General features: G+C 72.9%; 108 protein-coding genes and 1 tRNA gene (1 of these 109 cut by a window edge). 70 read left to right on the top strand and 39 right to left on the bottom strand.

Translation table 11 applies throughout. The annotated features are described in order from the left end of the window. Window positions 1-99 precede the first annotated feature (99 nt). Window positions 100-1,629 (bottom strand): peptide deformylase, encoded by a 1,530-nt coding sequence (locus ACQPZO_RS30130; protein WP_433345553.1) that lies wholly within the window; start codon window positions 1,627-1,629, stop codon window positions 100-102. Window positions 1,630-1,955: 326 nt separating this feature from the next. Between ACQPZO_RS30130 and ACQPZO_RS30135 the strand changes: the two genes are divergently transcribed. Continuing rightward, on the top strand, window positions 1,956-2,732 hold the full coding sequence (locus tag ACQPZO_RS30135; protein ID WP_433351351.1) for an IucA/IucC family C-terminal-domain containing protein: 777 nt from the start codon (window positions 1,956-1,958) through the stop codon (window positions 2,730-2,732). 26 nt (window positions 2,733-2,758) lie between these two features. On the opposite strand, the gene ACQPZO_RS30140 is transcribed toward ACQPZO_RS30135, so the two are convergent. After that, window positions 2,759-4,609 carry a hypothetical protein gene (locus ACQPZO_RS30140; protein WP_433345555.1) on the bottom strand — a complete coding sequence of 617 codons (1,851 nt, stop codon included), beginning with the start codon at window positions 4,607-4,609 and terminating at the stop codon, window positions 2,759-2,761. A gap of 211 nt (window positions 4,610-4,820) precedes the next feature. Here ACQPZO_RS30140 and ACQPZO_RS30145 point away from each other — a divergent pair, with 211 nt between their 5' ends. Then, window positions 4,821-5,531, top strand: coding sequence for a class I SAM-dependent methyltransferase (locus ACQPZO_RS30145; protein WP_433345557.1), 711 nt, complete (start codon window positions 4,821-4,823; stop codon window positions 5,529-5,531). Between the two features lie 125 nt (window positions 5,532-5,656). Here ACQPZO_RS30145 and ACQPZO_RS30150 read toward each other — a convergent pair whose 3' ends face one another. After that, window positions 5,657-6,190, bottom strand: a complete 534-nt coding sequence (locus tag ACQPZO_RS30150) for a YbhB/YbcL family Raf kinase inhibitor-like protein (RefSeq protein ID WP_433345559.1) — start codon at window positions 6,188-6,190, stop codon at window positions 5,657-5,659. 340 nt (window positions 6,191-6,530) lie between these two features. Here ACQPZO_RS30150 and ACQPZO_RS30155 point away from each other — a divergent pair, with 340 nt between their 5' ends. Then, a complete protein-coding gene (locus ACQPZO_RS30155; RefSeq protein ID WP_433345561.1) occupies window positions 6,531-7,952 on the top strand; it encodes an alpha/beta fold hydrolase in 1,422 nt (473 codons plus the stop codon). Between the two features lie 94 nt (window positions 7,953-8,046). On the opposite strand, the gene ACQPZO_RS30160 is transcribed toward ACQPZO_RS30155, so the two are convergent. After that, entirely contained in the window at window positions 8,047-8,553 is a 507-nt protein-coding gene (locus ACQPZO_RS30160; protein ID WP_433345563.1) for a hypothetical protein, read from the bottom strand. A 452-nt stretch (window positions 8,554-9,005) separates the two neighbouring features. Then, window positions 9,006-9,092 (bottom strand) — tRNA-Ser (locus tag ACQPZO_RS30165). Window positions 9,093-9,403: 311 nt separating this feature from the next. Here ACQPZO_RS30165 and ACQPZO_RS30170 point away from each other — a divergent pair. Further along, window positions 9,404-10,381 carry an NAD(P)H-quinone oxidoreductase gene (locus ACQPZO_RS30170; RefSeq protein WP_433345566.1) on the top strand — a complete coding sequence of 326 codons (978 nt, stop codon included), beginning with the start codon at window positions 9,404-9,406 and terminating at the stop codon, window positions 10,379-10,381. Between the two features lie 10 nt (window positions 10,382-10,391). Here ACQPZO_RS30170 and soxR read toward each other — a convergent pair whose 3' ends face one another. Then, the gene (soxR, locus tag ACQPZO_RS30175; protein ID WP_433345568.1) at window positions 10,392-10,853 is read right to left on the bottom strand and encodes a redox-sensitive transcriptional activator SoxR; all 462 of its coding nucleotides are present in this window, start codon (window positions 10,851-10,853) and stop codon (window positions 10,392-10,394) included. 46 nt (window positions 10,854-10,899) lie between these two features. Between soxR and ACQPZO_RS30180 the strand changes: the two genes are divergently transcribed. Together ACQPZO_RS30180 and ACQPZO_RS30185 are read left to right on the top strand one after the other, a co-directional pair. Then, a complete protein-coding gene (locus ACQPZO_RS30180; RefSeq protein WP_433345570.1) occupies window positions 10,900-11,613 on the top strand; it encodes a transketolase in 714 nt (237 codons plus the stop codon). An 8-nt stretch (window positions 11,614-11,621) separates the two neighbouring features. Further along, window positions 11,622-12,509 carry a transketolase family protein gene (locus ACQPZO_RS30185; protein WP_433351353.1) on the top strand — a complete coding sequence of 296 codons (888 nt, stop codon included), beginning with the start codon at window positions 11,622-11,624 and terminating at the stop codon, window positions 12,507-12,509. A gap of 6 nt (window positions 12,510-12,515) precedes the next feature. Here the strand turns inward: ACQPZO_RS30185 and ACQPZO_RS30190 are convergent, their stop codons facing one another. After that, complete coding sequence (locus tag ACQPZO_RS30190; protein ID WP_433345572.1) at window positions 12,516-13,223, bottom strand: glycosyltransferase family 2 protein; 708 nt, start codon at window positions 13,221-13,223, stop codon at window positions 12,516-12,518. A gap of 122 nt (window positions 13,224-13,345) precedes the next feature. On the opposite strand from ACQPZO_RS30190, the gene ACQPZO_RS30195 reads away from it, so the two are divergent. Beyond that, on the top strand, window positions 13,346-15,556 hold the full coding sequence (locus ACQPZO_RS30195; RefSeq protein ID WP_433345573.1) for a hypothetical protein: 2,211 nt from the start codon (window positions 13,346-13,348) through the stop codon (window positions 15,554-15,556). Window positions 15,557-15,582: 26 nt separating this feature from the next. Here the strand turns inward: ACQPZO_RS30195 and ACQPZO_RS30200 are convergent, their stop codons facing one another. From ACQPZO_RS30200 to ACQPZO_RS30220, 5 genes are all read right to left on the bottom strand, one after another. Continuing rightward, window positions 15,583-16,299, bottom strand: coding sequence for a response regulator transcription factor (locus ACQPZO_RS30200; RefSeq protein WP_433345575.1), 717 nt, complete (start codon window positions 16,297-16,299; stop codon window positions 15,583-15,585). A gap of 69 nt (window positions 16,300-16,368) precedes the next feature. Then, the gene (locus ACQPZO_RS30205; protein ID WP_433345577.1) at window positions 16,369-16,878 is read right to left on the bottom strand and encodes a hypothetical protein; all 510 of its coding nucleotides are present in this window, start codon (window positions 16,876-16,878) and stop codon (window positions 16,369-16,371) included. A gap of 157 nt (window positions 16,879-17,035) precedes the next feature. Beyond that, window positions 17,036-17,539 carry a DUF2332 family protein gene (locus tag ACQPZO_RS30210; protein WP_433345579.1) on the bottom strand — a complete coding sequence of 168 codons (504 nt, stop codon included), beginning with the start codon at window positions 17,537-17,539 and terminating at the stop codon, window positions 17,036-17,038. Beyond that, window positions 17,536-18,633, bottom strand: coding sequence for an aminoglycoside phosphotransferase family protein (locus tag ACQPZO_RS30215; RefSeq protein WP_433345581.1), 1,098 nt, complete (start codon window positions 18,631-18,633; stop codon window positions 17,536-17,538). Before ACQPZO_RS30215 ends, ACQPZO_RS30210 begins: the two co-directional genes overlap by 4 nt. 62 nt (window positions 18,634-18,695) lie before the next feature. Continuing rightward, window positions 18,696-19,868 (bottom strand): thiolase family protein, encoded by a 1,173-nt coding sequence (locus ACQPZO_RS30220; RefSeq protein ID WP_433345583.1) that lies wholly within the window; start codon window positions 19,866-19,868, stop codon window positions 18,696-18,698. 134 nt (window positions 19,869-20,002) lie between these two features. Between ACQPZO_RS30220 and ACQPZO_RS30225 the strand changes: the two genes are divergently transcribed. Beyond that, entirely contained in the window at window positions 20,003-20,452 is a 450-nt protein-coding gene (locus ACQPZO_RS30225; RefSeq protein ID WP_433345585.1) for a PH domain-containing protein, read from the top strand. 33 nt (window positions 20,453-20,485) lie between these two features. On the opposite strand, the gene ACQPZO_RS30230 is transcribed toward ACQPZO_RS30225, so the two are convergent. Together ACQPZO_RS30230 and ACQPZO_RS30235 are read right to left on the bottom strand one after the other, a co-directional pair. Further along, window positions 20,486-21,397 (bottom strand): rhomboid family intramembrane serine protease, encoded by a 912-nt coding sequence (locus tag ACQPZO_RS30230; RefSeq protein ID WP_433345587.1) that lies wholly within the window; start codon window positions 21,395-21,397, stop codon window positions 20,486-20,488. 65 nt (window positions 21,398-21,462) lie between these two features. Continuing rightward, a complete protein-coding gene (locus tag ACQPZO_RS30235; RefSeq protein WP_405115398.1) occupies window positions 21,463-21,993 on the bottom strand; it encodes a peptidylprolyl isomerase in 531 nt (176 codons plus the stop codon). 84 nt (window positions 21,994-22,077) lie between these two features. Between ACQPZO_RS30235 and ACQPZO_RS30240 the strand changes: the two genes are divergently transcribed. Beyond that, complete coding sequence (locus tag ACQPZO_RS30240) at window positions 22,078-22,917, top strand: hypothetical protein (protein ID WP_433345589.1); 840 nt, start codon at window positions 22,078-22,080, stop codon at window positions 22,915-22,917. A gap of 113 nt (window positions 22,918-23,030) precedes the next feature. On the opposite strand, the gene corA is transcribed toward ACQPZO_RS30240, so the two are convergent. Next, complete coding sequence (gene corA / locus ACQPZO_RS30245) at window positions 23,031-24,173, bottom strand: magnesium/cobalt transporter CorA (RefSeq protein WP_433345591.1); 1,143 nt, start codon at window positions 24,171-24,173, stop codon at window positions 23,031-23,033. Between the two features lie 374 nt (window positions 24,174-24,547). Next, window positions 24,548-25,642, bottom strand: coding sequence for a PLP-dependent aminotransferase family protein (locus ACQPZO_RS30250; RefSeq protein WP_433345593.1), 1,095 nt, complete (start codon window positions 25,640-25,642; stop codon window positions 24,548-24,550). A 237-nt stretch (window positions 25,643-25,879) separates the two neighbouring features. Between ACQPZO_RS30250 and ACQPZO_RS30255 the strand changes: the two genes are divergently transcribed. Together ACQPZO_RS30255 and ACQPZO_RS30260 are read left to right on the top strand one after the other, a co-directional pair. After that, window positions 25,880-26,710, top strand: coding sequence for a 3'(2'),5'-bisphosphate nucleotidase CysQ (locus tag ACQPZO_RS30255; protein ID WP_433345595.1), 831 nt, complete (start codon window positions 25,880-25,882; stop codon window positions 26,708-26,710). A gap of 79 nt (window positions 26,711-26,789) precedes the next feature. After that, on the top strand, window positions 26,790-27,923 hold the full coding sequence (locus ACQPZO_RS30260) for a hypothetical protein (RefSeq protein ID WP_433345597.1): 1,134 nt from the start codon (window positions 26,790-26,792) through the stop codon (window positions 27,921-27,923). Between the two features lie 3 nt (window positions 27,924-27,926). Here the strand turns inward: ACQPZO_RS30260 and ACQPZO_RS30265 are convergent, their stop codons facing one another. The 4 genes from ACQPZO_RS30265 to ACQPZO_RS30280 are packed head-to-tail and all read right to left on the bottom strand — an operon-like array spanning window position 27,927 to window position 30,833. Beyond that, window positions 27,927-28,850, bottom strand: a complete 924-nt coding sequence (locus tag ACQPZO_RS30265) for a glycosyltransferase family 2 protein (protein WP_433345599.1) — start codon at window positions 28,848-28,850, stop codon at window positions 27,927-27,929. Then, on the bottom strand, window positions 28,847-29,812 hold the full coding sequence (locus tag ACQPZO_RS30270; protein WP_433345601.1) for a sulfotransferase family protein: 966 nt from the start codon (window positions 29,810-29,812) through the stop codon (window positions 28,847-28,849). Before ACQPZO_RS30270 ends, ACQPZO_RS30265 begins: the two co-directional genes overlap by 4 nt. Further along, window positions 29,800-30,336 (bottom strand): glycosyltransferase, encoded by a 537-nt coding sequence (locus tag ACQPZO_RS30275; protein ID WP_433351355.1) that lies wholly within the window; start codon window positions 30,334-30,336, stop codon window positions 29,800-29,802. Before ACQPZO_RS30275 ends, ACQPZO_RS30270 begins: the two co-directional genes overlap by 13 nt. A gap of 56 nt (window positions 30,337-30,392) precedes the next feature. Then, window positions 30,393-30,833 (bottom strand): UDP-N-acetylglucosamine--LPS N-acetylglucosamine transferase, encoded by a 441-nt coding sequence (locus tag ACQPZO_RS30280; protein ID WP_387022801.1) that lies wholly within the window; start codon window positions 30,831-30,833, stop codon window positions 30,393-30,395. A 248-nt stretch (window positions 30,834-31,081) separates the two neighbouring features. On the opposite strand from ACQPZO_RS30280, the gene ACQPZO_RS30285 reads away from it, so the two are divergent. Continuing rightward, window positions 31,082-32,050 (top strand): sulfotransferase, encoded by a 969-nt coding sequence (locus ACQPZO_RS30285; RefSeq protein ID WP_433345603.1) that lies wholly within the window; start codon window positions 31,082-31,084, stop codon window positions 32,048-32,050. A 54-nt stretch (window positions 32,051-32,104) separates the two neighbouring features. Here ACQPZO_RS30285 and ACQPZO_RS30290 read toward each other — a convergent pair whose 3' ends face one another. Beyond that, window positions 32,105-32,989: a hypothetical protein gene (locus ACQPZO_RS30290; protein WP_433345605.1), complete on the bottom strand. Its 885-nt coding sequence runs from the start codon at window positions 32,987-32,989 to the stop codon at window positions 32,105-32,107. Window positions 32,990-33,238: 249 nt separating this feature from the next. Between ACQPZO_RS30290 and ACQPZO_RS30295 the strand changes: the two genes are divergently transcribed. The 13 genes from ACQPZO_RS30295 (at window position 33,239) to ACQPZO_RS30355 (ending at window position 48,480) form a co-directional block, all read left to right on the top strand. Next, window positions 33,239-35,077: a lipopolysaccharide biosynthesis protein gene (locus ACQPZO_RS30295; protein WP_433345607.1), complete on the top strand. Its 1,839-nt coding sequence runs from the start codon at window positions 33,239-33,241 to the stop codon at window positions 35,075-35,077. Next, window positions 35,074-36,066, top strand: coding sequence for a DUF3048 domain-containing protein (locus ACQPZO_RS30300; protein ID WP_433345609.1), 993 nt, complete (start codon window positions 35,074-35,076; stop codon window positions 36,064-36,066). The genes ACQPZO_RS30295 and ACQPZO_RS30300 overlap by 4 nt, the downstream gene beginning before the upstream one ends. Beyond that, window positions 36,063-37,550 carry an O-antigen ligase family protein gene (locus tag ACQPZO_RS30305; protein ID WP_433345611.1) on the top strand — a complete coding sequence of 496 codons (1,488 nt, stop codon included), beginning with the start codon at window positions 36,063-36,065 and terminating at the stop codon, window positions 37,548-37,550. Before ACQPZO_RS30300 ends, ACQPZO_RS30305 begins: the two co-directional genes overlap by 4 nt. Beyond that, on the top strand, window positions 37,550-38,779 hold the full coding sequence (locus tag ACQPZO_RS30310; protein ID WP_433345613.1) for a hypothetical protein: 1,230 nt from the start codon (window positions 37,550-37,552) through the stop codon (window positions 38,777-38,779). The genes ACQPZO_RS30305 and ACQPZO_RS30310 overlap by 1 nt, the downstream gene beginning before the upstream one ends. Then, window positions 38,776-39,636 carry a sulfotransferase gene (locus ACQPZO_RS30315; RefSeq protein WP_433345615.1) on the top strand — a complete coding sequence of 287 codons (861 nt, stop codon included), beginning with the start codon at window positions 38,776-38,778 and terminating at the stop codon, window positions 39,634-39,636. The genes ACQPZO_RS30310 and ACQPZO_RS30315 overlap by 4 nt, the downstream gene beginning before the upstream one ends. After that, the gene (locus tag ACQPZO_RS30320) at window positions 39,624-41,159 is read left to right on the top strand and encodes a lipopolysaccharide biosynthesis protein (protein ID WP_433345617.1); all 1,536 of its coding nucleotides are present in this window, start codon (window positions 39,624-39,626) and stop codon (window positions 41,157-41,159) included. The genes ACQPZO_RS30315 and ACQPZO_RS30320 overlap by 13 nt, the downstream gene beginning before the upstream one ends. A gap of 79 nt (window positions 41,160-41,238) precedes the next feature. After that, a complete protein-coding gene (locus ACQPZO_RS30325) occupies window positions 41,239-42,288 on the top strand; it encodes a glycoside hydrolase family 26 protein (RefSeq protein WP_433345619.1) in 1,050 nt (349 codons plus the stop codon). A gap of 223 nt (window positions 42,289-42,511) precedes the next feature. Beyond that, window positions 42,512-44,527 (top strand): hypothetical protein, encoded by a 2,016-nt coding sequence (locus tag ACQPZO_RS30330; RefSeq protein ID WP_433345621.1) that lies wholly within the window; start codon window positions 42,512-42,514, stop codon window positions 44,525-44,527. 169 nt (window positions 44,528-44,696) lie between these two features. Further along, entirely contained in the window at window positions 44,697-45,146 is a 450-nt protein-coding gene (locus ACQPZO_RS30335; protein ID WP_433345623.1) for an NUDIX hydrolase, read from the top strand. Continuing rightward, the gene (locus ACQPZO_RS30340; RefSeq protein WP_433345625.1) at window positions 45,143-45,913 is read left to right on the top strand and encodes a hypothetical protein; all 771 of its coding nucleotides are present in this window, start codon (window positions 45,143-45,145) and stop codon (window positions 45,911-45,913) included. The genes ACQPZO_RS30335 and ACQPZO_RS30340 overlap by 4 nt, the downstream gene beginning before the upstream one ends. Window positions 45,914-45,993: 80 nt before the next feature. Then, entirely contained in the window at window positions 45,994-46,725 is a 732-nt protein-coding gene (locus ACQPZO_RS30345) for a sugar phosphate nucleotidyltransferase (protein ID WP_433345627.1), read from the top strand. Next, complete coding sequence (locus ACQPZO_RS30350) at window positions 46,713-47,780, top strand: iron-containing alcohol dehydrogenase family protein (RefSeq protein WP_433345628.1); 1,068 nt, start codon at window positions 46,713-46,715, stop codon at window positions 47,778-47,780. The genes ACQPZO_RS30345 and ACQPZO_RS30350 overlap by 13 nt, the downstream gene beginning before the upstream one ends. Beyond that, on the top strand, window positions 47,755-48,480 hold the full coding sequence (locus ACQPZO_RS30355) for a CDP-alcohol phosphatidyltransferase family protein (protein ID WP_433345630.1): 726 nt from the start codon (window positions 47,755-47,757) through the stop codon (window positions 48,478-48,480). Before ACQPZO_RS30350 ends, ACQPZO_RS30355 begins: the two co-directional genes overlap by 26 nt. Window positions 48,481-48,934: 454 nt before the next feature. Here the strand turns inward: ACQPZO_RS30355 and ACQPZO_RS30360 are convergent, their stop codons facing one another. Together ACQPZO_RS30360 and ACQPZO_RS30365 are read right to left on the bottom strand one after the other, a co-directional pair. Further along, complete coding sequence (locus ACQPZO_RS30360) at window positions 48,935-49,129, bottom strand: DUF397 domain-containing protein (protein WP_433345632.1); 195 nt, start codon at window positions 49,127-49,129, stop codon at window positions 48,935-48,937. An 8-nt stretch (window positions 49,130-49,137) separates the two neighbouring features. Further along, window positions 49,138-49,965: a helix-turn-helix domain-containing protein gene (locus ACQPZO_RS30365; RefSeq protein ID WP_433345634.1), complete on the bottom strand. Its 828-nt coding sequence runs from the start codon at window positions 49,963-49,965 to the stop codon at window positions 49,138-49,140. Between the two features lie 349 nt (window positions 49,966-50,314). Here ACQPZO_RS30365 and ACQPZO_RS30370 point away from each other — a divergent pair, with 349 nt between their 5' ends. The 6 genes from ACQPZO_RS30370 (at window position 50,315) to ACQPZO_RS30395 (ending at window position 58,253) form a co-directional block, all read left to right on the top strand. Then, the gene (locus tag ACQPZO_RS30370; protein ID WP_433345636.1) at window positions 50,315-50,485 is read left to right on the top strand and encodes a hypothetical protein; all 171 of its coding nucleotides are present in this window, start codon (window positions 50,315-50,317) and stop codon (window positions 50,483-50,485) included. A gap of 49 nt (window positions 50,486-50,534) precedes the next feature. Beyond that, window positions 50,535-51,674 (top strand): helix-turn-helix domain-containing protein, encoded by a 1,140-nt coding sequence (locus tag ACQPZO_RS30375; protein ID WP_433345637.1) that lies wholly within the window; start codon window positions 50,535-50,537, stop codon window positions 51,672-51,674. A 2-nt stretch (window positions 51,675-51,676) separates the two neighbouring features. Continuing rightward, window positions 51,677-51,916 carry a hypothetical protein gene (locus ACQPZO_RS30380; RefSeq protein WP_433345639.1) on the top strand — a complete coding sequence of 80 codons (240 nt, stop codon included), beginning with the start codon at window positions 51,677-51,679 and terminating at the stop codon, window positions 51,914-51,916. A 239-nt stretch (window positions 51,917-52,155) separates the two neighbouring features. Continuing rightward, window positions 52,156-53,673, top strand: a complete 1,518-nt coding sequence (locus ACQPZO_RS30385; RefSeq protein ID WP_433345641.1) for a type I restriction-modification system subunit M — start codon at window positions 52,156-52,158, stop codon at window positions 53,671-53,673. Window positions 53,674-53,753: 80 nt separating this feature from the next. After that, on the top strand, window positions 53,754-54,794 hold the full coding sequence (locus tag ACQPZO_RS30390; protein WP_433345643.1) for a hypothetical protein: 1,041 nt from the start codon (window positions 53,754-53,756) through the stop codon (window positions 54,792-54,794). A gap of 45 nt (window positions 54,795-54,839) precedes the next feature. Further along, window positions 54,840-58,253, top strand: a complete 3,414-nt coding sequence (locus ACQPZO_RS30395; protein ID WP_433345645.1) for a DEAD/DEAH box helicase family protein — start codon at window positions 54,840-54,842, stop codon at window positions 58,251-58,253. Window positions 58,254-58,625: 372 nt separating this feature from the next. Here ACQPZO_RS30395 and ACQPZO_RS30400 read toward each other — a convergent pair whose 3' ends face one another. The 3 genes from ACQPZO_RS30400 to ACQPZO_RS30410 are packed head-to-tail and all read right to left on the bottom strand — an operon-like array spanning window position 58,626 to window position 60,601. Then, window positions 58,626-59,018: a type II toxin-antitoxin system VapC family toxin gene (locus tag ACQPZO_RS30400; protein WP_433345646.1), complete on the bottom strand. Its 393-nt coding sequence runs from the start codon at window positions 59,016-59,018 to the stop codon at window positions 58,626-58,628. Then, complete coding sequence (locus ACQPZO_RS30405) at window positions 59,015-59,299, bottom strand: type II toxin-antitoxin system Phd/YefM family antitoxin (RefSeq protein ID WP_396671948.1); 285 nt, start codon at window positions 59,297-59,299, stop codon at window positions 59,015-59,017. The genes ACQPZO_RS30400 and ACQPZO_RS30405 overlap by 4 nt, the downstream gene beginning before the upstream one ends. A gap of 51 nt (window positions 59,300-59,350) precedes the next feature. Continuing rightward, a complete protein-coding gene (locus tag ACQPZO_RS30410) occupies window positions 59,351-60,601 on the bottom strand; it encodes a glycosyltransferase (RefSeq protein ID WP_433345648.1) in 1,251 nt (416 codons plus the stop codon). Between the two features lie 24 nt (window positions 60,602-60,625). On the opposite strand from ACQPZO_RS30410, the gene ACQPZO_RS30415 reads away from it, so the two are divergent. The 12 genes from ACQPZO_RS30415 (at window position 60,626) to ACQPZO_RS30470 (ending at window position 74,886) form a co-directional block, all read left to right on the top strand. Then, window positions 60,626-61,486 (top strand): Fpg/Nei family DNA glycosylase, encoded by an 861-nt coding sequence (locus ACQPZO_RS30415; protein WP_433345650.1) that lies wholly within the window; start codon window positions 60,626-60,628, stop codon window positions 61,484-61,486. 265 nt (window positions 61,487-61,751) lie between these two features. Next, window positions 61,752-63,323 carry a sugar transferase gene (locus ACQPZO_RS30420; RefSeq protein ID WP_433351357.1) on the top strand — a complete coding sequence of 524 codons (1,572 nt, stop codon included), beginning with the start codon at window positions 61,752-61,754 and terminating at the stop codon, window positions 63,321-63,323. Window positions 63,324-63,363: 40 nt separating this feature from the next. Next, complete coding sequence (locus tag ACQPZO_RS30425; protein ID WP_433345652.1) at window positions 63,364-64,587, top strand: sensor histidine kinase; 1,224 nt, start codon at window positions 63,364-63,366, stop codon at window positions 64,585-64,587. Window positions 64,588-64,610: 23 nt separating this feature from the next. Then, on the top strand, window positions 64,611-65,372 hold the full coding sequence (locus ACQPZO_RS30430; protein WP_433351359.1) for a LytR/AlgR family response regulator transcription factor: 762 nt from the start codon (window positions 64,611-64,613) through the stop codon (window positions 65,370-65,372). 73 nt (window positions 65,373-65,445) lie between these two features. Next, window positions 65,446-66,180 (top strand): DUF5701 family protein, encoded by a 735-nt coding sequence (locus tag ACQPZO_RS30435; protein WP_433351361.1) that lies wholly within the window; start codon window positions 65,446-65,448, stop codon window positions 66,178-66,180. A gap of 145 nt (window positions 66,181-66,325) precedes the next feature. Next, window positions 66,326-67,003, top strand: a complete 678-nt coding sequence (locus tag ACQPZO_RS30440) for a response regulator transcription factor (protein WP_433345654.1) — start codon at window positions 66,326-66,328, stop codon at window positions 67,001-67,003. After that, on the top strand, window positions 67,000-68,058 hold the full coding sequence (locus ACQPZO_RS30445; RefSeq protein ID WP_433345656.1) for an ATP-binding protein: 1,059 nt from the start codon (window positions 67,000-67,002) through the stop codon (window positions 68,056-68,058). The genes ACQPZO_RS30440 and ACQPZO_RS30445 overlap by 4 nt, the downstream gene beginning before the upstream one ends. A gap of 333 nt (window positions 68,059-68,391) precedes the next feature. After that, entirely contained in the window at window positions 68,392-70,014 is a 1,623-nt protein-coding gene (locus ACQPZO_RS30450) for a DUF4153 domain-containing protein (protein ID WP_433345658.1), read from the top strand. A 233-nt stretch (window positions 70,015-70,247) separates the two neighbouring features. Further along, entirely contained in the window at window positions 70,248-70,658 is a 411-nt protein-coding gene (locus ACQPZO_RS30455; RefSeq protein ID WP_433351363.1) for a hypothetical protein, read from the top strand. A 1-nt stretch (window position 70,659) separates the two neighbouring features. Continuing rightward, on the top strand, window positions 70,660-72,318 hold the full coding sequence (locus ACQPZO_RS30460; protein ID WP_433345660.1) for a cation acetate symporter: 1,659 nt from the start codon (window positions 70,660-70,662) through the stop codon (window positions 72,316-72,318). A 130-nt stretch (window positions 72,319-72,448) separates the two neighbouring features. Next, window positions 72,449-73,213, top strand: a complete 765-nt coding sequence (locus ACQPZO_RS30465; protein WP_433345662.1) for an ABC transporter ATP-binding protein — start codon at window positions 72,449-72,451, stop codon at window positions 73,211-73,213. After that, a complete protein-coding gene (locus tag ACQPZO_RS30470) occupies window positions 73,198-74,886 on the top strand; it encodes an ABC transporter permease (protein WP_433345664.1) in 1,689 nt (562 codons plus the stop codon). The genes ACQPZO_RS30465 and ACQPZO_RS30470 overlap by 16 nt, the downstream gene beginning before the upstream one ends. 67 nt (window positions 74,887-74,953) lie before the next feature. Here ACQPZO_RS30470 and ACQPZO_RS30475 read toward each other — a convergent pair whose 3' ends face one another. After that, entirely contained in the window at window positions 74,954-75,208 is a 255-nt protein-coding gene (locus ACQPZO_RS30475; RefSeq protein ID WP_433345667.1) for a hypothetical protein, read from the bottom strand. A 79-nt stretch (window positions 75,209-75,287) separates the two neighbouring features. On the opposite strand from ACQPZO_RS30475, the gene ACQPZO_RS30480 reads away from it, so the two are divergent. The 13 genes from ACQPZO_RS30480 (at window position 75,288) to ACQPZO_RS30540 (ending at window position 87,921) form a co-directional block, all read left to right on the top strand. After that, window positions 75,288-75,782, top strand: a complete 495-nt coding sequence (locus ACQPZO_RS30480) for an SRPBCC family protein (RefSeq protein WP_433345669.1) — start codon at window positions 75,288-75,290, stop codon at window positions 75,780-75,782. Between the two features lie 84 nt (window positions 75,783-75,866). Next, complete coding sequence (locus ACQPZO_RS30485) at window positions 75,867-76,499, top strand: flavin reductase family protein (RefSeq protein WP_433351365.1); 633 nt, start codon at window positions 75,867-75,869, stop codon at window positions 76,497-76,499. A gap of 171 nt (window positions 76,500-76,670) precedes the next feature. Then, window positions 76,671-77,075, top strand: a complete 405-nt coding sequence (locus tag ACQPZO_RS30490; protein ID WP_433345671.1) for a DUF485 domain-containing protein — start codon at window positions 76,671-76,673, stop codon at window positions 77,073-77,075. Then, complete coding sequence (locus ACQPZO_RS30495) at window positions 77,053-78,726, top strand: solute symporter family protein (protein WP_433345673.1); 1,674 nt, start codon at window positions 77,053-77,055, stop codon at window positions 78,724-78,726. The genes ACQPZO_RS30490 and ACQPZO_RS30495 overlap by 23 nt, the downstream gene beginning before the upstream one ends. A gap of 100 nt (window positions 78,727-78,826) precedes the next feature. Then, complete coding sequence (locus ACQPZO_RS30500; RefSeq protein WP_433345675.1) at window positions 78,827-79,804, top strand: NAD-dependent epimerase/dehydratase family protein; 978 nt, start codon at window positions 78,827-78,829, stop codon at window positions 79,802-79,804. Window positions 79,805-79,881: 77 nt separating this feature from the next. Further along, the gene (locus ACQPZO_RS30505; protein ID WP_433345677.1) at window positions 79,882-81,108 is read left to right on the top strand and encodes an LCP family protein; all 1,227 of its coding nucleotides are present in this window, start codon (window positions 79,882-79,884) and stop codon (window positions 81,106-81,108) included. Between the two features lie 225 nt (window positions 81,109-81,333). Beyond that, entirely contained in the window at window positions 81,334-82,542 is a 1,209-nt protein-coding gene (locus ACQPZO_RS30510; RefSeq protein WP_433345678.1) for an LCP family protein, read from the top strand. Window positions 82,543-82,772: 230 nt separating this feature from the next. Further along, window positions 82,773-83,711 (top strand): LCP family protein, encoded by a 939-nt coding sequence (locus ACQPZO_RS30515; RefSeq protein ID WP_433351367.1) that lies wholly within the window; start codon window positions 82,773-82,775, stop codon window positions 83,709-83,711. 78 nt (window positions 83,712-83,789) lie between these two features. Then, complete coding sequence (locus ACQPZO_RS30520) at window positions 83,790-84,125, top strand: rhodanese-like domain-containing protein (RefSeq protein ID WP_433345680.1); 336 nt, start codon at window positions 83,790-83,792, stop codon at window positions 84,123-84,125. An 11-nt stretch (window positions 84,126-84,136) separates the two neighbouring features. Beyond that, window positions 84,137-84,925: a glycerophosphodiester phosphodiesterase gene (locus ACQPZO_RS30525; RefSeq protein WP_433345682.1), complete on the top strand. Its 789-nt coding sequence runs from the start codon at window positions 84,137-84,139 to the stop codon at window positions 84,923-84,925. A gap of 98 nt (window positions 84,926-85,023) precedes the next feature. Next, entirely contained in the window at window positions 85,024-86,520 is a 1,497-nt protein-coding gene (locus ACQPZO_RS30530) for a PAS domain-containing sensor histidine kinase (RefSeq protein ID WP_433345685.1), read from the top strand. A 29-nt stretch (window positions 86,521-86,549) separates the two neighbouring features. Then, complete coding sequence (locus tag ACQPZO_RS30535; RefSeq protein ID WP_433351369.1) at window positions 86,550-86,969, top strand: ATP-binding protein; 420 nt, start codon at window positions 86,550-86,552, stop codon at window positions 86,967-86,969. A 67-nt stretch (window positions 86,970-87,036) separates the two neighbouring features. Beyond that, window positions 87,037-87,921 carry a DUF5926 family protein gene (locus ACQPZO_RS30540; protein WP_433345687.1) on the top strand — a complete coding sequence of 295 codons (885 nt, stop codon included), beginning with the start codon at window positions 87,037-87,039 and terminating at the stop codon, window positions 87,919-87,921. A 63-nt stretch (window positions 87,922-87,984) separates the two neighbouring features. Here ACQPZO_RS30540 and ACQPZO_RS30545 read toward each other — a convergent pair whose 3' ends face one another. Then, complete coding sequence (locus tag ACQPZO_RS30545; protein WP_433345689.1) at window positions 87,985-89,193, bottom strand: arginine deiminase; 1,209 nt, start codon at window positions 89,191-89,193, stop codon at window positions 87,985-87,987. A 164-nt stretch (window positions 89,194-89,357) separates the two neighbouring features. Here ACQPZO_RS30545 and ACQPZO_RS30550 point away from each other — a divergent pair, with 164 nt between their 5' ends. The 5 genes from ACQPZO_RS30550 (at window position 89,358) to pheA (ending at window position 92,834) form a co-directional block, all read left to right on the top strand. Beyond that, window positions 89,358-90,098, top strand: a complete 741-nt coding sequence (locus ACQPZO_RS30550; protein ID WP_433345691.1) for a hypothetical protein — start codon at window positions 89,358-89,360, stop codon at window positions 90,096-90,098. Between the two features lie 169 nt (window positions 90,099-90,267). Further along, window positions 90,268-90,726 (top strand): PAS domain-containing protein, encoded by a 459-nt coding sequence (locus ACQPZO_RS30555; protein WP_387022523.1) that lies wholly within the window; start codon window positions 90,268-90,270, stop codon window positions 90,724-90,726. Between the two features lie 93 nt (window positions 90,727-90,819). Further along, window positions 90,820-91,203, top strand: coding sequence for an ACT domain-containing protein (locus tag ACQPZO_RS30560; protein ID WP_433345693.1), 384 nt, complete (start codon window positions 90,820-90,822; stop codon window positions 91,201-91,203). Window positions 91,204-91,300: 97 nt separating this feature from the next. Further along, a complete protein-coding gene (locus ACQPZO_RS30565) occupies window positions 91,301-91,867 on the top strand; it encodes a hypothetical protein (RefSeq protein ID WP_433345695.1) in 567 nt (188 codons plus the stop codon). Between the two features lie 10 nt (window positions 91,868-91,877). Beyond that, on the top strand, window positions 91,878-92,834 hold the full coding sequence (pheA, locus tag ACQPZO_RS30570; RefSeq protein ID WP_433345696.1) for a prephenate dehydratase: 957 nt from the start codon (window positions 91,878-91,880) through the stop codon (window positions 92,832-92,834). A 38-nt stretch (window positions 92,835-92,872) separates the two neighbouring features. Here the strand turns inward: pheA and ACQPZO_RS30575 are convergent, their stop codons facing one another. The 3 genes from ACQPZO_RS30575 to ACQPZO_RS30585 form a co-directional block, all read right to left on the bottom strand. Next, the gene (locus ACQPZO_RS30575; protein WP_350880112.1) at window positions 92,873-93,595 is read right to left on the bottom strand and encodes an AIM24 family protein; all 723 of its coding nucleotides are present in this window, start codon (window positions 93,593-93,595) and stop codon (window positions 92,873-92,875) included. A gap of 128 nt (window positions 93,596-93,723) precedes the next feature. Beyond that, a complete protein-coding gene (locus ACQPZO_RS30580; protein WP_396672076.1) occupies window positions 93,724-94,071 on the bottom strand; it encodes a metallopeptidase family protein in 348 nt (115 codons plus the stop codon). Between the two features lie 163 nt (window positions 94,072-94,234). After that, window positions 94,235-94,666, bottom strand: a complete 432-nt coding sequence (locus ACQPZO_RS30585; protein ID WP_433345699.1) for an OsmC family protein — start codon at window positions 94,664-94,666, stop codon at window positions 94,235-94,237. 145 nt (window positions 94,667-94,811) lie between these two features. On the opposite strand from ACQPZO_RS30585, the gene ACQPZO_RS30590 reads away from it, so the two are divergent. From ACQPZO_RS30590 to ACQPZO_RS30600, 3 genes are all read left to right on the top strand, one after another. Continuing rightward, window positions 94,812-95,582 (top strand): hypothetical protein, encoded by a 771-nt coding sequence (locus ACQPZO_RS30590; RefSeq protein ID WP_433345701.1) that lies wholly within the window; start codon window positions 94,812-94,814, stop codon window positions 95,580-95,582. 229 nt (window positions 95,583-95,811) lie between these two features. Beyond that, the gene (locus tag ACQPZO_RS30595) at window positions 95,812-96,633 is read left to right on the top strand and encodes an HAD family hydrolase (protein ID WP_433345703.1); all 822 of its coding nucleotides are present in this window, start codon (window positions 95,812-95,814) and stop codon (window positions 96,631-96,633) included. Continuing rightward, window positions 96,633-97,445: an HAD family hydrolase gene (locus tag ACQPZO_RS30600; protein ID WP_433345706.1), complete on the top strand. Its 813-nt coding sequence runs from the start codon at window positions 96,633-96,635 to the stop codon at window positions 97,443-97,445. Before ACQPZO_RS30595 ends, ACQPZO_RS30600 begins: the two co-directional genes overlap by 1 nt. 36 nt (window positions 97,446-97,481) lie before the next feature. On the opposite strand, the gene ACQPZO_RS30605 is transcribed toward ACQPZO_RS30600, so the two are convergent. Further along, on the bottom strand, window positions 97,482-98,093 hold the full coding sequence (locus ACQPZO_RS30605; protein WP_433345708.1) for a bacterial proteasome activator family protein: 612 nt from the start codon (window positions 98,091-98,093) through the stop codon (window positions 97,482-97,484). A gap of 74 nt (window positions 98,094-98,167) precedes the next feature. Between ACQPZO_RS30605 and ACQPZO_RS30610 the strand changes: the two genes are divergently transcribed. Further along, on the top strand, window positions 98,168-98,965 hold the full coding sequence (locus tag ACQPZO_RS30610) for an alpha/beta hydrolase family protein (protein WP_433345710.1): 798 nt from the start codon (window positions 98,168-98,170) through the stop codon (window positions 98,963-98,965). A gap of 78 nt (window positions 98,966-99,043) precedes the next feature. Then, window positions 99,044-100,246 (top strand): ABC transporter substrate-binding protein, encoded by a 1,203-nt coding sequence (locus ACQPZO_RS30615; RefSeq protein ID WP_433345712.1) that lies wholly within the window; start codon window positions 99,044-99,046, stop codon window positions 100,244-100,246. Between the two features lie 154 nt (window positions 100,247-100,400). Here the strand turns inward: ACQPZO_RS30615 and ddaH are convergent, their stop codons facing one another. After that, window positions 100,401-101,234 (bottom strand): dimethylargininase, encoded by an 834-nt coding sequence (gene ddaH, locus ACQPZO_RS30620; protein WP_433345714.1) that lies wholly within the window; start codon window positions 101,232-101,234, stop codon window positions 100,401-100,403. A 59-nt stretch (window positions 101,235-101,293) separates the two neighbouring features. Here ddaH and ACQPZO_RS30625 point away from each other — a divergent pair, with 59 nt between their 5' ends. Both ACQPZO_RS30625 and ACQPZO_RS30630 read left to right on the top strand, forming a co-directional pair. Continuing rightward, entirely contained in the window at window positions 101,294-101,749 is a 456-nt protein-coding gene (locus ACQPZO_RS30625; protein WP_387022487.1) for an Lrp/AsnC family transcriptional regulator, read from the top strand. 76 nt (window positions 101,750-101,825) lie between these two features. Continuing rightward, window positions 101,826-103,718, top strand: a complete 1,893-nt coding sequence (locus ACQPZO_RS30630) for a beta-propeller domain-containing protein (RefSeq protein WP_433345717.1) — start codon at window positions 101,826-101,828, stop codon at window positions 103,716-103,718. Window positions 103,719-103,813: 95 nt separating this feature from the next. Here the strand turns inward: ACQPZO_RS30630 and ACQPZO_RS30635 are convergent, their stop codons facing one another. Next, window positions 103,814-104,917 (bottom strand): T3SS (YopN, CesT) and YbjN peptide-binding chaperone 1, encoded by a 1,104-nt coding sequence (locus ACQPZO_RS30635; protein ID WP_433345719.1) that lies wholly within the window; start codon window positions 104,915-104,917, stop codon window positions 103,814-103,816. A gap of 326 nt (window positions 104,918-105,243) precedes the next feature. On the opposite strand from ACQPZO_RS30635, the gene ACQPZO_RS30640 reads away from it, so the two are divergent. Further along, window positions 105,244-105,612, top strand: a complete 369-nt coding sequence (locus tag ACQPZO_RS30640) for a hypothetical protein (RefSeq protein ID WP_433345722.1) — start codon at window positions 105,244-105,246, stop codon at window positions 105,610-105,612. Window positions 105,613-105,799: 187 nt separating this feature from the next. On the opposite strand, the gene ACQPZO_RS30645 is transcribed toward ACQPZO_RS30640, so the two are convergent. Continuing rightward, window positions 105,800-106,054 carry a DUF6457 domain-containing protein gene (locus tag ACQPZO_RS30645; protein WP_350880136.1) on the bottom strand — a complete coding sequence of 85 codons (255 nt, stop codon included), beginning with the start codon at window positions 106,052-106,054 and terminating at the stop codon, window positions 105,800-105,802. Continuing rightward, on the bottom strand, window positions 106,051-106,707 hold the full coding sequence (gene mobA, locus ACQPZO_RS30650) for a molybdenum cofactor guanylyltransferase (protein WP_433351371.1): 657 nt from the start codon (window positions 106,705-106,707) through the stop codon (window positions 106,051-106,053). The genes ACQPZO_RS30645 and mobA overlap by 4 nt, the downstream gene beginning before the upstream one ends. Window positions 106,708-106,877: 170 nt before the next feature. Here mobA and ACQPZO_RS30655 point away from each other — a divergent pair, with 170 nt between their 5' ends. Next, complete coding sequence (locus ACQPZO_RS30655; protein WP_433345723.1) at window positions 106,878-109,799, top strand: AAA family ATPase; 2,922 nt, start codon at window positions 106,878-106,880, stop codon at window positions 109,797-109,799. Here the strand turns inward: ACQPZO_RS30655 and ACQPZO_RS30660 are convergent. The 3 genes from ACQPZO_RS30660 to ACQPZO_RS30670 form a co-directional block, all read right to left on the bottom strand. Then, window positions 109,786-110,376, bottom strand: coding sequence for a flavin reductase family protein (locus tag ACQPZO_RS30660; protein WP_433345725.1), 591 nt, complete (start codon window positions 110,374-110,376; stop codon window positions 109,786-109,788). The two genes, ACQPZO_RS30655 and ACQPZO_RS30660, sit on opposite strands and share 14 nt — an antisense overlap. Beyond that, window positions 110,373-112,493, bottom strand: coding sequence for a tetratricopeptide repeat protein (locus tag ACQPZO_RS30665; protein ID WP_433345727.1), 2,121 nt, complete (start codon window positions 112,491-112,493; stop codon window positions 110,373-110,375). Before ACQPZO_RS30665 ends, ACQPZO_RS30660 begins: the two co-directional genes overlap by 4 nt. 69 nt (window positions 112,494-112,562) lie before the next feature. After that, on the bottom strand, window positions 112,563-112,595 hold the 3' portion of the coding sequence (locus ACQPZO_RS30670) for a hypothetical protein (protein WP_433345729.1). It continues 1,158 nt past the right edge of the window; only the last 33 of its 1,191 coding nucleotides appear in the window; the start codon falls outside the window, past its right edge; it ends in the stop codon at window positions 112,563-112,565.

The raw sequence follows: 112,595 nt of genomic DNA on the forward strand, positions 1-112,595 counted from the left end.
GGGACGCCCGGACGAAGACCTTCCTCCCCCCGAAGAGGACCGGGTCGCGTGCCTCCGCCCCCTGGGGCACGCGACCCGGTCCGCCCCCTCGCTCGTCTCTCAGTACCGCCAGGGGTTGCCGGTCTCGCGGTACTCCTCCACCGGCACCAGCGGCACGCCGGGCGTCATCCGGTCGACGTACAGCCGGCCCTCCAGGTGGTCGATCTCGTGCGCGACGAGCCGGGCCATGGCGAACTCGAACGAGGTGATCATCCGGCCGCCGTCGCACTGCGCGTGCTCCACGTCGATGCGCAGCGGCCGGGGCACCAGCCCCCGATGGTCGAAGAAGGAGAGGCAGCCCTCGTATTGCTCGTCGGTGTCCGGGGACGAGTCGACCACCCGGGGGTTGAGCAGGATCACCGGATCGGCGCCCCGGTCGGGCGGGCGGACCACGGCGGCGGCCCAGGCGAGGCCGAGCTGGGGGGCCGCGATGCCGACGCCCTTGCTGAACGGGTGCAACTCGTCGAGCCGGACCAGCGCCGAGCTGAGCCGGTCGACCACGTCGCGGGCGGTCACCTCGTCGGCCGGCAGGCCGAACTGGCGGCTGGGCTGGCGCAGCAGGTCCGCGCCGCGCTGCACGATGCCGAGCCCTCGAATCCGGTCGCTGGCCCGGACCCGGCCGCCGCCGACCGGCCCGCCGGAGTCGGACTCGGGCGGGCGGCTGCGGAACCGCCACTGCAACCGGTACCGGGCGTTTAGCGGCGGGTCCTCGGTGGCCCAGTCGAAGATCGCCCGGTCGCCGCGCTCGTGCCGGCTGATCGGGCGGCGCAGCGGCCCCTCCTCGGACGAGAGCGAGGTCTCCACCCCCCATACCTGGGGAGCCAGGTCCGTGGGCAGGTCGAGCCTGACCGCCAGGTGCCGGGTCGGCAGGCGTACGGCGCGCTGGAACCAGGGGCCCCACTTCTCCCGGCTCACCCGGTACGCGTACTCGATGGTGACCCGCTCGCCGGGGTAGAGCGGGAAGCGGCCCTCGTCGTTCTCGAAGAGCAGCCAGATCTCCTTGAACGCGTCCCGGTCGTGCTTGGCCCGCCAGTGCATCGGTTCGGGCTCCCCGCCGTCGTACCGGTACGACAGCAGTTGCAGCTCGGCGAAGGTGAGCGGGTGTTCCCGGTGGTGCCGGTTCGACCGGCCGGGGTCGTTGGGGTACCGGTCGACGGCGACCCGGACCAGGTAGCGGGTCACCGGTTCGGTACCGGCGTTGTAGAGCTCCCGGCGGATGACGCACCGGTAGCCCTCGTCGGTGTGGGTGAGGGTGGCCAGTTCGCCCTCCACGATCAGCCCGGTGCCGGGGGGCATCCACTGGCCGGGGGCGGGGTGGTCCCGATGGGGCGGGGTGGGGCGGCCGTGCCGGAGCTCGTCGTACTCCCGGAAGCGCTGCCAGATTGCGCCGCTGGCCTCCAAGACGGCCTCGGCCCGGCGGGCGAAGTCCTCGGTCGGCCGGTGCCGGCGTCCCTCGATGTGGCTGACGTAGGAGGGGTCGAAGCCCATCAGCGAGGCCAGTTGCTTCTTGGACAGCCCCCGCTCGGTCCGCTGCCGGGCGAGTTCGGCCGCGAACGAGTCGGCGGCCCGCTCGATGGGAGAGGTCGTCATCAGCTTCCTCAACGCCGGGGAGTACCAGTTTCACTTTCCGTACGTGAACGCGCACAGAATTGGCATCTTGTCGACACTCGGCTTGACAATTCACGCATGGACGTCAATGCTTCCGGCGGCCCGGCCCGCCCCGGCCGACCGGCGTTTTCCCCGGTCCTGGCCGGGTAGCGCCCCGGCCCGCCCCCGAGGCCGTGGAGCCCGCCAGGGTGACGACCGCCTCCCAGTCGCCGCAGATCGGGGCTTTCCCTATCCCCGAAGCGTTGGTTAGGCTAGCCTTAGTTCACGGCTCGGAGCTTCGGTCGAGGGGAGATGCGGTGACAGCGGTGATGCCCGCGCGGGAGACCGCGACGCCCCTCGCCCCGGTGACCGCGACCCTGCGTGCCATGTTCGGCACCGACGACCTGCCCGGGCTCGCGCCGGGCCTGCTGGTGACCGACGACCGGTTCGGCTGGGCCCCGGCCACCACCCTGGTCGACGGCACCCGGCTGCCCGAGCTGCTGCACGCCGCCGCCCTGCTCTGGGGCGGCACCCCGCACGCCTGCGCCGCGCTGGCCTGGAAGTCGTACAGCTACTGGGTCGCCCTGCCGGCCGTGCTCGGCTGGGCGGCGGCCCGCCGGGTGCCGCTGCTCGACCCGGCCGACGTGCTGATCCACTTCGAGGACCACCGCCCGCTGGTCACCCTCGGGCTGCGCCGGTCCACCACCGTCGCGGTGCTCCCCGGCGACCCCCTGGCCCTGGCAGGGCTGCCGGAGGTCCGGGTCGTCGCCGACGAGGCCGCACTGCTGGCCGTGCTCCGCGCCTCACTGCTCGACGCCCACCTCGCCCCGATGGTCACCGCCATCCAGGCGGAGGTCCGCATCGGCACCCGTACGCTGCTCGGCTCCGTCGCCTCCGGCATCGCGCACGGCGTGCTCCGGGCCGCCGACGCGCTGCCCGGCCCCGCGACCCGGCACGTCGAGACGCTGCTGCACGCCCTCGACCTGGCGGACCTGGTCGAGCTGGTGCCCGGCCCGGCCGGCGAGCCGACGGTCCAGCGTCGCACCTGCTGCCTGGCCTTCACCCTGCCCAGGCCGAAGGTCTGCCAGGGCTGCTGCCTCCGCTGACCCGGACTGGTCCGCCGACGGCGGGCTCAGTCCGTCAGGGGACGGACGTCCCAGACCCAGACCCCCCCGGTGTACGTGGGGCGGATGCCGGTCAGCTCGGTCATCCCCCGGCGTAGCGCGTCGGCGTGCTCGTGCGGGCCGAGCAGCACCACCCCGGCCCGCCAGTACCGCAGGTCCTCCAGCGCGGACGCCCGGGTCGGCGCGGTGACCGGCGGGACCTGGCCGGTGCGCCGGATGGTGATGAAGAAGCTGCTGGTGGGGCGGGGCGGGGCGGTGAACAGGGCGATCCGCCCCTCGGGTGCCCGCGGCCGGGTGTCCGGCCCGAGGAAGTAGCCCCGGGCCAGCGGCAGGTCCAGGCGGGTCGCCGCCGACCAGCGCAGCGGATCGGGGTAGTCGGTGTCCGGCAGCGGCAGGGTCACCACGCTGCGCCCGCCGGCCACATACGGACGCCAGGCGCCGGAGGTGACGAACTCGGGCACCGGGTCGAGGCGTACCGAGGGCAACGGGGTGGGGAACGCGGGGAGCAGCGCCATGGTCAGCATGGTGGCGGTGGCGAAGCGGATCTGCGGGCGGGCGGCCGGGTGCTCCCGGGCCAGCCGGCGGGCCCGTTCCGCGCCGAACGCGAGCAGCACCCCGACTATCGGGACGGTCGCCAGCGCCCACCTGGTGGGCACCACCGAGTGCAGGATCGGCAGGTTCTCCAGGGCCGCCCAGGGCCCGGCGATCCCGGTCGCCCGGCCCTCGAACTGGATTTCCCGGCCGAGGGAGAGCACCGCGAAGAGCAGGCCGACCGCGGCGAGGCCGAGCACCACGGGGCTGCGCCGCAGCCACCACACCAGGGCGCCGACCAGGATGACCAGCGGCCAGCCGAAGAAGCCGTTCTCCTCGGTGGGGTTCTTGACCAGCTTGAGGTTGGTCCGCGGGTCGCCGGCGATCGACTCCCGGCCGAACGCGGTGAACGAGGCGAGGTCGGTGCGGTAGCCGCGGATCAGCTCGGACAGGCCCTCGTACGCGCCGGGGCCGAAGAACTGCACGTACAGCGGGTACGCCAACAGCACCGCGGCCAGGGCGGCGGCGACCGCCAGCCCGGCGAGGAACGGCCGGGCCCGCCGGCGCAGCTCGGGCCGGCCCAGGGCCAGCGCGACGACCACCACCCCGAGCCCGATGGCGGTCATCAGCAGGATCTCCAGGTTGATGAAGGCCTGCCAGACGATCACCAGCCCGAGCAGCACGCCGTTGCGCAGCCACCGGCCGCCGTCGGGCAGCCGCAGGGTGCGCCAGACGATCAGGGGCACCACGAACTGGCTGACGATGTTGGGATGGGCATTGGCGTGCGAGACCATCGCCGGGGCGAACGCGCAGAACCCGGCCCCGAGCCAGGCCGGCCCCCGGGAGCCGACCAGCACCCGGGAGAGGACGAAGTACCAGGCGGTCGCGGTGGCGATCATGCCGCCGGTGAGGAACACCAGAAAGGCGATACGCGGCCCGAACAGGACGGTGACCGGCGTCATTGGCAGAGAAATGGATAATACGGACGTGTTGGCCATGAGATTGACGCTGTCCGGCACATTCATCCGGTCCGAGCCGAACGGATAGGCGAAATCGGTCAGCACGCGCGCGCCGTGCGCCATCATCCACTCGAAGAGCGCCTGGTCGGATCGGTTGTCCCGGACCCCGTGCGCCGGGTTCACCCAGAGCCGGGCGGTCACCCAGAAAGCGATCAGCGCGAAGCTGAGCACGGCGAGGACGTCCGTCCAGCGCCCCCGCCGGGACGCCGCGGCCCTGCCCGCCCCCTCCTCAGACGCATCCGTCACCGGGGGTTCGGCCTCGCCGCCCCCAGGCTCGCCATCGGGGCGGTCCGATTGAGGAGTAGTCATGACAATTCATAGAGTAGTCAGGGTATGGCACTGACGTGACATGTTTCTGGGGACTGGCGTACTATGTGCCAGGTTCGCCGACCGCCGATCTCGTGCCCACCCCCGACCGCAATTCGGCCACCACGATGCCCCGATTTCCCCACCGTCCGCTTCGGATGGTTCACTCTGTCGGTCCCGGGGCAGGTCGAGTCACACCGTGAGGAATCGACGCATGGCAGAAATCACTGGGGATCAGCGTGTCCAGTCCGAGGTGCTGGAAGGCCTCGCGACGGCGGTCAACCACCGCAGGTGGTTCGTCGAACTGGCCGTCCCGCACCTCGGTGACAACCCGATCGAGATCGGCAGCGGGCTGGGTGACTACGCCCTGGCGTGGGCGGACCACTTCCCCCGGTTCACCGCCACCGAGGCCGACCCGGACCGGCTGGTCGCCCTGAAGGAGCGCCTCGCCGCGCAGCCGAACATCGAGGTCCGGCAGATGCTGCTGCCGCACTCCGAGCGCGGGGACTACAGCGCCGCCGTGTCGTACAACGTGCTGGAGCACATCGAGGACCACGTGAGCGCGCTGGCCAGCATGCGCGACCTGGTCCGGCCGGGCGGCGTCGTGGTGATCATCGTGCCGGCGTTCCAGTTCGCGATGGGCCCCGCCGACATCGCCACCGGCCACGTCCGCCGGTACACCAAGAAGACCCTGGCCGCCGCGATGACCGAGGCCGGCCTGACCGTGGAGAAGATCCACTACGCGAACGCGCTCGGCCTGATCGGCTACTTCATGGCGACCAAGGTCTTCCGGCTGATGCCGAAGGAGGGCCCGATGGTCAAGGTCTACGACACCCTCGTCCTCCCCGCCACCAAGGCGGCGGAGCAACTGGTCCGCCCCCCGTTCGGCCAGTCCGTCTTCGCCGTAGCCCGCGTCCCCGCCTAACCCCCACCCACCCCCACCACCCCCACCCACCCCGACCGCCCCCGCGATCTTGCACCTTGGGCCCGGGCAATCCGGGCATGTGCCGCGAAACGCGGGCCGCAAGTGCAAGATCGCGGGCGGGTGGCTCAGTCCTTGACCTGGTACGTGGGGCGGATGACCGCGCGGGCCAGGGTGTGGAAGGCGAGGTTGAAGCCGACGTACGCGGGGGTGGCGTCCGGACCCACGTCGAGACGCTCGACGTCGACGGCGTGCACGGCGAAGACGTACCGGTGCGGGCGGTCGCCGGCCGGCGGGGCGGCGCCGCCGAACCCGGTCGCACCGTAGTCGTTGCGGACGCTGGACGCGTCGCCCAGGGCGGCCTCGTCGACGCCCCGGGGCAGCTCGGTCACCGAGGCGGGAAGGTCGACCAGCACCCAGTGCCAGAAGCCGCTGCCGGTCGGCGCGTCCGGGTCGAAGCAGGTGACCACGAAGCTCTTCGTCTCGGCGGGGAAGTCCGACCAGGCGAGCTGGGGTGAGACGTTCCCCCCGCCGACGCTGTCGTGGGCGTGCCGGGCGTCCATCGGCTCACCGTTGTGCACGTCGTCACTGGTCAGGGTGAACGACGCAACGGTCGGCAGCAGCTCGTACGGGTCCGGGGCGATCGGTCGTTCCAGGGACATCGGGACGGTCCTTCCGGTGGGCGAGTTCCTACGCATCTTCCTACCCCGTGACGTCCCGCCTATCGCCCACCGGCGCGGATCTACCCGCCGGCAGGCCACGGGCCGCGTCGGCTCATGCCTCGTGCGCGGCGGGCCGGCGGGGCCTTGCTGTCGCGTACGGCGACCATGCCGGGAGCGCGCCGCGCTCCCGGCGGCGCCGGTGAGCACGAAGGTAAGAACGAGGTGGCCGCGGAGCGGGGACCTAGGTGAAGATCTCAGGGTCGCATCCGGGTGTTTTCCCATATAGTTCGGGCGAGGTGCCGGTCGAGGATGGACGGACGTCCAGCCCTCAGGAGACGCCATGTCCAGTCGTACCGTAGCCGTAGCTATCGCCGTGCTCACCCTCCTCGCCGGATTGCCCACACCGGCACACGCCGGTCCCGCGCCGCCGAGTCTCGCCTGGGGCGAATGCCTCGACGACCTGCCGAACGTCCCGCTCGACGAGGGCGTGCAGTGCGCCCGGCTCCGCCTGCCGGTGGACTGGGCACGGCCGCACGGCCCAACGTTCGAGCTCGCCGTGGCGCACCGGGCCGCGCGCCTGCCGAACCGGCGGGTGGGCACGCTGGTGTTCGGGCCGGGCGGCCCGGGGGACTCCGGGGTGGAACGCATCCGCAGGGGAGACCGGTTCAGCGACGAGTTGCTCGACCGGTTCGACCTGGTCAGCTTCGACCCGCGTACCGTGGCCCGCACCGCCGCGCCGGTCTGCACGCCGGACCCGGCCCTGCGCAAGCCGCCGATCCCGCTGACCAGCCAGGCCGACTTCGACGCCGCAGTGGCGTACAACCGGGCGCTGTGGGACCGGTGCCGTCCGACCAGCCCCGTCTTCGACCACGCCGACACGCTCAGCACGGTGCACGACCTGGAGGCGCTGCGGCGTGCGCTGGGAGAACGGCGGCTGACCTTCCACGGCAGCTCGTACGGCACGCTGCTGGGCCAGCAGTACGCCGAGCAGTACCCCGGCCGGGTGCGGGCCGTCGTGCTGGAGGGCGTGTTCGACCACAGCCTCGGCGTGCGATCCTTCGCGTGGACCCAGGCGGCCGCACTGCAGGACGCGTTCGACGAGTTCGTGTCCTGGTGTGACAGATCAACCGAGTGTGTGCTTCGCGGCCGGGACGTGCGGTCGGTCTGGGCCGGGGTGCTGGCCCGCGCCGACCGCGGCGAGTACGCGCCCCGTACCGCCTTCGACGTCACCGCCGTGGCCCTCGGCACGCTCGCCGGCCCGAGCTGGCCGCAACTGGCCGCAGCCGTCCGGGATATGGACGGCGGCATCCCGCCCCGCGAGGTGAAGCTCCCGCTCGCCGTCGCGGCCCTCTGCGCGGACTGGCCGGCCACGGTACGCGACTACGAGGAGTACGCCGGTCTGGTCCGGGAGGCCAGGGCCGCCGCACCGGACGTCCGGTACGGTGCCGGGCTGCTGGCAGTGCAGACCTGCCTCGGCTGGCCGTCCCCGGTCCGGAATCCGCCGCACGACCTGCACGTGCACACCCGCACGCCGCTGCTGCTGCTCAACGCCCGGCACGACCCCCGCACCGGCTACGCCTGGGCTACCAACGTCGCCCGGCAACTGGGCCGGCAAGGGCGTCTGGTCACGTACGAGGGTTGGGGCCACGGCACGTACCTGCGCAACGACTGCACGAAAGCCGTGGTGGATCGGTACCTCGTCGAATTGGCGCTGCCCACCCCCGGTGCCCAATGCCCGGCTGGCATCGACGGAAAGGAATGAGGCCGCGTCAAAGCGGATCGAGGGAGTTGGGCTGACTCACATTCACCACCGGCACGTCTGATCAGCGCGAAGGACCTACGGGTAGGGACCGGCCTTACTGGGGAGGGTGGTGACGCTCGCCTGTTTCGAGCGGCGTCGTCGTGGCCGATGCCGGCTCGCCGGCGATGTACAACCAGTAGTCGGATCCGGTGGAAAGACCGCGGGCCCGCATCTGCTCGGCTACGGCCACGTGGTCGTCCGTCAAGGCCTGCTCCGGCGTGACCAGGCCCGCGGACGCGAACGGCTCCATCAGCACGTGGTACTGCTCGGCCGTCAAGCGGTCGCGCTTCAGCACGCCGCGTGCAGCGATCACCGTGCCGCTGATCGCGCTCGAACGCAGCTCAGGCTGGTGGGCATCGAGTTCCTCCGCGCGCGGCCGGAAGCTCGCAAGCACGGTCCTACGGATCTCGGAGTTCTGTGCCGCAGAAACCTTGGCCGCGTTGCTGGCATCGCGCCCGCCCTGTTGCCATAGATCGAGGACACGATCGAATACCCGGGTCAACGTCTCAGGTGCAAGGCCGGCGACCTCGCGCATGAACCCCTGCGTCTCGCTGTCGAGCATGGTCACTCTCCTCCGGCGGCCAGCATCCGTCGCGCCGAGCCTAGGTGGCGTCTGCGACGTCGCTGGCGACCAGTCAGACTGACCCACCAGCAGACGACAGGCCCCTCGCCAGCGTTTTCGCTGCTCAGGGAACAGATTGCTGTTCAGGGGCGGAGGGTACGGGATTCGAACCCATCGAGGACTGGTTGCCGCCGACCGGGCGGCAGGGGCCGGTGGCCGTGGGCAGCCGCCGGTACAGTGCCGCAGCATGGGCGCACTCAAGCCGTGGCACCTCGCCACGCTCTGCTGTCTCGTCACGTCGGCAGCGCTGCTCGCCGGCCTCGTCTGGTTCCTGGTGAGGCGGGCAAGCCGCCGTCGCTAGAGGCGGGGCTGCCCGTCCGGCGTCAAGGACGGCCCTTGGCGAGAACCTGTGGGACCGGGTCGGTAGCCACAGGCATGCACTGCTCTGGGAGCGGAGGGTGTGGGATTCGAACCCACGAAGACATCGCTGCCTTACCGGTTTTCAAGACCAGCGCCATCGGCCACTAGGCGAACCCTCCCGGACCACGCCCCGCAGGACGCGACCGCCGCCTAGTCTGCCAGAAGCCGGCACACGGGCGAGCCGCCATCCCACCCTGGGTGGCAGGGCGGCCGGATGCGGGGACCCCTGCCCGTCGTGCTGAGCAGCGGAATCTCTGCCGCGCGAGGTCCACAGTGGCCGCGGCTGCCGGCCCACCCGCTCCCCCGATCGGTGCGCCTGCGGCGGTGCGGCCCCCTCCGGCAGGGCACCGCCGATCCGCCATCGGGGGACACGGCCGGCCCGATCCCCATCTGGGCGTGGACGGTGGGCCGGATGGGGTAAGACTGGGCCATGCACGCGATCACGATCCCGGAGCCCGGCGGACCCGACGCACTCGTCTGGGCGGAGGTGCCCGATCCGGAGCCCGGCCCCGGCGAGGTGGTCGTGCACGTGCGGGCCAGCGCGGTGAACCGGGCCGACCTGCTGCAACGGCAGGGGCACTACCCACCGCCGCCGGGCGCGCCCGCGTACCCGGGGTTGGAGTGCTCGGGGTTGATCGGCGCGATCGGCGCGGACGTCACCGGGTGGGCGGTCGGCCAGGAGGTCTGCGCGCTGCTGGCCGGCGGCGGGTACGCCGAGCGGGTGGCCGTGCCCGCCGGGCAGCTCCTGCCGGTGCCGGACGGCGTCGACCTGGTCGACGCGGCGGCGCTGCCGGAGGTGGCCTGCACGGTCTGGTCGAACGTGGTCCGGCTCGCCGGGTTGGCGAAGGGCGAGACGCTGCTGGTGCACGGCGGGGGCAGCGGGATCGGCACGTTCGCCGTCCAGCTCGGCGGGGCGCTCGGCGCAACGGTCGTGGTGACGGCCCGGTCGGCCAAGCACGAGCGGCTGCGCGAGCTGGGTGCCGCGCACGCGATCGACTACCGGGAGCAGGACTTCGTCGAGGAGGTCCGGCGGGCCACCGACGGCCGGGGCGCGGACGTCATCCTCGACATCATGGGCGCTTCCTACCTGGCTCGGAACGTGGCCGCGCTGGCCACCGGCGGCCGGCTCGTGGTGATCGGCATGCAGGGCGGCCGGAAGGCGGAACTGGACCTGGGCGCGCTGCTGGCGAAGCGGGCCTCGGTGGCGGCCACCGCGCTGCGGTCCCGACCGCTGGCGGAAAAGGCGGCGATCGTCGCGGGCGTACGGGAGCAGGTCTGGCCGCTGGTGGCCGCCGGGGCGGTCCGCCCGGTCGTCGACCGGCGGCTGCCGATGGCCGAGGCCGCCGACGCGCACCGCCTGGTCGAGTCCAACGACCACGTCGGCAAGGTGCTGCTCACCCTCGGGTGACCCCGGCGTGTCACCCGGCGGGCGGTGCCTGCTCGGCGGGGGGCAGCATGAGCCTGGCACCGGGGCCCTCGCCCGAGAGCTTGTCCTCCGGGTTGTAGAGGGTGCAGCGCTGCAACGACAGGCAGCCGCAGCCGACGCAGCTGTCCAGGTCGTCGCGGAGCTTGATCATCAGCCGGATCTTCTCGCTCAGCCGGGCCCGCCATGCCGTCGACAGCTCCGCCCAGTCGGCGGCCGTCGGGGTACGGGAGGCGGGCAGCGAGTCCAGCGCGTCGCGGATCTCCTCCAGCGAGATGCCGACCTGCTGGGAGATCCGGACGAACGCCACCCGGCGCAGCTCGGTGCGGGCGTACCGGCGCTGGTTGCCGCTGGTGCGGTCGGCCCGGATCAGGCCGAGGCGCTCGTAGTAGCGAAGCGCCGACTGCGCGACGCCGCTGCGGGCGGCGAGCTGGCCGATGGTCAGGGATTCCTGCATCACGTCGCCTTGAGTTGAAGGGGACTTCAACTTGCAGGCTAGCGGCATGACCATCATGAGCGCCACCACGCGGGCCGCCGAAGGCGACCCACCCGCACCGATCGGGCCCCTGTTCGAGCGGGTCCGGGCAGGCCGGGAGTTCGGCCCGAACGTGTACTCGACCCTCGACGTCCTCCGGGTGCTCTACGACCGGGTGCTGCGGATCACCCCGGCGACCGTCGACGACCCGGACCGGGACCGGTTCCTGCTCTCCAAGGGGCACGCCGTCGCCGGCTACTACGCCGTGCTGGCCGCGAAGGGCTTCGTGCCCGTCGACTGGCTCGACGACCAGGGCGGCCCGGACAGCCGGCTCGGCGAACACCCGGACCGGCTGCTGGTCCCCGGGGTGGAGATCGGCTCCGGCTCGCTCGGCCACGGCCTCGGCCTAGGCGCGGGCACCGCGCTCGGGCTGCGGGCCCAGGGCCTGACGAACCCCCGGGTGTACGTCCTGCTCGGCGACGCCGAACTGGACGAGGGGTCCAACCACGAGGCGATCGCGTACGCGGGCGCGGTCGGGCTGGCGAACCTGACCGCCGTGGTGATCGACAACGACTCGGCCAGCCATGGCTGGCGGGGCGGGATCGCGACCCGGTTCACCGTCAACGGGTGGACCGCCGCGACCGTGGACGGGCGCGACCACGACGCCCTGCACGACGCCCTCACCGGGCAGGACGGGAACCGGCCGCACGTGGTCGTCGCGGTCGTCCGGGAGGGAAAGTGACCACGATGATGCGGGACGCCTTCGTCGACACGACCACGGCGCTGCTGGCCGAGCAGCCGCGCACCGCGCTGGTGCTCGCCGACATCTCGGCCGAGTCGTTCGCCACGGCCGCCGGGCGGCACCCCGACCGGGTGCTCAACGTGGGCATCCGGGAGCAGTTGATGGTGGGGGTGGCCGGCGGGCTCGCGCTGACCGGGCTGCGGCCGATCGTGCACAGCTACGCCCCGTTCCTCGTCGAGCGGGCGTACGAGCAGATCAAGCTGGACCTGGACCACCAGGGCGTGAGCGCGGTGCTGGTCGGCATCGGCGCGTCGTACGACCGGGCCGCCGCCGGGCGGACCCACCTGTCCCCGGCCGACGTCGCGTTGATCGACACCCTGGCCGGGTGGACCGTGCACGTGCCTGGGCACGCCGACGAGGTGCCCGCCCTGCTGCGCGCGGCGGTGGCCGGAGACGGTCCGGCGTACCTGCGGCTGTCGACGCTGGGCAACGACCGGCCGCGCGGCACGGACGGATCGCTCGCCGTGGTCCGGGACGCGGGGCCGGGAGCGCCGCTGCTGGTGGCGGTCGGGCCGGCGCTGGACGCGGCGCTGGCATCGATGGCCGGACTGGAGGTGACGGTGGCGTACACCCACCGGCCGCGACCGTTCGACGCGGCCGGGCTGCGGGCCCTCGCGGGAGCCGAGGTGATCCTGGTGGAGCCCTACCTGGCAGGAACGTCCGCCCGGCTGGTCGGTGACGCCCTGGTGGACCGGCCGCACCGGCTGCTGTCGCTCGGCGTGGGCCGGGAGGAGCTGCGACGGTACGGCTCCGCTGCCGACCACACCCGCTGGCACGGGCTGGACGCGGCGGGCCTCCGCCGGTCGGTCAGCGCCTTCCTCGAAGCGGGGCGCTGACCCGGGTCAGCGCTGCGGGGTGTCGACGGGACGGCGGCGGGTGCGCTCCCGGCCGAGGATCCAGATCGCCTCGACGCCGTCCTTCCAAGTGATCTTCTTGCCCTCCTCGCGGCCCCGCGCCCGGTAGCTGATCGGCACCTCGTACGGGCGGAGGCGCCGGCGCAGCAGCTTGCCGGTCACCTCGGCCTCCATGCCGAAGCCCCGGGAGCGGACGTCGAGGGAGCGGTAGAGGGCGACCGGCATCAGCTTGAAGCAGGTCTCCAGGTCGCCGATGTACGAGTTGAACAGCACGTTGGCCGCCATGGTGACGCCCTTGTTGCCCATCACGTACCAGAAGCTGTACGCGCTGTGGCTGCCGAAGGTGCGGTTGCCGTAGACCACCGTGGCCCGACCGTCGAGCACCGGGGCGAGCAGCTTGGGGATGTCCTGCGGGTCGTACTCCAGGTCGGCGTCGAGGATGACCATGTACTCGCCGTCGGCGTTGTCGACCGCCGTCTTGATGGCCGCGCCCTTGCCTGCGTTGCGCTGGTGGGTGATCACCCTCAGCCGAGCGTCGTCGGCGCGGCCGAGGATCTCGCCGGTGCCGTCGCGGCTGCCGTCGTCGACCACGAGCATCTCGATCTCGCACGGGTAGTCGACCGCCAGCGCCTGCTTGAGCGCATCCGCAATGCGTTCTTCCTCGTTGTAGACCGGCATCAGGATCGAGAGCTTCACGGGAATCTCCACGGGGGCGGCGACACGTCGGCCCCAGCCTAGCCTGGCAGTTAACACGGCGGTATTCCCCACCGGCGGGCATGGGGGGCAAGTATCCAGTCTGATGGTGTTTACTTCGCGCCATGTCGGCAGCCGGCTCCCTGCTCGTGGCGGCCCCACTCGCCGCCGTCCTGTCGCTCACCGTGGCGCTGCGGCCACGCGGGACCGACGCGGTCGCCCCGTTGCGCCTGGCCGTGATCCGAGCCACCGTGGTCACCGGCGCGTTCGCGGTGCTGACGGTGGAGCTGCTCGGGGCGCTGCGCCTGCTGACCCTGCCCGCCTTCGCGGTCGCCTGGCTGATCTTCCTCGCCGTCGCCGCCGGGGTCGCCGGCTGGCGACGCCGCCGCGACGGGACGCGGGGGGCCCCGGCCGCCACCGCCCGCGCCGGCCTCGCCCGGCTGGCCGGCCGGTGGCGTACGACGGGGCGGGGCGAGCGGCTGCTGGCCGGCACACTCGGCGGGCTGGTCCTGGTGGAGCTGCTGATCGCGCTGCTGGCCGAGCCCAACAACTTCGACTCGCAGACCTACCACCTACCCAAGGTGGAGCACTGGGTGGCCCAGCGCGGCCTGGAGTTCTGGCCCACTGCGATCCACCGGCAGGTGACAATCCCGCCCGGCGCGGAGTACCTGCTGCTGCACCTGCGGCTGTTCACCGGCGGCGACGCGCTGCACAACCTGGTCCAGTGGGCTGCCGGGGTGGGCTGCCTGCTGGTCGCCGCCCGGGTCGCCGCCCAGCTCGGCGGGGGGCGGCGGGCCCAGCTACTCACCGCGTTCGTGCTGGCCACCACCCCCATGGTGGCGCTCCAGGCGACCAGCACCCAGACCGACCTGGTCTGCGCCGCCTGGGTGGCCTGCGTGGCGACCCTGGCGCTGGACGGGCTACGCCGGCGGGCCGGGGCCGGCACGCTGCTGCTGCTCGGGGCGGCGACCGGACTGACCGCGGTGACGAAGACCAGCGGGCTGATCGGGGTCGGCCCGTTGCTGCTGCTCTGGGGCATCGGCCAGCTCCGGCTGGCGTGCCTGGGCGAACCGGTGCGGGCGCCCGGCGGCACCCCGGGCCGACCGGTGCTGGTCGGGGTCGGGGCGGCCGGCGGTGCGGGGGCGGTCGGGGCGGCCGGCGGTGCGGGGGCGGTCGAGGGCGGGGACCACCCGGCGGCCACGGCCGGGTCGGCCGGGCCGGCGGTGCGCGGCGGCGTCACGGGCCGCCCGGCGGGACCGTCCCGGGCGGCCCGGGTGGCCCGGACCACGGCCGGATCACTGCTGGTGCTGTTGGTCGCCCTGGCCGTGGTCGGGCCGTTCCTGGCCCGGGTGCAGGCCGAGTTCGGTCACCCGCTGGGCCCGCCCCGGCTGCGCGAGTCGATCCCGATGGAGCGGCACGACCCGGCGTCGGTCCTGGTGAACGCACTGCGCATCGGGCACACCGCGCTGGACACGCCGCTCGCCCCGGTCCGCGACGGCGCGGCCGAAGCGATCATGGCGGGGTCCCGCGCGATCGGGGTGGACCCGCAGGACCGGGCCATCACCTTCGGCCGGGAGGTGTTCCCGGTGCCGGCCTGGTACCCGGACGAGGACCGGGTGGCGTTCCCGCTGGCCGGCGCGCTCGCCCTGGTCGGGGCGGTGCTGGCGCTGGCCCGGCCGGCCCGGGTCGCCCCGGCCGCGGCCGGGGCGTTGCGGGCGTACGCCGTCGTGGTGGTGGCCGCCGTCCTGCTGCACACGGCGATGATCAAATGGCAGCCGTGGGGGAACCGGCTGCTGCTGTACGCCCTGATCCTGGCGGCCCCGCTGGCCGGCCTGTGGCTGGACGCGCTGCTCCGCCGCCGACTCGCGCCGGGCCGCCGGTCGGTGGCCGCCGGCCTGGCGGCCACGGTGCTGGCCGCCTCCGCCTTGGCCGGGGTGCTCGCCCTGTCGTACGGCTTCCCGCGCCGGCTGGTCGGTGCCGGATCGGTCTTCACCACCTCGGAGTGGGACACCCGCTTCCTGCGTCGGCCACAGTGGGCGGACGAGTTCCGCGGGGCCGCCGACGCGGTGCGGGCGTCCGGCGCGCGGCGGATCGGGCTGGTGCAGCAGAACGACAACTGGGAGTACCCGTGGTGGCTGCTGCTGCGTGACGCCGACGGCCGCCCGCCCGAGCTGGTGGCGCTGGAGTCGGTGCTGCCGGACCTCCCGCCGGCCGCCCCCGCCTCGACGGACGCGATCGTCTGCACCGGCAGCCGGGCGGCCTGCGTGAAGCTCGTGCCGCCCCGCTGGACGCTGACCTGGCGGGGCTACGTCGGCTACGCCCTCCCGCCCACCTGATCAGGACGCCCGGGCAGCCGCGGTGGCTACGCCCCGGACCGCGGCCGAAGGTCGGCATCGGCCGCGTACCCGACGCCCCGGTGGGTGCGGATCACCCCGGCCGCCCCGCCCAGCTTGGCCCGGATCTGCGCCACGTGCACGTCGACGGTGCGGGTGCCGGCGTGCACGGCGTACCCCCAGACGCCGGCCAGCAGCTCCGCCCGGGTGCAGACCCGGCCGGGCCGGGCCATCAGGTGGGCGAGCAGGTCGAACTCGGTGGAGGTGAACTGCACCGGTACGCCGGCCACGGTCACCGTTCGGCGGGTCGGGTCGATGGTCACCGGGCCCACCGTGCGGACCCGCTCGTCGGCCCCGGGCGCGCCGGCCGCGCGGCGTAGCACCACACGGACCCGGGCGATCAGCTCGCGCGGGCTGACCGGCTTGGCCACGTGGTCTTCCGCGCCGAGTTCCAGGCCGACGATCCGGTCCACCTCGTCGCGAGTGGTGAGGAAAATGACGGGCGTCCGGTCGCCGGCCTCGCGCAACCGCCGGCAGATCTCGGTGCCGGCCAGGCCGGGCAGGGCGATGTCCAGGACGCAGACCACCGGACGCAACCTGCGTACGGCGGCCAGCCCGACAGCACCGTCCCGTTCCAGGTGTACGCCGAAGCCGTCCCAGGTCAGGTGGAGCCGAACCAGGTCCGCGGTGGCGGGATCGTCCTCGACCACGAGAACGAGCCCGCGCGGCGGTACGTCGACGGTCACCGGCTCATGATTGCCGAACCTCGACGCCCGGGGCGATCCGGGCCGCGTTCGAATCGGACAAGGACCCGCTCAGCGGATCACCACGGGCCGCAACGCGGTGGGGCGGGCGGCGGCCGGGGCGTCGCCGATGGTGGCCACGATCCGCTCCCGGGCCGTCCGGAGCCGGGTCCGGAACGTGTGGTGCAGCAGGGCGTCGAGCTGCCACACCTGCCTCGGGTGCTGGGGCCGGATGAGGAACCGCTCCCGGACGCCGTCGATGGCGGTGGCGGCCAGCTCGACCGCGGGCAGCCGGGGGTCCGGGCTCCACGTGACGTCGGTCAGCTCGCGCAGCTCGGCGTTGAGGTGCAGGCACAGGCGGTGCAGCACCCGGGTCTGCCGGATGACGACGAGACGCCGGTGGGTCAGCAGCAGGAGGTACTCGCCGACCGGAGGCTGCGGCCGGCTGCACCGGGTCACCAGGATGGTGGCGTCGCCCGCGCCGACGCAGCGGCGGAAGATCGGTATGTGCCGGCTGACGGTCTGCGCCGCCAGGCCGGTGTCGGCGGCTGCGGGCAGGAACGTTCGGGAGAAGACGTCCATGCCCTGCCCAACGACAGGGGCGGCGGCGTGACATGGGTCACGGCCGATTTGCGGAACTTCCACGTTCCGGCGGCCCACCGGGGGTCAGGGCGGCCCGGCGCCGGCTGGCGGGCCCCCGACCGGCTGCGCTCACCGCAGCGGTCGCACGGGCCCGGGCTCAGCCGGCGAGCCCGTGCAGGGACTGGCCGTGCGGACCGGCCCAGGCGACCGGACGGCCGTCGAGGGAGAGCAGGAAGCGGGTGGCGTCGCCGGGCGGCGGCGCGGGCATGTCGGCGGGCGCCGGCAGCACCCCGTCCGCCTCGTTGGCGATCCAGTGTCCGGGCAGCCCGGCGACGGTACGGACGAACCCGGTGCGGGCCACGGGCGGCACGTACGCCAGGACGGCGCTGTGGAACACCACGAGGGTGGCCCCCGGCGGCGCGGCGGCGGCCAGCGCCGGCAGGTCGGCGAGCAGGTCCCCCCGCCGCAGCAGGGGCGGGGCGGCGCGGGCGACCCGGGCGGCGGCGGTCAACCGGTCCCGCCGCCCGTGCTGCTCGGGCCAGACCAGGGCGGTGAGCCAGCCCAGGTCGTCCGGGTCGGTGACGTCCAGCGGGTTCAGGTCGAGCCCGGCCCGCCACATCACCTCCGGCACCCGGTCGGGCAGCGCGACGTCACCCGTCACCGTGCAGGTGAGCCGTACGGGGCTCGCCTCCGGGCCGACCAGGTGGTCGTCCGCCCCGGCGCGGACTGTAGCGGTACCGGTAGGCGTCGGGGCGGTCCCCGGCTACCGACTGTCCGGCTCGAACAGCTCGGCGAGCCAGCCAGGGACCGCCCGGCGTACTCGGCGCGGGCCGGGTCCGGCGTGCACAGGGCCCGCCGCCAGGACAGCGACCGGCTGACCTTCGCCACGGTGACCGCGAGGTCGGCCGCCTCCCGCAGGTCGGCCCGGTCGTGCCGGTCGGTCCAGGCGTCGAGGTACGCGTCCCGCAGCCGGGCCAGCACCGGGTCGCCGGCCGGCAGTTCGAAGGAGTACGCGACCGAGTTCGGCGCCACCAGGAGGGTGCCGAAGGGATGGGCCAGCGAGGCGTCGCCCCAGTCGAAGACGCGGTGGTCGGCCGCGAAGACGTTGCCGTCGTGTAGATCGTCGTGCTGCACGCCGGCTGGTACGCCGAACGAGGCGAGCCGGCGGCAGCGCGCCTCGAACTCCGGCACGAACGCCCGCAGCCGCTCGTACGTCTGCGGGGCCAGGCCGTCCGGGGCGCCGACACGCATCGCCTCGCGGTCGTCGAGCAGCCCGGCGAGCAGGCCCGGCATCGCCTCCGGGCGGTGGTCCGGCACGCCGAGGGCCAGCAGCTCGCCGGCCAGCGGCGCGGTCGCGCGCTGGAGCGCGGCGTACCCGGTCAGGGCGCGTTCCCAGGCGGCCGGGTCACGGTCTCGGGCCAGCGCGTCCTGCAGGGTCTCCCCGCCGTCGGGCAGCAGCGCCCAGCCCCGCTCGGCGTCCACCGCCACCGGCTCGGGGACGCGCCCGGGGGCGATCCGGGCCAACGCGCCGAGCAGCCCCGCCTCGAAGCGGGTGCCGGCGTTGTTGGCCTTGAACCAGTACGGGCCGGCGTCGGTGGGCAGTCGCCAGACCAGCGACCAGGGCCGGAGCCGGCCCTGGGCCGGGCCGGTGATCCGGCGGCCGGCCCTGCCGAGGTGGTCGGCGGCCCAGGTGTGGGCTAGGTCCTGCCACCGCTGGTCGGACCAGTCGGCGGGCAGCGTCCGGGAGTCGGTCACGGTGGACAGACTAGGAGCCGCGCCGGCGCGGGGCGAGGAGTTTCCGCCGACCGGCTGGGCTGTCAGAGCAGCTCGACGATGGTGGCGTTGGCCATGCCGCCGCCCTCGCACATGGTCTGCAGGCCGTAGCGGATGCCGTTGTCCCGCATGTGCTGGAGCATCGTGGTCATGATCCGGGCTCCGGAGGCGCCGAGCGGGTGGCCCAGGGCGATCGCGCCACCGCGCGGGTTCAGCCGCTCCGGGTCGGCCTCCGTCTCGGCCAGCCAGGCCAGCGGGACCGGGGCGAACGCCTCGTTCACCTCGTACACGCCGATCTCCTCGATGCCCAGCCCCGCGCGGCGCAGCGCCTTCGCGGTGGCCGGGATGGGGGCGGTGAGCATGGCGACCGGGTCGTCGGCGGCGACCACGGCGGTGTGCACCCGGGCCAACGGGCGCAGGCCGTGCCGGCCGGCCCACTCGGAGGTGGTGACGGCGAGCGCGGCGGCGCCGTCGGAGATCTGGGACGCCGAGCCGGCGGTGACCACGCCGTCGGACCGGAACGGGGTCTTCAGCTCGCCGAGCTTCGCCAGCGTGGTGTCCCGGCGGATGCCCTCGTCGGCGGCGAAGCTCCCACCTTCGGACAGGACCACGGGGGCCAGCTCGGGATCGAACGCCCCGGCGTCCTGCGCGACGGCGGCCTTCTCGTGGCTGGCCAGGGCGAACTCGTCGAGTTGGGCGCGGGAGAAGCGCCAGCGGGCGGCGATCAGCTCCGCGCCGACGCCCTGGTTGAACGGCAGCGGGGAGTCCTCGGCGAAGCCCTCGATCCCCCGGTAGCGGTCGCGGATCTGGTCGCTGAACGGTGCGGCGTCGCCGACGCTGGAGCCCATCGGCACCCGGGTCATCGACTCGACACCGCCGGCCACCACCAGCTCGGCCTGGCCGGACGCGACGGTGGCGGCTGCGAAGTGCAGGGCCTGTTGGCTGGACCCGCACTGCCGGTCCAGCGTGGTGCCGGGCACCGACTCCGGCCAGCCGGCGGCGAGCACGCCGTTGCGGGCGACGTTCCACGACTGCTCGCCGACCTGGGACACGCAGCCCCAGACGACGTCGTCGACCTGCTCGGGGTCGATGCCGGTGCGCTCGGCCAGGGCGCGCAGCACGTGGGCCGAGAGGTCGACCGGATGCACGGAGGCCAGGCTGCCCTTGCGCCGCCCGACCGGGGTCCGTACCGCACCGACGATGACCGCGTCACTCATGTTTACTCCCCGGTAACCTGGCGGGCCTCGATACTACGTCCTGTCCCGGCCGGCCGTCCCCCACACCGGCCGGTGGCGGCAGGCCGAGGCGGTCCGGGCAGGCCGAGGCGGTCCCGGCAGGGCATGCTGTAGGCATGCGGCCAGAGCGGATCCCGGAGTCGTCGACGACGGAGCGGCAGTGGCGGGTGCCGGCCTCGGTGCCGGTGGTCAAGCTGGTCGGCGCGGCGGCGCTGGTCGGGCTCGGGCTGCTCTTCGCCGAGGGCGACCGGGTGCCGCTGGTGCTGGCCGCCGCGGCCGCCGTCGGGCTCGCCGGTTGGGCGGCGCGCGACCTGCTGGTGCCGGTGCGGCTCGCCGTCGACCCGGCGGGGATCACGGTGGTCCGGGGTTTCGCCGGCCGACGCCGGCTCGCCTGGGACACCGTCGAGGCGATCACCGTGGACCGTAGACCCCGGCTGGGGCTGTCCACCGAGATCCTGGAGATCGACGTGGGTGACTCGCTGCACCTGTTCGGCCGGTACGACCTGGACGCCCCGCCCGGCGAGGTGGCCGAGGCGCTGCGCGCCGCCCACGGCGAGACCCCCTGACACCACGCTGCGGACCCGGCCCCGCGTCGGGGATCAGCCCGTGAGCGACGCCGTGCGGACCAGCGCGAGCCCGATCAGCGCCACCAGCACCAGCACGGCGCCGACGGCCTGGAACAGCCCGCGCCGGGACCGGGGCGCGTACGCCAGCAGCAGGGCCATCACCCCGCCGATCACCAGCCCGCCGAGGTGGCCGGGGATGGAGATGCCCGGCACGGTCAGGGTGAAGACCAGGTTGATCACCAGGACCGGGAGCACCGAGGAGATGTCCCGCCCCATCCGGCGTTCGATCACGATCAACGCGGCGAACAGGCCGAAGACCGCGGTGGACGCCCCGGCCGTGGTGGAGTTCTCGGCGCTGAACAGGTAGGCGGCCACGTTCCCGCCGAGCCCGGCGACCAGGTAGAGGGAGAGGAAGCGCAGCGGCCCGAGGTTGGCCTCCAGCGACCGGCCGAGCACCCAGAGCGCCCACATGTTCAGCAGCAGGTGGATCACGCCGTAGTGCAGGAACATCGCGGTGACCAGCCGGTACCACTCGCCCTGGGCGATGCCGTGCACGCTGCCGTCGGGGAAGAGGGCCTGACCGAGCACCGAGCCCCAGTCGGTCAGCGGCGTGCTGCCGCCCATCAGGCCACCGAAGCCGGAGCCGCCCGCCACCGCGTCCCCGCCCCGGTCGGAGGCGATGGACAGGACCATGAGCAGCACGTTCAGCGCGATGAGGGTCTTCGTGACGTAGCCGTGGCGGCCGACGGTACCGCCGCCGAAGGCGGTACGCGTCGGCCGCACGCTACGGCGCCCCTCGTCCACGCACTCGGGGCACTGGTGCCCGACCGAGGCGTCCCGCATGCAGTCCGGGCAGATCGGCCGGTCGCAGCGGGTGCACCGGACGTACGTCTCCCGGCCGGGGTGCCGGTAGCAGACCGGGGTGGTCGGTGGGGACTCACTCACGGCCGCTGCCTCCCGGTGCCGGCGGGGCGCTCAGTCATGCGAGCAAAGGTACCTCGCCACCCCCGTCAGGCCGGGGTGCGCTCGATCTCGACGCGCTCGATGACGACGTCGGAGATCGGACGGTCGCTCGGGCCGGTCGGGGTGCTGGCGATCGAGTCGACGACCTTCGCCGACGCCTCGTCGGCCACCTGGCCGAAGATGGTGTGCCGGTTGGTCAGGTGCGGGGTCGGCCCCACGGTGATGAAGAACTGCGAGCCGTTGGTGCCTGGCCCGGCGTTCGCCATGGCGAGCAGGTAGGGCCGGTCGAAGCGCAGCTCGGGGTGAAACTCGTCACCGAACTTGTAGCCCGGGCCGCCGCGACCGGTGCCGGTCGGGTCACCCATCTGGACCATGAAGCCGCTGATCACCCGGTGCGAGATCGTGCCGTCGTAGTACGGCCCGTTGCCCGGCTGACCCGTACGCGGGTCGGTGTATTCCTTGTTGCCCTCGGCCAGGTCCACGAAGTTGCGGACCGTCTTCGGCGCGTGGTTGGGAAAGAGCTCCAGCCGGATCGGGCCAGCGTTGGTGTGCAAGGTGGCGTAGACAGCCTCGGCCACGGGTACTCCTCAGTCGTTGGTCAGTTCCATGCGGATCCTCCCATGTGCCCGATCTGGCAGTGCGGAGGCATCCGAAGGTGGAGGATGACGGAGGAACAACTCCCAGGAGGTGGGACCGTGTTTGGAATCGGGCGGCGAAAGACCCAGGGGCAGCGAGCCAAGGTCGAGCTGAACCAGGGCATCGGTCACCTGAAGCAGGCCGCCACGTACGCGGCGAGGGGTGCCGGTGCCACGGTCGCCCCGCGGGTCCAGGCGGCCCGGGGCGCAGTCGCGCCGACCGCCCTCGTGGTGCGGGACCGGGCGTCGAGCGGTCTCGCGTCGACGGTCGCGGCCCTCGCGCCGCTGGCCCTGGCCGTCCGCAACGCCCAGGCCGAGGCGGCCGGCAAGGCCGTCGCCGGCAAGAAGGCCGCCGCCGGGCGGCAGGCCGCGTTGGGCAAGAAGGTCAAGGCGAAGAGCCTGAAGGTCACGCGGAGGAAGCAGAAGAAGTCGTCGCGCGGCACGATGGTCGGCCTGCTGGCCGCCGGCACGGTCGCCGGCCTGGCCGGCGCGATGGCCATGCGCCGCCGCCGGGAGCAGCAGGAGTGGACCGAGTACGCCCCGGCCCGCACCCTGGAGCCGGCCCGCGACGAGGTGGACACCCTGATCGTGGAGACCCCGTCGGCGAACGGCGCGAAGGTGACCGACTCGTCCACCATGTCCGGTGGCTCGCCGGTGGCCGGCGGGCCGACCGGGGCCGGCAGCTCGGCGGTGGCCGGCGGCGACAGCGCCTCCACCAGCACCCTCGACACCCAGCCGGTGATCCACCCGAACGACAAGGTGCCCTCGGTCGCCGAGGGCGCACGGGACGTCTCCGGCCGTCCGGCCGACGACCTCACCACGGCCCTCGGCAAGGAGCACACCGCGCGGTCCGGCGGCCGGCGCTGACCCTTCGGTCCATCGCCCGCGGCGCGGAGACGACCCCCGTCGTCCCGCGCCGCGGGCGTTTCCGGGGCGCCTGTCCATCGCAGCCGGGCCAGGCCGGGTGACGGGCGTCGGGCTCAGAGCCAGCCGTTGCGGCGGAACCAGCGGTACAGGGACAGCGAGACGACCAGCATCAGGGCGAGCACGACCGGGTAGCCGTACGTCATCTTCAGCTCCGGCATGTTCGCGAAGTTCATGCCGTAGATGCCGGCGATCGCGGTCCAGACCGCGGCGATACCGGCCCACGCGGCGATCTTGCGCATGTCGTTGTTCTGGTCGACCGTGACCTGGGCCAGCCGCGCCTGGAGGATCGAGTTGAGCAGGTCGTCGTACGAGTTGACCTGCTCGACGGTGCGGCTGAGGTGGTCCTGCACGTCCCGGAAGTAGCGCCGCACCTCCTGCGGGACCTCCCGGTTGACCTGGGCGGTGAGGGTCATCAACGGCCGTTGCAACGGCGCCACCGCCCGCTTGAACTCGACCAGCTCCCGCTTCATCTGGTAGATCCGCTGGATCCGGCCGCTGCTCTGCCGGTCGAAGACGTCGGCCTCCAACACGTCCAGGTCGTCCTCCAGCCGGTCGGCCACCTCCAGGTAGAGGTCGACCACCCGGTCGGTGACCGCGTACGCGACGGCCCAGGGGCCGTGCTCCAGCAGCTCGTGCCTGGCCTCCAGGTCGGCGCGGACCGGAGCGAGCCGGCAGGCGTCCCCGTGCCGGACGCTGATCACGAAGTTCGGGCCGATGAACAGCATCACCTGCCCGGTCTCGACGACCTCCGAGTTCTCGGTCAGCTCGTCGTGCTCGCAGTACCGGGCGGTGCGCAGCACCAGGAAGGTGACCTCGCCGAAGCGTTCGAGCTTGGGCCGCTGCTGGGCCTTGACCGCATCCTCGACGGCCAGCTCGTGCAGGCCGAAGGTATCGGCGATCGCGGACATCTCGGCCAGATCGGGCTCGTGCAGGCCGACCCAGACGAACCCGCGCTCGCGGCGGGCCGCGGCCAGCGCCTCCGCGTAGTGCCACTCACCGGGCTGCCGGCTGCCGTCGACGTAGAGCCCGCAGTCCATCACCGCGCTGCGCCCCGGCCCGACCGGCTCGGGGACGCGCTGGCCCTCGTCGGGGTTGAGGATCCGGGTCATCACCCGCACCGGGGCCCAGGCCCGTGGCTTGATCACCCGCCCGCCGTCCGACGACGTGGCCCGGCTCCGCTCCGCCCGGTCCGACATGGCGACCCCCTCCCCACGCTGTCGCGGCAGCCGCACGCCGTCGCGGGTTGCAGGGTACGCCCGCGTCCGACCCGGACCGGCCGGCGTCGGCCGGCGCCTCAGCGGCTGGCCGACAGCTGCCCCGGGCGCGCAGTGGGGGCGGCGCCGGGGCGGGCCGTGCCGCGTCAGGGGGGTGAGGGACGACACGGCCCACCCGGCGCCCTTGGGGGCGGGGGTTGTGCTGCGCACACCACCGGTCGGGTGGCCGAGGCCCGCATCGGGGCAGGTCGGCCGGGCGACGTGAGTGGTGCTCGCAGCATTGTGGGCCGCGAACCGGCCGGGCGGGAGACCCGACCCGGCCGGCACCGCCCTTCTGTCAGGAATCCGACAGAGGGTCAGCCTCGGACGGCCGCCACCGCCTCCGCGAGACGACGAACACCCTCGTCGATCTGATCCGCGGTGACCGCCGAGAACGCCAGCCGTAGCGCGTGCTGACCGCCGTCGAGCACGAAGTCGCTGCCCTTGACCACCGCCACGCCCCGCTCGGCCGCCGCCGGGGCGAGCTGGTCCACCAGCACGTCCTCCGGCAGCTCCACCCAGAGGAAGTAACCGCCGTCCGGCTCCACGAACCGGGCCTCGGGAAGGTGCCGGCGCAGCGACTCGGCGAGCACCCGGGCGCGCTCGCCCAGCGCGGTGCTGACCGTCTCGATCGAGCGGGTGATGTCGCCGGAGACGCAGAACTGGTGCACGATCGCCTCGGACACCATGCCGGGCGAGATGTAGAGGCTGGTCGCCTTCCTCGCGATGTCGGCGATCAGGTCCGCCGCACCGATCAGGTAGCCGACCCGCACCCCCGGGCAGACCGTCTTGGTGAAGCTGGAGGCGTGCACCACCACGCCCCGGGTGTCCAGCGAGAGCATCGACGGCAGCGGCTCACCCCGGAACCGGATGTCGGCGTACGGGTCGTCCTCGAAGATGATGAAGCCGTGCTCGGCCGCCAGGTCGAGCAGCTCCCGCCGCTTCTCCAGCGACAGCGTGACCCCGGCCGGGTTCTGGTAGTTGGGGATGACGTGCGCGAGCTTCGGGCGGACCCCGGACTCCAGCAGCTTGCGCAGCTCGGCGATGTCCAGGCCGTCCGGCTGGATCGTCACGCCGTGGATCTCGCCGCCCATCCGCTGGAGGTTGAGCAGCGTCCGGTCGTACGTCGGGCGCTCGACCACCACCGCGTCGCCGGGGCGGACCAGGTGGTCGAACAGGAACGCGTCGGCCTGGAGCGAACCGTTGGTGACCAGCACCTGGTCGGCCTCGACGCCGTGCTTCTCGGCGATCCACTTCCGCAGGGGCGGGTAGCCGACGGAGGTGCCATAGGCGGTGACCCCGGCGGGGTCGGCGTCGAAGGCACGGACGGCGGCGGCCTTGAGCCCCTCGACATCGACGATGTCCAGCGAAGGAGCCCCACGGGCGAAGGAGATCAGCTGCTCGGCGGTCATGCGGACGAGCCTAGGGCCTGGCCCCGGCGATCCGACCGGCATACACGCCAAGTTCAACATGCGGGCAGCAGACGGACGGCGGAACGGCCGAGGCGGAACAGCCGGAGGTACGCGACACTCAGGTGTCGATTATCGGACCGGTCCCTGGCCGCGCCCCCGCGACCGCCGAAGGATGGGCGTCCGCGCGGCGCCGACGGATGGCACCGGCACCGGCACCGAAGGAGTGGTGAGGTTCACGTGACCGAGGACGGTACGGGTCGGCTCGACGACCAGGCCTTCGCGCAGTGGCTGGCCGGCGCGGCCGGCAGGGCGCTGACCGCGCTGCGCGCGGAGCAGGGCTTCGCCGACCCGGCGGCACTCAAGAACGCCGGCGACAAGGTCTCCCACGACCTGATGTCGACCGCCCTGGCCCGGTGGCGGCCCGCCGACGCGGTGCTCTCCGAGGAGCAGGCCGACAGCCGGCACGCCTGGGCCGGCGACCCGGCCGCCGGGGCCCGTCCCGCGCGGCTGGAGGCGGACCGGGTGTGGATCATCGACCCGCTCGACGGCACCCGCGAGTTCTCCGAGTCCGGCCGCGACGACTGGGCGGTACACGTGGCGCTCTGGCAGCGCTCGGCCGCCCCGGACGGCGCGCTGGTGGCCGGCGCGGTCGGCATGCCGGCCCGTACCGCGCCGGACGGCACGCCGCTGGTCCTGGGCACCGCCGTACCCACCACGGCCGCCGTGGCCGGGCCGCTGCGGATCGCGGTGAGCCGCAGCCGGCCGCCCGCGTTCGTGGGCGAGCTGGTCGAGGGCATCGGCGCCCGGGCGGTGCCGATGGGCTCGGCCGGGGTGAAGGTCTGCGCGGTGGTGACCGGCGAGGTCGACGCGTACGTGCACGCCGGAGGCCAGTACGAGTGGGACTCGGCGGCCCCGGTCGCGGTCGCCCTGGGCGCCGGCATGCACGCGTCCCGGATCGACGGCTCGCCGCTGCGCTACAACCGGGACGACCCGCGCCTGCCGGACCTGCTGGTCTGCCGCCCGGAGCACGCGGAGTCCCTGCTGGCGGCCATCGACCGCCACCGCTGACCGACGGATCCGCCGCCCGGCGGGCGCGGTCGTGGTGCTCCCGCCCGGTCCCACCGACACCGCCGACCCGAGGAGGGTCATGAGCTCCGGCCCCACCACCGCACCCGCCCTGCCCCCTGCCCCGGCCGAACCCGGCGGCCCGCGCCGCCGGCTCGGCCGGTGGCTGCTGCTCCCGGTGGCCGCCGGCGCGGTGGCGCTGGGCACCACGGTCGCCCTGGCCACCAACGGGGACCTGCCCGGGCGGCCGGCCCCGACGGTCACCGACGCCGCGTCCGAGGGCGCGGGCCTCGGCCCGGCCGCCCCCGGCGCCCGGCCGACGCCGAGTGGGGACGAGGGCTTCGGCAACAGCCCGAAGTCCGCCTCGCCGAGCCCGAGCACCAGCGGCGGGACTGAGGCCGGCGTGTTCCCGGGCGGCCGGAACACCCTCCCGGGGGCGAGCATCCACCTTCAGGGTGGGGAGAACTTCGCCGCCGGGCTGGCCCGGTCCGACCGCAGCTACGGGCCGCTGCGCATGGTCCGGGTCTTCTACCCCGGCATGCCGCCGGCCTGGTCCGGCAGCCGCGCCGACGTCGCCGACCGGACCGTGGTGGTCTCCTTCAAGGCGCCGCCCGGCGAGGTGGCCGCCGGCCGGCACGACTCCCGGCTCGCCGCCTGGTTCCGCTCCGTCCCCCGCAACCTGGACGTCTACTGGTCGTACTTCCACGAGCCGGAGAACGACATCGCCCAGGGCTCGTACACCGCCGCGCAGTACCGGGCCGCGTGGCAGCGGCTCGCCGGAATCGCCGACCGGGCCGACAACGCCCGACTGCGGGCCACGCTGATCCTCATGTGCTGGACGCTCAACCCGAGCTCGCACCGCACCTTCGAGGACTACTGGCCGGGCGGCGACGCGATCGACGTGCTCGGCTGGGACTGCTACAACAGCGGCGGCAAGTTCAACCGGTACACCGACCCGGCGCAGGTCTTCACCCCGATGATCGCCAAGTCGAAGGCGCTCGGGAAGCCGTGGGGGCTCGCCGAGACGGGCAGCGTCCGGATCGCCGGGGACAGCGGCGAGGGGCGGGCCGCGTGGATCCGGGCGATGAGCCGGTACCTCGACGGCCAGCGCCCGCTGTGGGTGGCCTACTACGACTACCAGGTCGCCGGGGGCGACTTCCGGCTCACCGACGCGCCGAGCCGGGACGCGTGGCGAGCCTGGTGCGCCGCCTCCTGACGCTCAGATCCCCCGGCCGCGTTTGTGCAGCGTACGCAGGACGCGGTCGGGGTCGACGGCCCGGCTGGCCACGGCGAGGGCCAGGTACGCGCGCGGCTCCCGGGGGTTGCGGGACAGCGTGCGCCGGGCCCAGCGGACCGCCTCGCCCCGGTTGCCCATCGCCGCCTGGGCGAAGGCGATCTGCCCGCTGACCCGGGCCTCGCCGGCCGGCACGGTGGCGAACTCCGGGTACCGGCCCAGCAGCCACTGCAACGCCGTGGCGATGGTCTCCCAGCGCTGGGCGAAGAACGACTGCTTGTGCCAGCGCACCGTCACGTACGGCTCGACGACGTTCACCAGCGGGGCGTGCCGGGCGGCCCGGAGCAGGAACTCGTAGTCCTCCGCGTAGCTGCCCGGGATCTCCTCGTCGACCAGCCCGATCCCGTCGAGCAGCGCGTCCCGACGGATCAGGAACGTCGACGGGTGCAGCTCGGTGTGCCGGTCCCGCAGCAGGGCGGCCAGCGACACCCGGTCCACCGAGAGCACCCGGTCGACCGGGGGACGGCCGTCGTAGTCGACCCGGATGCCACAGCTCACGAACGCCCCGTCCGGGGCGGCGCGCAGCGCGGCCACCTGCGCGGCGAGCTTGCCGGGCAGCCACTCGTCGTCGTCGTCGCAGAACGCCACCAGGTCGCCCGTGGCGGCCAGAATGCCCGTGTTGCGGTTGCCGGCCAGGCCCGGGGTGCGCTGGTTGACCAGCACGGTGACCCGGGGGTCGTCGGCCAGCGAACGATCCGGCTCGGACTGGTCGTAGACGACCACCACGTCGACCGGGCCGGGGTATTCCTGGCCGAGGATCGCGTCGAGGGCCTTGCGCAGCAGCTCCGGGCGGTCCCGGGTGGGAACCACCGCGGTCACCGACGGGTGCTCGTTCAACGGCTCGGTCATGGTGCCTCCGTGGAGCCCGGGCGGCCGAGGCCGACGTATCCGTACCGCAGCCGCAGCGGCAGCGTCGCGACGCTCACCACCGCCCGGCTGCGCGAGGGCAGGGCCGTGCGCCAGGCATCGTCCTGCCGGACCCGCAGCGGCCCCGCATTGAACCGCAGCGGGTTGCCGGCGATGCTGTGCGCCCGGACCAGCGGCGTGGGCGTCGGGTCGAGCACCCGCAGCGCGTCCGGGGTGTCCGCCAGGCCGGCGAAGCGGCGGACCCGGGCGACGGTGCCGCGCGGGTCGGCGGTGAAGTCCTCGTAGCGCAGCCGGATCACCGGCACCCGGGTGGCGAGCAGGTGGAACGCGGCGTTCTGTGCCGTCCACAGCTTGCTCACCGTGAACGGCGAGAAGGTCGGCATGTACGCCTCGGCGTCCACCACCTCGGGCCGGCGCACCTGCTTCGCCCACGAGTGGGCCACCGCCCGGCTGTCCCGGACCAGGTGCAGCACCCGCAGGTCGAGGTCGTCGGCCCAGCGCAGCGCGAACGCCGTCGAGGCGTGCTTGCTGGAGTCCACCACGAGCTGCGCCCCGGTCACCGCCATCGCGGCGGCGTAGATCCGGGTGTAGAGGTCGGCGTAGCGGCGCACCTGGGCCAGCTCGGCGGCGGGCAGGTCGCCCCGGGCCAGCCGGGGGATGTGCCGGGTCCGGTCGACGGTGGCCTTGAGCGCGAGCACGTCGTCGCGGTCGACGGCCGACCAGCCGCCGAACGCGTGCTCGCCGATCCGCTGCCAGAAGTCGCAGGCGGTGAACCGCTCCCCGCAGCCGCACCGCTCGTCGCCGCCGAGGGCCCGCTCCCACAGGTGGACCACCTCGCCGACGGCGCAGACGTCGGGGTGCTGGGCGAGGATCAGCTCCAGCAGCGTGGAGCCGCTGCGGCCGAGGCCGCCGACGAACAGCACCCGGGCGTTCACCGCCACCACCTGCGCCGCCCCGGCTCCCGGCTGGTCCGGACCAGGTCCTCGACGATCCGGCCCACCGCCGTGGCGGCGGCAACGCGAGGGTCGGGTCGGCCCGGGTCGGCAGACAACGCGTACGCCCGCGGGTCGGCCACCCCCCGGTCGAGGGCCGCGACCAGGTCGGCCTCGGACTCGGCCAGCCGGACCATCCCGGCCACGCCGAGGCGGCGGGCGAAGAGCTGCTGGTGGTCGTCGACGTGCTCGTCCCGGGTCGGGTCCCGGGGCACCACGATCGGCAGGTGCCCGTGCCGGCGCGCCTCGGTGATGGTGGCCGGCCCGCCGTGGCAGACCACCAGGTCGGCCTCGGTCATCGCCCGCTGGAGCTCGTCGTGGGCCAGGAACGGGGCCGCGTCGGCGAGCCGGGGCGCGCGGCTGCGCCCGTGCTGGACGACGAGGCGGACCTCGGGGGCGAGGGCGTCGCGGCCGGCGTGCCAGCGCTCCAGCCACTCGACCAGCCGGTCGAACCGGTGCACGTCGGTGCCGACCATGGCCAGCACGGTGCGCCGGGCCGGGGAGTTGGTGCGCTGGCGGGGGATCGGCGGGCTCACAGCAGGTTTCCCACTACGGTCGCCTTCGGGTAGAGCCGGCGCTGTTCCTCCCACTGCACGAGCATCGCGGAGAGGAACGGCCGGCACAGCCGGGCCGACAGCGTCGCGGTGTCGATCCGGTCGTACACCTCGATGTAGACGGTGGGGATGCGGCGCAGCCGGGCCACCACCACGAACGGCACGGCGACCCCGGCGCCGGTGGTGACCACCGCGGCGACGTCCCGCCCGCGGAACACCCGGACGGCGAGCCACATGTTGCGGGCCAGGTTCTTCACGTTGCGGGTGGTCGGGTGGTGTGCCCAGACCACGTCCTCGCCGTCGAGCAGCGACCGGGCGTCCGGGGTGTCGAACGTGACCCAGGAGTGGGCCCGGTCGCGATACCACGGTTGCAGCGCCACCAGCTGGGCGAGGTGCCCGCCGCTGGATCCGACGAGCATGACTTCACCAGACTCCACGTCACCCGCCTCCCACGGCCCCGGCCGCGCCCCGGGACCCGCCCAACGGGGCGGTCGACCGGACGGCACGACGCCGCAACAATGTATCGGCCCCCCGGCCGGGAACATAAGTGGCTCTCACCATCATCGGACCTGTCGGATGGTCGGCTGCGGCCCTTCCGCCAGTGCCTCACTCCGCCGTTCCGTGCCTAGACTGCCTGCTGACAGCAACCCGGGCGAGAGGATGGCGGATGACCGACACGGCCGAGGCGGCGCAGGGCGGCGGCAGCCGGGCGGTCACCGTCCTGTATGTCTGCGGGATGCCGCGCAGCGGCTCGACCCTGCTCGACCTGATGCTCGGCCAGTTCGTCGGGCACTGCGACGTCGGCGAGCTGTTCTACCTGTGGCAGTCCGGCGTCGAGCGGAACTTCCGCTGCGCCTGCGGGGAGCACTTCGACGCCTGCCCGTTCTGGGGCGAGGTCGGCCGGCGGGCGTACGGCGGGTGGACCCAGGTCGACGTGGCCGACGTGCGGGCGTTGCAACGCCGGGTCGACGCCACCGGAAAGCTGCCGCTGATCGTGAACTCCCGGATGTCCCCGGCGTTCCGACGGGACCTGGACCGCTACACCGAGCTGCTGACGAAGCTCTACCGGGCGGTGGCCGACGTGTCCGGGGCGAAGGTGGTGGTGGACTCGACCAAGCGCCCCTCGCTGGCGTACATCCTGGCCCGGGCCCCGCAGATCGACCTGCGGCTGGTGCACGTGCTGCGCGACCCGCGCGGGGTGGCGTACTCCTGGAGCCAGGTCGTCGAGCTGCCCGAGGGCACCTCGACGAAGGGCCGGATGAACCAGCGCTCGGCCCGGCTGACCGCCCGGCGCTGGGTCACCGTCAACGCGATGGTGGCCGCGCTGGCCCGCCGTGGCGTCCCCCGGGTCACCGTCCGGTACGAGGACCTGGTCCGCGACCCGCGCGCCGAGCTGGGCCGGATCGCCGCGCTCACCGCCGACGTGACCGGCGTCGTGGACCCGTTGCAGTTCCTGCGGGACAACGAGTTCGACCAGGCCGGCTCGCACGCGGTCGCCGGTGGCCGGATCCGGATGCGCAGCGGCCCCATCACCCTGGCGCTGGACGAGAAGTGGCGCCGGGAGTACGCCCCGGGCCACCGCCGGCTGGTCGGCGCGCTGACCTGGCCGCTGCGCCGCCGCTACGACTACCGCTGACCTGCCCGCCGCTCCCCCACCGACCCCGTGCGCGGCACGACCCGGGCGGCGGGCTCAGGGGCGGGCGGCGGCCAGGTGGGCGTCCAGGGTGTCCAGCAGCTCCGGGGCGCGCTCGTAGTCGAACTTGCGGGCGAAGTGCGCCCCGCTGGCCAGCGCCCGGGGCAGGTCCTCGGCGGTCAGCGACTTCGGGTGGTTGAAGGTGCTGTCCCGGAAGTCGAAGTACCGCTTGCAGTCCGGCACCAGGTTGAAAAGCCCGGAGCTGCACGCGATGGTCTGGAAGACGGCCTCCACCGGGGAGAGGCAGCGTCGGAAATACGACACCACGTCCGGCCGCCGGTCGAAGTACTCCCGCAGGTACGCCACCACCGGCCAGCTCAGCGAGGTGAACGCCGACCCGCCGTGCAGGCGCAGGTCGGGCCCGAACGGGGTGCGGGCCCGGCGGCCCACCGCCAGCCCGTACGACACGTGCACCCGGACCAGCGGCTGCACCCGGTTGACCGCCTGGATCGGGCGGAGCAGCTTCTTTCCCCGGGGGGTGAGCGGGAGCAGCCGGCGGTGCTGGAAGTGGTAGCGGGACCGGACCCGGCGGCTCGGCCAGTGGCTGTCCGGGCCGAACGCGTCCCAGTACTCCATGAATCCGTCCGCGCCCGAGTCGACCAGCTCCGCCTCGCACTCGCCGAGCGGCCGCAGGGGGTAGTCCTGACCGGTGATGTTCGCCAGCCAGTCGACCTGCACCCCCTCGTCGTTCAGCCAGTCCACGGCAGCCATGTAGCGGTCCACATGACTGAAGTCACCGTAGCCGCCCTCGTGTGTCTGCACGACGACGTCGCGTAGCGAGCGCAGCTCGGTGAGGTCCAGCGGGGGGCCGTTGACGTCGTGGCTGATGTGCACCACGCTGTCCGGGCTGTACCGCTTCACGGCGTGGACCAGCCGATTCATCTGTTCGGGGGACCGGTGGCTCTGGATGTGGTAGCAAAACCGCACCCACCCATCCTGCCTGCCGAACCCGGCTGCGGAGAAGCGGACCTTCGTCGGCTTCCCCTCACCGCCCGGATCGGGGAGACTCAGGGTTCCGCCATGGTGCCGCCCGCTGCGGCCGACTGGCCGGTCCCGGTCCACAGGAAGCGACACAGCCCGATGCCCTCGCCTCACCACACCGATCTGCGCGACGCAGACGGTCCCACGCTGATGACCTACCTCGAGTGGCTGCGCCGCCGGTGGTGGATCCTCGTGGTGGCCGCGCTGCTGGGCGCGGGCGCCGGCATGCTGGTCAGCCAGGTGCAGACCCGCACGTACGTCTCGACGACGTCGCTGTTGGTCCGCCAGGTCGGCCAGGACGCCAACCAGGGCACCAAGGTCAACCTGGACACCGAGGCCCAGGTGGTCCGCTCCCTGGTGGTGGCCGAACGGGCTCGGGCCCTACTGAAGACGGCCATCCCGCCGGAGGACCTGGTCCGCTCACTGTCGGTAACCGTGCCGCCGAACAGTCAGGTGCTCCAGATCGTCTACGAGGCGCAGAGCCCCGAGGCGGCGCAGGCCGGGTCACACTCCTTCGCCCAGGCGTACCTGGACCTGCGGCTGGCCACCGCCACCCGGTCGCTGGAGAACGAGACGACCGGGCTCAAGCAGCAGATCGCCGAGACAAACAAGCAGCTCGCCGCGGTCGCCGGGAAGATCGCCGGGACCCCGTCCAACTCGGCCGAGCGGGCCCGCGCCGAGGCCGACCGGAACGTGCTGACCAACCAGCTCGCCAGCCTCAACAGCCGGCTGAGCCCGCTGCTGAGCAGCGCGCTCGACCCCGGCGAGATCATCTCCGACGCGGCGCTGCCCCGGAAGCCCAGCTCCCCGAACACCACCCTCAACCTGGCCAGCGGCCTCGGCGCCGGGCTGCTCTTCGGCATCGTGGTCGCCCTGGTGCTGGACCGGCTGGACACCCGGGTCCGGCGCGGCCGGGACGTGGCCGACCGGCTCGGCCTGCCGGTGCTGCTGGAGCTGCCGCCCCGGCCGACCGGGCTGGCCGTCCTGCCGGCGGCCCACGAGGTCTCCCGGGAGCTCGGCCGGCTGCGCAACGTGCTGCAGTCCACCATGCCCGAATCGAGGCCCGGGCGGGGCCGTCTGCTGCTGCTCACCGACACCTCCCGCGGCCCGGCCGCCGGCTTCGTCGTCGGCAACCTCGCCGCGGCGTACGCCCGCACCGGGGCCCAGGTCGCGGTGGTCACCACCAAGCCGGACTCCCCGCTGGCCGGGATGCTCGACGGGGTCCGGCCCCGGCACACCCTCGCCGACGTGCTGCGCCACGACGTCTCGGCGCTCATCGCGCTGACCCCGGCCCCCGGCCTGAACCAGCTCCGGGTGCTGCTCCCGGGCAACCTCGACACCGAGGTGGAGCTGCCCGTAGCCACCATGCTGGAGATCCTCGCCGAGCTGGCCGCCCGCTTCGACCACGTGCTGATCGAGACAGCCCAGCCGACGGCAGCGGTGGAGGCGCAGGCGCTGGCCCGGCACGTGGACGGCGTGATCCTGGTGGTCGAGGGCGGGCAGACCCGAAGCAGCGAGATCACCGCCGCGATGCGGCAGTTCGAGCAGGTCGACGCGCCGGTCCTCGGCGCGGTGCTGACCCCCCGGCTCGCCGACCGGGGCCCGGCGGGCCAGCCGGCCCCGCCCACCCCGGCGGCCCGCCGGGAGGGCCCGCCGTCGCCCCGCCCGCGGCCGACGCCCGCCGGGCGGCCCCAGCCGGGCACGCCGAACTTCGAGTCCACGATGATCCTGCCCCGGGCCGGCGCGGGCGCCCGGGACACCGCCGCCAGGCCGGCCCCCGCCCCGCCCGGCATGGGTAAGTCGGGCCCGGTCCCGCCCGGCATGGGCAAGTCAGGCCCGGTCCAGGCCCCGCCGCCCGGGCCGCCGAAGCCGGCGGCCCAGCAGAAGCCCTCCGGCAAGTCCACCGTCTACCGCTCCGCCCGGGACACCGACGGCCCCGACCCCGGCCGGTACTCGATGGCCCTCGACCCGGTCGAGGAGCGGGAGTGAACCGCCGGCGGGCGCTGGGCACGACGCTCGCGGCCGTGCTCGTCGCCGCGCTCGGCGCCGGCTGCGCCGAGGAGCAGGCACCCGGCGCGACGAACGTGGTGGACCCGGGTTCCCCGGCACCCCGGCCCAGCCCCACCCCGAGCCTGCCGGCCGCGCCGCTGTCCGGAAAGCCGGTCGCGGCGGCGACGGCCGCCCGCCAGGCCGTGGTGGTGCCGCTGCGGGTGACCGCCGGCACCAGCCCGGCCGGGCTGGCCGAGGCCGACCTGGTCTACCAGGAGTTCGCCGAGTCGGAGAGCTTGCACCTGACCGCGGTCTACCAGTCCCGGGACGCCGCCCGGGTGGGACCGGTCGCCGAGATCCGGCCGGTGGACATCCGCACGGTCGGCGTGCTGCGCCCGTTCGTCGGCTACGCCGGCGGGCCCACCGGGTTCCTCCGCCAGTTCGAGGCGGCGGACCTGCCGGGGGTGACCCCGGCACAGCGCTCGGCCGCGTTCCCGTCCGGCCAGGCGTCCGTCGCCGCGCTGCGGCAGGCGGCCCCGAAGGGCGGCCCCGCGCCGACCCGCGTCTTCGACCACGCCACCCCGGGGACCCCGCTGGCCAGCCAGGGCGTCACCCCGGCCGGCCGGCTGACCGTCACCGCGCCCGGCCACCCCGGCCAGACCTGGACGTACGACGCGGCCAGCTCGTCGTGGCGCGGCCGGGTCGGCAAGGCCACGGTGAGCGTCGCCTCGGTGGTCGTGCTGACGATGGAGTACCGCACCATCGACGTCCGCAAGCCCAGCCCCCGCTCCCTGCCCGGGGCGAACGTGTACGGGTCCGGGGCCGCGGTGGTGGTGTCCGGGCCGTCCAGCGCGAAGGCGCAGTGGAGCAAGCCCGGGCAGAAGCTGGTCTGCAACGTCACCGACACGGCCGGCTACCAGATCCGCCCGCAGCCCGGACCGGCCTGGGTGATCTACGCCCCGAAGACCGCCAAGGTCAGCGTGACATGACCACGGCCGCCCCGCTCCGGCCCAACCCCGGGCCGGAGCCGGCGCGGGCCGGTCGCCGTCCGGCCGACCCGCCGCAGAGCCCGCCGGTCGACGGGGCACGCCGCTGGTCGCTGCGGCTGCCCGTCGCCTGGCCGGTGACCGCGCTCTTCGTGCTGTACCCGCTGTGGTGGGCGCTCGGCCTGCCCTCGTTCATCTTCGCCATCCTGGCCGTCCCGATGGGCTTCCAGCTCTACCGGCGCGGCGCCGTGCGGGTGCCGCCGGGCTTCGGCATCTGGCTGATCCTGCTGGCCTGGGTGGTGCTGTCCGGGCTGATGCTCGACATCACCGCCCCCAACACGCTCACCCCGAACGGGTCCGGCCGGTACATCGGCTGGGGCATCCGGGTGATGAACTACACCGCGCTGACCGTGACGATGCTGTACGTGCTCAACCTCAGCGAGCGCGAACTGCCCCGCAAGCGGCTGGTGAAGCTGTTCGGCTTCATGGCCGTGATCACCGTCATCGGCGGGTACGTCGGCGCGCTGTTTCCCCAGCTCAAGTTCGTCGCGCCGCTGAACTACATCCTCCCCGCCGCCATCGCCAAGGAACCGTTCGTCAACCGGTTGATGCACGTCGAGGTCGCCCAGGTGCAGGAGGTGCTCGCCGGGGAAGCCAGTTCGCCCCGCCCGGCCGCCCCCTTCGAGTACACCAACACCTGGGGCGAGAACATGGCCATCCTGCTCATCTGGTTCATCGTCGGCTGGGTGGTCCTCGGCCGGGGGCCGCGCAGGCTCACCGGGTACCTGGTGGTGGCCGCCGCCATCTTCCCGATCGTCTACTCGCTCAACCGGGGGCTGTGGATCGGCCTGGTGGTCGGCGCGGTGTACGTGGCGGTGCGGATGGCACTGCGCGGCCGGATCGTCGTCCTGGTCGGGTTGGCGCTGGCCACCGGCCTGGTCGGGGTGGCGGTGCTCGCCTCGCCGTTGGGCGCCCTGCTCAACGAACGAATGGCCAACGGGCACAGCGACGACATCCGGTCCACCCTGTCCAACGGGGCGGTGGAGGCGGCGAACCACTCACCGGTGCTCGGCTACGGTGGCAACCGGGCGCTGATCGGCAGCAACCGGTCCATCGCGATCGGCAAGTCGGCCGACTGCAAGCAGTGCGGCAACCGGGAGCTGGGCAGCAACGGCCAGCTGTGGAACCTGCTGACCGGCCAGGGGTGGGTGGGCGCGTTCTGCTACAGCGCGTTCTTCCTCTGGTGCCTGTGGCGGTTCCGGCACGACCACACCCCGATCGGCATCGCCGGCAGCCTGGTGCTGATCCTGATGCTGTTCTTCCAGTTCCTCTACGGCTCGCTCAACACCACCCTGGCGTACGGACTGATCAGCGTGGCGCTGCTCACCCGCAACGACTTTCACCTGCGTGCGCTGCGCCGCGAGACCCGGCTCGCCGCACTGGAGTCGGCTGCCCCGCGCGCGTGGCCGGAACGGCGGTCCCACTGATGCTCACCCCACCCCCGGGCGCGGACGCGCGCGGCGCGTACCTGCCCGAGCTGGCCGGCGTGGTCTGGCCGGCGCCGGCCCGACCGGCGCTGCGGCGCGGCGGCCGGGCCGGTTTCGCGGTGGTCCCGTCGGCCGCGCGACCCCGGCTGCTGGTCCCGGCCGGCTCCCGGCGGGCGGCGGCGGGCGCGGTCCGGCACTCCACCGAGGCGCAGGGGACGAAGGCCCGGCTGCGCCGCGCGGTGCTGGCGGCGGCGTTCCGCACCGGGCTGGGCCGGCTCGCGTTCCGGGACCGGCTGGTGGTCGACGCCGCCGCCGACGCGCTCGACGCGCACCTCGCCGCCGTGCTGGGCCGGCCGGCGCTGCTGAGCATCCACATCGGTCCGGCCCGGGCCAACCGCAAGCCGGTGGTCCAGCTCCTCGACGCCGTCGGCGACCCGATCGGGTACGCCAAGCTCGGCGTCGACCCGCTCACCCGGGCCCTGGTCGACGCCGAGGCGGCGGTGCTGGGCCGGCTGGCGACGCTCGACCTGCCCGGAATCGCGGCGGCCGAGGTGCTGCACCACGGCACCTGGGGCGGGCACGCCCTGCTGGTGCAGAGCGCCCTGCCGGTGGGCCTGCCTCGGGCCGCCCCCGCTCGGGCCGCCGAGGCGGAGCGGGCCGCCATGGTCGCGGTGAGCCGCTGCGCCGGGGTCGACCGCCGGCCGTACGCCGAGAGCGCCCATGCCCGGCGGCTCGCCGACGAGTTGGCGGCGCTCGGCGACCGGCCGGAGGCGGCCCGGCTGCGCGCCGTGCTGGCCGAGGTCCGCCGCGCCGACCCGGTGCTCGACCTCGGCGCCTGGCACGGCGACTGGAACGGCGGCAACAGCGCCGCCCTGGCCGACGGCCGGGTGCTGGTCTGGGACTGGGAGCGGTTCGCCGACGACGTGCCGGTCGGCTTCGACGCCCTGCACCGTCGGGTGCAGACGGCGATCACCCGGGCCGGCGTGGAGCCGCGTGCGGCGGCCGGGCGGCTGATCGCCGACGCGGCCGGGGCGCTGGCGGAGTTCGGGCAGCCGGCCGGGGTGGCCGATCTGGTGGCGGTGCTCTACCTGGTCGAGCTGGCCGCGCGGTACCTGCGCGACCGGCAGGCCGAGGCGGGCGCCCGGCTGGGACACGTGGCCGCCTGGCTGTTGCCGGCGGTGGAGGATCACCTGGCCGGTCGGCCGGGCGCGGGAGGAGTGGCGAAGTGACGCTGGTAAAGGCACATGCGCGGCGCGCGGTGCGGTCGGTGAGTCGGACGTACGGCCGGTGGACCGCCGGGTCGCGGCTCGCCCCCGACTTCCTCATCGTGGGCGCCCAGAGGTGCGGCACGACGTCGCTGTTCAAGACCCTCTCGCAGCACCCGGCGGTGCTGCCGGCGAACTACCACAAGGGCGTGCACTACTTCGACACCGGCTACGACCGGGGGATGGACTGGTACCTGGGGCACTTCCCGACCGTCCGGCAGGCCGAGGCGGTCCGGGAGCGGGCCGGGGTGCGCGGGGTGACCGGCGAGTCGAGCCCGTACTACATGTTCCACCCGCTGGCCGGCGAGCGGATCGCGCGGGACCTGCCGGACGTGCGGCTGCTGGTGCTGCTGCGCGACCCGGTGGAGCGGGCGTACTCGGCGCACTCGCACGAGGCGGCCCGGGGCTTCGAGCCGGAGGGCTTCGAGCGCGCCCTGGAGCTGGAGGAGGAGCGGATCGCCGGGGAGCGGGAGCGGCTGCTCGCCGACCCGACCGCGCACAGCCACCACTACCAGCACAACGCCTACCTGACCCGGGGACGCTACGTCGAGCAGCTCGAACGGCTGGAGTCGATCTTCGGTCGGGATCGGCTGCACGTGGTCGACGCGGACGACTTCTTCGCCGACCCCCGGCCGGCGTTCGACGCGGTCTGTGACTTCCTCGGCCTGCCGCACTGGGCGGAGATCTCGTTCGGCAAGCACAACGCCCGGTCCCGCTCGCCCATGGACCCGGCGCTGCGGGCCCGGCTGGAAGAGCACTTCGCCCCGTACGACGAGCGGTTGAGCGCCTGGTGGGGACGCGTGCCGTCGTGGCGACGGTAGCGCCGACCCGGTCCCCGGGCGGCGAGCTGGGCGGGGCGGCCCGGCACGGGGTGGCGAACCTGCTCGGGGTGGCGGTCGCGGCGGTCGCCGGGTTCGGCCTGAACATCGTCGTCACCCGGGCCTGGTCCATGGCGGACGCGGGCCTCTTCTTCGCCGCCACCAGCGCCTTCATGATCGCGTACGCGGCGGCCCGGCTGGGCACCGGCGTCGGCTCGGTCTACTTCCTGAGCCGCTACCGCACCCTCGGCCAGCCGGAGCGCATCCGCGCGTCGGTGCTGGTCGGGCTGCTGCCGGTGGTGCTGTTCGGCACGCTGATCGCGCTGGCCGGCTGGTGGGCCGCCCCGCGGATCGTGGCGCTGACCTTCGACGAGCCGGTGCCCGGGGCGGTGCGGGCGCTGCGGGTGCTGCTGCTCTTCGTGCCGGTGGCCGCGCTCTGCGACTTCGCACTGGCCGCCTGCCGGGGGTTCGGCAAGATGCGCCCGCTGCTGCTGGTCGAGCGGCTCGGCCGGACCGGGCTGCAACTGGCCGGGGTGGGCCTGGTCGCCCTGTTTGGTCTCTCCGCCACCACCGCCCTGCCGCTGGCCTGGGCGCTGCCCTACCTGCCCGCCGCGCTGCTCGGCACCGGGTGGCTGGCCCGGCTGGTCCGGCGGGCCGAGCGGGGCGCGCAGGCCCCGCCGGTTTCGCTGCGGGAAGAGTTCTGGCCGTACTGGCGCTACAGCGGCCCCCGGGCGCTGAGCGGGCTGGCCCAGATGGCGGTGCAGCGGCTCGACATCGTGCTGCTCGGCGCGCTGCGCGGGCTGCCCGAGGCTGCGCTCTACACGGCGGCCACCCGATTCCTGGCCCTCGGGCAGCTCTCCGGGCAGGCGCTGTCCACCGCCGTGCAGCACCGGCTGGCCGAGCACCTCGTCCGCGACGACCGGGCCGCCGCCGGCCGGCTCTACCAGGCCGCCACGGGGTGGCTGGTGCTGCTGGCCTGGCCGGCGTACCTGCTCTTCGCGGTCTTCGCCGAGCCGATGCTGCACCTGTTCGGCGACGGGTACGCCGCCGGCCAGCGGGTGACCGTGTTCCTGGCGCTGAGCATGCTGGTGGCCACCGGCTGCGGCATGGTCGACACGGTGCTCAACATGGCGGGCCGGACGTCCTGGACGTTCTACAACGCGCTGGCCGGCACGGTCGTCAACGTGGTGCTCAACGTGCTGCTCATCCCGCGCTTCGGCATCATGGGGGCGGCGGTCGCCTGGTCGGCGTCCATCCTGATCACCAACCTGGTGCCGCTGGCCCAGCTGCACCACGCGTACCGGCTGCACCCGTTCGGCCGGGGCACGCTCGCCGCCGCCGGGCTGGCGGTGGCCTGCTTCGGAGTGCCGGCGCTGCTGGCCCGCACGGTGGCCGACGTCGGGCCGGTCACGTTGGCCGTGCTGGCGGTGCTCGGCGCCGCCGGGTACGCCGCCGGGGTGTGGCGGCTGCGCCGGGTGCTCCAACTCGACGCGCTGCGGGCGCTGCGCCGGGGTCGGCGGCGCTGAGGTCCCGACCACGGGCCTGTCCACTGAACGTCCGCCATCGGCACGCCGGTGGCCTCAGCACGGGGAAGGTACGGCAACGATGAAGCGGTTCCAGACGGCGATGGTGCTCCTGCTCGGGTCGGCGCTGGCTGTGTCGGCGTGCTCCGAGCCGGCTCCGGACTTCGTGCCGCCGCCGGCCACACCGACCGGCACCGCGCCGGCCGCGAGCCCGCGCCCGGCGGACGGCCTGCGCACCACCGGGCGCGGCCCCGAACTGCCCGGGGAGGGCGTCTGGCTGGGCGCCTGGGTGAAGCCGGACTGGCAGACCCCGGAGGGCCGGGTCGAGGCGCTGACCGCGTTCGCGGACCAGACCCGCGGCAAGGTCGTCCTGGCGCACATGTTCCACGACTGGGAGGACGACTTCCCCGGCCCCACCGAGCACGCGTTCCAGGCGGCCGGGAAGCTCCAGATGATTTCCTGGTCCGGCGCCGACACCCGGTCCATCCGGGACGGGGTGTACGACCAGCTGATCCGGCAGCGGGCCGAGAAGATCAAGCAGTTCGGGGTGCCGCTGCTGCTGCGCTGGCGGTGGGAGATGGACCGCCCCAACCTGGCCCAGAGCGTGCACTCCCCCGAGGACTACGTCGCCGCCTGGAAGCGGATCCGGGGCATCTTCACCGAGGTGGGGGCCACCAACGCCGGCTTCGTCTGGTGTCCGCACGTGCAGGGTTTCGTCGACGAGAAGCGCAACGCCGCCGCCTACTACCCGGGCGACGACCAGGTCGACTGGCTCTGCACCGACGTGTACCCGGGCAAGGAGTTCGACGGCTTCGCCGAGCAGATGGACACCTTCATGGCGTTCGCCGCCAAGCACCCCCGGCCGGTGATGATCGGCGAGTTCGGGGTTACGTACCCGGGCGGGCCCGGCCAGCGCGCCGCCTGGCTGACCGAGGCCCGCGACTACGTCAAGCAGCACCCGCAGATCAAGGCGGTGGTCTACTTCGCCGCGAAGCAGACCACGAAGCCCGTGTACGACAGCACGTTCAACGATGACCCGGAGGGGCTGGCCGCGTACCGGGAGCTGACCGCCGACCCGTGGTTCGCCGCACCACCCCCGCCGGTTCCGGTGCACGGTCCACGTACCGAGTGACGCCGTCCGGCTCGCTCGGCAGGGCCGGACGGGCCCGGGAAAAGCGACAATGACGACAGGCACATCGGACACCCGGGGGTAGACGCCGCGCGTCCGATGCGCCATCGTGTCCTCAGACTCTTCGTCGCCGGTCGTCGCCTCCCCGACCGGTAGTGACCGACCGGGTCCGCCCGGTAACGGAGGCATTCCCAGATCATTCTCCGCCGTTCCTCCGGAGTTGCCCGTGACCCGTCTTCCGGCGCTCACCCGCCGACCGCTCGCGGTCCTGACCGCCACACTCACCGCCACCGGCGTGCTCGTCGCCGGCCCGGCACCCGCCGCGCCCGACCACACCACCGTGGTCGGAGCGATCCCGTCCACCCTCACCCCCGACATCATCGACGGCACGGTCTTCGCCATCCATGACGCCGGCAGCAAGGTGATCGTCGGCGGCTCGTTTACCGGGGTGCAGAACCGCGACTCCAACGTGACCGTCGCCCGCAAATACGTGCTGGCCTTCGACAAGGCCACCGGCAAGGTGGACACCACGTTCGTGCCGGCGGTCGACGGCGAGGTCTACGACGTGCTCGCCGGCCCCACCGCCGACACCGTCTACCTCGCGGGCAAGTTCAACAACGTCAACAGCACCGCCCGCCGCAAGCTCGCCCTGGTCAACCTCTCCAACGGCAGCCTGGTCACCAGCTTCCCCAACCTGGCCTTCAACGGCCTGGTCAACGACGTGGCCCGGGTCGGCACCCGGCTGCTGGTGGGCGGCACCTTCACCACCGCCGCCAGCAAGGCGCGCGGCGGCCTGGTCTCGGTCAACGCCACCACCGGCGCGGTGGACGAGTACCTCACCGCCAAGCTGACCGAGCACCACAACTACGACGGGGTCAGCGGCGTGTCGGCCGGCGTCGGCGCCGAGAAGCTGGCTGTCTCGCCGGACGGCACCCAACTCGTGGTGATCGGCAACTTCAAGAAGGCCAACGGGGTCCTGCACGACCAGGTGGTCCGGCTCGCCCTCGGCAGCACCGCGGCAGCCGTCTCGTCCTGGAACACCAACCGCTACGAGCCGCGCTGTGCCTGGAACAAGTTCGACTCGTACGTGCGGGACGTGAGCTTCTCGCCGGACGGCAGCTACTTCGTCATCGCCACCACGGGCGCGTCGATCGCCGGGACGCTCTGCGACGCCGTGGCCCGCTGGGAGACCTCGTCCACCGGCACCGCAGTCCAGCCGACCTGGGTCAACTACAGCGGCGGGGACACCTTCCTCTCGGTGGGCATCACCGAGAAGGCGGTCTACGTCGGCGGCCACTTCCGCTGGCTGAACAACACCTCGGCCACCAACTCGGCCCTCCCGGGCGCGGTCGCCCGTCCCAGCATCGCCGCGCTCGACCCGCTCAACGGCCTGCCGCTGTCCTGGAACCCGGGCCGCAACCCGCGCGGGTACGGCGTGGCGGAACTGCTGGTCACCCCGCAGGGCCTCTGGCTCGGCTCCGACCAGCCCTGGATCGGCGACCGCAAGTACCGCCGGGAGCGCATCTCGTTCTTCCCGCTGGCCGGCGGCGCCGCACCGCACTCCACCGCCACCGCCGCGCTGCCGGGCAACGTCTACCAGGCCGGGGTCGGTAGCGGCACGGCAAACACGGTGCAGCGCCGGTCGTACGACGGGACGGGCACGGTGGGCGCGGCCGCCTCGGTCGCCAACCCCGACGGCACCACCTGGTCGACGGCCAAGGGCGCATTCTGGGTCGGCGGCACCCTGTTCTACGGATTCAACGGCGCGCTGTGGCGGCGCACGTTCAACGGTGCCACGTTCGGCGCCCCCAAGCTGGTCGACCCGTACCACGACCCGCTGTGGGACACAGTGGTGACCGGCGCCGGGCCGGAGGGCCAGACGTTCCGGGGCACCACCGTGAGCTTCTACCCGGAGATCGCGAACGTGACCGGCATGTTCTACACCAACGGGCGGCTCTACTACACGCTCAGCGGGCAGGCCGGCCTCTTCTGGCGCTGGTTCAACCCGGACAGCGGCACCGTCGGGGCGGACAAGTTCACCGTGGCCGGCGCGACCGGCTTCGCCGACTCCGGCAGCGTCTTCGTCTCGGGGTCCCGGATCTACCTGATCAGCCGCACCACCGGCAACCTGTCGTCGGCGAGCTGGGTCAACGGGGCGCCCTCGGGCGCCTGGACCGTGCGCAGCGGCCCCGCCGTCAACGGGGTCGACTGGCGGGCCCGGGCGGTCTTCACCGGCCCGTAACCGTCGTCCCACGGCGGGGGTCGACCCCGCCCGACCGGCCTCCACCGACGGCCCGGTTCCCCTCGCGGGGGCCGGGCCGTCGGCGTCCCGCCGCCCGCGGGGCCCGCCGGCGGTCGTCGGGCGGTACGGGGGCATCGCCGTGCCGGCCCCGGCTCGCTACTGTCGTGACGTGCCCACAGAGCCTCTCCGCTGCGCCGGCGCGCTTGTCGTCGACGACGACGGCCGCATCTTCGTCCAGCGCCGGTCCCCCCAGCGGGTCCTCTTCCCCGACGCCTGGGACATCGTCGGCGGCCACCTGGAACCGGGCGAGGGGGTCGAGGACGCGCTGCGCCGCGAGGTCACCGAGGAGACCGGCTGGACCGTGTCGCACGTCCTCGGCCCGGTCGGCGAGTACCGCTGGACCGGCGCCGACGGGCTGGACCGGGTCGAGGTCGACTTCCTCGTCCGGGTCGACGGGGACCTGAGCCGGCCCCGGCTGGAGGAGGGCAAGCACACGGAGTTCCGCTGGCTGGCCGAGCGGGACATCGCCCTGTTGGACGAGCACCGCGACGTCGACGACGGGCTGATCCGGCGGATCGCCGAGGATGCCTTCGCGGCGCTGCGCTCGATCGGTCTGTGAGCGACGGCGTCGAGCTCGCGCCGCACCGGTTCGCGGGGCTGGTCGCCCCGCCGGTGGACCGGGTCTTCGTCGCCGGCATCCTCGCCGGCCGCGACGGGGGCGGCGCGGAGCTGAGCCAGCGGTACGGCGGGCCGGCGGCCACCGGCTTCCTGATCGAGTTCCGCACCCGGCTGGCCGCGCCGGGCGGGACCGTCGACCCGGCGGGCTTCGCCGCGGTGACCCGGTACCGGGACCCGGGGTCCTGCCAGCGGGCGCTGGACAAGCAGATCGCCTACGGCATGCTGCACCGCCGCCCCGACGGCTGCTTCTCCGCGACGGAACGCGGGCAGGCCTTCCTCACCGAGATCTACCAGGTGCACGCCGAGGTGACCGAGGAGCTGTGGGCCGGGCACGACGACCGGGTGCTCCGGCTGGTCGAGGCGCTCGGCCGACTGCTCACGTACGCGATGGTCGCCGCCGAGGAGGAGCCGGGCTCGGCCGGCGACGCGTTCGCCGTGATGGCGCCTCCGCACGAACCGGACGGCGCCTCGCCGGGGGTGCTGCTGCTCAACCGGCTCGGCACGCTGCGCTACCACCGGGCCGACGCGCACGAGGCCGCGTGGACGGCAGCCGGGCACACCGCGCTCAGCATCACCGAGCTGCCGGCCGGCCCGGAACGCCTGGCCATCGAGCAGGAGACGGACCGGCGGGCGGCGGGCCCGTACGTGGTGCTGACGGCCGACGAGCGGCTGGCAGTGCTCGCCGACCTGGCCGCGCTGCCGGGGTGAACCCCGGTTGACGGCGGGCGTGTTCCGTCCCGGCGCTATCCTCCACCGGTGACCCGGAGTCGTACGAGGGAGAACGTCGCATGATCGGTATGGTGCTCGCCGCCGGTGCGGGGCGTCGACTGCGCCCGTACACCGACACCCTGCCCAAGGCGCTGGTGCCGGTGGACGGTGAGACCACCATCCTGGACATCGCGCTGCGCAACCTCGCCGAGGTCGGGCTGACCGAGGTGGTGATCGTCGTCGGGTACGCCGCGGACGCGGTCGTCTCCCGCCAGGCGGAGCTGGAGAAGCGCCACGGCGTCACGATCAGCCTCGTGCACAACGACAAGGCCGAGGAGTGGAACAACGCGTACTCGCTCTGGCTGGCCCGGGAGCACTTCGCCCGGGGCGTCCTGCTGGTCAACGGCGACACCGTGCACCCGGTGAGCGTGGAGAAGACCCTGCTGGCCGAGCGCGGCCCGGGCATCCTGCTCGCGGTGGACACCATCAAGGCGCTGGCCGAGGAGGAAATGAAGACCACCTTCGACGCCGCCGGCCAGCTCACCCGGATCACCAAGCTGATGGACCCGGGCGAGGCGTACGGGGAGTACATCGGCGCGACGCTGATCGAGCCGCAGGTGGCCGACGCGCTCGCCGACGCCCTGGAGGCGACCTGGCGGCGGGACCCGAACCTCTACTACGAGGACGGCTACCAGGAGTTCGCCGACCGGGGCGGGGAGGTGCGGGCGGCGCCGATCGGCGACGTCTCCTGGGTCGAGGTCGACAACCACGCCGACCTGGCCCGGGCGCGGGAGATCGCGTGCCGCTGCTAGCCCGCACGGTGCTCACCCCGCTGCACATCGACGTGCGGCGGGGAGCGGTGGCGGACCTGGCCGCGATCCTGGCCGACGGCCGGATCTCCTCCGGCGGCGACGTGGCCGTGGTGGTAGGCCCGGGCCAGGGCACGCAGATCGCCGAGCTGATCCGGCCGTCGCTGCGCTCCGCGGACGTGTTCACGGTGTCGGGCGGCACCCTCGACGCGGCCGACGACCTGGGCGGGAAGCTCCGCGCCCGGTCGTACGACGCGGTGGTGGGCATCGGCGGCGGTAAGACCATCGACGTGGCCAAGTACGCGGCCACCCGGCGCGGGCTGCCGATGGTCACGGTGGCGACGAGCCTGGCCAACGACGGCATCGCCTCCCCGGTGGCGTCGCTGATCACCGAGGGAATCAAGGGCTCCTACGGGGTGCACATCCCGATCGCGGTCATCATCGACCTGGACTTCGTGGAGGCCGGGCCGGAGCGGCACAACCGGGCGGGCATCGGCGACGTGGTGAGCAACATCAGCGCGCTGGCCGACTGGGAGCTGGCCCGGCAGGTGCGCGGGGAACCCGTCGACGGGCTGGCCGCCTCGCTGGCCCGGATGGGCGCCGAGGCGGTCCTCGCGCATCCCGGCGACATGACCGACGACGCGTTCGTCACGGTGCTGGCCGAGGCGTTGATCTCCAGCGGCCTCGCGATGGCGATCTGCGGCACCAGCCGCCCGTCCAGCGGCGGCTGCCACGAGATCATGCACGCGGTGGACGCGCTCTTCCCGGGCACCGCCTCGCACGGCGAGCTGGCCGGGCTCGGCGCGCTCTTCTGCACCTGGCTGCGGGGAGACCTGCGCCGGTTCCGGGAGATGTCGGCCTGCCTGGCCCGGCACGGCCTGCCCCGGCTCCCGGCCGACGTGGGGCTGAGCGACGACCAGTTCGTCGAGGCGGTGCAGTTCGCCCCGGCGACCCGGCCGGACCGGTACACCATCCTGGAGCACCTGGCGATGTCGCCTTCCGAGACGCGGGAGCGGCTGGCAGACTACGCCGGTGCACTCCGCGACCACCTTGGCTGAGCCGTCCCGCCCCTCCGTAGCCGACTTCCACCGGGTCAACCGGGGGGGTGGCCTGTTCAGTGAGTCGGTCAGCCAGTGGCTGGGTGCGGTGTTCGCGCTGGTCGCCCAGCGGCTCGGGCTACGCCCCACCGCGCTGACCATCGCCAACCTGGTGCTCGGCCTGGCCACCTCGGTGACCGTGGTGGCCCTCGCCGGCCGGGTCGCCGCCGGGGACGTGCCGGCCTGGGTGGTCGGCCTGGCCGCGCTGGTCGGCTGGCAGGTCGCGTACTCGCTGGACTGCGCCGACGGGCAGCTCGCCCGGGTGACGGGGCAGGGCAGCGCGGCCGGGGCGCGGGTGGATGTGCTCTGCGATGTGGCCGCCCAGATCGCCCTGGTGGCCGCCCTGTCCGCCACGGCCGTGGCGCAGCGCCCGGAAACGCCGAGCTGGTTGGTCGCCCTCTTCGCGGGCACCTGGATGGTCAACCTGGTGACCTCGGTGATGCAGGCCGGCCCGAACGCGGCCAGCATGGTCACCTCGACCTCGCTGCCGATCCGGCTGGTGAAGCTGGTCCGCGACTACGGCGCGGTGATCTTCGTGGCCGGCCTGGTGCTGGCGTTCGCCCCGGCCCTCGTGTTCTGGGTGATCGTGGCGTTCACGATCGTCAACGGCGGCTTCCTGCTGGCCAGCATCGCCTTCTCCGCCCGCGCCTCGCTGCGCTGAAGGCTCGCCTCGGTGATCATGAAGTTATCGCCATCCGCTCCGACGTTTTCTGCCGCTAACTTCATGATCACCGGCGGTCCCGGTCCGGCCCCGCTCTCCTAGTCGCTCAACTCTCCGGCGGCGGTGGTTCGTCCGCTCCCCGGGCCTTCCACAGCTGATATTCGGTGATTCAGGCTTCCACGTCCTCCACCAGCCAGGCCGCCCCGCCAGCCAACCGGTCGAAGGGCTCCGGAAATCGGGTCGGTTGGTGAGCTGGACGACCCGGACGCGCGACACGCCCAGGCGCTCCTGAAGTTCCGCGCTCCCGTACAGCCTCCGCCGCCAGCCCATCCACCGAAGCATCCTGAGCTGGCATACGGCCGCCGAGCCTCGATCGCGCCAAAGAAGCAACGTGCCCCGGCTCCGAAGATGCGAGCCGGGGCACTGCACTGCCTCATCGATACGAGAGGTAGCGCTAGTTGGTCTTGAGGGAGTCGATGAACGTGCGCCAACCCTGGGCGTCGAACGCCAACGCGGGGCCACTCTTGTCCTTGCTGTCTCGGACAGCGACCCCGTCGCGGAGGTCGGCCACCTCGACGCACGCGCCGCCATTGGAGTCGCTGCGGGTGGACTTCCGCCACACCGCGCCGGTGAGCTCCGGGTTCGACATGTCAGCCTCTACTTCATCTCGTCTGCGATCCGCAGGATGAGCCGTCGGGACTCTGCCGGCCCCAGGGCCGCAGCCTGGAGACGACCCCAGAGCCGATTGTAGGACCGGAGCGCCTCGGGGCTGTCGAGGTAATCCGCGTCCGTGAACGTCTCCAGGTAGACGACGTCCGACGCGACCTCCTCCCCGAACCGGAGGATAATGAAGTTGTACGAAGACGTCACGTACGTCTCGGCATTCAAGGGAAAGACCTGGATTGTCACGTTCGGGCGGCTGGCGAGAGCGGCGACATGGGATAGCTGCTCCCGCATTGCCGCCCGGTCGCCGAGGTCACGCCGCAGCGCCGACTCGCTGAGGATGAAGTTCAGCTCCGGCCCGTCCGGGCGATCAATCACCTTTTGTCGTTCGAGGCGCACTGCGGTCTGCTGCTCTACATCATCCCCTTCGATAATCGCCCGGATGTAGGGCTCGGTCTGGAGGATGCCGGGGATGACCTCGGATTGGTACCAGCGGATCTCTGCCGCGTCCGCCTCCAGGTCGAGGTACTGCCGGAACCAGTCCGGCACCACGTTCCGGTACCCGCTCCACCGTCCGCGCTGCCTACCGGCGCGGGCAAGGTCCCGTAGCGGTTCGGCGTCCTCCCCCGTCACTCCGTAGAAGTCGAGCAGCAACTTCAAGTCCGTCAGCCGGATACCGGACTGGCCCAGTTCCAGCCGACTGACCTTGCTCGACGCCGAGTCGATGACCTCTGCGGCCTCGTCCTGGGTCTTGCCTGCCGCTTCTCGGGCTCGCTTGAGGGCGTTGCCGAGGCGACGCCTCTGGATCGTCGGGGTGACCATGCGGCGAGTATCCCGCCCCTCCGGCCGCCCACCTGACGACACGCCGCGAGTTCCCAAATCAGGACCACCGTCGTAGCATCTGAATTTGGACTTCTAATTCAAGAAACCAATATCAACTTCCGGGAGGCTCAATGGCTCGGCACGCGAAGAACCCGACGCACCTCGGTCTGCTGCGAAGGCTCTGGCCGTTCAAGCGTCGTCGTTGGAGCCCACTCGACCGCCTAAGCCCGACGACGATCTATCCGAAGCGGGCAGGGGCATACCGGGCCATAGGCGTGGCTCAGGTGATCTACCTGCCGGAACGGCCGTTGCTGACCCTCGCGGGGGAATACCGGGCGGGATGCTGGTCATGACGGCGCGGCGAAGGCCCGATCGCGAGGACCGAGGCGAGCAGATCCAGGCGGCGGAACGGAAGGCCGCGCGGCAGCGGATCCTCGCGCAGGCCGAGGCGGACCGGATACCGGCCGAGGAGACGACCCGGGCGGTGCCGGACCGGCGGTGGCGGCATGGACAGCAGTGAACTACTGCCGGTCGGCCGGCGGGTGGCGTACTGGCGGAGGCGCCGGAGGATGTCGCAACAGGTGTTCGCCGATCGGCTCGGCAAGTCGAAGAGCTGGGTCGACAAGGTCGAGCGGGGTGTCCGGTCGCTGGACAAGGTGTCGACGTTGCGGGACATCGCCGTTGCCCTACGGATCGATACCGCCGTGTTGCTCGGCCGGGACGTTCAGTCCGCTGTGGAGGCCGAGCGGGTCGAGGGGGTGGAGCGGATTCGGGAGGCTCTGTCGACGTACGAGATCGCTTTGGGCCGGCCGGCGGCCCGCCGTGTTGTGCTGCCGGCTGACCGGTTGGCCCGGGATGTCGAGCACGCGTGGGTCATGTTTCAGCATGCCCGGTATCCGCAGGTGATGGCCGTGGTGCCGGGCCTGCTGGCCGGTGTGCAGCGTGTCGTCGCCGACGATTCCGGGTGGGGTCGCCCGCTGCTGGTGGCGGTGTACCGGGTGGCCGCCTCGTTGCTGGTGAAGCTCGGCGAGGTCGAGCTGGGCTGGTTGACCGCAGACCGGGCCATGGCTGCCGCGACCGGCGATCCCGTGTCGGTGGCCGCCGCAGCGGTGCAGCTCGGCCAGGTGTTACGCGCTTCGGGGCGGGCGCGGGCGGCGCTGTCGGCGACGCTGGCTGCCGCGTACCGGATCGCCCCGCCCGATCCGGACGGCGGCACCCCGGGCGCGTTGTCGTTGTGCGGGACGTTGCTCGTGCAGGCCGCCCTGGCGGCGGCCCGCCGGGGCGACGACCACGCCACCGCTGAACTCCTCGACGAGGCCGCCGGCATGGCCGCCCGGGTAGGAGACGGCCAGGATCATCACCGGACCGCGTTCGGGCCGACGGCGGTCGACCTGGCCCGCGCCGCCGCAGCCCTCGACCTGGGCGACGCGAGCGAGGCGGTTGCCTGGCACGAGAAGACGACCAAACGGGACGCCTGGCGGTGGCTACCGGTGGAACACCGGGCAGCGCACCTGGTCGATGCCGCCCGCGCGTACGTCCAGGCCGGCGACCCGGCCAGCGCGGGCCGAGTGCTGGTCGATGCCGACCGGATGGCGCCGGCCGAGGTACGCCACGGGCCGGCCGCCCGGGAGGTGCTCGCCCAGGTGGCCCGTGACCCGCACGCCCCGGCCACGATCATCCAACTCGCCGCCGCCCTCGGGGTGACCTGAGCATGACCGCGCCGTTCCTGTCGTTGACCCAGATTCGCAACCGGCTGATCCTCACCGCCCGAGCGGTCCTCCGCGACCACCGGACCGGCCCGGACGGCCGCTGCCGGGTATGCCGGCGCCCGCACTGCCCGGTGTCGACCGCCGCCCGCAACGTCATCCATGCCGCCGAAGAAGTACCGCAGCGAAGCACGGCACTCCCGCCGACCGCAGGGGACCCGAACGACCCCCAGCAGGCCGGATGACCTCGCCCGACAAGAGTTGCCGGCCGGCACCAGTGGAAAGGGGCCGGCTGGCACCCGCCGAGCTTCGTCGCGTCGAAGAGTGCATCCGACAGGTTCTTGGCCTGTAGGCGGGTCCGCCCGGCTCGGCGGAGTAGCTGTACTTCGCTGCTCAGCTTGGTCGGCAAGCCCGCACCGCCTGCTCATGGCAGGGGGCTAGCCTGTGGGGCCAAGCCTAACGCGACGCCATGGGGACGAGGCACGTGATAACCGGTGAGCTGAAGAGCAAGATCGACCGCGTCTGGGATGCCTTCTGGTCGGGCGGCATCTCGAACCCGATGGAGGTGATCGAGCAGATCACCTACCTGCTCTTCATCAAGAGGCTAGACGAGATGGAGACGCGGGAGCTGAAGAAGGCGGAGCGCTTCCCGGACGCCCCGGTCACGCTGCGGTTCCGGCCGGACCAGCAAGAACTCCGATGGTCCCAGTTCAAGGACCGAGACCCAGAGACGATGTTCAAAATCGTCACCCATCAGGTCTTCCCGTACCTCCAGACGCTCGGTAGCGACGGGTCGACGTACTCGCACCACATGAGGGACGCCCGGTTCACCATCCCCAACCCGGCGCTGCTCGGCCGCGTGGTCGACATGCTCGACAAGCTTCCGATGGAAGACCGGGACACCAAGGGCGATCTCTACGAGTACATGCTCAGCAAGATCGCCACCGCTGGTCACAACGGGCAGTTCCGCACGTCACGGCACATCATCCAACTGATGGTCGAGATGACGGCCCCCACACCGACCGACGCGATCTGCGACCCGGCCTGCGGCACGGCGGGCTTCCTCGTCGAGGCCGGCGAGTACGTCCGGCGCACGCATTCGGACGCGCTGCTCGACGCGGTGCAGCGGAAGCACTTCCACGAGCGTATGTTCCACGGATTCGACTTCGACGGCACGATGCTGCGGATCGGCAGCATGAACATGCTGCTGCACGGCGTGGAGAGCCCTGACATCCGCTACCGCGACTCGCTGGCCGAAAGCGTCAGCAAAGAATCCGAGAAGTATTCGCTGATCCTGGCCAACCCGCCGTTCGCTGGCAGCCTTGACTACGAGAGCACGTCCCAGGACCTCCAGCGAATCGTCAAGACCAAGAAGACCGAGTTGCTCTTCCTCGCCCTCTTCCTCCGGCTCCTCAAGCCGGGCGGGCGGGCGGCCGTGATCGTGCCGGATGGCGTGCTCTTCGGGTCGAGCAAGGCGCACAAGGAGCTGCGCCGGATGCTGGTCGAGGACCAGAAGCTCGACGCCGTGGTGAAGCTGCCGAGCGGCACCTTCAAGCCCTACTCGGGCGTTTCCACGGCGATCCTGTTATTCACCAAGACCAACAGCGGCGGGACCGACAACGTCTGGTTCTACGAGGTGACCGCCGACGGCTGGAGCCTGGACGACAAGCGGACACCCCTGCTGCCCGCCGAGAAGCTTGGGCCGGTGCCGGGCGTGGCGCTGGCCGAGGACGAGCACGCGAAAAACAACCTGCCGGATGCCCTAACGCGCTGGTTCCGCCGGGACAGCGACGAGTTGCAGCGGGCACGGACCGATCAGAGTTTCTGCGTGACCAAGGCCGACATCGTCGAGCAGGGCTACGACCTCAGCCTCAACCGCTACAAGGAGGTCGTACATGAGGATGTGGAGCACCGCTCGCCGCTTGACATCTTGGCCGACCTAGAGCGCTTGGAAGCTGAGATCCAGCAGGGCATGTCCGAACTGAAGGCGATGCTCCGATGAGGAATTGGCCAACCGTACCAATCTTGAATGCAGTTTCAGACAAGACGTCCGGAAACCCGAAGACTCTTCAGTCCGAATACTTGAAGACCGGCTTCTATCCTGTCATTGACCAAGGCAAGAATTTGATTGCCGGGTTTACGAATGATCCAACGTTGCTGCATCGCACAAGTGGGCCCGTTATCGTCTTCGGGGACCACACGCGCTGCTTCAAGTATGTCGACTTTCCGTTTAGCATGGGTGCCGATGGCGTGAAGGTTCTCAAACCTCAGGCAGGCTGGGATCCCAAATTTCTATACTATTACTTGACCTCCTTGCCACTCCCTAATGCTGGGTACTCGCGGCACTTTAAGTTCTTGAAGGAGCAGACAGTTGTCCAGCCTCCGCTTAGAGACCAGCAGAGAATAGCGGAGGTGCTTGATTGGGCGCACGATCTGCGCGCCAAGCGCCGCGAAGCCCTCGCCCACCTCGATGACCTGACTCTGGGCATTTTCCTTGACCTATTCGGTTCTCCGAATACGAATCCGCAGGGCTGGCCGATGATCAGGCTTGCAGACGTGTTGGCGATGCCTCTTAGAAACGGCATCTCCCCTGCCACTCGTGGTGAGGTCCAGGGGCAGGTGCTCACTCTGTCCAGCATCACGGGGCGACGGTTCGACCCCACGGCAAAGAAGACGGCAGCCTTCCTCGCGCCGCATTCGACTGCCCAGGTCGTACATCCGGCCGACTTTCTCATGTGCCGGGGTAACGGCAACCTCCGCCTCGTCGGTCGAGGCTTTCTTCCTTCGGAAGCGATGCCGGACACCGCCTTTCCGGACACGATTATCGCCGCGCGAGTCAGAACCGAACTGGTGCGCCCCGTCTTCTTGGAGCACGTCTGGCGCTCGACTGCCGTCCGGCGGCAGATCGAATCCTCGGCGCACACCACGAACGGCACTTACAAGGTCAACCAGAAGGGCTTGGGAGGCATCTCGTTCTTTTCGCCGCCGTTGGAACTGCAGGACCGGTTCACGGCCCGGGTTACGGCTGTCGACGCACTTCGCGCCAACCACTCGTCCGGCCTGGCGGAGCTGGATGCGCTGTTTGCGTCGTTGCAGGATCGGGCTTTCCGGGGGTTGCTCTGATGTGAGAAGCTCTAGGGCTGTCCACTGTGGGGGGTAGACGTTCCGATGAGCAACTTCGCGTTCCTGCGGGCCGAGTGGCCCGAGCTGCTTGACGAGGCCCTGCGGGCCGAGCGACTTGCCGTCGCCGACCCGCGGGGCTCGTGTTTCTACGCCCGGCGCACCCTGGAACTCGCGCTCGGCTGGCTCTTCGACGCCGACGCGACACTCGCCAAGCCGTACAAGACTGACCTCTCCGCGAAGATCCACGAGCCGACACTGCGCAAACTGGTGGGCATTGACCTCCAGATCAAGATGAACGTCATTCGCAAGCAGGGCAATCGGGCCGTGCACGAGCGGACGCCGGTAAGGCACACGGAGTCGGTGCCGGTCCTCCGCGAGTTGTTCCACGTCACGTACTGGATCGCCCGGCACTACACCCGCGACCAGGCGCAGGTCCCGGCGAACGCCCTCGCCTTCGACCCAGGCCTGATTCCCCGGCCGATCCCCTCTCAGGTGCGGCAGCAGACCCAGGCCGAGCTGAAGGCGCTCGCCGACAAGCTCGCCACCCAGGACGCGGCGCTGGCCGCCGAACGGAAGCGGTCCGCCACCCTCGACGCCGAACTGGCGAAGCTGCGCGCCGAGATCGCCGCTGCGAAGGCCGCCAACGAGGCCCGCCCCGACGACCACGACTACGACGAGGCGCAGACCCGCGACCTCTTCATCGATCTCCTGCTGGCCGAGGCCGGCTGGCGGCTCGATGGTCCGGACGACCGCGAGTTCGAGGTAACCGGCATGCCCAACAAGACGGGCACCGGCTACGTCGACTACGTCCTGTGGGGTGACGACGGCAAGCCACTCGCGGTGGTCGAGGCCAAGCGCGCCCGGCGGGACGCCACCGCCGGCCAGCAGCAGGCCAAGCTCTACGCCGACTGCCTGGAGCAGCGGTACGGCCAGCGGCCGGTCATCTTCTACACCAACGGCTACGACATCTGGCTCTGGGACGACACCGCCTACCCGCCTCGCCCGGTGCAGGGCTTCTACACCAAGGACGAGCTTCAGCTCCTGATCCAGCGCCGCGCCACCCGCCTGCCGCTCGCCGACGTACCCATCAAGGGCGAGATCGTCGAGCGGCACTACCAGCACCGGGCGATCCGGAAGATCGGCGAGGCGTTCGAGCGGGATCGGCAGCGCCAGGCGCTCGTGGTGATGGCCACCGGCGCCGGCAAGACCCGTACCGTGATCGCTCTGATCGACGTGCTGATGCGGGCCAACTGGATCAAGCGGGTGCTCTTCCTCGCCGACCGCACCGCGCTGGTCAACCAGGCGGTCAACGCGTTCAAGACGCACCTGCCCGAGGCGGCCACCGTCAACCTGGTCACCGAGAAGGACACCGAGGGCCGGGTGTACGTCTCGACGTACCCGACCATGATGGGCCTGATCAACGAGACCGCGAGCGGCGGGCGGCGCTTCGGGCCCGGCTACTTCGACCTGGTCATCATCGACGAGGCACACCGGTCGGTGTACCAGAAGTACCGGGCGATCTTCTCCTGGTTCGACAGCCTCCTGATCGGGCTCACCGCGACCCCACGCAACGAAATCGACCGCAACACCTACAGCCTGTTCCACCTTGAGGACGGCGTCCCCACCGACCACTACGACCTCGACGAGGCGGTCAAGGAGGGCTACCTCGTCCCGCCACGCGCGTTCTCCGTGACGACCGAGTTCCAGCGACGCGGCATTCGCTACGACGACCTCAGCGAGGAGGAGAAGGACGAGTGGGACTCGCTCGACTGGGGTGACGATGGGCCGCCGGACAGCGTCGACGCGGACGCGCTCAACAAGTGGGTGTTCAACGGCACGACCGTGGACAACGTCCTGGAGACGCTGATGACCCACGGCCACCACGTGGCCGGTGGGGACCGGATCGGCAAGACGATCATCTTCGCCCGGAACCAGGCGCACGCCGACTTCATCCAGAGGCGGTTCGACCTCGCGTACCCGACGCACACCGGTCACCGCGCCCGGGTCATCACCCATAAGACCGAGTACGCGCAGAGCCTCATCGACGACTTCTCCCAGCAGGAAAAGGACCCGCACATCGCGATCTCGGTGGACATGCTAGACACCGGCATCGACGTGCCCGAGGTCGTCAACCTGGTCTTCTGTAAGCCCGTACGGTCGAAGTCGAAGTTCCTCCAGATGATCGGCCGAGGCACCCGGCTCTGCAAGGACCTCTACGGTCCCGGGCAGCACAAGAAAAACTTCGTCGTCTTCGACTTTTGCCAGAACTTCGAGTACTTCAACCAGAATCCCAAGCCGGCGGAGGGGAAGCTGGGTGAGTCGCTGACTGAGCGGTTGTTCAAGGCCCAGCTCGACCTGATCTACCGCCTCGACCAGCGTCTTCCCACCGATGCCGGCCCGGGGACGGAGGCTGACGGGACGCAGAGCGAGGCAGGCCTGCGGTGGGATCTGGCCCGAAACCTGCACGCCCGGGTGGAGAACATCCACCTCGAAAGCTTCGTCGTACGCCCCAAGCGGCGCCTGGTGGAGTACTACGTCGACTTCGTGCGCTGGCACCGACTCACCCCCGAAGCAGTGGACGAGATCGGCGGCAACCTCGCCGGCCTACCCACCTCCGTGAAGGACGAGGACGAGACGGCCAAACGCTTCGACCTGATGGTGCTGCGCCTCCAGCTCGGCCAGTTCCAGGTCGTACCCACCTACGACCGGCTGCGCCGACAGGTGCAGGAGATCGCCTCGACGCTGCTGGAGCAGACCAGCATCCCGGCGGTCCGCGAGCAGCAGCAACTCCTCGACGAGGTGGCCGGTGACGAGTGGTGGCAGGACGTGACCCTGCCGATGCTGGAACTGATGCGTCGACGCCTGCGTGGGCTGGTCAGGTTGATCTCGCGATCCAAGCGGGCCATCGTCTACACCGACTTCAGCGACGAACTGGGCGAGATCTCGGTCGTCTCGCTGAACGACATCAGGATCGGCACGAACTTCGAGCGGTTCCGCGCCAAGGCCCGGGTGTACCTGCGCGCCCACGAGGACCACTTGGCGTTGCAGAAGCTGCGCCGAAACAAGCAGCTCTCCCCGACCGACCTCGACGAGCTGGAGCGGATGCTCGCGGCCAGCGGTGGCGGCACCGAGGACATCGACCGGGCCCGCCGCTCGTCCGACGGGCTCGGGCTCTTCGTCCGCTCACTGGTCGGACTCGACCGGGAAGCGGCCAACGAGGCGTTCAGTGAGTTCCTGGCCGGCCGTACCCTGACCGCCAACCAGATCAGTTTCATCAACCTGATCATCGCCCACCTCACCCAGAACGGCGTGATGGCACCCGAGCGGCTCTACGAATCCCCCTTCAGCGACATCGCGCCGGACCCGGAATCGGTCTTCCCGTCCGCTGACGTGGATCGCCTGATCACGATCCTCAACTCCGTCCGGGACACGGCCGCCCCTGAGCGTGAGGTGGCTTAGGAAGGCGACTCAGTCGGGTCGGCTCAGTCGGCCTTGACCTGGTCGATTGAGCCGATCACCTGCCCGGTCAATCAAGATCATTGCACATACTCTGCACGACGAGCGGAATGCCTGACAGAGGGTGGTGACGTGCGGGCGTCTCGACGTCAGAGGTGCGAGAATAGACGACGATCCGAGACGCAGGAACTGAACCGTGACGTCGAGCAGCACCGAGCAGATGCCCGAGTGGCCGACCGCTGACCACGGCCGGACCTGTTCGAGTCCGACGACGAGCTGAACGACTTTCTCGCCGACCTGTACGCCTCCCGACTGGCCGGCGCCGCGTGAGCCTGGACCCGAACGCCGCGTCGACCGTCCAGCCCGGTCGGGGCGCTACTCGGTGCCGGGAGCCGCGACCGGCAAGCCCACCGAGGCTGCGATGTCCGCCATCCGCTTGTCGTAGGTGACCAGCACGTCGAGCGCATCACCGAGAACCTGGGCACTCGCTACGTGCAGCGCGTCCAACGTCCGGATGCCGGTGGGGAGAGCTGCCGCGAGATCCCGGACCTCCTCGGTCAACAGGATCTCGGTGAAATTCCGTGCCAACATCTGCATGGCGTCCGGATAGTCTCCGATCCGGTCGAGGGTGCGTACCGTCTCGACGAATCCGACGGAGCTGATCGCCATCGGCACACCAGCCCGGCTTTCCAGGAACTCCTGCAGCTCGGTGGCGTAGGTGCGTCCGGAGAGCAGCGTGATCAAGGCGGACGAGTCGAGGTAGATCACCGCTCATCCTCCTCGCGGTCGGCCAGCAGCAGATCGAGGGGCGACACATCGGGCGGTACGTCGTAACGGGGCAGCCGGTCGATGTCACTCGTGGTGGTCGCCTTGAGGCGGATCACCCCTTTGGCCACCAGGGACGCGTATCTACCGAGCGTCCCCGAACCCGGCAGCAGCACGGCGATCACGCTGCCGTGCCGCGTGACCTCGATCGTCTCGCCCCGCTCAACCCGGGCGAACATCGCGCTGGGGTTGTAGGAGAACTCGCGCACGGACACGGTGCTCACGCCACGCCTCCCTTGTGCCGACAACGCCAGCATTGTACCCACAAACGGCGGTCAGCCGAGCGAGGCGTACACGTCGATCAGCCTCTGCGTGACCACGTCCGGGTGGAACGTGCGCTCGTACCGTGCCCGCGCAGCCGGGGCCAATCGCGCCGCGCCGGCCCGGGCGACCGGCAGCGCGGCGGCCATCGCGGCCGGTTCCGGGGCCACCACCCAGCCCGCCTCCCCCGCCTGCACCCCGGCGGGCAGCGCGACGCGCCCCTCCCCGGGCGCGGCGGTGGCGACGGCCGCAGGGCCGGTGCCGGCGGGCTCGCGGGGGGCGTCGGCCCCGAGCAGGTACGGGATGCCGCCGAGCGCGGTGCCGAGCACCGGCCGCCCACTCGCCAGCGCCTCGATGATCACCGTGGGCAGCACGTCGTGCCAGGTGGAGGCGGCGATGATCACCGCGCTGGCCTCGATCGCCGCGCGCACCCCGGCCCGGTCCAGCGATCCCAGGTACGTCACGTCGGCGCGTTCGGCGGCGGCGGCCTCGGCCAGCGGGCGCAGCTCGCCGTCACCGGCGATCCGCAGCGGGCCGAGTGATCCGTCCGGGTGCCGCCGCCAGGCGTCCAGCAGCAGGCCCAGCCCCTTCTCCGGGGAGAGCCGGGCCATGTACAGGAAGCCGTCGCCGAGCGGCGCGGGTGCCCCCGGGTCGGGGATGCCGTTCGGCTTCACCACGATCCGGTCCGCCGGGACGCCGTAGTCGCGCAGGTGGTCGGCGACGGCGCTCGTAAGAGCGATGAAGCGGTCCACCGACTTCCAGGTGCCCCGGTGCACGGCCAGCGTGGTGGCCATCAGCGCGCTCTGCGCCCGCGAACCCCGGTAGCAGCGGTGCACGATCGCCGGCACCCCGAGCGCCTTGCCCCGGCAGTCCTGGCAGATCATCCCGTCGCGGAAGTACAGCCCGGAGGAGCAGACCTGCCGGTAGTTGTGCACCGTCTGCACCACCGGCACGCCGTGCTTGTGCGCGGTCCGCACCACCCAGGGCGAGAGCAGCGGGTACGGGTTGTGCAGGTGCAGCACGTCCGGCCGGTGCTCGGTGATCAGTCGGCTCAGCTCCTGCTGCGCCCGGGGGGCGTAGATCGGGGAGACCGGCAGCAGCGCCTTGGCCGACTTCGGCATGCTCGGGATCTCGTCGGAGCTGCGCAGGAACGGCAGCACCTCGACCCCGGCCGCCGTGAGCTGGGCGATCTCCGCGTCGACGATCGTGTTCTCGCCGGAGGGCTGGGCCTCCCGGTACCGGTTGTGCGCCACCACGATTCTCACGGGAAAGAAGGCTACCGTTGCCTGATGCCTGAACTTCCCGAGGTGGAAGCGCTCGCCGGCTACCTGCGGGAGCGCGCGGTGGGGCGGCGCGTCGACCGGGTCGAGGTCGCCGCGATCAGCGCCCTGAAGACGTACGAGCCGGCGCCGGCCGCCGTGTCGGGCCGTACGGTGACCGACGCCCGGCGGTACGGCAAATTCCTCGCCGTGGTCTTCGGCGACGACCTGCACCTGGTGGTGCACCTGGCCCGGGCTGGCTGGCTGCACTACCGGGAGTCGTTCCCCTCCGGCGGGCCGCTGCGCCCCGGCAAGGGGCCGATCGCCCTGCGGGTCCGGCTCGACGACGGCTCCGGCTTCGACCTGACCGAGGCGGGTACCCAGAAGAAGCTGGCCGTGTACCTGGTCGCCGACCCGGCGGCGGTGCCCGGGGTGGCGAAGCTCGGCCCGGACGCGCTCGCCGCCGACCTGGCCACCTTCGCCGGGCGGCTGCGCAGCCGGCGGGGGCAGGTCAAGGGGGTGCTGACCGACCAGACGGTGCTGGCCGGGGTGGGCAACGCGTACTCCGACGAGATCCTGCACGCCGCGCGGCTGTCCCCGTTCGCGCTGTCCGACCGGCTGACCGACGAGCAGGTCGCCGCCCTGCACGAGGCGACCGGCCGGGTGCTGGGCGACGCGGTGTCCCGCTCACTGGGACAAAAGGCGGCGGAGTTGAAGGGCGAGAAGCGGTCCGGGCTGACCGTGCACTCCCGGACAGGGCTGCCCTGTCCGGTCTGCGGCGACACCGTACGGGAGGTCTCGTTCGCCGATTCCAGCCTCCAGTACTGCCCCACCTGTCAGACCGGCGGCAAGCCCCTCGCTGACCGTCGGTTGTCCCGCATCGTACGGTGAGTGACGACGGGGGGTGGTTACGGAGTGGAATCGCCGTCCGAGCCCCGATCCTCCCGGTCCGCGCCTCTACCGGGGCCGCCATCCATCGGTATAGTGGCTCGGTCCCCGGCTTTCGCACCTGAGGTGGAGCCGGCCGGATCCCGCGCGGCACACCGGGCGAGAAGTCCCTCGGGTCTACATCCGGTGCGGACCCCGCGTGGGAAACTGAACGGTGGGCGACCCGAGCCCTCACTGCGAGTGAGTGGCGCGTGTCATTCGGGAGGACATGGGTGAGGTGACGACAAGCCTCCAGCGCCCGGTAACCAACGAAGGCCGGAGCGAACTCGTGCGGCACGTCGACAGCTTCGAGATCCAGCCGCCGACACCGCCGTCACACAACGGCGTGCCTCGGTCGGCCTGGGCCCGGGCCCGCCGACGCGTCTCCCGCTGGCACCGCCCCTACACGGCCGCCCTGCTCCTGCTCGACTTCGGGGCGGCGGCGCTGGCGAGCTTTCTCGCCATCCAGATCTTCGACCAGGCCGCCTCCGGCTTCTACGGCGTGAAGGAAAACCCCACCTGGTTCTACACGGTCGCCTTCGGCCTGCTGCCGCTCGGCTGGGTGGTGCTCCTGTGGGGCAATCGGGCGTACGACCGGCGCTACCTGGGCCTGGGCCCGGACGAGTTCAAGCGGGTGATCCGGGGCGCCGTGGCGGTCGCCGCGACGGTCTCCTTCCTCGCCTTCGCCACCGTGACGCAGCTCTCCCGGTGGACAGTCGGCTTCGCGCTGCTCGGTGCCCTGGTGCTGATCCTGTTCGGCCGCATCCTGGCCCGTTCCACGCTGCACGCGATCCGCCGCCGGGCCGGCCAGGCCGGGCACCGGATGGTGCTGGTGGGCACGCTCCCGGAGTGCCTGGAGGTCTACACGGCGGTCACCCGCAACCCGAGCGCCGGGCTCGTGCCGGTGGCCATCTACATCACCGACGGGTACGCCGCCGCCCGGGGCATGCAGACCCCGGTCCCGGTGTACGCCGGCCGGGACATCCTCGCCCTGGTTCGGGAGGTCGGCGGCGACACGATCGCGGTCTGCGGCTCGGCGAGCGCCGAGCCGGGCGAGCTGCGCCGGCTGGCCTGGCAGTTGGAGGGCTCCGGCGTCGACCTGGTGGTCGCCCCGCAGCTCACCGACATCGCCGGCCCCCGGGTGCACATCCGCCCGATCGAGGGGCTGCCGCTGCTGCACGTCGAGGAGCCGACCCTGTCGGGCCCGGCGCTGCTGGTCAAGAACCTGATGGACCGGGTCGCCGCCGGGCTCGGCCTGCTCCTGCTCGTCCCGGTCTTCCTGGCCGTCGGGGCCGCGATCCGGCTCTCCGACCCCGGCCCGGTCTTCTTCCGCCAGCCCCGGGTCGGCCACGAGGGCCGGACATTCCGGGTGTGGAAGTTCCGCACCATGTACGTCGACGCGGAGGACCGGCTGGCCGGCCTGGTCGACCAGAACGAGACCGACGGCATGCTGTTCAAGATGAAGCAGGACCCCCGGGTCTTCCCGGTGGGCCGCTTCCTGCGGGCGTCCTCGCTGGACGAGCTGCCCCAGCTGATCAACGTGCTCTGGGGCGAGATGTCGCTGGTCGGGCCGCGCCCGCTGCCCGCCGACGACGGCGACTTCCTCGGCGACGTGCGCCGCCGGCTGCTGGTCCGGCCGGGCATGACCGGGCTGTGGCAGGTATCCGGCCGATCCGACCTGTCCTGGGACGAATCGGTCCGGCTGGACCTCTACTACGTCGACAACTGGTCCCTGGCGTACGACCTGAGCATCCTGTGGCGCACGGTGGGCGTCGTGCTGGCGAGCAGGGGCGCGTACTGACGGGCTTGGCGTAGCGGGCGGGACAGGCCAGGATCGCTGCGTGGCTGGCAACATATCCGCCGTCGTCGGCGTGCTCTCGCTCGGCACCGCGCTGGCCGCGGCGCTGTACGCGGTGGTCCGGCTGCGCGCCCGACGGGGCATCGCCACCGCCACCCAGCGGGCCACCTACGAGGTGCTGCACACCGCCGGGCTGGCCGCCGAGTCGCTGCGGGCCGGCCTGAGCGCGGCGGGCGCGGCGAAGGCCGTACGCCACCTGCGGGCCCTGGTCGGGGCGGTCGGGCTGGCCCTCACGGACCGGGAGTCCCTGCTCGCCCTCGACGGACGCGGGACGCACCACACCGACCAGCTCGTCGCGGCGGCCCGGCGGGCGGTGTCCGGCGGGCGGTCGACCGTGCTGGGGGAGCCGGAGCTGCACTGCGACCGGGTCGACTGCCCGGTCCGGGGCGCGGTGGTCGCCCCGTTGCGCGCCGACGGCCGGGTGGTCGGGGCGCTGGTCGCGGTCGCCGACGGCCCGCCCGCGCCGGGGCTGGTGCAGGCCACCCTGGAGACCGCCCACTGGGCCGGCAACCAGCTCGCCCTGGCCGAGCTGGACGCCTCCCGGGAGCGGCTGGCCCGGGCCGAGGTACGCGCGCTGCGCGCCCAGATCAGCCCGCACTTCATCTACAACGCGCTGACCGCGATCGGCTCGTTCGTCCGGACCGACCCGGAGCGGGCCCGGGAGCTGATCCTGGAGTTCGCCGAGTTCACCCGGTACTCGTTCCGGGCACACGGCGAGTTCACCACCCTGGCCGAGGAGCTGCGCTCGATCGACCGGTACCTGACCATCGAGCGGGCCCGGTTCGGCGATCGGCTCCAGGTGCGGTTGCAGATCGCCCCGGAGGTGCTGCCGGTGACGCTGCCGTTCCTCTGCCTCCAGCCGCTGGTGGAGAACGCCGTCCGGCATGGGTTGTCCCGCAAGCCCGGCACCGGCATGGTGAGCATCGAGGCCCGGGACGCGGGCGCCGAGTGCCACATCACGGTGGAGGACGACGGAGTGGGCATGGACCCGACGACGCTGACCGCCGGGATCGCCGAGCTGGCCGGGGCCGGCAGCGACCCGACCGACGACCCGGGCCAGCACGTCGGCCTCTCCAACGTCGACGAGCGGCTCCGCTCGGCCTTCGGGGACCGGTTCGGCCTGGTCGTCGAGACCGGCCTCGGCTCCGGTACGAAGGTGAGCATGCGGGTGCCGAAGTTCCACCCCGGCGTGCGGGCGGGCTCGTGAGCGAGCGGCCCGGCCCCGCAGGCCTGGCCACCGGCGCCTTCCTCCGGGTGCTGGCGGTCGACGACGAGCCGCCGGCGCTGGACGAGCTGGCGTACCACCTGCGGGCGGACCCCCGGGTGGCCCGGCTGCACACGGCCGGGGACGCCACGGAGGCGCTGCGGGTGCTCCGCGACGGCGACGTGGACGTGGTCTTCCTGGACATCCGGATGCCCGGGCTGGACGGCATGGAGCTGGCCCGGGTGCTGCGCCGCTTCGCCCGGCCCCCGGCGATCGTCTTCGTCACCGCGTACGACGACGGCGCGGCGGACGCCTTCGACCTTGGTGCGACCGACTACGTGCGCAAGCCGGTGCTGGCCGAGCGGCTGGCCGAGTCGCTGCGCCGGGTGGTCGGCTCCCGGGTGGTGCCGGCGCACCCGGCGGCACTGGCCCGGGCGGAGGACGACCCGACGATCCCGGTCGAGCTGGCCGGCACCACCCGGATGCTGCCCCGCTCGGCGGTGCGCTGGGTGGAGGCGCAGGGCGACTACGCCCGGCTGCACACCGCCGACGGTTCGCACCTGGTCCGGGTCTCGCTGGCCACCCTCGCCGAGCGCTGGGCGGACGCGGGATTCGTGCGCATCCACCGGTCGTACCTGGTGCAGTTGAAGCTGATCGCCGAGCTGCGCCTGGTCAACTCCGGCTACGTCGTGGTGCTCGACGGCACGGAGCTGCCGGTGAGCCGGCGGCACACCAGGGAGCTGAAGGACAAGCTGGTCCGCGCCGCCAAGCAGGACTGGAACCGCTGAGCCGGGAACAACCGGGACGCCGCCGTACGTTGTACGGTAGACGTACGACTCCCGGGAGGCCACCGTGACCGCCATGGACCACACCGCCGACACCCACCGCACCACCGACACGGGCCGCAGCTCCGAACTGGACCGCACCGTCGTCATCGAACCCGACGGCTTCGACCCCGGCGCCGAGTTCGACCGGCAGGTCACCAACCTCGTCCGCCTCGGCTACCCGGCCCTCGCCGGCTGGACCGTCGACCGGTTCACCGAGCTGGTCACGCCGCTGCGGGCCGCCGCCGTGGCCGGCGCAGCCGAACTGCCCCCACCCACCGAGGCGCGGGTGCCGTTCCTACTCGTGGTCACCCGCGACCTCGCGCCCGTGCCGGACCGCCTCGCGCTGACCACCCTCGCCGGCAAGCGCAGGCCCGGCTTCCTCGACAAGAACTTTCCCCTGGCGGACCTGCCGAGGTTCGAGCCGGTCAAGGATCTGGTGCTGCCGGCCGGGCCGGCGTACCTGCTCTTCGACGTCGACCGGGGGGAGGAGTTCCGCAACGTGACGCCGGCCGCCGCCGTGGACGCGATGGCCACCCGGGACCGGCTGCCGATCACCATCGACGAGGGGATCGCCCTCGTCACGCAGTTCCCGGCCGCGCTGGCGAGCAACCGGTGCTTCTCGCTGGTCGGGTCCCGCTGCGGCGACCGGCGGGTGCCGGCGCTGTGGATCAGCCAGGGTGCGCCGAAGCTGGGCTGGTGTTGGCACGGCAACCCGCACACCTGGCTCGGCTCCGCCTCCGCCCGCCCCGAACGGATCGGCCTGGACTGAGCCGAAGGACCACCGGCCCCGTTCGTCCACAGCGATCCTTGCCCGCGTTGTCCACCGGGTTATCCACAACCTGTGGAGAGTTCTCCACAGGTTGTTCACAACGCGCCCCACCGATCTCCACGGCCCCTGCCTACAGTCACTTGCCATGAGGGAACGCAGGGTGCTGGTGGTCGAGGACGAGCGGACGATCGCCGAGTCGGTCGCCACCCGGCTGCGGGCCGAGGGCTTCACGGTGGAGATCGCCGGGGACGGGCCCACCGCCGTGGACCGGTTCCGGACGTGGCGGCCCGATCTCGTCGTCCTCGACGTCATGCTGCCGGGCTACGACGGCCTGGAGGTGTGCCGGCGGATCCAGGGCGACCGGCCGGTGCCCGTCCTCATGCTGACCGCCCGCGACGACGAGACCGACCTGCTCGTGGGGCTGGCCGTCGGGGCGGACGACTACCTCACCAAGCCGTTCTCGATGCGGGAGTTGGCCGCCCGGGTGCACGTGCTGCTGCGCCGGGTCGAGCGGGCGGCTGCCGCCGGACCCGCGACGCTGACGGTCGGCGACGTCGAGATCAACCAGGCCGAGCGCCGGGTGCTGCGCAACGGCACCGAGGTGCACCTGACCCCCACCGAGTTCGACCTGCTGGTGCACCTCGCCGGCCGGCCGCGCGCGGTGCTGCCCCGGGAGCAGCTGCTCGCCGACGTGTGGGGTTGGGCGGAGGGCGGCGGCACCCGGACGGTCGACAGCCACGTGAAGGCACTGCGCCGCAAGCTCGGCGCGGACCTGATCCGCACCGTGCACGGCGTCGGCTACGCGCTGGAGACACAGTCGTGACCGAGCGCCTCGTGACGTGGCTGAACCGGGTGCTGCCCCGGCCCCTCGACCCGGTCCGCTCGATCAAGGTGAAGTTGGGCGTCCTGCTGGTCACCTCGGGCGCCGCCGGCCTGTCCTACTTCTGGTACGCCATCGGCTGGCTGCCCCCGATGACCTCGGCGACGGCGATCGGCCTGGCCCTGTTCACCTCGCAGGTGCTCGCGCACGGGATGACCTCCCCGCTGCGGGAGATGACGGTGGCCGCCGGGGCGATGGCCCGGGGCGACTACTCCCGGCGGGTCCGGGCCACCTCCCGCGACGAGGTCGGCGAGCTGGCCCACGCGTTCAACAAGATGGCCGCCGACCTCGCTGCGGCCGACCAGCGCCGGCGGGAGCTGATCGCGAACGTCTCGCACGAGCTGCGTACGCCGATCACCGCGCTGCGGGGGGTGCTGGAGAACCTGGTCGACGGCGTCGCCCCGACCGAACCGGCCGCGCTGCGCACCGCGCTGGCCCAGACCGAGCGGCTCAGTCACCTCGTCGCCGACCTGCTCGACCTGTCCCGGCTGGACGCCGGGGTGGTGCCGCTGCGCCGGACGCAGATCGACGTCGCCGACTTCCTCGACGAGGCCGTGGAACACGCGGCCGCGACCGCCGCCGGGGTCGGGCGGGACGTCCGCTTCCGGCTCGACCCGCTGCCGGCCCCGCTGACTGTGTACGCGGACCCGGCGCGGTTGCACCAGGTCTTCGCCAACCTGCTGGACAACGCCGCCCAGCACAGCCCGACGGGCGGAACGGTGCTGGTCAGCGCGGAGGAGCGGGACGGCCACCTGCACTTCGAGGTCACCGACGAGGGCGAGGGCATCCCGGTCGCCGAGCGCTCGCGGGTGTTCGAGCGGTTCACCCGGGGCGACCGGTCGCAGGGCGGCGGGACCGGGCTGGGCCTGGCGATCGCGCGCTGGGTGGTGGAGCTGCACGGCGGCGCCATCGCCGTCCTGGATCCCGACCCGCCCCACCCGGGCGCCCACCCCGGCTGCCGCATCCGGGTGTCCCTCCCCCACCCCGCGCACCCCTGACCCTGCTCTCTTCCCCCTCCTTCCTCTCCCCTCGGCGTCGATCAAGGAGTTGTGGTGCCCGACATGAGCGACAAATCATCAGACATACCTCAGCAGGAGTCCATGGTCGACGGGAAAGCGGCGGCCGGAACCGGGCAGCAGGTCGCGGTGGCGGGCGGCGGGGGGCAGGTCGCCCCCGGGACGCCGCAGCCAGGGGTGCCGCCGCAGCCAGGAGTACGGCCCCAGACAGGAGCGCCGCCGCAGGTAGGAGCGCCGCCCCAGACCGGGGTGCGGCCCCGGCCGCCGTCCTTTCTCGAACGGCGGTGGCCCGGGCCGAACGGACCGGCTCGGCCCGTGGTGCTCGGCGCGGTGGCCGTGGCCGCCGGGGTGGCGGCGTTCTTCGTCCCCTTCGACCGACCCGGGCTCGGCTGGCTGGTGGCGGTGCTCGCCGCGACCGCCGCGCTCGTCACGGCCGCCACGGGACGCCGGGACCCCGCACCGGACGGCTCGACGTCCGGTCCACCGCCCGGCACGATGGTCCTTCCGGAGGCGACTGCCGGCACCGACGTCTCCCCCGAGACGACCGCCCGACCCGGGGCGGCTGCCGGGTCCGCCGGCCGTCCCGACGCCACGGGGGCGCCGGGGCGGGCGGCGGATCAGGCACCGGACCGGGCGGAAGGCCGGGCACCGAGGCTGGCACCGGACCGGCTGGTCTGGGCCGCCGCCACCATCGCGCTCGTCTCGGTCGGGTACGTCCGGGCGGCCGGCTGGCTCTTCGTGCTCTGCCTGCTCGCCGCCGTGGTCACCGGCGTCCTCGCCGTGGTCGGTGGCCGGACGCCGCTGGGCATGCTCACGGCCGCCTGGCTCACCCCGGCGGCCCCGTTCCGGGCGCTCCCCTGGGCGGGACGCGGGCTGCCCCGGTCCGGCCCCGGCGGGTCGACGGTCGGGCGCGGCCTCGCCACCGTCGCCGCCTCGGTGGCGCTGCTGCTCGTCTTCGGCCTGCTCTTCTCCTCGGCCGACGCGGTCTTCGCCGACCTGGTGACGGGCCTGCTGCCCGAGGTGTCGGTGGGCGCGACGATCGGCTGGCTGTTCCGCTGCGCGCTGATCGGCGGTGGCCTGCTCGGCGCGGCGTACCTGCTGGCTGCGCCCGCCGACCTGGACGGGCTGCGGGTCGCCCCGGCCCAGCCGGTGCGCCGACTGGAGTGGGTGGTGCCGCTGGCCCTGCTCGACGCGCTGTTCGCCGCGTTCGTACTGGTGCAGCTCACCGTGCTGTTCGGCGGCTCCGCCCACGTGCTGCGCACCGCCGGCCTCAGCTACGCCCAGTACGGCCGCGGCGGCTTCTGGCAGTTGCTGGCGGTCGCCGCCCTCACCCTGCTGGTGATCGCCGGGGCCACCCGTTGGGCACCCCGGACCACCCGAGCCGACCGGCTCCTGTTCCGGCTCCTGCTCGGCACGCTCACCGCGCTCAGCCTGGTCGTGGTCGTCTCGGCGCTGCACCGGATGCAGGTGTACGCCGACGCGTACGGGGCGACCCGGCTGCGGCTGGCGGTGGCCGCCGTCGAGCTGTGGCTCGGGGTGCTGTTCCTCCTGGTCGGCGTGGCCGTGGTGCGCCTGCGGGCCAACTGGCTGCCGCCGCTGGTGGTGGGTACGGCGGTGCTAGCCCTGCTCGGGCTGGCGGCCGTCAACCCGGACCGGCTGATCGCCGAGCGCAACGTCGACCGGTACCGGCTGACCGGAATGATCGACGTGCAGTACGCCTCCCGGCTCTCCGCCGACGCGGTGCCGGCGCTGGACCGGCTGCCCGAGCCGCTGCGCTCCTGCGCGCTGTGGAACATCGCCCTCGATCTGCCGGTCGACCAGGTCCGGACGGCCAACCTGGGCCGGGCGGCGGCCCGTGACCTGCTGGACCTGTCGCCGCTCGGGGCGACGGCCCTGAGCTGCCCCACCCTTTCGCCGCAGGTGAGGTGGGGCCCGTGACGCGGACGGCCCGATGAACGGCGGTCCCGCGCGGCGGACGGCCACCGCACGGACGCCCTTGACAATCCGGCCGATCGGGCGAGACTGCCGGGGTGGCCGCACCTGACGATCCCGTACCGCCACCCCGGGCCCCGGGCCCGGCCGGGTCACTGGTCACCCCGACCCGGATGCCGGTGCCCCCGACCGAGACTTCGACCCGGATGCCGGTGCCCCCGAACGGGACCTCGGGCCGGATGCCGGTGCCCCCGACCGAGACCTCGGGCCGGACGCCGGTCGCGCCGGGCCGGACCCGGGTCGTGCTGGCCGAGGTGTCCCGCCGGGAGCCCGACGCGGACCGGGCCCGGGCCGAGCTGGCCCAGCAGACCCGGGTGGGGGAGGCCCTGGTCCGGGGGCTGGTCCGGGCCCAGCTCGCGTTGGCGCTGCGGCTGAGCCTGGTGGTGCTGATCGGGCTGGGCGGCCTGCCCTGGCTGTTCGCCATCGCGCCGGCGGTCGGCCGGGTCACCGTGTTCGGGGTGAACCTGCCCTGGCTGCTGCTGGGGGTGGCGTCCTTCCCGTTCCTGATCGCGGTCGGCTGGGCGTACGTGCGGCTGGCGGAGCGCAACGAGCAGGACTTCACCGACCTCGTCCAGCGGCCGGAGCGCTGAGATGGGCAACGGGTACGTCGTCCCGGCGATCGTCGCGGTGACCCTGGTCACCGTCGGGATCGGCTTCTACGGGCTGCGGCTGGCCCGCACCACCTCCGACTTCCTGGTCGCCTCCCGCTCGGTCAGCCCGACCTGGAACGCCGCCGCGATCGGCGGGGAGTACCTGTCGGCGGCGAGCTTCCTCGGCGTGGCCGGGCTGATCCTCAAGTACGGCGTGGACGTGCTCTGGTACCCGGTCGGCTTCGCCGCCGGCTATCTTGCGCTGCTGCTGTTCGTGGCCGCGCCGCTGCGCCGGTCCGGCGCGTTCACCCTGCCGGACTTCTGCGAGCTGCGGCTCGGCTCGCGCCGGCTGCGCACCCTGGCCACCGTGTTCGTGATCTTCATCGGCTGGTTGTACCTGGTGCCGCAGCTCCAGGGGGCGGGGCTGACCCTGGCCACGCTGACCGGAGCGGCGTACCCGGTCGGGGCGGTGCTGGTGGCGGTGGTGGTCACCGCGAACGTCGCGCTGGGCGGGATGCGGGCGATCACCTTCGTCCAGGCGTTCCAGTACTGGCTGAAGCTCACCGCGCTCGCCGTACCCGCGATCTTCCTGGTGTTGCAGTGGCAGGCCGACGCCCGCCCGGCGGTGACCCCGCCCGACGGGCCGGCGTTCCGGACCGCGACCACCGTCGTGGTCGAGCACCGGGCGACCCTCACCTTCCCCGACGGCGACGCCCGGGAGGTACGCCCCGGCGACCGTCTCGACTTCGCGGCCGGCGACCCGGTGCCGCAGGTCTCCGGCACGGCCACCGAAGCCGCCGACTGGCTGCTGCCGGACACCGCCGGGGACGACGACCGGGGGCTGTTCGCCACGTACTCGCTGATCCTGGCCACGTTCCTGGGCACCATGGGGCTGCCGCACGTGCTCGTCCGGTTCTACACCAACCCGGACGGGGCGGCGGCCCGACGCACGACCCTGGTGGTGCTGGCCCTGGTGGGCGCGTTCTACCTGCTGCCCACCCTGTACGGGGTGCTGGGCCGGATCTACACCCCGCAACTGTTGGTCACCGGGCAGACCGACGCGGTGGTGGTGCTGCTGCCCGGGGCGGCGCTCGGGGACGGCACGACCGGCCGGCTGCTCGCCGCGCTGGTCGCCGCCGGGGCGTTCGCCGCGTTCCTGTCCACCTCGTCCGGGCTGCTCACCAGCGTGGCCGGGGTGATCTCCACGGACGTGCTGGGGCGCGGCTCGGTACGCGGTTTCCGGCTGGCCACGGTGATCGCGGGCGGGGTGCCGACGGTGCTCGCGCTGAACGTCTCGGGGCTGGACGTCTCCCAGGTGGTGGGGCTGGCCTTCGCGGTCGCCGCATCCAGCTTCTGCCCGCTGCTGGTGCTGGGCATCTGGTGGCGCGGCCTGACCGACGTGGGCGCCGCCGCCGGGGTGCTGGTGGGCGGCGGCGCGGCCGTCGGGGCGGTGCTGCTGACGGTGCTCGGGCCGCCGCTGTCCGGCTGGCCGGCCACGCTCACCACGCAGCCGGCCGCCTGGACCGTCCCGCTCGCCTTCACGGTCATGGTCGCGGTGTCGACGGCGACCCGCCGCCGGCTCCCCGCCGACGTCGCCGGCACCATGCTCCGCCTGCACTCCCCTGAGGCGCTCCGCGCCGAGGGAAGGTCCACCTCCTGACGCCCGCCGGGCGTGTTTTCCCTGGACGGCCCGGTCAGCCGTGCGCCGGACCCGCCTCCTGCCGAAGGAGGAGGCCAGGCTCGTCCCGTGGCGGGAGCGATCCCTCGTCCCGGCCGGATACCGTCGGACCATGACTGATGAGCACCCCGCACTCGCGCTGCGTGGCCTCGCCAAGCGGTTCGACGGCAAGGTGGCGGTGGCCGGCGTCGACCTCGACGTCCCGGCCGGCTCGTTCTACGGGCTGCTCGGCCCGAACGGCGCCGGCAAGACCACCACCCTGTCCATGGCCGTCGGGCTGCTCCGCCCGGACGCGGGCGCGGCGTGGGTGCTCGGGCACGACGTGTGGGCCGACCCGGTCCGGGCCAAGCAGCTCCTCGGCGTGATGCCGGACGGCGTGCGGCTGTTCGACCGGCTCAGCGGGGCGGAGCTGCTGGCATACCACGGTCTGCTGCGCGGCATGGACCCGGCGGTGGTCGACCAGCGGGCGGCGGAGCTGCTCGACGTGCTCGCCCTCGGCGACGCCAACCGGACCCTGGTGGTGGACTACTCCGCCGGCATGAAGAAGAAGATCGGCCTCGCCTGCGCGCTGCTGCACGGGCCCCGGCTGCTGGTGCTCGACGAGCCGTTCGAGGCGGTCGACCCGGTGTCCGCGGCGCTGATCCGGGACATCCTGCACCGGTACGTCGTCGGTGGCGGGACGGTGGTCTTCTCCAGTCACGTGATGGAGGTCGTGGAGCGGCTCTGCTCACACGTGGCGATCCTCGCCGAGGGGACGATCAAACAGGTCGGCACCCTCTCCGAGGTGCGCGGCGACCGCTCGCTGGAAGACGTGTTCGTCGAGGTGGTCGGCGGGCGCACCGCGACGGGCGAGGAGCTGGCGTGGCTGTCGCGGTGACCACGCCCGCCGAGCGGGCCCGACCGGTCTCGGCCCGGCACTTCGTGCGGCTCAAGCTGCGGGTGATGGGCAACAACTTCCGCGGCCAGGGCTGGCGGATCGCCATGTTCGTGGGCGGGGTGGTCGCGGGGCTCTGGTTCGCCGCCACCGGGTTCTTCCTGCTGGCCGCCCCCGGGCTGGCCGGCGAGCCGAAGTACGCGCTGATGGTCGCCGCGTTCGGCGGTGGCCTGCTGGTGCTCGGCTGGCTGCTGCTGCCGTTGGTCTTCTTCGGCGTGGACGAGACGCTCGACCCGGCCCGGTTCGCCCTGCTGCCGCTGACCCGGCGCACCCTGGTCACCGGGCTGCTCGCCGCCGCGCTGGTCAGCGTCCCGACGGTGGCGGTGCTGATCGCGACCCTCGGGCTGGTGCTCACCGCCGGCATGCTGGGCGGGTGGGCGGCGGCGCTGGTCGCGGCCGTCGGGGTGGCCGCCGGGCTGATCCTCTGCGTCGCCGCGAGCCGGGCGGTGACCAGCGCGTTCGCCACGATGCTGCGCTCGCGGAGGGTACGTGACCTGGCGGCCGTGCTGCTCGCGGTGCTCGCCGCGCTGCTGGGCCCGTTGCAGCTCGTGGTGCTGGCCGCCGTGCGGCAGGCCGACTGGGACCGGCTGGCGGGGGTGGCCCGCGTCGTCGGCTGGACCCCGTTCGGCGCCCCGTGGACGGTTGGCATCGACGTGGCCGAGGGACGGGCGTGGGCGGCCCCGCTGAAGCTGCTGATCACGGCGGCGGCCATCGGGGCGTTGCTGTGGTGGTGGTCCCGGTCGCTGGAGTCGGCGATGGTGGGGGCGGCCGGCGGGGGCACGGCGAAGGCCCGCCGCGGCCCGGTCGGCGGCGCGGTGGCGCAGCTCTTCCCCCGGGCTCTCGGCTGGGCCCGGCGGGACCGGTTCGGCGCGCTGGTCGCGCGGGAGTGCCGCTACTGGTGGCGGGACGCCCGGCGGCGGGCCAACCTGATCACGATCGCGGTGATCGGGATCTTCGTGCCGGTGATGGTCAACTTCGGCGGGACGAGCTTCTCGGCGGAGAGCGGGATGGAGTTCGCCGCCCCGGACTCCTCACCGGTGCTGGCCAGCCTCTCGGTGATCTTCGTCGGGGTGCTCGCCTCGGTCACCCTGGCCAACCAGTTCGGCTTCGACGGCAGCGCGTACGCGGCGAACGTCGTCGCCGGGGTGCCGGGCCGGCTGGAGCTGCGCGCCCGGGCGGCGGCGTTCTCGGTGTACGTGCTGCCGATCCTGGCCGTGGTCGCGGTCGTCCTGGCGGTGGTGCTGGGCCGGCCGGCGTGGCTGGGCCTGCTGGCCGGCACCCTGCTCGCCTCGTACGGGGTGGGGCTGGCGATCAACGCGCTCATCTCGGTGCTCGGGGCGTACTCGCTGCCGGAGACGAGCAACCCGTTCGCGATGAACAGCGGGGCCGGGCTGGCGAAGGGCCTCCTCACCGTGGTGTCGATGATCGGGTCGGCGGTCGCCGCGGTGCCGATGGTGGTCGCGGCGGCGCTGCTCGGCGACGCCTGGCTCTGGCTGGCCCTGCCGCTGGGCCTCGCGTACGGCCTGGGTGCGGCGCTGCTCGGGACGTACCTGGCCGGGGACCTGCTCGACCGGCGGGCCCCGGAGCTGCTGACGGCCGTCACCCCGCGCCGCTGACGACCCGGCCCCGCCCGGCGGTGACCGTCAGCGGCGGCGCGGGTGTGCGGCGGCGCGGGCACGCGGGTCAGCGGCGGCGCAGAAACGCGTAGAGGAACTGGTTGCGGCTGAGGTCGGTGACGTTGACCAGTTCCCACCCGAACTGGGCCAGGTACTCGACGCCCTCCATCAGCCGGGTGACGCCGCTGTTCGTCATGCCGGGGCGGGCGAGCAGGGCGAGGTGCCGGTGGGGGTAGGCCCGCAGGTCCACCTCGTTGCGGGCCAGGGCATCGACGTCGAGGACGCGGGTCTGGGCGAGCTTCTGCGGCGTAACTGGGGCCATGCCGGCACGATAGGGCCCCCGCGCACCCGCTGCCAGCCGTCCTCCTGGTGGGGTTGGCGGGCGGCGGCACAATGGGCCGATGCCTGTCGTCGAGTCGGTGATCACCGTTCCGGTGCCGCCCGAGCTGGCCTTCGCGGTGTCGCAGACCGTCGCGCCGGTGCGCTACCGCTGGGACCCGTTCGTCCGGGAGCAGCACTTCACCGGCGGGGCCACCCGCCCCGGCAAAGGCGTGCGCACGTTCACCCGGTCCCGCCACGGCCTGGTCATGGTCAGCGAGTACGTCTCCTTCGCGCCGCCGAGCCACGTCGGGATGAAGATGGTCCGGGGCCCGTGGTTCTTCGAGATGTTCGCGGGCGGCTGGCGGTTCGCGCCCGGCCCGGAGCCGGGCACGGCGATCGCCACCTGGCGGTACAGCTTCCGTTGCCGGCCGGCGTTCCTGCGCCCGGTCGCCGACCGGGTCGGGGTGTGGCTGCTGGGCCGGGACATCCGCCGCCGGATCGCCGGGTACGCCGCCGGCTGCACCGACCCGGAGGTGCTGGCCGCCGCCCGCCGCACCCTCACCACCGATGAGTGATGCTTCCTTGATCGTCTGTCGAAAAACGACAAGAACACGGCGTGCCGTTCTCCGTTACGTGCAAACGATCATGAACGCCCGGACCTGCCCCACACCAGCACCACCCGGCCGGGCTGTCCGCCACCTCGACGCCCGAGCGGCCTGCACGAGTGGTTCCTGGGCTGGGCGCGCGCCCGGGGCGGCACAATGTTTCACGTGAATCATCAGCCGGGTGCCGAGATCCACCACACCGACCCGTTCGCCGTGCCCTCCGGACAGAAGTCTCCGGCCCGTCGCCTGCGGGGCCGCCTCGCGGCTCCGGTGACCCTCTGGACCGCGCCCGGGCCGGCCGGCCTGACGGTGTCGTCCACGCTGGTCGCCGAGGGCGAGCCGGACCGGCTGCTCGGCCTGGTCGACCCGGAGTCGGACCTGTGGGCGGCGGTCGAGGAGGCGGGACGGTTCGCGGTCGCGCCGCTGGGCCCGGCGCACCGGCAGCTCGCCGACCGGTTCGCCGGCCTGTTCCCGTCGCCGGGCGGTCTCTTCGCCACCGACGGCTGGGCCGACACCGAGTACGGACCGGTCCCCGCCGACGCCGGGGGCTGGACCGGCTGCCGGCTCGACACCGCCCGCGAGTACGGCTGGGCGCTGCTGGTCGAGGCCACCATCGAGGCCGTCACCCTCACCGAGGAGACCGTCCCCCTCCTGCACTACCGGGGCCGGTACCACGAGCTGACCTGAGCGGGGTCGACCACCGACCGCCGGTCACCGGAGTGACGTGGGTCACTCAGCGCAGGCAGGCGACCGTTCGGCGCAGTGGTCGACCGGGGTCGATCCACGTCTTCCCAGGTGAGGAGCGCGGTTCCTACCGTGCGCGAAACTCCCCACGCCTGTGAAGGTGGTGATCCACAGATGTCCACGGACACACCCGCGCCGGATGCGCCGTCGCCGGCCGCGCCGGAGACGGCGTCCTCGGCCGCGCCCGCCGCTGACCGGTACCTCGCCATGCAACGGTCGGACGAGTTCGTCGGGTTGCGTCGCGCGCTGCGCGGCTTCGTCTTCCCGATGACCGTCGCGTTCTTCCTGTGGTACGCGCTCTACGTGATCCTGTCCGCGTACGCGCGGGACTTCATGGGCACGCGGCTGTTCGGCAGCAACATCAACGTGGCCCTGGTCTTCGGGCTGCTCCAGTTCGTCTCGACGTTCCTCATCGCCTGGCTGTACTCGCGGTTCGCCGACCGGCGGCTCGACCCGGTGGCCGACCGGATCCGCGCCGAAATGGGGGAGGTGACCCATGAACACGGTCCTCGCGGCTGAGGCGGGCGGCGGCACCGCCCGCAACCTGACCATCACACTCTTCCTGGTCTTCGTGGCGATCACCCTCGCCATCACCGTCTGGGCGAGCCGGCAGACCAAGACGGCCACCGACTTCTACGCCGGCGGCCGGTCCTTCTCCGGCTTCCAGAACGGCATGGCGATCGGCGGCGACTACATGTCGGCGGCGTCCTTCCTCGGCATCGCCGGCATCATCGCCCTCTACGGGTACGACGGCTTTCTGTACTCGATCGGTTTCCTGGTCGCCTGGCTGGTGGCGCTGCTGCTCGTCGCCGAACTGCTGCGCAACTCCGGCCGGTACACGATGGCGGACGTGCTGGCGTTCCGGATGCGCCAGCGCCCGGTACGCACGGCGGCGGCGGTCTCCACGATCACCGTGTCGATCTTCTACCTGTTGGCCCAGATGGTCGGCGCGGGCGCGCTGGTGGCGCTGCTGCTCGGCATCCGGCCCGGCACCACGTTCCTCGGCATGGACGCCGACACCGCCAAGATCGCCACGATCATCATGGTCGGCGCCCTGATGATCATCTACGTCACCGTGGGCGGCATGAAGGGCACCACGTACGTCCAGATCGTCAAGGCGTTCCTGCTGATGACCGGCGCGCTGGTGATGACCCTGCTGGTGCTGGCGAAGTACAACTTCAACCTGTCGGAGCTGCTCGGCGACGCCGCCGCGTCCTCCGGCAAGGGCAGCGCCTTCCTGGAACCGGGCCTGCGGTACGGCGTCGAGGTGGCCGGCAACGCGACGCAGACGTTCTACAACAAGGTCGACCTGCTCTCGCTCGGCATCGCGCTGGTGCTCGGCACGGCCGGCCTGCCGCACATCCTGATCCGCTTCTACACCGTCCCGACCGCCAAGACGGCCCGCAAGAGCGTGCTCTGGGCGATCGGCATCATCGGCGCGTTCTACCTGCTCACCCTCGCCCTGGGCTTCGGCGCGGCGGCGCTGGTCGGCGGCAAGGACATCGTCGCGCAGGACAAGGCCGGCAACACCGCCGCGCCACAGCTCGCCGAGGCACTGGGTAAGGAATTCTTCGGCGGGGACCTCGGCGGGGCGACCCTGCTGGCGATCATCGCGGCGGTCGCCTTCGCCACCATCCTGGCGGTGGTCGCCGGGCTCACCCTGGCCTCGTCGTCGAGCCTCGCGCACGACTTCTACGCCAACGTGGTCAAGAAGGGGCAGGCGTCGGAGCGCCAAGAGGTCCGGGTCGCCCGACTCTCGGCCCTGGTCATCGGCGCGGTGTCGATCGCCCTGTCGATCTACGCGCAGAGCCTGAACGTGGCGTTCCTGGTGGCGCTGGCGTTCGCGGTGGCCGCCTCGGGCAACCTCCCGGCGATCCTCTACAGCCTGTTCTGGAGGCGGTTCAACACCTCCGGCGCGGTCTGGTCGATCTACGGCGGCCTGCTCGCCGCAGTGGTGCTGGTGTTCTTCTCGCCGGTGGTCTCCGGGGCGCCGACCTCGATGTTCCCGGACCACGACTGGCACTGGTTCCCGCTGTCCAACCCGGGCATCCTTTCCATCCCGTTCGGCTTCCTCTGCGGCTGGATCGGCACGATCGTGTCGAAGGAGCACGACGAGGAGAAGTACGCGGAACTGGAGGTGCGCTCGCTCACCGGCGCCGGCGCGCACTGAGTCGATCCGCTCGGCACCGCACCGGCCGAGCTGTCGAGGGGCCCCCGCCGCGCCCGAGGCATTGGCAGGGGGCCCCTCCTCACCTCTGTAGGCTGACCGTATGAAGGTTGCTCCGCGCTTCGGCCCCGGTCACCGTGTCCTCGTCACCGGCGGTGCCGGCTTCGTGCCGTCACACCTGGTGGACTCCCTCGTCGCCCGCGGCTGCACAGTGGTGGTGCTGGACAACTTCGTCACCGGCTCCAAGGACAACGTCGCCCACCTGCTGGAGAAACCGACCTTCACGCTGGTCGAGGCGGACATCTCCGACGGCCTGCCGAACCACCACCCGGCCCTGGCCGAGCGGTTCGACGCGATCCTGCACATGGCCTCCCCGGCCAGCCCCACGGACTTCGCCACCCTGCCGGTGGAGATCCTCCGGGTCGGCTCGGTGGGCACCCTGCACCTGCTGGACCGCGCGGTCGCCGACGGAGCCCGGTTCCTGATGGCCTCCACCTCCGAGGCGTACGGGGACCCGAAGGAGCACCCGCAGCGCGAGACGTACTGGGGCAACGTCAACCCGATCGGCGTGCGCAGCGTCTACGACGAGGCGAAGCGGTTCTCCGAGGCGGCCACGATGGCGTACCACCGGTACCGGGGGCTGGACGCCGCGATCGTGCGGATCTTCAACACGTACGGCCCGCGGATGCGGCCGGACGACGGCCGGGCCATCCCGACGTTCATCTCGCAGGCGCTGCGCGGCGAGCCGATCACGGTGCACGGCACGGGCAACCAGACCCGGTCGATCTGCTACGTCGAGGACCTGGTGCGCGGCATCCTGCTGCTGCTCGACTCGACCGAGACCGGCCCGGTCAACTGCGGCACCGAGCACGAGCTGACCATGCGGCAACTCGCCGAGTTGATCGTGTCGCTCTCCGGAAGCGCGTCACAGGTGACGTACGTCACCCGCGCCGCCGACGACCCGGAGATGCGCCGGCCGGACCTCACCCTCGCCCGTGAACTGCTCGGATACGAGCCCTCGGTGGCGCCCGAGGACGGCCTCCGACGCACCATCGACTACTTCCGCGAGCGGCTAGGGTAACCGCCCGACGGGCCACGCCCCGCCGGGCGACCTGCGCTTCGGCGCGGCACTCGACGGGGCTACGTACCCTCGGGGACATGTCAGCGACCACTCCCGCCGGCGTCCCGCTACCGCACCTGAGTCGCAGCGCCGGACGAGCCTCGGTCCCCGGCCCCGGCCAGGGCTCCCCGGGACGCGCCCGCGTGTCCGACGCCCAGTCGTACCCCCCGCCCGGCGACCGGTCACCGGGCGGCGACTCCGGCGGGCCCGGCGGGCCGAGGCGGCCGGGCGGACAGCGGCCGGGCGGACAGGGGCCGCGCCCCCGGTGGCGCCGGATCGGCCTGGTGGCCGGCGTGGCGGTGCTGGTGCTCGCGCTGCTCGGCGGGGCGGGCGCCTGGCTCTACACCAGCAACCTCAACGACGACCTGGCCCGCACCGACCCGTTCTCCGAGCTGACGGGCGGTCGCCCGGCCAAGGCGGTGAACGGCGCGCTGAACATCCTGCTGGTCGGCAGCGACTCGCGGGACCCGGACGCCCCGGTGGACCAGCAGAGCCAGTGGCGGGCGGACACGATCATCGTCATGCACATCCCGGCCGACCACAAGTCCGCCTACCTGGTCTCCATCCCCCGCGACCTGTACGTGCCGATCCCCGAGAACGCCCAGTCGGAGTGCGGCTCGGGTCAGCGGGCGAAGATCAACGCGGCGTTCGCGTTCGGCGGTCTGCCGCTGGCCGTGAAGACGGTGGAGTGCTTCACCGACGTGCGGATCGACCACGTGCTGGCGATCGACTTCGCCGGCTTCAAGCAGGTCACCGACGCCCTCGGCGGGGTCGACCTGAAGGTGGAGCGGTCGGTCACGTCGATCCACAAGCCGTTCCGGAAGTTCACCAAGGGCACCATGCACATGACCGGCGCCGAGGCGCTGGACTGGATCCGGCAGCGTAAGCAGTTCCCCGACGGCGACTTCGCGCGGATGCGCCACCAGCAGGAGTTCCTGAAGGCGCTGATGGACAAGGCGGCCAGCACGGGGACGCTGACCAATCCGAAGAAGTTGAACGCCTTCCTCCAGTCGGTGACCGACGCCGTCACGGTGGATGAGGGGTTCTCGCTGGTCGACATGGCATTGCAGTTCCGCAGCCTGCGCGGGGAGAACCTGATCTTCGTCACCAGCCCGAACTCGGGCAGCGACACGATCAACGGGGAGTCGGTGGTGGTCTCCGACCGGGAGAAGGCCCTGGGGATGTACAAGGCCATGACGGCGGACACGATGGCCGACTGGGTGAAGACCAACCAGCCGGCCGGCGGCACTGGTAACGGGAACTGACGCACGGCACCCGTTACTTCGACGGACGTCATCGCCGGTCGGCGGCAGAACCTCCATCCCGGGGATCGAACCGCCGACCGGTCGCATCGACCTGGACGTTCGGGCAATTCCCGCGAGTGACGACCGGGAGAACAGCAAATAATCACGTGACTAACTCGCCTTGACGGGAAGCGGTACGTACAGTGGTCCCGCCCCCGCCCCCCGAAAACGCGAGCTGGAGCACGCATGCCGGTTCAAGCCAGCCGTCGCCCCCCGTCGCTGGAGCCCGTCGGCGCAGCCGCACGGGTCACGTCGCCCCGCCGCGGCAGCAAGCGCCCCAGCCGCGGCCCCGCCAAGAAGCGGGCCCGCCGCAAGGACCCCCTCTGGGCGCGTCTCACCGTGATCTTCGGCGCGGTGCTGATGCTGGCCAGCGGGGTCGCCATCGTGGGCAGCAAGGCGCTGATCAGCCAGGCCACCGGCAACATCGCTGAGGGCAACCTGCTCGGCGACGCCGGCAAGTCCGACGCCGAGGGCGGCGCAAGCCTGAACGGCCCGATCGACATGCTGCTGCTCGGCGTGGACGCCCGGGAGCGCTGGGCCGCCGACAATGTCCGGGCGGACAGCATCATCGTGCTGCACATCCCCGCCTCGCACGACCAGGCGTACCTGATCTCGATTCCGCGGGACACCGACGTGCAGATCCCGGCGTCCAAGAAGAGTGGCTTCGAGGGCGGCAACGACAAGATCAACGCGGCGTTCCAGGCCGGCGCCCGGAACGGGGGCGGCTGGGAGGGGGGTGCCCAGCTCATGGCTAACACGATCAAGAAGATGACCGGGGTCAGCTTCGACGGCGCGGGGATCATCAACTTCGGCGGCTTCAAGAAGATCATCGACACCCTCGGCACCGTGCGGATCTGCGTCTCCCAAGAGGTCAAGTCGCTACACATGTCGTACGTCGACGGCAAGCCGATGTGGAACGCGGACGCCAAGAAGACCGGCAAGCCGATGACCCAGGTGGTGCACAAGAAGGGCTGCCGGGAGATGGAGGGCTGGGCGGCGTTGGACTACTCCCGGCAGCGCAAGGGCCTGGACGGCGGCGACTACGACCGCCAGCAGAACCAGCAGCAGCTGATCAAGGCGATGGCGAAGAAGGCTACCGAGAACGGCACGCTGACCAACCCGGTGAAGCTCAACGCGCTGATGAAGGCGGCCGGCGGGGCCCTCGTGCTGGACACCGGCGGGGTGCCGATAATCGACATGATCTTCACGATGCGCGGGGTCACCGGCAACGACCTGACGATGCTGCGCACCAACGGCGGGAAGTTCCACCCCACCGCCGACGGCTCGAAGGAGACGCTCAGCCCGCAGACCCTGGAGATGTTCCAGGCGATCAAGAACGACAAGCTCGCCGAGTTCGTGTACGCCAACCCGGGCGTGCTCTCCACCCGCAAGTAGCCGTCCGGCCCGCAGGTAGCCGTCCCACCTGCGGGTAAGCCGTCCGAACTGCGCGAAAGCCGCCCGTCGGCCCGGCCACCCCCATAGCCTGACGTGAGAGGGTTTCACGTTCGGCTGTGGGGGGCGTCACGACCAGGTCAGGGGAAGCCGGGCGGGGGCGGCGCGGGCCGGCCCGTCGGCGCGTACCCCGGTGGAGCCGGGTGCTCCTCGGGGCCGGCCTGGCCCTCACCCTGCTGGCCGCCGCCGCGGTGGCCGGGCTCAAGATCCTGAGCCACCGGTACGAGCGCACGGTGACCCGGGAGCAACTGCTCGACCCGGATGCCCGGCGGGACCGGACCGACCTCGACGACGCGCTGAACTATCTGCTGGTCGGCTCGGACCGGCGGCCCGGCGCCACGGGGGACGACCAGCGGTCGGACACCGTCCTCGTGGTGCACGTGCCGGCCGGCACGAAACGGGCGTACCTGATCTCCATTCCGCGCGACCTGCGGGTGGCCATCCCGCCCGCGCCCAACGGTTGGGGCGGCGGCAGCGACAAGATCAACGCCGCGTACGAGCACGGCGGCGGCGGCGAAGCCGGGGTCCGGCTGCTCTCGGTCACCCTCACCCGGCTCACCGGCCTGCGCTTCGACGGGGCCGCGCTGATCGACTTCGCCGGGCTGCGGCAGGTCATCGACCTGCTCGGCGGGATCCGGATGTGCGTCGACACCGAGGTCCGCTCGATCCACACCAGGACCCTGTTCCCTGTCGGCTGCCAGCAGATGGACGGCGCCCGGGCGCTGGACTACGTCCGCCAGCGGTACGACCTGCCCGGCGGCGACTACGACCGGCAGCGCCACCAGCAGCAACTCCTGCGGGCGATGCTGGACCGGGCCGGCGAGACGAACCTGCGGCGCGACCCGGTGCGGCTGGACCGGCTCATCCGGGCGGTCGGCGCGTCGCTGACCGTCGACACCAACGGGGTGCCCCTGGAGGAGTTGGTGCTCACCCTGCGGGACCTGCCCCCGGAAGCGCTGACCGGCGTGCAGGTCCCCTCCCACCCCGAGACCATCGACGAGGTCTCCTACGTGGTGCTCGACGGCGGGGGGAACGGCCTTTTCGACGCCGCCCGCGGCGAGCGGATGCCCGACTGGGCCCAGGCCAACCCCCGATGGATCACCCGGCTCTGACCGCGTCACGGGCCGGGTCGCATCTCTTCCGCACGTCGCCCGCCGGTTCGGTCCGGCGAGGATCTAGGCTTGGTGACCGTGTTCGGACCCCAGGTTCCCACCGTGCCCGTGACCGAGATCGCCGACGACATCTACCTGCTCGACGTACGCGAGGACGACGAGTGGACAGCCGGGCACGCGCCCGACGCCCACCACCTGCCGATGACGCAGCTGCAGGCCCGCCTGGCCGAGCTTCCGACCGATCGCGAGGTGGCGGTGATCTGCCGCTCCGGCGGCCGGTCGGCGCAGGTGGTGGCCTACCTCATGAACAACGGCTGGGACCAGGTGCGCAACGCCGACGGCGGGATGCGCCAGTGGGCCGCCGTCGGGCGACCCGTGGTCGATGCGGACGGGCGGCCGGGCCAGGTCATCTGAGAGCGACGGGCATGGATCCCCTCGTCTTCGCCCACCGTGGCTCCTCGGCCGACCTGCCGGAGCACACCCTCGCCGCGTACCTGCGGGCCCTCGACGAGGGTGCCGACGGGTTGGAGTGCGACGTCCGGCTGACCCGGGACGGCCACCTGGTCTGCGTACACGACCGGCGGCTGGACCGGACCAGCAACGGCACCGGCCTGGTCAGCGCCCGCACGCTCGCCGAGTTGGAGGCGCTGGACTTCGGCTCCTGGCACCCGGGCTGCGCCCCGTCGGACGGCGACGAGCCTCCCGACGAGTCGCACACCCGGCTGCTCACCCTGGAACGGCTGCTGGACGCCGTGCTGGACGCCGGCCGGCCGGTCCGGCTGCTGATCGAGACAAAGCACCCCTCCCGGTACGGCCGGGACGTCGAGCGCCGCCTGGTGGCCCTGCTGCGCCGGTACGGCCTGGCTGAGCCCGGGGCGGACAGCCCGGTCCGGGTCACCGTGATGTCCTTCTCCCCGCTCGCCGTACGCCGCGTCCACGATTTGGCCCCCGGCCTGCCCACCGTGCTGCTGCTGGACGTGCTGCCGCGCTGGCTGCCACCCGGCCGGGTGCCGGCCGGCACCCGGATCGCCGGGCCAGGGATCGGGCTGGTGCGGTCCCGCCCTCGGCTGTTGACCACGCTGCGGGCCGCCGGCAACCAGGTGTACGTCTGGACGGTCAACGAGCCGGCCGACCTGGAGCTGGTGCTCGACGCCGGAGTCGACGGGATCATCACCGACCGGCCGGCCCACGCGCTGGCCCGGCTGGGCCGATGAGTCCCCGGGGCGGGATGACCCGCTGGCTCAGCGGCGCGGCGCGGACACCTGAACAGCCAGGGGTGCCGATGGCAGGGTCAGCGCGGCACACTCGGGGCATGCCGGAGCGCACCGACCTCGCCACTCTCATCGCCGGCCATGGCAGGGTGATCGAAATGATCAACTCTGGGGAGGCCGGGCTGCCGGTCCTGCACCGGCTGCTCCAGTTGGTGCGGCCGGCCGTCGGGGCGGCCAGCACAGCGTTCGTGGAGTTCGCGCCCAAGGGCGGCCGGGTGATCGCCGCGACCGAGGGCGCCGAGTGGGCCGTCGGCCGCCCGGTGTCGCCCACCGACCCCGCCACCGTCTGCCTGCTCTCCGGCGCCCGCGTCCGCGACATCCGGGTGGACCGGATCCCCGGCCCGGTCGGCCAGGAGCTTGTCGACCGGGGGCTGCGCCGGATGGTGGTCGCGCGGGCCGAGATCGGCGGGCTCACCGTCGGCACCCTGCACGCCTTCTACCTCGACCACGACGAGTCGACGGCCGCCGGGCAACACGAGGTGATGGCGTACATCGCCGCCTGCATCGCCCACATGTACGGCGACCAGACCGGCCTGCCGGTGCACGGCGACGGCCCGGTGGTGGCGGCGCTGGCCGACGGGCTGGCCGTGGTCGACCGGGGCGGCCACGTCCGGCTGTGGAACCCGGCCGCCGCCGAGGTGACCGGCCTCTCGGCCGCCGAGGCGCTGAACCGTCCGCTGCCGTTCCCGCTCCCCCCGTCCGGTCAGGTCCTCGACCACCGGCTGCCGGACGGCCGCTGGCTGAAGATCACCTCGGGGGAGCTGCCCGGCCCGGGCGCGCTGTGGGTGGTCACCTTCCGGGACATCACCGACCAGCAGCTACGCGACCAGGACCGGGACCTCTTCGTCGCGGTCACCAGCCACGAGCTGCGCACCCCGGTCACCGTCATCAAGGGGTACGCGGACACCCTCACCGACCACTGGGACTCGCTGACCGACATCGACCGGCGGCACGCCGCCCGGGTCATCGGGCAGCGGGCCAACGAACTGGCCCGGCTGGTCGACCGGCTGCTCACCTCCGCCACCGAGGGACGCCCCGGTGAGTCGTTGGCCCCGTTCGACCTCGGCGACGCGCTCCCGTCGGCGGTGGCGGACCTGCCCGCCGACCTGCGCCGCCGGATCGTGCTGGACGTGCCGGCCGGCCTGCCGAGGGCGGTCGGCGAGCGGCAGAGCCTGACCACGGTGCTGACCGAGCTGTGCACCAACGCCGACAAGTACTCCCCGCCCGACTCCCCGATCGAGATCGCCGCCACCGGCAACGACCAGACCGTGTCGTTCCGGGTCAGCGACCGGGGCATCGGCATTCGGCCGGAGCATGTGGAGCGGGCCTTCGACCGGTTCTGGCAGGGCGAGTCCGGCGACCGCCGGGGCTACCCGGGCGCCGGGCTCGGCCTGTACCTCGTCCGCCGGATCGTCGAGCAACAGAATGGATGGGTATCCCTCCGGCCGAGGGCAGGTGGCGGTACGGTCGCAGAGGTGCGGCTGCCGCGCGTGAGCGCGGCCGGGCCGCCGCCCGAGAGGCGTGAAGGAGCGCGGTGACCTCAGGGCCGGTCCAGCGGTCGTGGTGCGTGGTGGTGCCGCACCATCCCACCGGCGCGCGCCTGGCCCGGCACCGGTTCGCCGACGAACTGGCCGGCCTCGTCCCCGCGGTGCTGCTGGCCGACCTGGTGGCCGTCCTGGCCGAGCTGGTCGGCAACGCGATCCGGCATGCGGAGCCACTCCCCGGCGGGGTGGTCCGGGTGGCCTGGCGGCTGAGCCCGGCTCCCGGCCACGGGCACCTCGTCCAGCTCCGGGTCACCGACGGCGGGGCGGGCACCGGGCCCCGGTTGCGGGCCGCCAGCCAGGACGCCGTGGACGGCCGGGGCCTGCACATCGTCTCCGGCCTGGCCAGCAGCTGGGGCGTCGACCGGGACGGCCTCGGGCAGAGCGTCTGGGCGCAGTTCGACCCCGCCGGCACCCCCAGCCCGGGCCTCGTCGCCGCCGGCTGATCCCCGTCCCGCCGAGCGGGGCGGGTCGGGTCCGCCGCCTCCGGTGGGGCCTCTAGGCTGATTCGCCGTGAGCAAGCGTCGAAAGAGCCAGCGGGCCGCCGAAGCCACCCCCAAGCGGGAAAAGGTACGGGACGTCTTCGTCCCCCGACCGTTCGAAGGGCTGACCGACGAGCCGGAGTGGATCGCGCTGCGCGAGCTGGTCCCGGCCGCGTCCGCGCCCCTGCGGCTCGTCCCCGAACTGGTCGAGGAGCACGGCGACCGAACCGTGACCCTGGCCACCGTGCTGCCCATGGCGGCCCCGGCGATGACAAAGGACGACGGCCGCGTCTTCGTCGGTCTCCAGCGCCACCAGCAGTCCGGCGACGTCTCCCGGGACCTGGCCGAGGCGCTGCTCTGCGCGCTGCGCGCCGAGCCCGGCAAGCCGGTCACGGTGCCGCCGCTGCCGGGCCTCGGCCCCCGGCTCCAGGACATCCTGGTCGACGGGCCGCTGGACGTCGCCATGCACGAGGGCTTCGAGTTCTGGCTCGACCCGGGGGCCACCGACGACCCGACCGTCCAGGCCTCCCTGGAGCGGGCCAACGCGGCGATCTACCCGACCGTACGGCTCGCCGCGGCGCGGGCCGCGTACTGGTGCCAGGTGCCGGAGAAGGCGCACGTGCGTTGGGTGCTCCCGGACGACGAGGACGCCGCCCTGGACGCGCTGGCCCGGCTGAGCACTGCGGGCACGCTGCCCCTCGCCGGGAACACGAAGTTCGCCGGCATGTTCCGCGCCCACGGCCGCCTCGTGCCCGTCTGGGACCTGCCCGAGGACGTCCCCGCCGTCGAGTGGGAGGAGCCGGTGACCGAGTTCGCCAAGCGTTACGCCGAGGCCCTGGCGACCGGCGAGCCGCTGGACGCGGCGGGCCGGCGGGCCCGGCACGGCCTGCTCGGCCGTCAGCTCACCCTCCGCTGAGTCGCCCACGCCGGGCGTCGGAAGGGCCCCTGTCGACGCCTGGCGTGGGCAGGGGCCCCTGCCCTACCGGTTGAGGGGTTCGCGGACCAGGGGGCAGGACATGCACCTCGGGCCGCCCCGGCCGGAGCCCAGCTCGGAGCCGGCGATCGGGATGACCTCGATGCCGGCCCGTTCGAGCTGGGCGTTGGTGCCGGTGTTGCGTTCGTAGCCGACGCACAGCCGCGGGGCCAGCGCGAGGGTGTTGTTGCCGTCGTCCCACTGTTCCCGCTCGGCGGTGACCGGGTCGAGGCCGGTGTCGATGACCCGGAGCTGGTCGAGGTCCATCGCGTCGGCGGCGGCACGCAGGAACGGCGCGGGCCCGTCCACCCGCAGCTCGCCGTCCGGCCCGGCCACCACCGTGTACGCGGCCAGGGTGCTCGCCACGTTCGCGTACATCAGCACGGCGTCGACGTCGACCATCGTGCAGATCGTGTCCAGGTGCATGGTGGCCCGTTCCTGGGCGATCGGGACGACCAGGATGGTATGCGCCAGCCCGGCGGCGAAGACCCGCCGGCCGAGCCGTTCCGCCCCGGCGGGAGTGGTCCGCTCGCCCACCCCGACCGCCAGCACCCCGGGGGCCAGCAGCAGCACGTCGCCGCCCTCCAGGTGCTCCAGCCCTGGCTCGTAGACGAACTCCGTGCCGACGAAGCGCGGGTGGTGCCGGTAGATCGCGTCGGTGATGGTGGTCTCCCGGCGACGGGCCGGCATGGCCAGGCTGGTCACCCCGACGCGGTCCCCGATCCACAGTGAGGAGTCCCGGGTGAACAGCAGGTTGGGCAGCGGGTCGATGACGAACTCGTGCCGGTCCATCAGGGCGTAGACCAGCCCGCCCGGCCGCTCCTGACTGATCCGCAGTTCCTCGTGGGCGAGCCCGGCGATGAGCACGTCGGCGAGGGCGGCCGGGTCGAGGTAGGCGAGATGGTCGGCGACCCGGCGACGCAGGGTGTCGCCGAGCCGGGGCGAGCTGAGCACCTGCTCGGTCAGTTCGGCGCGGGCCGCGCCGACGGCCAGCGTCTCGGCCAGTAGGGTGGCGAGGTGGAGCACCTCCACCCCACGTTCGCGCAGGGCGGAGGCGAAGGCGTCATGCTCCTCCTGCGCCCTTCCCACCCATGGGATAGCGTCGAAGAGGAGAGAGTCGTTGTTGCGCGGGGTGAGTCGGGCCAGCTCCGGCCCGGGTCGGTGCAGCAGCACCGTGCCGAGGCGGCCGACTTCGCTGTCCACGTAGTGGGTCACACGGCCAAGGGTAGGGCAGGGTTTGGCGGCATCCGATAAAACATCTGGGGATGAATATGGCATTCATCCACACTCACTCCGGCGCTCCGACTTGCCGGGTACCCGGTATGTCGACGTAGGGTAGTGAGGACATAACTTCGAGGGACCTTTTGCCGGAGGTCGCGATGACTGTCTTTCCCGCACGCCGAGCCACGCCCACCTCGCGGGCACTGCCGCCCGTGTCGGTGCCGCACCCCCGCGCCGAGGCGCCGGGGGCGCTGGAGCCGATCCGTCCGAGCCCCCTGGAGTGGGCTCGCCGTCGGCGCGCCGAGCGAGGTGCCCGCCGGTTGGAGGCAGCCGGGGCGCGAGCCCTCGGCCGGCTCGACCACCTCGGGCCGGCCTGGCACGTCATCGAGTGGCCCCGCTCGGACAATTCAGACCTCCTCCTCGACCAGGGGCAGGACGAACGGGCCGGGTTCCTCGCGATCGGCCCGAGCGGCCTGTTCGCGGTCACCATCGCCGACCACGGCCGAGCCCGGGTGCTGGTGGCGGGGGACGTCGTCCAGATCAACGGCAAGCGCCCGCCCTATGTGGCCGAGACCCGCCGGGACGCCAAGCGGGCGAGCAAGGCGCTCTCCGCGGCCGTCGGGCTGACGATCCCGGTGACGCCGGTGCTGACCTTCGTCGGTTCCGGCGTCATCAGCGTGTACGGCCTGCCGAAGGACTGCCTGATGGCCACCCACCGCGAGCTGGACCGCCTGCTCGTTGCCGGGGGCAACCGGATCAGCCCCGCCACCGCCGACAAGCTGGCCCGGGTCGCGCAGCACCCCGGCACCTGGATGAACGGCACGTACCGCCCCGCCGCCGACTACCGGTGGTACGACGACGGCCGAACGGCGGCTGACAAGCCGGCCAACCGCCGGTAACGTCTCCGGCGACGCCACGCGGTCCGGTCACCACCCGGAGCACCGGCCGCGCCGTCGCCGGCCGGGTCAGGGCAACCGATCACCGGCGGCCTGGTGGCTGAAGCGCGGTCGGCGGTTCCCGCGACAACCGGTCAGCGTGGACAGACCGTCGGTGTAAATAGGAGGCGCGGTGGCCCACGTCGAACTCTCGATCTCGGAAGTGTTCGTGCCCGCCGCTCGGACACCGCCGGAGCAGGAGTCCGACAATTTCGGCCAGTGGTCCGCCACCGTGTCCCACGCCGCCGAGCCCTGCCTGCTGATCGACGCCGACACCCGTGTCGTCGCGGTCTCCTCGGCCGGCTGCGAGCTGCTCTGCCTGTGCTGCCCCGAGGACGTGATCGGCCTCCCGCTGCTCGACGGATGCCTGCGCCTGCTCGACTTCACCGCGAACCGGGGCGAACTGACCGAGCAGGATACCGACAAGATTCCGCCGCTGCTCGCCCTGCACTCGGGGCGCCTCGCCCGAGGGCTGCTCCGGGTCCAGGCCTCGACGGCGGGGCGGTCGGACGCGACGGTGGACGCCATCTCCACGCCGGTGCTGGCCCACGGCGAGGTGGCCGGGTCGCTCACCTTCTTCTCCGAGATCTGATCCGCCCATCGCCGTCCTGAACTGCACGAATGTGGCGCTCGCCGCACCCTTCGTCGCTGGGTCGGACCGGCACCCAGGCCGTAGGGTGCCCTCATGCTCGATGTCGCTCTGCTGCCGGGGGAGTACGCAGTGTGCCGGCTGACCGCCGGTTCCGCCATCCGGCCCGACCTGTGGGGCGACCTGGGCGACGGCGAGGTAATCAGCGTGAGCTGGTCCGCCGATGGGGTCTCGGTGATCTGCCCCGCGTCCCGTGCCCCGGCCGAGGCCGAGACCGCCTGGCGGTGCCTGCGGGTCGTCGGGCCCCTCGGCAAGCCGGTGACCGGCACCCTGGCCGCGCTGGTCGCCCCGCTGGCCGAGGCACGGGTCAACGTGGTGGCGTTCTCGACCTACGACACGGACCACGTGCTGGTCCCGGCCGTGCGGCTGGACGAGGCGACCGCCACGTTGCGCCGGGCCGGCCACCGCCTCCTCGACTAGCGATCCGCGTCGCCGCCCTTCACCTGCGCGCCTGCGGCTCCTACGATGGGCACGGCCACCCGGCCGTCACGATGCTCTTCGATGCAAGGATCGGCTCGTGCCGCCCACCGCACCGCCCCGTACCGCACCCCGCCGGCCGCCCCGCCCGGCCGTGCTGCTCGCCGTCGTGTCCCTCGCCCTCGCGTCCGCGGGCTGCGGCACGCCGCCGGAGCTGCGCGGGCCGGCCCCAGCACCGACCGCCACGGCTGGCGCCTCCGCCGGCCCGACCACGCCCGCCACCGCGACCGTCCCACCGGTCCCGGTCCCCCCGTCGCCGGCCGTCCCGTCGCCCACCGCCGGCCCCGACCTGGTCGCCACCGCCTGCCGCGAGGGCCCGTCCGGGGACCGGGTGATCACACTGCTGCGGGGCTCGGCCGACGTGCTGCCCCGGGCGGTCGGGGTGCGGGTGCGCACCGGCCCGCTCTGCGCCGGGGACTGGCAGTACACGGTGCTCCAGGTGACCGGGCACGAGGAGCTCCAGGTGGTCACCCGGGGCCGGCCGGGCGCGCTGGAGCTGGTCACCGCCGGCACCGACGTCTGCACCATCGAGGTACGGGTGGCCGGGCCGACCGGCATCCGGACACTCGCCTGCGACGCCGTCCCGGGGGGCGTACCGGGTGCGTAGGCTGGGCGACATGCCCGGAACACCACCCACCCGCTTCGTCTACCTCGGCCCCGAGGGCACCTTCGCCGAGCAGGCGCTGCGCACCGTGCCGGCCGCCGAACGCGGCACCCGCACGCCCGCCCGCAGCGTCGGCGAGGCGCTGGAAGGCGTCCGGGCGGGGGACGCCGACGCGGCCCTGGTTCCGCTGGAGAACTCGATCGGCGGCGCGGTCGGGGTGACCCTCGACGAGTTGGCCGAGGGCGAGCCCTTGGTGATCACGCGGGAGGTGATCCTGCCGGTCGAGTTCGTGCTCGGCGCCCGCCAGGGGACGTCCCTGGCGGCGATCCGGTCGGTGGCCGCCCACCCGCAGGCGTCCACCCAGTGCCGTGGCTGGCTGCGCACGTACCTGCCGGACGCCGTCGTGGTCGACGTGCTCTCCAACGGGGCCGCCGCGGCCGGCGCGGCGGGTGGCGAATACGACGCGGCGATCTGCGCCCCCATCGGGGCGGCCCGGCACCGGCTGGCCGTGCTGGCCGACAAGATCGCCGACCACGCCGACGCCGTGACCCGGTTCGCCCTGCTGTCCCGCCCCGGCCCGCCGCCGCCCCCCACCGGGGACGACGTGACGTCGTTGGCCGTCTACATCGCCCACGATCGGGTGGGCGCCCTGCTGTCGGTCCTGATGGAGCTGGCCGTGCGCGGGGTCAACCTGACCCGGATCGAGTCCCGACCGACCGGCGAGGCGCTGGGCCGGTACGTCTTCTTCCTCGACTGCACCGGCCACGTGGCCGACATCCGGCTCGGGGAGGCGTTGCGAGGGCTGCGCCGGGTCTGCGCGGACGTGCGCTTCCTCGGGTCGTACCCCCGGCACCGCTGGGCCGACGGGGCGGGCGAACGGCCGGTCCCCGCGCCGGCCGGCCTCTCGGACGCCGACTACGCCGACGCGGCGGCCTGGCTGGCCCGGCTGCGTGCCGGCGAGCTCAACTGAGACCGGGGTGCCCGGTTACTGCGGGCACCCCGCCCCGGTCAGCTCAGCAGGCCGCCGAGCAGGCCGCCCTGCTGCTCCTGGGCGCCGCTGCCGGCGACCGGCGGCTCCTCGGAGGGCTGCACCACCACGAAGCCCTGCCCGGCGAAGCTCATCGTGAACGCCTCGCCGGTGGTGCGGCCCAGCAGCGAGCCCAGGCCGAACTGCTCGGCCCGGTGGTAGCCGGTCTGAAGGTTGGCCGACCAGCAGACGGCGGCCTGCGGGTCGACGTACGTCGGGGCGTCGACGTTGAGCACCACCGGGGTGCCCTTCGTGGTGATCGCGATCCGGCCGTGGCCGGTGAAGACGCAGTTGAACAGGCCGGACGAGGAGGCCATCCCGGCGCCGCCCACCATCCGGATGTCGTACTGGAGGGTGGAGTCGAAGGCCAGCACGCTGGAGCCGTTGATGGACAACGCGTCGCCCGGCTCCAGGTCGACGATGTGCACGTCCTTGGCCAGCTCGGCGAGGAAGACGTCACCTCGGCCGCTGAGCTTCATGAGCGGGACGCCCTCGCCGGTGAGCTTCTGCTTGAGGAACTTGCCCAGGCCGCCGGAGCCGAGCGCCTGGAACTGCACCTGGCCCTGGTAGGCGACCATCGACCCGACCCGGGCCATCGCCTCGCCGTTGAGCTCGATCTTCAACATCTTGGAGTTCTGCAGCCGCATGCCGGGCTGGGCGGACTCCTTCTCCAGGTTCTCTGCCGAGAACAGCGCGCTGCGCATGGAAGTGCCTCCTGAGTCGGGGTGTTCTGCTCGGAGGGTAGGTGACCAGCGCAACCGGCGGGATCGGCCGAGCGGGGCCGCCGGGCCGGCCCGGTGACGCTCGCCGGTGGGGCGGCGCCGGGGTGGTCTCAGCCCCAGCCGAGGTCGTGCAGCCGGTCGTCGTCGATGCCGAAGTGGTGGGCGATCTCGTGCACCACGGTCACCGCCACCTCGTCGACGACGTCCTCCTCGGTGTCGCAGATCCGCAGGATGGGGCGGCGGTAGATGAGGATCCGGTCCGGCAGGACCCCGGAGTAGTCCCAGCCCCGGTCGGTGAGCGCGTGCCCCTCGTAGAGGCCGAGCAGGTCATCGTCGCCCGGGGGCGGGTCGTCCTCGACCAGGATCACCACGTTGCTCATCAGCCCGAGCAGTTCCTCGGGCACCTCGTCGAGGGCGTCGCCGACCAACTCCTCGAAGCGTTCCCGACTCATCTCCACCGCCACGCCCCCATTCTCCCCGAGCCGCCCCGCCCCGCCGAGCCCAAGGTCCGGCCGGAGCCGCCCCGCCCCGCCGAGCCCAAGAGCCGGCCCGGGACGCCGAGGCCCCCATCCTGATCGGACGGGGACCTCCGCGACGGGCGGGCGCGGTGCGCCGGAGGGATCAGGAGGCGAGGCGGGCGGTGAGGCTGATCTGGGCGCCCGGGGAGAGCAGACGCGAGATGGGGCAGTTCTCCTTGGCCGTCTCGGCCAGCTTGGTGAACTGGACCTCGTCGAGGCCCGGCGCCTGGCCGACCGTCTCCAGGTCGATCCGGGTGACGGTCATCCCCGCGTCGGTCTTGTCGAAGTGCACCTTGGCGGCGGTCTCCACCCAGCTGCCGGTGACGCCGGCGTCGGCGAGCTGCTTGGAGAACGCCATCGAGAAGCAGGCGGCGTGGGCGGCCCCGATCAGCTCCTCGGGGTTGGTCCCCTCGCCCTCCTCGAAGCGCGACTTGAAGGAATAGTTCCCCTGGAGCCCGCCCTTGCCGGTGCGGACCGTGCCGGAACCCTCGGTGAGATCGCCCTGCCAGCGTGCGGATGCGGTACGGATAGGCATACACCGACGCTAACCGAAAGCCGGGCGGCGGGCGAGCGACTGCGCCCGATCGGATCCGGTACCCGGGGCGGCCCCGGTTCCCGGCCGCGCGGTGTCGGCTGTGTCATGATTCGGCTCAGACCCGCGAGCGGTGGAGAGGTGGCCGATGTCCCAGGATCTCCCCATCCCTCGGCAGGACACCCGGTCCGACGGCACCGCCGTCGTGGAGTGGGGCGGGCCCGAACCCACGCTCTCCCGGCGGGCCGGTCGGCCCCTGGCGGGGCTGGGGCGGGACCGGCGGCTACCGCTGCTGCCGGCCGGTCTCGGCGTGGCGGCGGCCTTCGCCTCCCTGGTCGGCGAGTGGATGGTGCTGACCGTGCCGAACGGTGGCCCCGAGGGCAACACCATGCTGCGAGTGCCGGGCGGAGTGTCCGACATCGGCGGGTTCGGGGTGGGCTACCTGATGGGGCTCTTCGCGCTGGCCGCGGCGGTGGCCCTGGCCCTGCGGGGCACACCCGCCGTGCGGCACAACGCGCGGGTGGCCGGCCTCGCCCTGGCGGCGGCCCTGCTCGGCGTCCTGGTCGCCACAGCTTTCTCGCTCGACGACTCCGGCCAGCGCACCTTCTTCTACTCAGCCGAGGACGGATTCCGGGTCGAGTACGGCCGGGGCCTGGTGACGGCCTTCGTGGCCTGTGCGCTGCTGGCCGCGGCGTTGCACCTCGCCGGTCGGGTGCCGGCCCCCGGCCCGCCCGGCCGGGAAAGCGCCCCGGTCGACGGAGCCGAGCCGGCCGACCCGGAACCCGAGCCGGAGCCGGGCCGCTGGGGCCGGCGGGGCGGCACGCCCCGGTCGGGCCGCGACGCCGACCTGCCGGCCGCGCCGGCGGACCTCACCGTCCGAACCACGCTGCCGTTCGCCCGCCCCGAACCGCCCGCCTGACAACCGCCCCGGCCGCCGGGGTCCGGTGACCCGCACGCCCCCGCCCGGCACCCGCCGGACGGCGGGCGGGACACCGGGTGGCGTCCGGCGGGGCGCCAGGCCGCTTCGCCGGGAAGCCCCGCTGCGACCTGCGCGGCGAGGTACGGTTGCTGCCCGCCGTCACTCCCGGTCGAGGCACCGACGACCGAACGAACGGGCCGGCGCGACGGCGGCGGGCGAAGGAGGAACGATGACCCGCCCGGGACTACCCAAGCTGGTCGCCACCGACCTCGACGGGACTCTGGTTCGCAGCGACGAGACGGTCTCCGCGTACACGCACGAGGTGCTCGACCGGGTGCGGGCCGCCGGCATCCCCGTGGTCTGTGCGACCGGTCGGGGGCCACGGCTGACCGAGCTGACCCGCAACGACATCCGCGCCGCCGACTTCCTGGTGATGGCCGGCGGGGGCCGGGTGGTCGACCAGAGCGACCCGGCCGGCCCGCTGGTGCTGCGCGACGAGCGGCTCTCCGGCGAGGTGCTGGCCCGCCTGGTCGCCGACCTGGAGACCGCGGTCGGCCCGCTCACCGTGATGGTCGAGGCGTCCGACGAACACGACGCCCCGCTCTGGGGCGACTACCACCCGAGCTGGCCGTACCCGGACCGGTTCGAGGCCCGGACCCGCGACGAGTGCCTCTCCGGCGACGTGATCAAGGCGTTCGCCCGCACCGCCGAACACCACGTGGACACGCTGTTGGAGACCGCCCGCCGGATCATCCCGGCGGAGGTCGCCTCGTTGACCCAGGCCGGGCTCGGCTTCATCGAGATCTGCCCGCCCGGGGTCGACAAGGCGTCCGGGCTGACCGTGGTGGCGCAGCGGCTCGGGGTGGACCCGGCCGAGGTGCTGGTCTTCGGCGACATGCCCAACGACCTGCCGATGTTCGCGTGGGCCGGTTGGGGTCGGGTGGCCGTCTCCAACGCCCACCCGGCGGTCCGGGCCGCCTCCGACGAGGTGACCCTGCGCAACGACGACGACGGAGTCGCGGTCTACCTGGACCGACTACTCTCCCGGTGATGGGAGAGACACCTCGGCTGGTCGCCACCGACATCGACGGCACGCTGCTCGGCGACGACCGCACGATCAGCCCACGCACCCGGGACGCGCTGGCCCGGATGTCCGCGCGGGGCACCCCGGTCGTGCTGGTCACCGGCCGCCCGCTCCGCTGGCTCTCCCTGGTGTACGAGCAGCTCGCCGAGCCGCTGCCGGCGATCTGCGCCAACGGCGCCGTGGTGTACGACCCGGTGACCGACGAGGTGCTGCGGGCCGACCCGCTCGCCCCGGAACTGCTCGCCGAGGTGGCCCGCCGGCTGCGCGCCGAGGTGCCCGGGGTGAGCTTCGCCGTGGAGATCGTCGACAGCCGGGAGATGCGGCACGAGGCGGACTACCCGCTGCGCTGGGACGCCGACGCCGAGGCGATCCGGGCGATCACCTCGCCCGAGGAGCTGCACTCGGTGCCGGCGGTGAAGCTGCTGGCCCGGGCCGGGGAGCAGGATCCGGACCTGTTCGTCCAGGTGGTCGCCGGGGCGCTGCGCGGGCTGGCCGAGGCGACCCACTCGTCGTACTCGGGGCTGGTGGAGATCTCGGCGGCCGGGGTGACCAAGGCCGCCGGCCTGGCCTGGTACTGCGCCCGGGCGGGCATCGAACAGCGGGACGTGCTGGCCTTCGGCGACATGCCCAACGACGTGCCGATGCTGGCCTGGGCGGGTCGGGGGGTGGCGGTCGCCAACGCGCACCCCGCCGTCCTGGAGATCGCCGACGAGGTCACCTCGGCGAACTCGGAGGACGGCGTGGCCACGTACCTGGAGAAGGTCTTCGGGGTGGGGTGAGCCGCGCCGGGCCGCGGACGGCCCGGCGCGCGACGGTCAGAGGTACTGGCCGGTGCTGTGCCCCTCGCCGCCCTGCGGCTGGCCCGCGCCGGGCATGCCCGGCATGCCCGGCACCAGTCCGGCCGGGCCGCTGGGCAGCGCCTGCCGGCCGGAACGCATCTGCTCCAGCTGCACCCGGGCGGCCATCTGCTGGGCCACCAGGGCCGCCTGGATGCCGTGGAACAGCCCCTCCAGCCAGCCGACGAGCTGGGCGTGGGCGATCCGCAGCTCGCCCTCGCTGGGCGCCTTGTCCTCGGCGAAAGGCAACGAGATCCGCTCCAGCTCCTCGCGGAGCTCGGGGGCCAGGCCCTCCTTCAACTCGACGATCGAGCGCTCGTGGATCTCCCGCATCCGGTGCCGGCTCGCGTCGTCGAGGGGGGCGGACTTGACCTCCTCCAGCAACTGCTTGATCATGCTGCCGATCCGCATCACCTTGGCCGGCTGCTCCACCAGGCGCGTCGGGTCCTCCCCGGCGGCCCCGTCGGTCTGCACGGTGCCGACCGGCCGGCCATCCGGGCCGACCACCACCACCGTGCCGGCGTCCCCGACGCCCTCGTGATCCGGCTCGTCGTTCTGTCCAGCGAAGTGCGCTTCGGTCATGCCTCCCATCTTCGCCCAGCCGACGGGCGGCCGGCCCGGCGGGACCGATCCCGGCCTTGGGTTTCCGCGCTACCGTCGCCGGCATGCCCGCCGACCCCCGTGCCGTGCTCGACCGCCCCGCCCCCGCCCCGGACGCCACCGTCGCCTACGGCAGGCATCCGGACCAGGTCGCCGACCTGCGCCGACCTGCGGGGAACGGCCCGCCCCGGCCGCTGGTCGTGGTGGTGCACGGCGGCTTCTGGCGGGCGGAGTACGACCGGACCCACACCGGCCCGCTGGCGGCGGCCCTGGCCGGGCTCGGTCACCCCGTGGCCCAGTTGGAGTACCGGCGGACCGGACAGCCGGGGGGTGGCTGGCCGGGCACCCTGACCGACGTGCTGGCCGGGGTGGCGGCGCTGCCAGGGCTGGCCGGGCCGGTGCTGGGCGACCGGCTGCGCCCCGGTCCACCGCTGCTGGTCGGCCACTCGGCCGGCGGCCACCTCGCGCTGTACGCCGCCGCGTCCGCCCCGGACACGGTGGCCGGGGTGCTGGCGCTGGCCCCGGTGGCCGACCTCGCCGAGGCGTACCGGCTGGACCTGGACTCGGGCGCGGTGGCGGCGCTGCTCGGCGGCGGCCCGGCGGAGCACCCCGAGCGGTACGCGGACGCCGACCCGGCGGCTCGGGTACCGCTGTCGACACCGACCGTAGTCGTACACGGCGTCCTGGACCGGCAGGTGCCGGTGGCGCTGAGCCGGTCCTACGTCGCCGCCGCGCGGACGGCGGGAAGCCGGATCCGCTTGATCGAGCTTCCCGAATGCGAGCATTTCGGGATCATCGATCCAGAGTCGTCCGCCTGGCCGGAAGTGGCCCGTGCGCTGCGTTCCTTGCAGGTTGATCACTGATCATTGACGCAGCGTCGCGGAGGGGGTAGAACGCCGAGGGGGCGGTATCGGCCCTGCTCAGCTCCCGGAAGGAACTCGGTGTCCCAGATGAACCGTAGGCGGGCGCTCCAACTGTTGGCCGCTCTCGGTACCACCGGCCTCACCGCCGCCTGCGCCGCGGAGGACGAGGACGGCTCAGCCCCCACCGGCGCCCCTGTCAAGATCGGCCTCATCGCACCACAGTCCGGCGGCTACAAGGCCATCGGCGACGAGGTCCTCAACGGCTTCCAGCTCTACCTCACCCTGCACGACCAGCAGCTCGGCGGCCATCCGGTGACCCTGCTGACCGCCGACGAGGGCGACAACACCAAGACCGGCAAGGCCGCGGTGGACAACCTGCTCAAGCAAGGCGCGCTGGCGCTGACCGGGGTGGTCAACTCGGCGGTCATGGTCGGCATCCGGGACACTGTGGAGAAGGCCCGGGTCCCGCTGGTCGGCTCCAACGCCTCCCCCAAGAGCCTGCAGAGCGTCGTCTACATCTGGCGTACCTCGTACGTGCTGGACGAGCCGGGCCGGGCGCTCGGCCCGTACATGGCGCAGCGGCTTCCCGCCGGCAGCCGGATCTCCATCATCGCGCCGGACAACCTGGGCTCCCGGGACGTGATCCAGGGCCTCCAGGCCCAGTTCAGCTCGGCCGGGGCGGCGGACCCCAGGATCTCCGACCCGGTGATCTGGGCCGACCCCACCACCACCCCGGGGAGCACCACCTACGCCGCCGACATCCGCAAAGCGCTGAGCCGGAAGCCGGACGCGATCTTCTGCCACTTCGCCGGGCCGGCCGCGGTGCAGTTCATCAAGCAGTTGCACCGGGAGCGGTACACCGGCCCGATCTACGCCACCGGCTTCCTGACCGAGGGCACAGTGCTCAGCGAGGTGCAGGAGGTGGAGGCGCGCAACATCGTGACCGCGCTGAACTACTCCGCCGACCTCAACAACACCGCGAACCGCACCTTCGCCTCGGCGTACCGCAAGACCCACGGCACGTCGCCCACCACCTACGCCATGGCGTCGTACGACGCGGCTCAGGTGCTGGACAAGGCGATCCGGCTGGCCGGGCCGGACCCGACCTCGCAGCAGGTCAACCTGGCGATGGGCAAGATCGGCCAGATCGACAGCCCGCGCGGGGCGTGGCAGTTCAACCAGCCGCGTACCCCGCAGCAGAAGTGGTACCTGCGCAAGGTCCAGCGGGACGGCCGGCTGCTGTCCAACGTGCTGATCAACGAGCTGGCCACGCTCGGCTGAACGGGCCGCGACGCCGACGCCGGCAGATGTCGAGCGGCAGCGGACGTGCGATGGGCCGGTCTCCCCCAGGTGAGACCGGCCCATCATCCGTCGGCGCGCCCGTGCGGTGGGTGGTGCGTCCGGGCGGTGATGCGGCCGTCGAGCGTCGTCGTGGTCAGTGGCGCAACTCGGCGACGCAGCACTTGACGCTGCCGCCACCCTTCTTCAGCTCGGACAGCTCGACCGGCACCGGCGTGTATCCGGCGGCCTTGAGCCTGCCGGCGAGCCGGGTCGCGGCCCCGTTGAGCACGACGTTCGCGCCGTCACTGACCAGGTTCAGCCCGAAGGCCAGGGCGTCGGCGTCGTCTGCGAGCACCGCGTCCGGGAAGAGTTGGGCGAGGACCTGCTGGCTGGCCGCCGAGAAGGCGCCCGGGTAGTAGGCGATGTTCCCGTCGTCGATCGAGGCCAGCGCCACGTCGAGGTGGTAGAAGCGCGGGTCGACCAGGTGCAGCGACACCACCGGTCGACCGAGCGCCTCCTGCGCCTCGGCGTGCGCGGGCAACTCGGTGCGGAAGCCGTGGCCGGCGAGGATCAGGCCCCCGTGCGCCTCCGGCAGGTACACGAAGTCGCCCTCGCCCTCGTTGGTCTCGCCCGGTGCGATGAACCGCCACCCCTGGGCCTCGTAGAACGCCCGGTGCAGGGCGGCCTCGGCGGCCCGCTGCTCGTGTTTGTACCGGGCGCCGTACACCGTCCTGTCGACCATGAACGCGCCGTTGGCGGCGAACACCATGTCGGGCAGCCCCGGCTCGGGGCTGAGCAGGTGGACCTCGTGACCGAGGCCGACCAGGGTCTCCCGCAGACGGTCCCACTGCTTGACCGCCAGCTCCGCGTCGACGGGAGTGGTGACGTCCATCCACGGGTTGATCGCGTACTCGACGGCGAAGTGCTCCGGCGAGCACATGAGGTATGTCCGCTTTCGCGGGACTCGCTGCTGGTTCACGGTGACCAAGGGTAGGTACCGTACAACTTTGGTAACAGCCACAACCATTGCTTCCCGAAGGCGAAACGTTGCAGATTGACGCCGTAGACCAGCGAATCATTGCGCTACTCGTGGCAGACGCCCGCGCGTCGTACGCCGACATCGGCACCCGGGTGTCACTCTCCGCCCCCGCCGTCAAGCGCCGGGTCGACCGGATGCGCGCCACGGGGGTGATCCGGGGGTTCACGGCCGTCGTCGACCCGGCCGCCGTCGGCTGGACGACGGAGGCGTTCGTCGAGCTGTTCTGCGCCGGACGGACCACTCCCGCCCAGATCGGCGTGGCCGTCCGCCGGCACCCCGAAGTGGTCGGCGCGTACACCGTCTCCGGGGAGGCGGACGCGCTGGTGCACCTGCGCGCCGCGGACATCGCCCACCTGGAGGATGCCCTGGAGCGACTGCGCGCCGAGTCCTTCGTCACCTCGACCCGGAGCACCATCGTGCTGTCCCGCCTGGTCGAGTCCCCCGGCGTCGGGCCCTCCGCGTGAGCGGCCCGCGAGCCGGCGTCGGCCCGACCGCGACGGGACCGGGAACCGGAGCCGGACACACGACGTCGAAGCGGGCATGACACGGGGACACCTGACCGCCGCGGCCGGCACGCTGGCCGCGCTCACCCTGCTGGCCGGGAGTGCCGCCGCCCTCCCACGCCACGAGCCGGAACCGCCGCCGCCGGGCCCGCTCAGGCTGGTCTCCTTCGACACCTGTGCCGAGGCGCTGACCCGGCTGCGCGCTGCGGCCTCCGCCTCGGTCGGGCCGTGGGGCCTTCAGCCCAACTGGCGCACGGGCATGACCCCGGGCGGGCTCGCCGAGCCGGCGACGGCGCCCAAGTCGGTGGACAGCGCGCGAGCGGCCGGTGCGGCGGCGGAACACTCCGGCACCAACAACCACGAGCCCGGCGCCGACGAGCCGGACCTGGTGAAGACCGACGGCCGGCGGATCGTCACGGTCACCGGCGGTGTGCTGCGGGTGGTGGACGCGGCGACCCGGCGGGCCACCGGGCAGCTCGACCTGACCGGCGACGACGGTCGTTCCGAGTGGTCCCCGGACAGCCTGCTGCTGCACGGGGACCGGGCGCTGATCCTCGTGCGCTCGGCGACGGTCCGCCGCATCGAGAAGTCGGGCGGCCGACGGCCGGCAGCCGTGCCGGCCGGGCCCCGGCTGCTCCTGGTGGACCTGGCCGGGCAGCCGACGCTGGCCGGGACGTACCGGATCGACGGGAGCCTGCTCGACGCGCGGCTCACCGGCCCGACGGCCCGGGTGGTGGTCCGCTCGCAGCCCCGGCTGGTCTTCCCCGAGCTGGGCGAGGACGCCACCGACGCGCAGCGGCTGGCGGCGAACCGGGCGGTGATCGCCCGCGCCGGCCTGGACGCCTGGCTGCCGACGTTCGACCGGACCGAGGGTGGCCGCAGCGACGCCGGCCGGGTCGGCTGTGACCGGCTGAGCGCGGCGGCCGACAGCACCGGCACCGCTGTGCTCACCGTGCTCAGCTTCGACCTGGCCACGGGCCGGCTCGGCGACGGGGACCCGGTCAGCGTGGCCGGCGACGCCGACACCGTCTACGGCACCGCCGGGAGCCTCTACCTCGCCGGCCAGCAGCAGCGGCCGGGCCAACTCCGGCCGCGCGGTCGGCCCGGGTCCTCGGGCGACGCGACCACCGTGATCCACCAGTTCGACACCGGCACCCCGGGCCGGCCCCGCTACCTGGCCAGTGGCGCGGTGCCGGGCACCCTGATCAACCAGTACGCCCTGTCGGAGTGGCAGGGTCACCTGCGGGTGGCCACCACCAGCAGCGACGGGCGCGGGGCCCGGCCGTCGACCGAGTCCGCCGTGTACGTGCTGACCCGCCGGGACGGCGCCCTGGCCCGCACCGGGACGGTCAGCGGGCTCGGCCGGGGCGAGCAGATCCACTCGGTGCGCTACCTCGGCCCCACCGGGTACGTGGTGACCTTCCGACGCACCGACCCGCTCTACTCGCTCGACCTGACCGACCCGGCGGCGCCCCGGGTCACCGGCGAGCTGAAGATCACCGGGTACTCGGCGTACCTGCACCCGGCCGGCGAGGGGCGGCTGATCGGGGTGGGCCAGGAGGCCGACGCCGACGGGCGGGCGCAGGGCCTCCAGGTCTCCCTGTTCGACGTGGCCGACCCGGCCCGGCCCACCCGGCTGGCCCAGTACCACCTGCCGAGGGCCGGCTCGACGGCGGAGTTCGACCCGCACGCCTTCCTCTACGACCCCCGGACCGGCCTGGTGGCGCTCCCGGTCCACGACGGCTCGCTACTGCTGCTGAGGGCCACCGGTGGGACCGTCACGCGGGCCGGCACGGTCGCCCACCCGGGCCGCGCCCCCGTCGCCCGGTCGGTGCTGGTCGGCGGCGCCCTCTGGACCGTCTCCGACGCCGGCCTGCGGGCCAGCGACCCGTCCGGCGGCACCACGCTGGCCTGGCTGCCGGCGACCTGAGCCGCCCATTGCCGGCGGGTGGGGCCCGGCCCAGGGCCGCCCGGGTCCCACCCGCCCTTGACGTCATCGTGGCGCAGCCGTAGCCGGCCCCTCCGTCAGAGGTACATGCCGGTGCGGTGCTCGTCCTGGTCCCGCCGGCCGGGCTTGTCGGCCTCGCCGAAGAAGCGCTTCCCGCCGAACTCGCCGTGCAGCCGGTCGTCCAGCTCGTCGGCAAGGCCGGTCATCACCTGCACGGCGAGCATCAGGTGGGTGGCCTGGAAGTCGCGGCCGAAGACCGGGATGGACGCCCACACCGTGTCGTCCGCGCAGTAGAGCCGCCCGATCGGCATCCGGTTGGTCAGCTCGGAGAGCTTGACGTAGAGCCGCTCGGTCGGCTCGACCTCGGTGAGCACCGGCGAGAGGACGTCGACCAGGGGCGGGTTGTCGCGCACCCGGACGAAGACCATCGCCGACCCGGCCCGGATGTTGATGTCCCCGTCCGAGTCGACCTGCAACTGGTCCGAGCTGGACTTGAGCATGGTGGAGACGACGGTGCGCACCCGCTCAGCCAGGTCCAGCACGTCGCTCCCGGCGGCCTGGGCGCTCGCGGCGGCCAGCGCCTCGTCCAGGTCGGCCTCGACGTCCTGGTCCGGGCCGAACTCGCTGCGCGCGGTGCCCAGCGGCTCCACCGGCACGGGCTCGCCCTCGGCGTCGTGCACGACGTAGACCAGGAAGGCCGGGTGCGGCGCGCCGTAGACGTCCCGCAGGGTGCGGGAGAGCAGCGCGGCCAGCCGGGTCGCCTCGGCGGTGTCGCCCTCCAGGCCGAAGTGCTCGCCGGAGCCGGCGACCACCCCGGGCGGGGACCAGCCGAGCGCGACCATGTCGGCGACGGCGGACCGGTCCAGCCGGTAGCCCTGCGGGAGGGTCGCGTTGCCGACGGCCCGCGCCGAGAGCCGGCCATCGGCGGTGAAGTCCAGACTGATCGAGTAGACGGCGTTCCCGGTGCCGGAGGCAGTGGGGTCGAGGGTCAGCTCGACGTGGGTCCCGGCTGGCAGCTCGCGCAGCCGTTCGGCCAGGGCCCGGGCGAACTCGCGCCAGGCCTCGGTCACCTTCGCCCGCAGGTCAGCCGTGGTCGGCTCGTCGAGCAGGATCGACTCGTGCTGCTCGGGCGTGCCGCCTGGCGGTTCTCCGTCCGGTGCCGAGGGGTGGCCTACCGTCATGATCGCCTCCGTCCGTCACGGTCACCCTACCCAGGACGCCCCGGAGCCGAATCAGGCCGACCAGGATCGGACAGCGACCCAACCGTACCGGCGGTCATCGGGCATTCGCCATGGACGCCGCCCTCCCGTGGATTAGCTGCGCCCGAATTCCTCTGTCACAAATGTCGGCCACGAATGCGGTGAGTAGCGGAACGACATACAATGAGGTATGGTCATCTCGGCTGATGACATCGACGCCTGGCAATGAGATGCCGTTTGTCAAACGTGCATCAGCCCGGGTGCGACCCGCCGCACCCACTCGTGTCCGCCCACCTGAAAGGGAAAAGATGAAGGCACCGAAAGTCGCTGCAACGCTGTTCTTCGCGTTCGTTACGCTCCTAGCCGCGCCAACCGCCGCCAGCGCGCAGGAAGCAACGTCCGCGCCCGTCGCGGCCGTTGATGACATTTCTGTTAACAGCAGCATCTGTGGCACGGGGCGTGTCGAGTCGATCGCGACCAACCTGCCCATTCGGAGCACCCCGAACACGACGGGAGGCCTGATCACGACCGCCCAGAAGGGATACCAGTACGACTGCGACATCACCGTCACCGGCGGCTGGGTTACCGCCTGCGGCGTCTACAGCAACCTCTGGGTCAGAATCAACTTCTCCAGCCAGGATGGTTTCACGTACGCGGCATGTCTGGATGACGTGTAGGTCGAATACCCCTGCACTTTCCACGATAATAGGTGACGCCCGAGAATGGCCCCGGCCTCCTGTCGATCTGAGGATTGGCAGGAGGCCGGGGCCTCCCGGCCGACGGCCCTGGGCTGCGCCCGCAACCATGCCGCACCAGGGCTGACCACGGGCGGAACACGACTGTGGCCGGGCCGGGCCGGAGTGCTCAGGCGGGAGGCTGGTCGCCCAGCTCCACCGGCCAGGTGCCGGCGAGCGCGCTCAGCCGGCCGGCCGTCGCGGCCGGGTCGGCCCCGCGCCCCACGGCCAGGCCGAGCAGGTACGCGCCGACCGGCGCGCCCGGACGCAGCACCTGGTGGGCGACGTCCCTCGCCAGGTCGAGCACGACCGGCACCGGCACCTGGTCCGGGTCGAGGCCCAGCTCGGCGCAGGCCGCCGTGACCCAGTCGTCCATCACCGTCATCGCGTCCACTCCTCCGCCCGGCGTACGTCCTCGTCAGTGTCGCAGTCGAACCAGGGTGGCGGGCCCGTCCCCGACCAGGGCAGGTCGCGCACGGTCAGGCCGGCGAGCAACGCCCGCACGGCCGCGCCGTCGAGCGTCCCGCCCCGGGTGGCGGCGAGCCGGTCGAGGGCGGCCCGCAGCGGCGCGAACCGCCACACCCCGCACAGCGGCTGCCGCCGCCCGTCGGGGTCCACGAGGCACGCGCCGTCCACCGTCGGGTCGGCGAGCTGGTCACGCAGCACCCGCACCGCAGCCCGGGTGAGCAGGGGCAAATCGGCGGCGAGCAGAGCGACGGTCGGCGTATCGGCGGGCAGCAGGGACATGCCGGCGGCCGTGGCGGCGACCGGGCCGCCGCCCGGCGGGCTCTCCCGGGTCAGCCGGACCCCCGGCGGCACCGGGCCGGCCGGGCCGACCAGGACCCGGATGTCGGCGTCGGCCACGGCGTCCAGCACCCGGTCGCGCATCGGCCGGCCGCCGACCGGCAGGGCGGGCTTGTCCACGCCCCCCATCCGGCGCGCCGATCCACCCGCCAACACGATCGCCGCCCAGCCCGCCACGCAGCCACCGTACCGCCTGCCCGCGCCGGGGACGCATGTCACGGAGCCGACGGGCAGGGCGGAGCGGACGGTCCGGACAGGTCTGTAAATCTTGTTAATTCCTTCATAGAGTGACGACTCAGGAACGCTCCGTCCGAAGCCTCGCGACGCCCCTGGGCCGCGCCGGTCGGCAGCGCTTCCGGGCCGGGGCGCCACGCTCTTCGACGTTGGACGGAGGACAGGTGCACATGCCAGCAGACGACCGCCCGGTTCTGCCCACCCTGGTCGGCCGGGACCGGGAACGCGAACTCCTGCACGAGGCGCTGGACCAGGCCCGACGGGGCTGCGGCGGCACGATCTTCCTGGTCGGCGGCGACGGCATGGGCAAGTCCCGGCTGACCCTGGAGACGACCCATCGGGGGCGGCGGGCCGGGATGGGCGTGCTGCTCGGCCGGGCGGGCTCGGCCGTCCGCGCCGTGGCCCTGCGTCCCCTGACCGAGGCGTTGGCCCTGCTGTTCCGCACCGAGCCGATCCTGGAGCACGCCAGCCTGCGGCCCTACCGGTCCGCCCTCGGCGGCCTCATCCCGGAGTACCGGTCGGCGGAGACGGCGGAGACCGTGCCGTCCCCCGTGCTGCTCGCCGAGGCGGTGTTGCGGCTGCTCTCGGTCACCGGCACCGGCCGGGGCTGCCTGCTCGCGCTGGAGGACCTGCACGACACCGACCCGGCGACGCTGGCGGTGGTCGAGTACCTGGCCGACAACATCGCCGACCAGGGCACCCTGCTGCTGGCCACCCTCCGGCCCGAGCCGGGGCCGGCGTGGGACCTGGCACAGGCGCTCGGCAGGCGGTGCAGCGGAACCGTCCTGCGTCTGGAGCCGCTGGGCCGCCGGGCCGTGCACCTGCTCGCGGCGTCCCGGCTGGGCCTGGCCCCGGAGCGGATACCGGAGCCGGTCCTGGACCGGCTCTGCCGCGACAGCGCCGGCAACCCGTTCCTGGCCACGGAACTGCTGCGTGCCATGCGGGAAAGCGGCACCCTGGTGGTGGAGTCCGGCGGGTGCCTGTTGGTCGACGAGGTGCACACCGAGATGCCGCCGACCGTGCGGCACAGCGTCATCGACCAGGCCGACCGGCTCGGTCCCGCCGGCCGGCACCTGCTCACCGCCGCGGCCGTGATCGGCGAGCGGTTCCCGATCTCCGTGCTCGGCCGGGCCCTGCGGATGAAACAGGACGACCTGCTCGGGCACCTGCGCGCCGCCGTCACCGCCGGCCTGCTCGCCGCCGAGGGCGACGACCACGACTGGTACGCCTTCCGCACCATGACGACCGCCGTCGCGCTGCTCGGCCAACTCACCCCCACCGACCAGGCCGCACTCGCCCTCCAGTCGGTCGACGCGGTGAACGAGCTGTACCCGGGCCTGCCCGGGGAGTGGTGCCGGTTCACCGCCCGGCTCACCCAGCTCGCGGGCGACGTGCGGGGCGCCGTACGGCTGCTCGCCCTGGCCGGGCGCCGGGACCTCAACGCCGGGCGGCTCCGGTCGGCGACGGAGACCCTCGACCGGGCGTGGCGGCTGTCGCAGGCGTCGGCCGACAATCCGCTCCGCGCCGACGTGCTGCACGAACTGCTCTGCGCGCTGATGGAGAGCGGCGAGGCCCGGCGCGGGTTACGGCTGCTCGACAACCTCGACGACCTCTGCCATCCGGCCGTCCCGCCCGAGCGGCTGGCGGCGGTGCACGTCCTGTTCGCCCGGCTCGCCCTCCTCGCCGGTCGGCACGCCGACGCCGCCGCGCAGCTCGACGCCGCCCGTACGGTGCTCGGCCCCGGCGCCCACGACCGGCAGACCGCGGCGGTCGACGCCGTCGCCGCCGCCCACCTCGGCCCGGAGGCGCCGGAGCGGGCCGCCCGACTCGCCGCGCACGCCGTGCGGAAGGCCGAGCTGGCCGGGCTGCCGGGCGTCGCCTGCCTCGGCTGGCAGGCGCGCGGGATGCTGGCCCGGCGGCAGGGCGCGGACGAGGCCCAGTGCTGCTTCGCCCAGATGCGCCGGTTCGCCGAGCGACACCACCTGCCGCTGTGGCGCAACCGGGCCGCGGTGCTGCTCGCCGAGCAGCGGTGGCTGCTCACCGGGGACACCGACCCGCTGCTGCGCGCCGCCGAGCGGGCCCGGCGGACGGGCGCGTCGGCCGTGCGACACACGGTCGACGTCCTGCTCGCCTGGGACCACGCGCTGCGGGCCGAGTACGCCGAGGCCGAGCGGCTCGTCGAGGAGTGCGCGGCCGAGGCGCACCGGCTCGGGCTGGGCGACAGCGCGCCGCTGCTGGCGCTGGTCCGCGCGGTGTGCGCCGGACACCGGGGGCGGCGGCACCAACTGGACGCGGTGCTGGCCGGCCTCTCGGACGACGACACGGGCCCACCGGTCGCCGCGCTCGCCCACGGCATGGCCGGCGCGGTGTGCGCCCTGCTGGAGGAGGACCCGGGACGGGCCCGCCGCGAGCTGGACCGGGCTGTGGCGTGCGACGCCGAGCGACCCGCGCCCTACCCGCTCACCGGCCACCAGGGGCTGGGCCTGCTGTTGGCGGTGCTGGACGGCGACGCCGACTGGCGACGGTGCTGCGAGGTCGGGGCGACGTCGGCCGGGCGGCTGCACTGGAACCGGCAGTTCGTGCTGTTGGCGAAAGCGGTGCTGCTCGGCCGGCAGGGCGAGCGGGAGGCGGCCGGTGCGACGGTGACGGCGGTGCGGCGGGCCCAGGCACACCCGGTGGTGGTCCACCTCGGCCTGCGCCTCGTCGCGCCGGCGGCCCACGCGGACCGGTGGGGGAACCCGGTCGACTGGCTGCGCGCCGCCGAGGAACACTTCTGCCGGACGGGGCTGCCGGCCCCGGCCCGTGCCTGCCGGGCCCACCTGCGCCGCCTCGGCGTGGTGGTGCCGTACCGCCGCACCACGAGCCGGGTGCCGCAGCCGCTGCGGATGATCGGGGTCACCGAGCGGGAGTACGAGGTGCTCCAGCTCGTGGCGGACTGGTCCGACAACCGCAGCATCGCCAGCGAGCTGTTCATCTCGCCGCGCACAGTGGAGAAGCATGTGGCGAGCCTGATCGCCAAGACCGAACAGGCGAACCGGGCGGCGCTCAGCCGCTACGCCGCCCGGGTCCGGGACGAGGTCACGCCGGACTGACCGTCCGGTAGTGGCCGCCGAAGAAAACGGCCGGGTCCGCGTCGTCCGCGGCCTGGCACCGGTACGGGGAGCCGAGCACCAGCGTGTGGTCGGCGACGCCGATGAGCTGGGTCACCGTGCACACCGCCACCGCCACCGCCATCGCCCCGTCGAGCAGGGGCAGCCCGTCGACCGTGCGGTGCGCCACCCCGGCGAAACGGTCCCCGGCGGCGGTCGCGAACCGGTCGGCCAGGTCCCGCTGGCGGCGGTCCAGCAGGTTCACCGCGAAACCGCCCTCGGCCGTGATCGCGGCCAGCGTGCGGCTCGTACGGGCCAGCGAGACGAGTAGCAGCGGCGGGAGCAGGGACACCGAGGTGAACGCGTTCACCGTGCAGCCGACCGGCCGCCCGGCCAGCCGGCTGGTCACCACCGCCACCCCGGTGGCCCAGTTGCGCATGAACTCCCGCAGCTCGGGGCCGCTGACCGGTGCCGGCCGGGCCGGCTCGGCCCCGGGGGACGGCGGCGCGGCCGGGGCGGGGTCCGCCGGTGGGACCCGGACGGCCCCCACCCCGGCGCGCCGGGAGGCCGTGGTGGTCACCGCGCGCCGGCCAGGTTCGACTGCCCGGTGGCACCGGCCGCCCGGTCGGCCCGGGAGGCGTCGACGTCGCCGAGTTCGGCGTGGCAGCGGGCACGCCGGCTGAGCAGTTCCTCCCGGTCCGCACCGGGCACGTCCAGCGCCCGGCTGTAGTCCGCGACCGCCTCGGCCCACCGGCCCGCCGCCTCGTGGACGAACCCGCGGTTGTACAGCAGGTCCGGGTTGTCCGCGTCGACGGCGAGGGCGGCCGTCAGGTCGGCCGTGGCCCGCTCGTGGTCACCGCCGTCGAAGGCCAGGGCGGCCCGGCTGGCCAGCGCGGCCACCAGCGCCGGGTCGGCCGCCAACGCGTCGTCGAGGTACCGCCGGGCGTCCGCCTCCGCCCCGTCCGTCACCGCCAGCACGCCGCGCAGGTGCAGCAGCCGGGCGTCGCCGGGGTGACGGATCAGCCCTTCCTCGACGTGCTGCCGGGCGGCGTCGACCGATCCCTCGTCGAGCAGCAGGCTGATCAGGTTCACCCGGGCGTCGAGCTGGTCGGGTTCCAGCTCGACCACGTAGCCGAAGTCGGCGATCGCCCCCGCCAGGTCGCCCAGCTCGGCCTTGAGGTCGGCCCGGTTGTAGTACAGCTCGAAGAAGGGCGGCGACAGGCTGATCGCCGTGTCGCAGTCCGCGACCGCTCCGGTGAGGTCGCCCAGCCGCCGCCGCACGTCGGCCCGGTCGAAGTAGTAGTCGGCGTAGTTCGGGTCCAGCTCGATCACGTTGGTCAGGTCCGTCAGCGCCTCGTCCAGCCGACCCAGGGCAAGGTACGCCTTGCCCCGGTTGTGCAACAGCACCGAGCGGTGCAGCCGGTGCTTGTCACCGGGCAGCTCCCGGTCGAGCCGGTTGAGCCCATCGTCGACCAGGCGCAGCGCCGCCGGCAGCCGGCCCAACCGCATCTCGATCAGCGCCAGCCCGTTGTTCTGGAACACGGAGTGGAAGGCGCGTTTCTGCGGGTCGGGCAGCAGCGAGGCGATCGCGATGGAGTTGTTGATGTAGCCCCGGGCGAGGTGGTGGTCCCTCAGCTCCTCCGGGTGGAAGCGGGTGTAGAGCATGGCCAGCGCGTACCCGGTGGACATCTGCAGCTCCGGCTCCGCGTACCGGCTGCGCAGGTCGAGGTAGGTCGGCTCCGCCTCGACGGTGCGGCCGAGCACCACCATCGCCGAACTCGCCCGCGTGCTGAGCAGCCAGAACCGCTCCATCTGCGTGTCGGGGTCGACGATCGCCCGGCCACGGGTCCCGTAGTCGATCACCGCGTGGTAGTAGCCCAGCGCACCGCAGTGCCGCGCCGCCTCGTACAGCGCCTCCGCGCCGGCCCCAGCAGGGTCGCTGCCGCGCTCCAGCTGCCAGGGGATCGCGCCGAGCTCCAGGCTCCAGTCGCCCCGCCCGCGCAGCAGCTCGGCGCGGGCGTCGTGCAGCGCCACCCGTGCCTGCGGGTCGGCCTGCCGGTACGCGGCCAGCTCGACCGGGTCCGCGGAGGTGCCGTCCGCGTCGACGTACGCCCGGAGCAGCTCCTCCGGGCCACGTTCGGGTCGGCCGGCGACCCGGGTCAGCTCCGGCAGCCGCCCCGCGTACCGGTCGAGGGCGGCGGTCAGCTCGGGCTCCAGTTCCCCACCGCCGGTGCCGATCAGCACCCGCACCACGTCCGGCCGCACCCGGCGCAGGAAGATGGAGAGGAACTCCTGGTCGGTGGGGTCCGCCTGGTCCACCCGGTCGAACGCGATCCGCAGCGGGTGGCTGCCGGCGCGGGCGGCGTACCCGGCGAGGAACTCCGTCGCGCCGTGCGCCAGGCGGCGGGTGCGGTTGGCGGGGTAGATCCGGGTCCGCTCCTCGGGCACCGCCAGGGAGGTGAGCGTCTCGGGTGCCGCGTCGATCGCCCCGCGCAGCTCCGGGGCGGCGGACAGGATCTCGGTCAGGTGCCGCTGGACGAGGTCCGGCCAGCGTCCGTACGCCTCGGGTACGACCAGCCGCAGCAGACTGCCCAGGCCGGTGTAGGGACCGCGCAGCCCCCGGTGACAGTCGACCGCGATATCGACCTGCTCGCCGTCGACCGGCGCCGGCCCGATCCGCCATTGGTGTGCAGTCATGCCGTTGCTCCTCCGTTGGGATGGACCTTGCGTCGCGGTGGGTGTCGGGAATGGCCGGGCGGGGTGCCGTCAGCCCGCCGTCGCCGGGTCCGGTGCGGGGGC

The sequence above is a fragment of the Micromonospora sp. CA-111912 genome (assembly GCF_050948415.1).
Lineage (GTDB): Bacteria > Actinomycetota > Actinomycetes > Mycobacteriales > Micromonosporaceae > Micromonospora.

Coding starts and splice junctions, on each gene's coding strand:
- ACQPZO_RS30130 (WP_433345553.1), bottom strand. CDS start 1,629: ATGACGACCTCTCCCATCGAGCGGGCCGCCGACTCGTTCGCGGCCGAA.
- ACQPZO_RS30135 (WP_433351351.1), top strand. CDS start 1,956: ATGCCCGCGCGGGAGACCGCGACGCCCCTCGCCCCGGTGACCGCGACC.
- ACQPZO_RS30140 (WP_433345555.1), bottom strand. CDS start 4,609: ATGACTACTCCTCAATCGGACCGCCCCGATGGCGAGCCTGGGGGCGGC.
- ACQPZO_RS30145 (WP_433345557.1), top strand. CDS start 4,821: ATGGCAGAAATCACTGGGGATCAGCGTGTCCAGTCCGAGGTGCTGGAA.
- ACQPZO_RS30150 (WP_433345559.1), bottom strand. CDS start 6,190: ATGTCCCTGGAACGACCGATCGCCCCGGACCCGTACGAGCTGCTGCCG.
- ACQPZO_RS30155 (WP_433345561.1), top strand. CDS start 6,531: ATGTCCAGTCGTACCGTAGCCGTAGCTATCGCCGTGCTCACCCTCCTC.
- ACQPZO_RS30160 (WP_433345563.1), bottom strand. CDS start 8,553: ATGCTCGACAGCGAGACGCAGGGGTTCATGCGCGAGGTCGCCGGCCTT.
- ACQPZO_RS30170 (WP_433345566.1), top strand. CDS start 9,404: ATGCACGCGATCACGATCCCGGAGCCCGGCGGACCCGACGCACTCGTC.
- soxR (WP_433345568.1), bottom strand. CDS start 10,853: ATGCAGGAATCCCTGACCATCGGCCAGCTCGCCGCCCGCAGCGGCGTC.
- ACQPZO_RS30180 (WP_433345570.1), top strand. CDS start 10,900: ATGACCATCATGAGCGCCACCACGCGGGCCGCCGAAGGCGACCCACCC.
- ACQPZO_RS30185 (WP_433351353.1), top strand. CDS start 11,622: ATGCGGGACGCCTTCGTCGACACGACCACGGCGCTGCTGGCCGAGCAG.
- ACQPZO_RS30195 (WP_433345573.1), top strand. CDS start 13,346: ATGTCGGCAGCCGGCTCCCTGCTCGTGGCGGCCCCACTCGCCGCCGTC.
- ACQPZO_RS30205 (WP_433345577.1), bottom strand. CDS start 16,878: ATGGACGTCTTCTCCCGAACGTTCCTGCCCGCAGCCGCCGACACCGGC.
- ACQPZO_RS30220 (WP_433345583.1), bottom strand. CDS start 19,868: ATGAGTGACGCGGTCATCGTCGGTGCGGTACGGACCCCGGTCGGGCGG.
- ACQPZO_RS30225 (WP_433345585.1), top strand. CDS start 20,003: ATGCGGCCAGAGCGGATCCCGGAGTCGTCGACGACGGAGCGGCAGTGG.
- ACQPZO_RS30240 (WP_433345589.1), top strand. CDS start 22,078: ATGACGGAGGAACAACTCCCAGGAGGTGGGACCGTGTTTGGAATCGGG.
- corA (WP_433345591.1), bottom strand. CDS start 24,173: ATGTCGGACCGGGCGGAGCGGAGCCGGGCCACGTCGTCGGACGGCGGG.
- ACQPZO_RS30250 (WP_433345593.1), bottom strand. CDS start 25,642: ATGACCGCCGAGCAGCTGATCTCCTTCGCCCGTGGGGCTCCTTCGCTG.
- ACQPZO_RS30260 (WP_433345597.1), top strand. CDS start 26,790: ATGAGCTCCGGCCCCACCACCGCACCCGCCCTGCCCCCTGCCCCGGCC.
- ACQPZO_RS30265 (WP_433345599.1), bottom strand. CDS start 28,850: ATGACCGAGCCGTTGAACGAGCACCCGTCGGTGACCGCGGTGGTTCCC.
- ACQPZO_RS30275 (WP_433351355.1), bottom strand. CDS start 30,336: ATGGTCGGCACCGACGTGCACCGGTTCGACCGGCTGGTCGAGTGGCTG.
- ACQPZO_RS30280 (WP_387022801.1), bottom strand. CDS start 30,833: ATGCTCGTCGGATCCAGCGGCGGGCACCTCGCCCAGCTGGTGGCGCTG.
- ACQPZO_RS30285 (WP_433345603.1), top strand. CDS start 31,082: ATGACCGACACGGCCGAGGCGGCGCAGGGCGGCGGCAGCCGGGCGGTC.
- ACQPZO_RS30290 (WP_433345605.1), bottom strand. CDS start 32,989: ATGAATCGGCTGGTCCACGCCGTGAAGCGGTACAGCCCGGACAGCGTG.
- ACQPZO_RS30295 (WP_433345607.1), top strand. CDS start 33,239: ATGACCTACCTCGAGTGGCTGCGCCGCCGGTGGTGGATCCTCGTGGTG.
- ACQPZO_RS30305 (WP_433345611.1), top strand. CDS start 36,063: ATGACCACGGCCGCCCCGCTCCGGCCCAACCCCGGGCCGGAGCCGGCG.
- ACQPZO_RS30310 (WP_433345613.1), top strand. CDS start 37,550: ATGCTCACCCCACCCCCGGGCGCGGACGCGCGCGGCGCGTACCTGCCC.
- ACQPZO_RS30325 (WP_433345619.1), top strand. CDS start 41,239: ATGAAGCGGTTCCAGACGGCGATGGTGCTCCTGCTCGGGTCGGCGCTG.
- ACQPZO_RS30345 (WP_433345627.1), top strand. CDS start 45,994: ATGATCGGTATGGTGCTCGCCGCCGGTGCGGGGCGTCGACTGCGCCCG.
- ACQPZO_RS30360 (WP_433345632.1), bottom strand. CDS start 49,129: ATGTCGAACCCGGAGCTCACCGGCGCGGTGTGGCGGAAGTCCACCCGC.
- ACQPZO_RS30365 (WP_433345634.1), bottom strand. CDS start 49,965: ATGGTCACCCCGACGATCCAGAGGCGTCGCCTCGGCAACGCCCTCAAG.
- ACQPZO_RS30370 (WP_433345636.1), top strand. CDS start 50,315: ATGACGGCGCGGCGAAGGCCCGATCGCGAGGACCGAGGCGAGCAGATC.
- ACQPZO_RS30375 (WP_433345637.1), top strand. CDS start 50,535: ATGTCGCAACAGGTGTTCGCCGATCGGCTCGGCAAGTCGAAGAGCTGG.
- ACQPZO_RS30380 (WP_433345639.1), top strand. CDS start 51,677: ATGACCGCGCCGTTCCTGTCGTTGACCCAGATTCGCAACCGGCTGATC.
- ACQPZO_RS30395 (WP_433345645.1), top strand. CDS start 54,840: ATGAGCAACTTCGCGTTCCTGCGGGCCGAGTGGCCCGAGCTGCTTGAC.
- ACQPZO_RS30415 (WP_433345650.1), top strand. CDS start 60,626: ATGCCTGAACTTCCCGAGGTGGAAGCGCTCGCCGGCTACCTGCGGGAG.
- ACQPZO_RS30420 (WP_433351357.1), top strand. CDS start 61,752: ATGGGTGAGGTGACGACAAGCCTCCAGCGCCCGGTAACCAACGAAGGC.
- ACQPZO_RS30435 (WP_433351361.1), top strand. CDS start 65,446: ATGGACCACACCGCCGACACCCACCGCACCACCGACACGGGCCGCAGC.
- ACQPZO_RS30440 (WP_433345654.1), top strand. CDS start 66,326: ATGAGGGAACGCAGGGTGCTGGTGGTCGAGGACGAGCGGACGATCGCC.
- ACQPZO_RS30455 (WP_433351363.1), top strand. CDS start 70,248: ATGCCGGTGCCCCCGACCGAGACCTCGGGCCGGACGCCGGTCGCGCCG.
- ACQPZO_RS30460 (WP_433345660.1), top strand. CDS start 70,660: ATGGGCAACGGGTACGTCGTCCCGGCGATCGTCGCGGTGACCCTGGTC.
- ACQPZO_RS30465 (WP_433345662.1), top strand. CDS start 72,449: ATGACTGATGAGCACCCCGCACTCGCGCTGCGTGGCCTCGCCAAGCGG.
- ACQPZO_RS30475 (WP_433345667.1), bottom strand. CDS start 75,208: ATGGCCCCAGTTACGCCGCAGAAGCTCGCCCAGACCCGCGTCCTCGAC.
- ACQPZO_RS30480 (WP_433345669.1), top strand. CDS start 75,288: ATGCCTGTCGTCGAGTCGGTGATCACCGTTCCGGTGCCGCCCGAGCTG.
- ACQPZO_RS30490 (WP_433345671.1), top strand. CDS start 76,671: ATGTCCACGGACACACCCGCGCCGGATGCGCCGTCGCCGGCCGCGCCG.
- ACQPZO_RS30495 (WP_433345673.1), top strand. CDS start 77,053: ATGAACACGGTCCTCGCGGCTGAGGCGGGCGGCGGCACCGCCCGCAAC.
- ACQPZO_RS30500 (WP_433345675.1), top strand. CDS start 78,827: ATGAAGGTTGCTCCGCGCTTCGGCCCCGGTCACCGTGTCCTCGTCACC.
- ACQPZO_RS30505 (WP_433345677.1), top strand. CDS start 79,882: ATGTCAGCGACCACTCCCGCCGGCGTCCCGCTACCGCACCTGAGTCGC.
- ACQPZO_RS30510 (WP_433345678.1), top strand. CDS start 81,334: ATGCCGGTTCAAGCCAGCCGTCGCCCCCCGTCGCTGGAGCCCGTCGGC.
- ACQPZO_RS30525 (WP_433345682.1), top strand. CDS start 84,137: ATGGATCCCCTCGTCTTCGCCCACCGTGGCTCCTCGGCCGACCTGCCG.
- ACQPZO_RS30530 (WP_433345685.1), top strand. CDS start 85,024: ATGCCGGAGCGCACCGACCTCGCCACTCTCATCGCCGGCCATGGCAGG.
- ACQPZO_RS30550 (WP_433345691.1), top strand. CDS start 89,358: ATGACTGTCTTTCCCGCACGCCGAGCCACGCCCACCTCGCGGGCACTG.
- ACQPZO_RS30560 (WP_433345693.1), top strand. CDS start 90,820: ATGCTCGATGTCGCTCTGCTGCCGGGGGAGTACGCAGTGTGCCGGCTG.
- pheA (WP_433345696.1), top strand. CDS start 91,878: ATGCCCGGAACACCACCCACCCGCTTCGTCTACCTCGGCCCCGAGGGC.
- ACQPZO_RS30575 (WP_350880112.1), bottom strand. CDS start 93,595: ATGCGCAGCGCGCTGTTCTCGGCAGAGAACCTGGAGAAGGAGTCCGCC.
- ACQPZO_RS30585 (WP_433345699.1), bottom strand. CDS start 94,666: ATGCCTATCCGTACCGCATCCGCACGCTGGCAGGGCGATCTCACCGAG.
- ACQPZO_RS30590 (WP_433345701.1), top strand. CDS start 94,812: ATGTCCCAGGATCTCCCCATCCCTCGGCAGGACACCCGGTCCGACGGC.
- ACQPZO_RS30595 (WP_433345703.1), top strand. CDS start 95,812: ATGACCCGCCCGGGACTACCCAAGCTGGTCGCCACCGACCTCGACGGG.
- ACQPZO_RS30600 (WP_433345706.1), top strand. CDS start 96,633: ATGGGAGAGACACCTCGGCTGGTCGCCACCGACATCGACGGCACGCTG.
- ACQPZO_RS30605 (WP_433345708.1), bottom strand. CDS start 98,093: ATGGGAGGCATGACCGAAGCGCACTTCGCTGGACAGAACGACGAGCCG.
- ACQPZO_RS30610 (WP_433345710.1), top strand. CDS start 98,168: ATGCCCGCCGACCCCCGTGCCGTGCTCGACCGCCCCGCCCCCGCCCCG.
- ACQPZO_RS30630 (WP_433345717.1), top strand. CDS start 101,826: ATGACACGGGGACACCTGACCGCCGCGGCCGGCACGCTGGCCGCGCTC.
- ACQPZO_RS30635 (WP_433345719.1), bottom strand. CDS start 104,917: ATGACGGTAGGCCACCCCTCGGCACCGGACGGAGAACCGCCAGGCGGC.
- ACQPZO_RS30640 (WP_433345722.1), top strand. CDS start 105,244: ATGAAGGCACCGAAAGTCGCTGCAACGCTGTTCTTCGCGTTCGTTACG.
- ACQPZO_RS30645 (WP_350880136.1), bottom strand. CDS start 106,054: ATGACGGTGATGGACGACTGGGTCACGGCGGCCTGCGCCGAGCTGGGC.
- ACQPZO_RS30655 (WP_433345723.1), top strand. CDS start 106,878: ATGCCAGCAGACGACCGCCCGGTTCTGCCCACCCTGGTCGGCCGGGAC.
- ACQPZO_RS30665 (WP_433345727.1), bottom strand. CDS start 112,493: ATGACTGCACACCAATGGCGGATCGGGCCGGCGCCGGTCGACGGCGAG.